Genomic DNA, 81724 nt, shown 5'->3' with positions numbered 1-81724 from the left:
TTGGCGCGCAAACTGGTAGTCGCCTTGTGGCGGTACCTGACGCAGGGCCTGCTGCCGGACGGCGCCATGACCAAGGCCTGACAAGAGTTCGACGCGAGGGACGGCCAACGTCACTTGCGGCGAAACGGGATGGGTGTGGACCGCTGCCCCCCAGGGCTTTCAATGCCGTCAAAAGATGGGTCCCATCCTCCCGGCCTCGCCAAACTTGCCCGTGCATGCGGGATATGGGTGCAGGCTCCACGCGAGCCGACCGGATATGAGGTGATGTGGACTTGTTCCGCAGTTCGCCGCGAGGCCGATCCCGACAGCGTCCGAAAGTGATTAGGCCGCCGCCGCTACCATTGACACGACACGCCTCATATGAGGGGGGTCGCAATCAGACCCGGAAGCGCGCCGATGATCACCGCAAAGCCGCTCGCTCGCTACAGCGCTATTGAGGGCGCGCTGCGCGAGCAGCTTTGCTTCCCCGAGCGCATCGCACACGGCGCCACCATCGTCGAATCAGATTTCCTGCTCTTCGAGCGCATAGCCGGCCGAGCGTATGGTTCGGATGACGTTGTGGGGCGAGAGTGCCTTTCTCAGCCGGCTGACATGGACGTCAACGGTGCGCGCACCGACATGGATGTTGGCGGGCCAGGCGGCGCCAACAAGTTCGTCGCGGCTGCAAACCTTGCCAGGATTTTCTATCAGGTGACGTAGCAGGTTGAACTCGAGTGGGCCAAGATGGAGTTGCTGGCCATTGCAATGTACCCGACGGCTGCCGAGCTGCATCTTAAGCTCGCCGCACATCAGCGACCCTCCTTCGCCCCCGCCGTTGGGGAGCAGCGGCGTGCGCAACTTCCCGTTTAAATAGGCGAGCAATTTAGCCGGAGCGAAGGGCCGTAGGAAACTTTCATCAATGCCGGCCTTAAGCAGATCGAGCTGTTGGTGCTCGGCGCCGGATGCGATCAGGGCGATGACGGGCAGGGCCTCGGTATCCAGATCACCTTTCAGCCGGGCGCAGAGCCTGGGGCCGGCAGCGCTCGCCGGTTGGCAATCCAGGACGACAGCCTGCGGCTCACGCTCTGTCGCGTGCCGGATCGCGTCCTCGACGCCACCGGCCAGCTCAGTTGCGAAGCCGTCCACCTCCAGGACATGACTGAACAACAGGTAGAATTCGGCATCCTCAGAACAGATCAGGATGAGTGGATTCATCTGCAGGCCCTTCATAAATCAGCATTCCGCGCCAGTCGCGAGCCAACTCGCTCTCGAGCGCCGGTTCGGTGCGCGAGCTGTCCTTTCTACCGCTGCCACCAGACACTCCCCTCATGGCCCGAGGCCGATTGGAATTTGGTGTTGCCCCTGGAAACGAAGATGCACCCAAACACCTCATTTGCGGGGTTCCTTGTCGGCCACCCGCGATGGAGACCGGGGATCAGCTGTTGGATTGGGCCCGCCAGGCAAACCCGGCCGGTAGATCCGAGCTGCTGCGTGAAGGAGTCCACCCTAATCGCAGCTAACAGTTCGGCGCAGAAATCCGCCGGTAAACTCGACGCCTCCTTTATACACGCACTATCTGATGCTGACCTGACAAGGTTGCTTGCTAGCCTCGTCCCCTGGATCGCAATGTCGCTCCCCGTCATCAATGCCTCCAGGCAGTTCCCTTTCTCAAGACCAGAAAAATCAAAATGCGTGCCAACGCGAAGGGAGCCGCTGAAAAGATTTTGCGACTTTTATTTCAGGGGTTTAATGAGAATGCAGCAGAAGGTGAGGCCGAACCCACAGTGTCGCGGACTGGACAAAAGGCAACATGCCGTCGCCCGCCTGGCGTGCTTTCGGTCCCTCGCGCTGGCGATAGAGCCGACAGGGGCCAAATCTTCAAGATGTGCCTACAACAACCCCGCCTGTTCGGCTTCTTTGCGCAGGTTCTGCCGTGGCCTTGGGCCGATCTGCTGGATCACCAGTCCGGCTGCCAGTGAGCCAAGATCGCCGCAGGTCTGGAGGTCGCGTCCCTGCGTATAGCCATGCAGGAAACCGGCGGCGTAGAGGTCGCCGGCACCCGTCGTGTCGACCAGCTCCTTGATGGCGGTTGCCTTTATGACCACGGTCTCGTCGCCGCGCACGATGACCGAGCCCTTTTCGGAGCGGGTCACCGCGGCGATCTTGCAATCCTTGCGGATCTGCGCCAGCGCCTCGTCGAACGACGAAGTCTGGTAAAGCGACTTGATCTCGTGGCTGTTGGCAAAGACGATATCGACCGTGCCCGAGCGCATCAGGTCGAGGAACTCATCACGGTAGCGATCGACGCAGAACGAATCCGACAAGGTCATGGACACTTCGCGGCCGGCAGCGTGCGCGAGCCTGGCCGTCTGCCGGATCGCCTCCTTGGCGCGCGGCGGGTCCCACAGATAGCCCTCGAAATAGGTGACCGCAGCACCCGATGCCTTGTCGGCCTCGACATCTTCCGGCCCGAGTTCGACGCAGGCGCCGAGATAGGTGTTCATCGAGCGCTCGCCGTCGGGGGTGACGAAGATCATCGAGCGTGCGGTCGGCGGCTCGCCCTGGAGCGGCTTGGTATCGAAGGCGACGCCCTGCGCGTGGATGTCGTGCGTGTAGATTTCGCCCAGCGCATCGTTGGAGACCTTGCCGAAGAAGGCGGCGCGTCCGCCGAAGGAGGCGACGCCGGCCGCCGTGTTGCCGGCGCTGCCGCCGGAGGCCTCGATCGCCGGGCCCATGCGGCTGTAGAGCAATTCGGCGCGCTGGGTGTCGATGAGGTTCATCGCGCCCTTGATGATGCCGTTGGTCTCGAGGAAGTCCTCTTCGCATTGGGCGATGATGTCGACAATGGCATTGCCGATACAAAGCACGTCATAATCCGGCATCAATGTCTCCGCCAAAAACCCGAGCCGGCTTCTTGCCACGCCACCCGGGTGCCCTCTTTGTGATGGTCTGCCGCCTGCAGATCGAGTCGGTGGCCTCACGCACCAGCGAGACCTACCTCGCGCCGCAAGAGGTCGGCTCTGTCCGTCCTCTCCCAGGTGAACTCAGGCTCTTCACGGCCGAAGTGCCCGTAGGTCGCGGTCTTGCGGTAGATGGGGCGCAACAAATCAAGCATCTTGATAATGCCTTTGGGTCTGAGATCGAACACCTCAAGAATGAGGCGCTCGATCCTTTCTTCCTCGATCGTGGCCGTCCCAAACGTGTTGACGAAAACCGAAATCGGATTGGCCACGCCGATTGCGTAGGCAATCTGCACCTCGCAAACTTCGGCAAGTCCGGCAGCAACGACATTCTTGGCGACGTACCGGGCCGCATAGGCAGCAGAACGGTCAACCTTGGAGGGGTCCTTGCCCGAAAAGGCGCCACCGCCGTGGCGTCCCATCCCACCGTAGGAGTCGACGATGATCTTTCGTCCGGTGAGTCCGCAGTCGCCACGCGGTCCACCGACCACGAACCGTCCCGTCGGGTTGACCAGGATTCTGATCCCTGTCGTGTCCAGGTCGGTGGGCAAGACCGGCTTGATGATCTCCTCAATGACGCCTTCCCGCAGGGCTTCCTGTGAGACCTCCTCATCATGTTGGGTCGACAGGACGATGGTATCGAGCGCCACAGGGCGCAAACCTTCATAGCGTACAGAGACTTGCGATTTTACGTCAGGGCGCAGCCAGCTCAGGTGTCCTGCCTCGCGGACCTCTGCCTGCCTTTTTGTCAAGTGGTGAGCGAGTTGGATCGGCAAGGGCATTAGTGTATCGGTCTCGCTGCAAGCGTATCCGAACATGAGGCCCTGATCCCCCGCGCCCTGATCGAGATCAATCCCTCGTCCTTGATCGACGCCCTGGCTGATGTCCGACGACTGCTCGTTGATAGCCAGAACGACAGCGCAACGGCGACCATCAAACCCGATGGCGTCGTCGTCATATCCAATGTCAAGAATGGTATCGCGTGCAACTTGGCTGTAGTCGATCTGGGCGTCACTGGTGATCTCGCCAGCCAGCACGACCATCCCAGTCTTCACCAAAGTCTCACAGTTTTTCACCAAGGCCTCACAGGCGACGCGCGCCTTGGGATCCTTATGGAGAATCGCGTCGAGAATGGCATCCGATATGTTGTCGGCCATCTTGTCCGGGTGTCCGGCGCCGACGGATTCGGAGGAGAACACGAATTGTCTAGCCATGGAGTAGCCTCGCTTCAGATATTTGAGTTGTCTGGAATTTGAGTTGGGCGACCTTAACGGTCGGTGATGCCGGGAACCGCGAATGCACCGGAACGCGCAGCGGGTCCCATTCGGCGTATTTGTGGGTCAAGATCGAGCCAGTCGCTTTCATGATGACCGAGGAGGCAAAATTCCGGGATGCGCTCATTTGCGCGTCGTCCGCTCCTGTCTTAGAATCAGTTCGTAAATGCGGCCATCTAACCTCACCAATGAAGACCCTGGCAGGCTCTGGACTGTGCGATGCCGCCGGCTGCGAAGTTGTTCATGATCGTTTCGCGCTCTACTTGGTCGATCTATTCAGATCATCTGTGGCCCTTGGGGCTCACGGCGGGCTGAGTGCGTTTTTTCGTCGCTCCAAATGCGGGAAGGTCTTGACGAAGCGTTCAAATTTATACGTGCCGCAGGTGATCGGTGGGTGACGCGCCGGCCTCGCTTCAGAGACACAGCTCTCCAGGGGCGCGAAACAGCGTCGTAGTCGGCATCAACGAAGAATGGAATCGAATAGCGTTCCCGTCCGGAGGTGTTCACCACCCCATGCAGGTTGGCTAGGTAGAGGTCGTTGGTCAGCTTCTGCACCAGATCGCCGATATTGATGACAAAGGTCCCAGGAATGGGCGTGCCCTCGACCCAAGCGTCATCTCGGTTCATAACCTGAAGCCCGCCGACACTGTCCTGCGCGAGAATCGTGAGGGTGCCGTAGTCGGTGTGAGCGCCAATACCGATGATCTTCTCGTCCACGACTCCAGTTTGCGGCGGATAATGCAGCAACCGCTGGATCGTGATTGGGTTCTTCATTCGAGATTCGAAGAACTTGAAGGGAGATCAAGGCTGAGCGCGATTCCGCTCAGAATCTTCATTGAAAGCTCTTTCATCGCCTCGTGATAGGCGACCACGCTCTGCCGGAAACCGGGCAGGGCGGCCGGCCACTGGTTGGGCCCGCAGAAGGGGCCCTCGATGATCGACCGCTCAGGACCGATGTCGAAGCACTCTTTGAGATCCTTGGTCTTTGAAGAATCCGTGTTTTCGCCCAACACTTCGATATAGCCGTGTAGCGCGACGCCGGAATTGCTGATGTGCAGTTTCATCTTTTCGTCAAGGCGCAGATCAAAGAACGCCCGAGCCTGGGCAGAGGTCTCCCCCACCAGCTCCTCAGACACACCGTGGTTCTTGACATACATGAAGCCAACATTGGTCAGCGCCCAGCGGATCTTCCCCGCCACGCTTCGCGCGTCGCTTCCGTCAACCAGCGGAGCCATGTCGACAATTGGGACTTTGTCGAAGGACTGCCGCTGGGCGCGAAGCCTATCGTCAAGTTGGTCTAGAATATCGTCAAGTTGGTCTAGATTCGGTTTCGTCATTACGTCACCCCTGTTGAGTCGCGTCAGCTAGGCTCGGCCAATGCGCTCTCGCGGCCGAGTTGAATTCTATGCCCCGACCATGAGCGCCCGCGGGTGAAGCTGGCGCCGTTCCAGAGATCGACGGAAACCACCCTGGGTTTAGCTCCCAGCCAGGAACAGCATCTCGTCGGGATCGTGTTCATCGAACGTTCTGCAGCATGGCGCGTGCAATTCACCCCGGTGCAAAGACGCGTGGCGTCGGCTGCCATGTAGCCAGCGCGATTTTTGCAAGCGTTATCATAGCCCCTGTTTCGCTGGTGCGCTGCCCTTCACGGGTACCCGGAAGACCCAGTAGTGCGCGCCCTCCTCCGCGATGTACCTGCCGTCTCTTAAGCACTGCGCCGGCACAAGGACCCCTCATCCTGCAGACGCCGCACCTCGTCTTCAAAGCATGCAGCGTCCGCATAGCTCTTGCGGGTGCTTATGATAACAAATCCGTTCGTGCGCGCGACGCGAGCCAGCTCCCGGAGCGCATCCGGTCGGACATGCCCGAGCGTGAAGACGCCGCAGCAGACCGTAATATAATAGCTCGCGCTAGGGTAACCAGAGAGCGCCCCGTTAAGATCGACACCGGCTCGGATATGGCGGTAGACTTGGGTTTGCCGGGCCTTTTCGGCCATCTCCTCGGAGAGATCCAACCCGTCGGTCGTCCGGAAGCCGAGGCGGTCCAGTTGCACGCCGACGAGGCCTGTTCCGCTCCCAGCGTCCAGGATTGGGACGGCTGGTTGCTCCTTGGCCAAATAGGCCGTCTGCACGGCACCCGCCAATTCCGCCACGATCACGGGTTCCGCAGTATTCGTCGCGGCCAACCTCCAGCTCGCAGGCACTGGCCCATCCGCGATAGAACTCCGCCAAGCGGCCGGCGTCTCCATCGAGAGCATGGAAGTCCTTGATGCGCCTTCGTGCGGCTTGCTCGAGCGCGGTGCGTTGATCCAGGGTTTGCATGGTATTCCTCCGTATAGCGGCAGGTGGAATTTGGTGGGGCATGAGCCGGCTCCTGCAACTCTCGCGATGGGAGAAGCAAAGCTCGTGCCAGTTGGCCAAAGGGGGTTGCAAAGAAGGATTTTCCCTAATTTTCTACTGTTTGGCCGAGGCGAACCGCAAGTTAGGTAGGCAAGCCTGTGTTGCAAACCGGACAACCAAGCGCTGGGTGTGGGGCGTTTTGAGACCCAATACGCAACCTCACACGAGCGTCACAAAGGCTGGCGCGCGTCTTCCACAAGGGGGCTCGGCCTGGTGCCGAAACAACGATCCAGTGGAGGGAGAGCCCGCCTATTCGGTATCAGCAAACGCGGCGATCGCTATCTGCGCACATTGATGATCCATGGCGCTCGCGCTGCGCTCGGTAAAGCAGGCGGCAAGCAGGATCCCCGAAGCCTCTGGCTCCGTAAGCTGCGGCAAAGGCGGCATCCCAATGTCGCGGCTGTCGCGCTCGCCAACAAGAATGCGAGGATCGTGTGGGCCATGCTCTCGGGCAGCACATTCTACGAGCCCGCACCGTCGGTGAAAGCAGCTTGAGGCGAAGCGGCAAACGAAGGAATAACAGAAGGAGGTCTCACCCCGGCAATTGCAGCAAAATGGTAGGAGATGGTGAAACGGTCATTCCGTCGCTTCCCGAACCTGATGTGTGGACCGGCTTGGCTTCGGCCAATGTCTAGGGGCCGATGAGGTGGAAGCGCGCGAAAATCCATCGGGGCTCGCGGCGAAGACGTTGTCCAGCCGCATCAGGAAGCCGGATATACGTCAGCAGTTGTGACCAACGATCCTGATCCAGCCGACCTGTTGCAATCGGGCGGGGTCCATATACGTCCACACATGAATCATAACCCAGCCTTAGACGGAACCCCCAGCCTGCCGATTTTCAAAACGGTCTCTTACTAGGTTACGGTATGCACCCGCCTAGGAATGGCAGCCGAAGCCGGCCAACTTCAGCTTGTTAATGCCCATTGGACGGGGTGGGTTGTGATTTTTGGTGAGGGCGAGATAGGAAGTGAGTGAAAGCTGCGCAAGATGTAAGCTCGACAATCTAAAGCAAGCAATCTTGCCAGCCTCAGCAGCTTGAAAGTAGTTGGTTCCTTCTCTCTTATCGATCGTCAGCTCGTCAAGGCATCAGGCGTCGACGCAACAGTGCCGCCGAAAGGAAGACCGGCAGCACTGTGTAAATGCACAGTGCGCCGATATGAAAGCCAACGCTGACGGCCGGGCGACCAAGCATCGCCGGGCGAATAAGCTCGATCGAATGTGCAAGCGGCAGAAAGCCGCCCACCTGCTGAAAAACTCCAGGCATTCGGCTCACCGGGAATACAGCCCCGGATAGGAAAAGCATGGGTGTGATGACGAGCGTTTGGTAAAAAATGACGTAGTCGTAACTGGGGGCGAGCGACGTCACGACCATCGCCAGACTCGCGAAGGCAAGGCCAGTGAGAGCAATGACAGGCAGCGCATAGAGCGCGGAGGGCCATGTCACATAACCCAGCATGGTGGCTACAATCATGATTCCGGTGCCGGCCATAAAGGCCTTCGTGGCTGCCCACGCCAATTCACCCAGCACGATGTCGCCGAGTGTGAGCTGTGTGTACAGGATTCCTTCCCAGGTCCGCTGCATTCGGCCGAAAGTTGCATAGATCGTTTCGAAAGTGGAGGAGGTCATCGCGCTGGCGGCGACCATGCCCGCTGTGAGAAATGCGATGTAGGACGTGCCCTCAATGCGCCCCACCATCATTCCGAGGCCAAAGCCCAGCCCAAACAGCGAGATCATGGGGTCGGCCAGGTTGCCGATCAGCGACGCCAGGGCCACTTTCTTCCATGCCAAGTAGTTGCGGCGCCATACAGCGATCCAATTCCACGCATTCGCTGGTAGAGCGGCCGCATAACGGTCGCCCATCATCATTTCTCCATCTCGCGTCCGGTCAGCCGCAAAAAAACGTCCTCCAGATTAGGCGGCCGCTGCAGAAGACGCAGATCCGCGCGCCCGTGCAGTTGACTGCGCACCTGCTCCGGATCGGGCGCATAGCAAAAGAGCGTCTCACCGCTCACCTCGATGCGCTCTACGTAGGGCTTGATCATCGCACTCAGCTCATTCGGGTCACCACCGTATATCTCAAGCACCTGGCACCCGATCTGCTCTTCGATCAGCGCGTGTGGGCGCCCCTCGGCGATAATGCGCCCTGCCTCTAGGACGCACAGTCGGTTGCACAGTCGCTCGGCCTCCTCCATGAAGTGGGTGGTCAAAATGATCGTCTTGCCCAGCGCCAGGAGCTTGCGCAGCCTCTCCCAGATCAGGTGGCGCGCATGCGGATCAAGGCCTGTGGTCGGCTCGTCCATGACAAGCAACTGTGGGTCGTTGATCAGCGCACGTGCGAGCGTCAGGCGCCGCTTCATCCCACCGGACAGTGCGCTGACACGGGCATCGGCCTTGCTCTCCAGGCGGGCGAACTCCAGCAGCGACGGTATGACCGCCTTCACCGCGCGCGTGCTCATGCCGAAGTAGCGCCCGAACACCAATAGGTTCTCACGTACAGTGAACTCGAGGTCAAGGTTATCGAATTGAGGGACCACCCCGATGCGCCCGCGTGCCAGGCGAGCGCGTGCTGGCATGGGCATGCCGAACACTGTGATCTTGCCTGAATCGGGCGGTGTCATGCCGAGGACCATCCGCGTGATCGTGCTTTTGCCCGCGCCGTTAGGGCCAAGCAGGCCGAAGCATTCTCCCGGGGCAACAGTGAACGAGAGCCCGTCCACCACCAACTTGTTGCCATATGACTTGGACACGCCGTCAAGGTCGATGGCTAGCTTGGGCATGCGCTTCTCTCCCCCCGCAGAACGCCGTCAACTAGCGCCAGATCTCTTGCAAGAAATTGGGATGACTCGCGGGGAGCGAGGGAAGGCACCCCGCTGACGACTGAGGCCAACGAATTGGCCGCGCCGTCCCAGCCGTCGGTCACGCGCTTATCGCCGGGCCTCGCATCCAGACCGCGCGACGCGACGGCGGTCCCGCTTGTGCCAACATACTCGACAGTCATAGAAGACTGACCGTCGCCTTGCTTCTCCTGTTCAAAGTCACGGAAGAGGCCCTCCACTTGGGCAATCGCCCCGTCACGCGTCTTCATGCCATGCATGGCTATTGTGGCTCCATTTTATCGTCTGCAGACTATTCAGCCTTCACAGAGAGGTCGTCACTGCTTTCACTCAGACGCCGCTTCGGCTCCTGGGTGTGCGGTCGTGAACAGCTCGTGGAGCCCTGTTCCTTGCTCCACACCAGACAAAGCATCGCTAAGAAGTACCCGACCTGAGTGAGCACGGCGCAGAGAACCGTCTGAACGAGCGAACCGGTCAAGCAATAGGTCGCCGCGGCGATAGCCGCCGATACGCCGATCACGTGTATCAAGAAATGTGATGCGTCCATTCGGCTCTCCTAGTCTCCCGTTTTCGTATTCCGAATTCTACCCACCCAAAGCCGACTTGGGATGCGAGCGACCAAGCAGTCTGTTGATGGTTCGCCTCGGCACTGGTGACGAGCGACCTGGTCTTGTGTGACGTGATCCTTGCGGTATCGGCGCTAGCGGCGTGCCTCAGAAGGACGAGAGGCGTCGCGCGATCCGAAAACCAGATGCCCGCCCGACGCAAGCTCGCTCCTCAGCTTTCCCGTAGCGGAGCATATCGGCCTCGACCGCGGCGGCCGTATAGAACTTCCGCAGTGACAATCGGATCGAACGGCTCCTGGCTCGAGAACATTTTTAACCTCTCCGACCCTCAGGCAGATGTGTTGCGGCTCGTTCATCGGTTCGCGCCTTCGAGCTTGTGCTCGCGGCACGACAGCGATGACCGCGAGCCTGTGGCAGTGGTGCGAAAGTTTTCGTCAAACGCACCGGTCGTGCATCCGATTGTGGAGCGCGTTGCTGACCGACCCTGGGAAAACGACGTGTCGAGCGCTTGCGGGTGATTCCCGCGCTCGAACGGCTTGCCGTCGAGCCGCCATGAATCGTCGGTGGCCAATTCTAAATGCGTCCAGCGGCAACCATCATCCTCTGCCAGACTTTTCTCCAAGATCAGACAGGCAATCACTCTTGGGCGCCGATGCCAGATGATGCCACCGTCGAGAACTCCCCCAAAAGAGTAGGCCAGCCCGATGGCGCCGCACTATCCGGCAAGTCCGTGGCCCTCGAACCAACATCGGGGTTTCTGATCGGGACGCCTTTGCCACCGCCGATTGGAACCGTGGCAGCAGAGTCACGCGACAACCAATCGCTGTTGCTCAAGGTGCATAGCGCATACGCTTTCAACGGAAGTAAAAGGAACAGATTGATGGGCGTGTGTAGACAAAACCCCAGAAATCGCAGTTCGCGAGCACGAAACGCGGCCACGCTGCAGCGGATCATTGTCATGGCCGCAATCATGACGCCTGTCCACCAAGGCACTGTTTCAGTCAGCGCCAGCTGCGCGATCCCCGTTACTACCGAGACGGCGAGGAGCAGCGGCCCGACATTTTGTCCGACCACGTCCAACGTGAGATAGCGATCGAGGCTGGGTAGCAGGCGCAGCGAAAGCAGCGTGTCTCGGAAGGTGCTCCGCGCCCATCGCAGTTGTTGGCGCAGATATGGCCGCAGCCGATCCGGCACGACCGTTGCTGCAATCGCGTCCGGAATGTACTCGGTCCGCAGGCCTGCTTTCAGCATGAGGATCGTGAGATGGCGATCTTCACCGAAGTCGCTTAGCTTCCCACGAAACAGCTGCGTTTCGTACTGATCAAGAACCATGAGAAGCGCCGACCGGCGGTACATGGCACATGGGCCACAGCAGCACATGACCGCACCGAAACGAGCCTGCGCCGCGCGCTCCTCGTTGCAAGCAAGCCAGTACTCCATGTCAATCAACCAGGTCAGCCAATTCTCGTTCCTGTTGCTGGCTATCAACTGACCCATGGCCGCGCCGATCTGTGTATTTCTCATTTTCAGCGCAAGCTTCGTCACGACGTCGGAAGCCAGTGCCGTGTCGGAGTCGACGTTGAGCACCAAGTCTCCGGATGAGCGGCGTATGGCGGCGATCTGTGCCTTGCGCTTTCCAACATTCTGCGGCAGCAGAATGAAGTTGAACCTCCCGTCGAGCGCGTAGAGGTCGTGAACAGGTCCCACGGCAAGGCGATTTGCAGAGCCGTCATCGACCACATAGACTCGCAGTTCTCCGCCATAGTCTTGGTCCGCAATTGACGCTAGGCAGGCCGAGAGCGTGCCCGGATTCTCATTGTAGCAGGGGATGATGACGTCCACGCTCGGCAGACGATGGGAGCCGGCCTGGCCATCCGAGGTCGACGACAGGTCGGCCGGCGAAGCATAAACCGTCTGCATGCTTTTGTAAGCGGCCGAGAGCAGCGCATAGGTCGAGACAGCACCAGTGCTGATTGCGTCCAGCAGGGTCATGGGAATTCACTTCGTTGAGTGGTGTCGGGGAGGGAGCGGATGGCAAATCCCCGCTCATGCAGCTCTGGAATGAGACGAGACAGAGCCGTCAGCGTCTGGTCCCGCAGACCGGCCTGAGTGTCCGGCCTGAACTCGTTGGGAGGGCAGCCATCGTGCAAAAGCACTATTGCGCCTGGGCGCACAGAGGCAACGACTGTGTCGATAATCGCGTCGACCCCGGGCCGAGACCAGTCGTGGGGGTCGATCGACCAGTGGACCGGGATGAGACCAGCGCGCCCACAATGCGTTAGGACTTGATCGGTCCAGTTGCCATACGGGGCACGCATATGCGCCACCGAGGCTTGGGGACAGGCGATCCGAATGACCCTGTTTGCCTCGAGTATCTCGTAGTGTATCTGGGCAGGCCGACATCCGGACAGGTTCGGATGCGTCATCGTGTGGTTGCCGACCCGGTGCCCTTCTGCAATCATCCGTTGGATGAGTTCGGGCCGGTCTGCCGCATACGCCCCGATGACGAAGAAAGTTGCCGACACCTGGTTATCGGCCAGCAGATCGAGGACGCCCGGTGTGCAAACCGGATCAGGACCGTCGTCAAACGTCAAATAAACTGCGCGCCCGCCAATGCCGTCAGCACATTCATCATGGACTTCGGATATGCAGTTGAGGGGTCTCACAGCTCTGGTCCGTTCCGATCGATTATCGTACCGGCCGGCCATTCGGACATCGGCTGTGCAATCGGGAGAACAATGAGGACTACGTCCTCCGTGCGGGTTGGCGGTTTGTCCAGACGCGCGCATGGAAGGGTCGATCGCACACGGATCCCCGGCATGATCGTCGCCAGGCCATTTCGGCTAAACCTTGCAACGTGGTTCTGCAGTGCGGGTCGAACCGAGCCAAAGGCGAATGGGACGTTAAGCTCCCGCAGTACTGGATGCATGACCCGGACTGAATGAGCAATCCAGAGCCCCTCGAGATCCGGACGCACCCCGTACAGGCCAAGTTCTGCCACCAGTAGATCGACGGCGCCAATCCTGATGAAGCGGCGCAGCAGACCGATGTGAGCCGCTACACCCTTGGAGTCGTAGCCGATTGCACGCAGCTCAGGCCTCGCGCCGCTCCAACTTTGGCTGCCTTCGAATGGCTTTGCGTTGAAACTGCCGGTCTGCCCGTAGACCTGGCGGAGGAACGCAGAAAGTCCCACATGCTCGTCAAGATCAATTTCATTCTCCCAACACAGCCTCCAGCTCAACGGAGAGCGAACGGAGCAACTCGTTCTTTCTTGATACCTTGACTCACGCGTCACAAATTTAGTAAATTCGAAAGACATGGGTTTTGGCCTGATGAGCTTAACGGGACCTTGGCAGGTTCAATCAACGCGATATGGCATGCGCCTACTGGCGAAGAACATCACCACACAGACATAGGCATTCAGTTTATGCTCGCTCACAGCCAGAGTTCCTCTGGAACTCAGGCTTTAGACAGCAATGCTTATTTGGGTTTCAATTGTAATCTTCGAGCTACTTAATGCAGCATTTGCTAAAATAGGTAAAATCGATTGTTTTGATGGAAATCATCCAAGACATGGATGGCAGCTGAGCACTGAGCAGCCTCAGGAGACACGAGCAGCCTTACGCCCGTTCCGACACACACGGCCTGTTGTACTCTGGACCGCCGATCGCGCCTATGCACGCAGCCGACCAAGGCTCCCCGCCGTCGCTGGAGACACGGAGTCGAACAAGGCCATCTCCCAGCTTTGGGTCGCAAGGTGGCGAGCGATCATTAAGGCGAACATAGAAACCATTGCTGACGACATCCTGACGAAGTCGCAATCCACGGCCGCCCATTTTTGCAGAACCTGACCCACACAGCCGCTTCTTGCGCGAGTACCAGATCAGCTAAGGCGGGGTTGAGCGGCCGCAGGCTGCCGGAAAATGACTTGGTCGTGATCTGCTGGGGGGTGCCGCATCGTGACTTCAGCTCTCGCTGCTCCAGGTGCCACAGAAGCATAACGGTCAGCACCGCGCAGGCCGCGCCTTGTGCCTCGCTATGGCTTGTATTGGGTCGAATAGGAATGCCGGGCGGTTCAGCGGGTGCCTGGCTCCTAATTGCCTGCAACTTCCATCCGAATTGGCCGAGTATTTTCCCCTACATCTGCCTGGCGAAGGCGGCATGCCCAGTCGCCCAGGTCGTGCATGACCCAGGTGATGCGCAGGTCTCTGGCTTCCACCTTTGCGTTCATGATGATGGGCTGTTCGACTTTAGTGCGTGGATGGCAAATTTGGCGTTCGTTTCGCCCACCGCCTGAACGTTGTGAGAATTGCGCTTTTCGTGACTGATCAAGGCAGTGACGGACCGCTTGATCTTGGCGAGGGGGGGCGGTAAGCTTGTCAAGTTGGACATCTCGATGGTTCTCTTGTCGGCACCACATTGGGAATGCCCAGTATCACGATCGCGCTCTTTCAAACGGACAGGACGGGCCGATATCGCCGATATCCATGACGGTGTCCAGATTTTGACCCCAGGCTCGCCTTTGCCGTCGAGCCGCTGTTTTTGCCCAAGTGCACAGTTGAGCAATTGTCGCAAAGGGCAGGTAAGCTCGGGTGCCGGAACCGCGGAACCTAACGAGGTCGCCGCTTGCCGCTACGATGACAGGTCGCCGAGTTCAAAAAATCTCGCGTAAGGTCCGCCTGCGAAGTGGCGTCGCAACTCTTCGAAATTCTCTATCGTTTGGTTCAGGGGGCGAGCTTCCTGGCGCTTAAGAATAGCCTCACCAGAGAGCCCAACAAGCGGTGGAACTTCCAGAAAATCCCAGATCGGTGCCAAGCACGTGAAGGGCTCGCCAAGAAGGCTTTCGTACTCGACCACATGCAAGTGGGTGGACGCGAAGGAGCACGTGACGCGATTGTGGAATTCGTCGGCGGTCTTGAAATAAGCCTCGCAGCAGGCGATTCCCAGTTTCACGGATGGAGCGGCGTCGTTGTCCGAACTGAACTTCAGCCACTGCCGGGTTTGCCTCGCCTGTGTCAGCGATCGCAGCGATTCCAACGTGTTTTTGCGAATCAGGAGGATGACCTTGAGGCCTGGCCAACGGGCAAGCTCAGCAAAAAAGTCCGGACGCTCGTTGAACTGAGGTTCGTTGATCTTGCAACCAACGCGCGTCACCGCCTTGTTGGTTCCGTTGGGGTAGCGCAAGTAGGCAAGCTCAAGAAGCGCGTCATCGCTGCCTGCCAAGCGATTCTTATCGGACCAATTCATATCGTAGATGTTGAGCAACTCACCGTTGCTCAGTACGTTCGGATGCTCGTTCAGCAATTCTTCCAGGTAGTGCGTGCCCGTCCTTGGCATTGCAAGGATCACAAATGGGCCAGGCGACGGCACGGGTCGTGTCATTGTGTGTCTCCGATCAATATTGCTCATGAAAGTTGTGTGGACCTAGATAGACAGGACCAGTCTTGATGAAACGGTGCAGCAGGCCAGTGTAAGCGGTCACAGTTTCGGTGCCGTTGCGTCAGAAGTCCGCAGGGGTTTCGAAAGAATCGTGGCGAGTTCGACGTGGTCGGCAAGCTCAGTCTTTTCCAAGAACATTCCCAGCGAAATAGGAAAGCGGATCCAGACACTTCCCTCCTGCTGCTGCCGAGGCCGCATCACGCGATTTGCGTGGGCAGCTTTGCCAGTCCCCCAAACCGCTCCCGGGAGCTCTTGTTGTGGGCGCGTTGTGCGCATCGGTTGATGCTCGGACACACTTCGGGAACCAGGGCAAGCGAACAGGCATGTTATATGTGTGACAGTAACTTTCGCGATTGACATTTTTCTATGCAGGTCCTCATACCACGCGTAAAATCAATTGTTTTTATGCATCCCATCCACGCTATGGATAACGGCGCATGCGCTTCAAGGGCCTAGATCTAAACCTCCTCGTCGCGCTTGACGCTTTGATGAACGAGCGCAACCTCACCGCTGCCGCACGCAGCATCAATCTGAGCCAGCCTGCCATGAGCGCGGCTGTCGCCCGGTTGCGCGACTTTTTCCGTGATGAGCTATTTACGATGAGGGGCCGCGAACTTATCCCCACTCCGCGCGCGGAAGATCTCGCCCCCGCGGTCCGCGAGGCACTGCTTCACATCCAGCTCTCAATTATTTCCTGGGACAGGTTCAACCCAGTTCAGTCGGAGCGCCGGTTCAAAGTCAGCCTGTCCGATTTCATGACCCTTATATATTTTCAAAAGGTCGTAGAGCGTGTCGCGCGGGAAGCTCCCGCCGTCAGCTTCGAGTTCGTACCTCTCATGGATCACCCTGACGAGCTTCTCCGACGGGGTGAGATCGATTTTCTAATTCTTCCGGACGTGTTCATGTCGAGCGAGCATCCCAGAGCAGCACTGTTTGACGACACGCTCGTGTGCGTCGGCTGTGCCACGAACAAGCAGTTATCGCGGCCGCTTACGTTTGAGCGATACATGTCCATGGGGCACGTCACGGTCAAATTCGGGCGTACGCGGCAGCCCTCCATCGAAGAATGGTTTTTGCTCGAGCACGGCCGCAAGAGGCGTATCGAGGTGGTGGTGCAGGGCTTTGGCATGGTACCCGCTATGCTATCAGGCACGGAGCGGATAGCGACCATACCCTTACGGTTGGTCGAATATTTCGCACCACTGATACCGCTGAAGATCGTTGATCTTCCATTGCCGCTTCCCCCACTCGCGGAGACCGTGCAATGGCCTGCCATTCACAACAGCGACTCGGCAAGCATCTGGATGCGGGACATATTACTTCAGGAGGCGTCCCGCATGGCTCCGCCGCACAAGATCGCCAAGGTCTGAACGTTCCTCAATCGGCGTTTTGCGGCAGTTGGAACCCAGGAGCGCCTCTGCGCCGGATCTACTTGTCCTGAACGCGGCCTGTCTGAAAGGTGTGGGAATTGCCGAGACTTTAGAATAGCGTGCGGCGGCCCGGTTCGACTGGTATCGTCACGCCACGACCTGATCGCGCGCAATGTACCGTCGCTTTCGCCAAGTTTGCCCGATCGCACCTTGGGCGAAATCTGGGTTTTGCGGCACCAAGTCGTCGCCAAGGCGCAGAAGCGCCGCAAATGGCAGGAGATCAGTTCTGCTGCAGGCTCTCAATCATGCCGGTGGTGACAGGCTCGAGCCGGCAAGCCGAGCCGCAGCTTCGCCTATCGGCATGTCAATGACTGTGACGGCGCACGCTGCCAGGAAACGGCGTTCGTTTCTTGTCAGCACCGACCCATCGATCAGCGCGAAATGCGGGCCGTCGGAGCGCTTCATGATCTGCCGGGCGTAGGTGCGCAGCATTTGATCGTCGAAGCGGCAGCCGACGAAAAAAAAACCCCGATTGCTGCGCCGCTGCTTCACCTGATCAGGGATCGGCGTTTGGATATCGATGTCTGTCAGCGCTTCAACATAGTCGGAATCTGAGATCAGGAAGTTTGCCGCCGGCCTGACACTGCCATGAGGAACATAGAGGACCGTCTCAACCGGTGGTACCACCTCAAGTTCGTGTCCGGACAAATCGTAGGCTCTGGTCCAAATGTCCCCGATTTCGTTCGCCCGCGTGGCGCCTTGTATCTCGACGACATCCGTTCGGCCGGTCGCGACGAGGGCCGCGCGCATGGCGCCATCATACCAACTGTCGACGATGAGCGAGAGCGGCAGCGTGGCGAGCCAGGTGTGGAGGACCGTCGGCGCTGCCGGCGCGGCGAAGATATCGGCCATCCAGCCCTGGAGCGTCCGTCGATGCCGGCTCTGCTCGATGAACTGTGCGACAGACCACATATTGGTGCGGATCTTGGATGGAGTTGGGGCGCGCTTGTTAAGGGCCGCGGCGACTGCCTCCGGAGTATGCGGTACAACGGGCTTTGCGCACCCGAGCTGGAGGAGACCCGGGCCAAGGTAAGGAATGATCGCGTCGGCGGTGAGCGCTCCCTTGAGCAGGTCGAGCCGCGTGTCTGCATGGCTGTCCCGAGTGATTAAAAGATGGCGCGGGAAGGTTTTCATGCTCAGTCCTCTTGGCTTCATGCCGTCAACCCGCCGTTCTAGTCCCGTCGGATATTTTCCTGGCCTCAACGGTGATGGGGAGGCGTGTATCTCGCGGAAGGTCGGGCAAGACGAAGCGCCAGCCGTTCCTGAGCATGACGACCCCGCCCCACAAGCCTTCATTCTCAACCTGAATGATCGGCTCTTCGAGATCCTTCTTGGGAACATAGGCCGACAGGCCGGCGCCCGTCCTACGGATCATCAACTTCATGCGGCTGCTCCCTTGCTAGGAGCAGACCTAATTTCGGCGCTACGAGAAGCCCCGGCATTTTCGAGGCTTACCATTTCGCGCGCCCGCATTCCCACGACTGTGCCACGGCCGATCCATTCAACCGCATAGATGTAGAACTGCTGGAGAAAGGTGCCGATGTCACGCACGTACCCTTCGTCACCCTTCAACACGAGGTTTTCCCCGACCTCCCTGCCAGGGTAGGTGCCATCATTCTTGATGTGGCGGGTGGCGCGGACCCGTTCACCCGGCACAAATCGTGGAGGTTTGCCGATTTCGAGCTCCTGTTCTCGCCGGAGGGGCATAGCTGTTCTTCCTTTTCGCAGTTGGAGGTTGGAACGAAGAACTCAAGGCGCCTCGCGAGCCGATCGGACGTTAGGCGGGAACGCAGGTCATCTCCACGGGACAGACCGAGGCGCATTGCTGTGCATCGAAGGTGTCCTTGCATTCGGTGCACTTCTCCGGGTCGATAACGTAGGCCTCGCCTTTGAATTTGATCGCACCGGAAGGACATTCGAACTCGCAGGCACCGCATTGGGTGCATTGGGATGCGATGATCTTGAACGTCATTTGTCTTCAACTCCTGGTCAGTTGATTGAGAGATCTCAGGCCGTCGCGGCCAATGGTTTGGCCCCAAACTCGGCGGCGTAGACCGTGCTGATCGCGGTCTCGATATGCTCATAGCCATAGTCATCCATGGCCCGGATACCGGCTCCCCTGAGCTGAGCCTTCGGGCAATCCCCGATCTTGGCGCACAGCACGATGTCTATTCCTTCGAGGGCCGCCATCACGCGCTTTAGGGTGGCATCTTCGCCCCAGCCACCCAGGCAATACTGCTCGACCGGCCGATGCCCGACCAAGCGGATCCCTTGCGGCGAGGCCTCATAGAGCTGGAATTCTCTCGCGTGACCGAAGTGTGCGTTGACGCGGCCGCCGCCCTTGCTGGCTACGGCGATAAGAAGTGACTTGCCCGAACCCGTTCCTTTGACCAGTTTGGTCGCCTCGCTTTTAGCCGCCGCTCGATCGCCGCGCTCGCGCGCGACCACCTCGCGATAGGCGTCGCGTCTGCTTGCGTCATAGGTGAGTTCGTCGCAGATCTGGTCGAGGCTGAACTCCTGGCCACGATCGTCGCCCAGCAAGCCAACGGCATCGGCCCTGCACTGCCGGCAATGGCGCATCAATTTAGCACCGCCCTCTAGACGATCTTGAAGAGCCTTCAGCTCCATCGCATTCGGGCCTCGCTGCCCGATCAGGCCGTAATGGGTACCATGCTCCCGGTTCGAAATCAGTGGCATGATGTTGTGCAGGAAGGCGCCTCGCTCCTTAACCCGTTTATTCACCTCGATCAGGTGCTCGTCGTTGACGCCAGGGATCATCACTGAATTGATCTTGGTCAGGATGCCGCGCGCCGTCAGCATCTCCAGGCCCAACATCTGCCGCTCGTTCAGGATTTGGGCGGCTTCGACCCCGGTGTAGCGGCGGTGCTTGTAAAAGATCCACGGATAGATCCTCGCGCCAACTTCCGGGTCGACCATGTTGATGGTGATTGTCACGTGGTCGACATTCATGTCGCAAAGCTCGGCGACATGGTCCGGCAACGCCAGCCCGTTGGTCGAAATACAAAGCTTGAGGTCGGGGATTTCGTTGACGATGCGTTTGAATGTGGCCTTTGTCTTTTTCCAGTCGAAGCAGGCGTCGCCCGGTCCAGCGATGCCGACCACGGAAAGCTGCGGTACTTCATTGGCGACCGCGATCACCTTGCGCACCGCCTGATCTGGCGTCAGCTTTTCCGAGACGACCCCAGGTCGGCTCTCGTTGGCACAGTCAAACTTGCGATTGCAGTAGTTGCACTGAATGTTGCAGGCCGGGGCGACCGCCACGTGCATGCGCGCGAAATAGTGGTGCGCCTCTTCTGCATAGCACGGATGGTCCTTCACCTTCTCCCAAATGGCCGGCTCCATGTCGCTAGGCCTTGCCGAGGAGCCGCACGTTGAGGAGGTGCATCCAGCCGATTTCGCGGTGGTCTCGCTTTCACGCGAAATCTTCGGTGTCGACATCGAATAGCTCTGTTCCTGGCTGACCTACACATCCAGCCGCAAGAGCTATGCCAACCACCAAAGCGACATTCACCCGAAACCTCTGCTTTTCGCGTCTGATTTGTCGGCTTGCCTACGGCCTGGATTTGTCGGGCTTCCGACATTGGAGAAGCGGATGGGATCGCCAGAGCGATTGGTCTCTGGTCCGCACAGGGGCGGGCACTCCGAAACACATCATTCAGACGTTAAGCTCGTCTAAAATTTCTTCACCTCGATACCGTGGCGGCGTAGAGCATAGCCGACTTGCCGCGGCGTGAGGCCGAGGAGACGAGCCGCTTTGGCCTGGACCGAGCCGGCCTTTTCCATCGCGTCGATCAGCCGGTCGCGTTCCGTCAGGCGTGGCCCCGTCGTGGGACAATTGGGATCACTCCGATCGGCCGACCATACCTCGGCAGCCGAGCCGAGAATGCGCCCGGCCGGCAGCGGCGATCCATCTCTGTTCATGGTGCTGCGGGCGAACCCGGAGGCGGCATTTGTACCCTGCGAAGAGCCGGCTCCTTTCCAAATGAGCGAAGAAAGACACTGGCCATTCCTGCAGGCGAAATCCGACGGAACTATCGTCTTCGACCGGGCAAGTGTCGCCGTCCTTCGCACGCAGTTTTCCAGCTCTCGGATGTTGCCAGGGAAGTGGCATTGCGAGATCAAATCAATCGCCGATGATGCGAAGGTGAGATCGCGATTGTTCTCCCTGTTGAAGCGATCGAGAAAGACTTCGGCAAGGAGTCGAATGTCTCCGGGGCGCTCCCTGAGCGGAGGCAACGTAATTGGTATCACATTGATGCGGTAATAAAGGTCGGCCCTGAACTCCCCATTCAGCACAGCCGTTTCAAGGTCCTTGTTGGTGGCGCATATAAGCCGGACATCAAATTTTAGCGTTCTGGTGCCGCCGACCCGCTCCAGTTCGCCTTCCTGCAATACGCGCAGCAGCTTGGCTTGAAAAGAAGGCGAAATCTCGCCGATTTCATCAAGCAACAGGGTTCCGCCATGCGCCAGTTCGAAACGGCCGGCGCGCTGCGAGATAGCCCCAGTGAAGGCGCCCTTCTCGTGCCCAAACAGTTCCGATTCCAAGACTGTTTCAGAGAGCGCGGCGCAGTTCAACTTGACAAAGGCCTTCGTCCTCCGGGTCGAAAGCTTATGGATCGCTTGCGCGAAGAATTCCTTGCCGGTTCCGGTTTCACCCCGCAGAAGAACAGTCGAATTGGTCTTTGCGACGATTGGAATCGTTTCTAGAACCTGCTTGACTGCCAGGCTTTCCCCGACAATTCCGTCGATTTTGACCGACGCATACCGACCGGTTTCGGCCTTTTCGTCGTCGCGCCGTTTGCCCGGTCCAGCTTGCTGTTCGATCACCTGCTGACCATCAGTGTTTCGTACACGGTGAAGATGGACAACTTGGCCCACAAGGTCGGCCACCATGTTCAGGAAGCAAAGGTCCTCGTTATGGTGAGCGTAGCTCGGCTCTTCTTTGAGGCGCTCGATCGACAATGTTCCAAGGATTTCATGCTGCGCCCTTATAGGGATACCGACAAAGCCTAGGTCAACAGCCTCGTCGTTCGACACCCTTTCAACATCAAACTGAAACAGTTCCGACTTGCTGACGTCCTCTATGACGACCGGTCTCGCCGTGGCGACGATTTGGTCGATTACAGCCTGTGGTATGGCGCGGCGAGTCGCGGAGTGCGCTGGAGAGACCTTGCCGGGCGTTGCCGCGATCTCCGGCTCTCCATCAGCGCCGAGCACAATGATTGCTCCATGACGCATTCGTACAAATGAAGATAGGATCGTGACGACATTGCCCAGTGTCGTCTCAAGCCGGGCAGGGGCGGTTAGGATCTTCGATATCTCGTACAGTCCCCTGAGCGAAATATCTGCTTTATCCATCTTTCCTATGTCTGGTTCAGGCAGGGTGATTGGAAGTCCCACTTCGTCGACCCTGCCGCGCATCGTGTCGTCCATAGAAGCAGCTCCGTGTGTTCCCCCACCGGCAGATTCTGGATTTTCGGATGCCGAAGAAGAGTATCGACTCTGCCGCCTTAAACTGACGAGTTCCTGACAACTGCCGGATGCGACGTGTTGCCGCAACCGCGAGCTGCGCCCGGGCGCACCATTGAGGGGTCAGTGCCGGAGTCATCCGAACTTGAAGAGGACACCGAAGCCGCCGCGCGGATAATTCCAGGTGATCTCGCCACTCTCCTCGCACAGCACTCGGCATGTGCCACACTCCATGCACCCGTCGGCCGCGATCTCAACTTGGCCCGTGGCGTTCAGCTCATAGCATTTGGCAGGGCAGATGCGTGTCAACGCGAGCAGGTTCGCGCTTGGGCTTTCGTGAGGTCGCACCTTGATGTGGGGGCGCCCTGCATCGATGAGATAACGGTTCTGATATAACTTTTCCTCGACGCGGACGGCCGGCACTGTGATCGTCATTTTGCCCTCCCTCAGCGCCAGGCCAACGCCAGGCGAATCGCGTCCCTGACCAGCCCCAAGCGCGAACGCGCCTTTATGAACGCAGCAGTGGTCGCTTTTTCTTTATCGATCTTCGGAGTGCCGTCGACCCGCACGAGGTTCTGCGCGGCCAGAGAAATCAGCTGCGGGTATGTCACGAAAAAATTATGCGAGTTGGTGTGCATCAGGGCCGGCATGTCCTTGTGCTTTCGCAAGTCCCTGAGGACAAACGACTTGTCCAACATGGTTTTGTAAAGAACGAGATTCCGCTTGGTCATCGGGACGTTGCGGCTCTTGACCTGGACGATTGCCTCGCCTGCGATGCGGCCGGACGTCATAGCGAGGTTCGAACCCTCACGGTGAACCGCGTTGTTCAATTGCGCTGCATCACCGACTGCCACCCAACCGTCGCCGAAGAGCTGTGGGATCGCCTTATAACCACCTTCGGGAATGAGATGGGCGGCATATTCCCTCACCTCCGAGCCCGCGATCAGCGCCCGGACCGAGGGGTGGTTCTTGAATGCGTCGAGCAGGACGTAGGGGCTCTCCATCGTGGCGGCAAAATCGGAAACGAGACAACCAATGCCAAGTGAGATCGATTCCCTGTTGGTGTAGAGAAACGCTAATCCGGTCATGCTGCGGGAGATGGTGCCCGCCGCCTCAATCACGCAGCCTTCATTGCCCTTGAGCCCGAAGCGCTGCTCGATCACCTCCTCGGGCAGGAAATGCATTTCCTTGACGGCGAGAGCCACGCTTTCTGGCCTCGGCGTTTTGCGCAGGCCCGACCGCGTGCCAAGCAGTCCGTTAACGCCTTCTGCGAGGACGACCACGTCCGCCAAAATCCTTTCGCCGGCTCTGTCGGTGCGAACACCTATGACCTTGCCCGTGATATCGTATGCGAGCTCCGTCGCCGTCGTCTCGCACAAGAGGGTCGCGCCGGCCTCGCGCACCTTGCGCGAAAACCACTTGTCGAACTGGGCGCGGATGATTGTGTAACGGTTTGGCTTTGCCTCATTGAAGTCGTCGGACCGATAGTGGAACCCAGCATGGGATGTATTGTCCATCATCCAGAAGCGCTGCTCGATCAAATGCCGCTCAAGAGGCGCGTCATCGCGAAAGTCCGGGATGATATTCTCCAGCATGTTCGCATACATGATGGCGCCCTGGACATTCTTGGAGCCCGCATACTCGCCGCGCTCCAGTTGCAGCACCTTCAGGCCGCAGCTTGCCATCGTGAAAGCAGCTGCGTTCCCGGCCATGCCGGCGCCAATGACGATAGCATCGAACTTTTCCTCGACCATGGCCGTCTCCCTTAGCTCGCAAGCTTGTCGCGACTGTGCGGCGATAACCGCCGGGTGAAGGCTTCCGTCAACGCCGGCAGGAAGCGGATCGCATCGGCGGCGATACCGATATGGGCGAAATCGAAAATCGGCGCGTTCGGATCGGTATTGATGGCCACGATCAGATCGGCGCTTTCAATGCCCACCCGGTGCTGGATGGCGCCGGAAATTCCGGCCGCGATGTAGAGCTTTGGCCTGATGGTCTTGCCAGTCTGGCCGATCTGCCGTTCAGCCGACATCCAGCCCTTCTGGACCAGCGGGCGCGAACAGCCATATTCGGCGCCGAGCGCCCTCGCGAGCTTCGTCACAACCTGCAGGTTCTCCGCCCCGCCCAGGCCGAGGCCTCCCGCAACCACGACATCGGCATAGGCCAGATTCACCTTTACCGACTGCGCATCGGGCAGGAAGCCAAGGACCTTGGTGACGATCTCTTCTTCGAGCATCGACATCTTGTGTTCGACGACCTGCCCGACTGGCTTTTTCATACGCTGCGGCAACGCCATGACTCTCGGTCTCACTGTTGCCATCTGTGGCCGGCAGTTGAGCGTATAAATGGTGCATAGCAACGAACCCCCGAAAGTCGGCCGGGTCGCAGCAAGCGAACCGTCAGGATCCACATCAAGTTGGGTGCAGTCGGCCGTGAGCCCCGTCAGCAGGGTGGTCGCCACGGAGCCGGCAAGATCCCGGCCACGCATGGTGGCACCCAGAAGCAGGATCTCGGGTTTGTATTGATTGACCAAGTCAGTCATTGCCTTGGTAAAGGGCTCGTTGCGGTAGTCGGCGAGCAGCGGCGCCTCCACGATATAGACAAGGTCGGCACCATAGGCGAAGGCCTGGGCGACGGCATACCGTGAGGCCTCTCCCGGCGGTCCGAGCACGACTCCCGCAAGCTGCACGCCGAGCTTGTCGGCCAGCTTACGGCCTTCCCCCAGCAGTTCGAAAGAAACCGGATGGACTTCGCCCCGCTCCAACTCGATGAAAACCCAGACGTGCCGGTAATCCTTGAAACGCTCGGGCAAATCCTTCTTCATGCCGGGACGACCACTGGCGGCAGGCGGGGTTTCTTGGTTCACAAGCGACATCCTAAGCTCCTTGCCCCGAGCCACCTTCGAAGGCCAATTCGTGTTCCAGCGCCGGCTGGCGCGCGAAAATTGCGGCAATCAGCTCGTCGGCGAGATCACGCAGCGCCTTGTCTGCAGTGTCGATTTGCACCGCCTTTTCTGCCCGGCTGGGCGGGGCGAACACACGCTTCACGACAGTTGGCGATCCGCGAAGGCCGCATTTGCCGAGGTCCCCGATACCAGCCTCGGCCGCACTCCACTTTACGATCTGGCTGCGGGCGGCGCGCAGGGCATCGTGCAGCGAGCCGCGACGGATCTCGTTGACACCTTCCAGCACCGTAATGAGGCAAGGAAGCTTGCTCTTCAGCATCTGCATGCCGCCTTCCCCGCGGCGCTCGACCGTGATCTCTCGCGCATCGAGATCAAGGGAGGCGATCCTCGCGACATAGGTGAGTTGCAGGAGATCGAGGCGCTTGGCGATGCCTGGCCCGACCTGGGCCGTGTCGCCGTCGATCGTTTGCTTGCCAGTGAAGACGATATCTGGCGGGCCGAACGTCTCCCCGATCTTGCCGATAGCCTGAGACAGAGCGAAGGAGGTCGCCAGGGTGTCGGAGCCTGCAAAAAAACGGTCGGTCAGGAGCACGGCGCGGTCGGCGCCATAGGTGAGCGCCTTGCGCAGCGCGTCCTCTGCCATGGGCGGCCCCATAGTGAGCACGGTGACCTCGCCGCCGTCTGCGTCGCGTAGTCTCAGTGCCGCTTCAAGGGCAAACAGATCGTATGGGTTGATGATGGTCGGCACACCCTGGCGCATGATCGTGTTGGTAACCGGGTGGACGCGTATCTGAGCGGAGTCCGGGACCTGTTTGATACAGACGACGATATGCATGCGGTCTCTCTGGCTTCTATGGGATACGGCTTGGTGCTTGATCTGCTTGCAAGCACCATTCGTGCCAACCGTTTGGCATGTCGCTATACGTTGGAGACGCGGCACTCTGCTTTTGAGGCGTGTCCGTGAGAGGCGGGTTCGTCGGCTTCACGACATGTCTTATGGCAAACGTGTCGCGTTCACTCCTTTCCAAACGGCTTCAGGACGGAATCGAACGGGACGAAGGCAAGGCCCGGCGTGGCGGGCCGATTTGGGTCGCGGTCTTTCAGTACCTTGAAGACTCGTTGTTTGAGTGGCGAGGAAGTCGCGAAGTCCTCATAGGCGCGTTCCAGTGTGGCGCGCGCGCGTGCGGCGATCACCTGGTCGGTGAGACCGGAGAAATCCTCTTCGGCAAGATATTGGCCCATGCGCTTCATGATGTGGAGCCGCGAGACATTGAGCACCTTCGGATCATAGAAGGCGCCAAGGGCCACGAAGAACTCCTCCGCAGCAGACAAGCCTTTCAGCCGCGTGAGAATGTCGGTGACGTCGACGATTGGCCGTTCGGTGGAACAGTGGCTCATTTGTAAACTCCTTGGTGATGATGGTCCCTCGGGCTCGGCTTCCTCCTCCACCAAGATCCGCATTCAAATCCCATCGCCGTATCCGTTGCAGGCCGGGTAGGGGTCGCGCAGCTTCGCCACCAGTGCGGGCATGACCTCGAGCACCCGGTCGATATCCTTCCCGCTGTTGTAGCGCGACAAGGAGAAGCGGATTGCCCCTTGTGCGGCGCTGCCGGCAACGTTCATTGCTTTCAGGACATGGCTGAGCTCCTGCGAGCCGCAACTGCAGGCCGAGCCAGAGGAACAGGCGATGCCCTCGCGATCGAGAAGAAGCAGCAGGCCATCGGCCTCGGTATTCTCGAAGGCGATGTTGGTCGTATTCGGGAGCCGATCCAGCGGATCGCCGGTCACGAAAGCGTGTGGAATGCGCTGGAGAAGCCCGCTCTCCAAGCCGTCGCGGAGAGATCTTATCAGCTTGCTGTCCTCATCCATGAATTTCATGGCAAGTTCGGCTGCCTTGCCAAACCCGACTATCCCAGGGGTATTCTCGGTGCCGGCGCGCCGGTTGCGCTCCTGGTGCCCTCCCTTGATCAGAGAACGGAAGCGCACGCCGCGCTTGACATAAAGCCCACCGATCCCTTTGGGGCCGTGCAGCTTGTGCCCGGAGAGCGACAGCATGTCGATGGCTGTTGATTTCAGGTCCATCGGGAGCTTACCGACCGCCTGCACCGCGTCCGTATGGAACAGGGCACCGACTTCCTTGGCCAATTCAGCAAGCTCTGCCGTCGGGAAAATCGTGCCGGTCTCGTTATTTGCCCACATGATCGAAACGATTGCCACGTGCGCGGTGAGGGCGTCCTTATAGGCGTCAAGGTCGAGCCGGCCACGGCCATCCACCGGGATCTTGTGGACCTTGATGTCGCACGTCTTCTCAAGATGCTCGCAGAGCGCCAGCACGGCCGGATGCTCGACCGCGGAGGTCACAATTTCTGTCCGGCGCGGCATCACCCCCAGCGCCGAAAGGATCGCCGCATTGTTGCTTTCGGTTCCGCCCGATGTGAATGCGATTTCATCGTCGAATTGCGCGCCGATCAGCGCTTGCACCTGCTGGCGCGCCTTTTTCATGGCCACGCTCACGGCAGCGCCGAATCCGTGCTTTGACGAAGGATTGCCGAACTGATCCATAAACAGCGGCCGCATCGCTTCAAAGACTTCAGGATCCACTCGTGTGGTTGCGTTGTTGTCGAGATAGACCGGCCTCATGAGGCTCTCCTTCGCTGACCGAAAACACGCCCTTTGGGCGAGACCCGACCATTGACGGGTCTCTTCTCTCAGGCAATCAGCCGAAGGACTTCCCACAAGCGCATTTCTCCCGCGCTTTCGGGTTATCGAAGACAAAGCCAGAGGATTCGAAGCTCGTGACGAAATCGACCGTCATACCAGCGACATGGGGTTGCGAGCCTACGTCCACGAACACCCTGACGCCGTCTGTCTCGATGACCGCATCGCCCTCACGCGCAAGGCTTTCCAAGCCCATGAGATATTTCAGTCCCGCGCAGCCGCCCCCTTCCACCTTGATGCGCAAACCTTCCGCAGGCTCGCTGGCTTGGGAAAGCGCGGTCCTCACCGCGGCGACAGCATTTTCGGTGAGCGTGATCATGGGATGCCTTTCTCTTCGAGTGCGCGATGCCTTCGCCGATGTCGACGCATGTACCGTGCCAAGGAGAAAGTTGTTTTCTAAAACACCGCAATGTTTTTAGCGCCGGCACATCGCATGACGCAAATCGGATATCGCACACCACGCAGCCGGTGGAAGGCGTGGGCAGGGCTCTTCCTCTAGAAAGCTGCGCACCAAACACCCACTGTCGGCTTTGTCGAGCCCACAACATCGCGGTGTCCAGTCAGCCCCTTCAAGTCATTGAATAACATGAGGATCTGTTCTGTCAGGTCTTTCGACGCAATTGGCATGGCTTTTGAAGCTCCCTCGTCGCGAGGCGGCAGGAAAGCGACCGCCATTCATGTCAGCCGTGACATCGCAACGAAAGAAGGACAGCATCATGTCAGGTCTGCCTCAGATTCCCATTCAATGGGCCACGTGGCATTTACATTGGCCACCTCCCAAAACAGGTTCGCCGCTCCCCTCGATCTTCAGCAAAATATCTTGATCGTCAGCTGCGAGCCACCGGCCACTCCATCGGCACACCGCAGCTTCTGCGTCGACATTTCGGAAACGCCTCGAGACCGGTAGCGAACTGGTTGACGATGAAATAGCCGGCCGAGGCGACCACGATCGAGCCACCTGGTCTTCATGCGGAGGCGGACATCCTGCTCCGCAGTTTCCCTCCATTGTTCCTTTCAGTCTTCGCCATGGAAGGTGTCGATTCCGATTTGGATGCTGACGCATGCCCGGCCGGCGACCCGTCGCTTGCAAGATCATTCCACGAAGAGGGGGCACAACAACCTGCCGAAGCACTCGCGTCCTAACCAGGCCGAGCTCAGCCGTTCGCTTGCTCACCACACCACATCCAACGGCCGGGGACACACAAAATGGAACGCCAACCTTGGGTAATCGTCCTCCAGCAGGTGCTTGTTCTGGTCAGCCGCCCAACTAGCTCACCAAAGCTGAAGCAACCAGATCTGGAAGTTGTGCCCGTGAGCAGTCATGCTGATGGCGGGGCAACCGGTCCGAGGAATTCGCTCGCGCATGTGGAGGCGGCGGTTTGGGGCCGGGGCCTGAGCACGCTCACGCGTATAACATGCATGAATTTGCGGCACCGGCGGCAGGTTGCCTTCGCGATTGGATCGAGTTTCATCGCTGCAATCCTCCAGTTGCTCATTCCTGTAGTGCTCGGTGTGCTTTTTGACCAGGTCCCGATCGGCGGTACGGTCGAACCAGCGCTTTGGGTATGGGGTCTCCTGTTGCTCGCCATCACTGTGCTGCGTGGCCTTTTCACATTGGCGCACAACTACTTTGCCGAATCGGTCGGGCACCACTTCGCCTATGAGCTGCGGCTCGCCTGCTATGAGAAGATCCAGCGCCTCAGCTTCTCCTTTCATGACCAGGGGCATTCAGCCGATCTGATCACCATCTGCATGCTCGATGTCGAAGGCGTGTGCTGGTATTTCTCCACAGCGCTGGTCCGCGCCGTGCTACTGGCCATGCTAATCGGCATTGGCGCCTACATTCTGCTCTCCACCAATCTGGTGCTCGGTAGTCTGGCGCTGAGCTTTGTTCCGTTCGTCGCATGGCGCTCATCGCGCAGCCAGCTCACGCTGCGCGCCACTTGGTTCGAACTGCAAGGGCGGCTTGCGGTTCTAAGCCGCGTCATGGAGGAAAATCTCTGCGGCATTCGCGTCGTCCGCGCTTTTTCGGCGCAGGCCTACGAGATGCTGAAGTTCGATCGAGCGTCCAAGAGTGCGCTCGCACTTTCCCAAGAACGCGTGGACATTCACGCGCGCAACACTTCGGCGATGACCTTCTCCTTCTTTTTTGCCATGGGGCTGGTCCTCTGGATTGGCGGCAACAAGGTCATCGACGGTGAGATCAGCGTCGGAGACCTCACGACGTTCCTGTCATTGATGACCGTCCTGCAAATGCCGGTCCGCCAAATCGGGTTGATGGTCAACGCCTTCGCTCGCGCTTCGACATGCGGTTCGCGTCTGTTCGGCTTCCTCGACCTGGACATCACGATCAAGGATGCACCCGTCGCTAACCCCCTCCAGATCAGCGAGGGCACTTTGCGTTTTGAGAATGTCTCGTTCGCTTACCCTGGCGCTGAAAACCGCCAAACCCTGCGGAATATCAGTTTCCAGGCCCGCCGAGGCGAGACTGTCGCTATCGTCGGTCCACCCGGCTCGGGCAAGTCGACAATTGCTCACTTGATCCCGCGTTTTTACGATGTCACCGGCGGCAGCATCACGCTTGATGGGCAAGATATCCGCAACATCACCCTTTCCTCGCTTCGCAGGGCGGTCGCGGTCGTGCAGCAAGAACCGTACTTGTTCACCACAACGGTAGAGAACAACATCGCTTACGGAGACCCCTGGGCCAGCGAACCGCGGATCGAGGGCGCAAGCGAATTCGCCCAGCTGCACAACTACATCCTGGGCCTGCCCGCTGGCTACAAGACAGTCGTGGGCGAACGTGGCGTTTCCCTCTCGGGCGGCCAACGCCAGCGTCTCACAATTGCCCGCGCGATGATGTTGTGTCCATCAGTAATTGTTTTTGACGACTCGACCGCAGCGATCGACGCCGCTACCGAACAGCGCATTCGCTCCGCCATGCGCCGTTTCGCCAAAGACCGCGTGACCATCATCATTGCCCACCGGCTGAGTTCCGTCATGCATGCAAATCAAATTCTTTTCGTTGAAAATGGCGAGATCGTCGAACGTGGCACTCATGAAGAGCTTCTGGTCAAGGGAGGGCGCTACGAGGCCCTTCACAATCTTCAGAGGCGCCCACGCGATGATGACGGCGCGAACTGATGCCGCAGATCGTCGAAGTTGAAAGCGAACGCAACGATGTCGGCGACGGTACGCGTCCGCCGCGCGCTGTCGTCGGCTCGCATCGGATGGAAGATGAGGTGTTCGGACGGGCTTTTGACAAGAACATTGTCCGGCGGATCTGGGCATTCGTTGAGCCTTACCGGATCAAGGTTGTCATCGCCGTTTTCGCAGTCCTGATCTGCGCCGGAGTGCAGCTTCTCATCCCGCTGATCATTAGCTACGCGGTCGAGCACGCTATCACTCCGGGAAGCCGCGATCGATCTGCGCTGCTTGCGGCCGCTGGCGCCTTTTTTGTCGCGATTCTGGCCAATTACGCTGCCAGCTACATGCAACAGAGCGTGATCGGCAAAATGGTCGAGGTTGTGCTCTTCGACATTCGCGGCGCCATGTTCCGCCATCTGCAGAAGGTTTCGCTTTCCTTTATGGACCAGACCGAGGTCGGACGTCTAATGTCGCGACTCCAGGGCGATGTCAGTTCAATCCAGGAATTTCTCGAGACATCAGTGCTTTCGGTGGGCGATATCGCCCTTCTTTTCGGCATCGTCTTCGTCATGTTGTGGCTGGACTTGTCGTTGGCGCTCCTTACGCTTTCGGTCTTGCCAGTCCTCTTCATCGTCCGCATCTTCTGGCTGCCGAGCGCCCGCAATGCCTTCATGGCCGCGACTGAGACCAATGCGGCCGCCAATGGCGCGCTGGCCGAGGCCATTCATGGCGTGCGGGTCGTCCAATCTATGGATCGCCAGAAGGTCAATTTTGTCCTCTATGACGACAAGGCCCGTGCCAATCTCAAGACCCAACTGACAGCGGCCAAATACGCCCAGGTCACGGTGCCGATCGTCGATACCCTCACAGGCCTTGCCTTGGCCGCCATCGTCGTGGGCGGTTCAAAGGTCGTGAACGACCGCATTGATGTGGGCGTGACGATAGCATTTTTGTTTTATATCCAGCGCTTCTTCGACCCGATCCGCTCGCTCACGCTGCAGTATTCTGTCATGCAACGCGCAATGGCCTCCGGCAAACGACTGACAGAGGTGCTCGACCTGGACATCGAGATTCATGACAAGCCGGACGCCAAGGCGCTTTCGCCGCAGATGGACGGTTCGGTCGAATTCAGGAATGTCACTTTCGGCTACGATCCCAAACATCCGGTGCTGAAAAACATTTCCTTGAAGATCAGCCCGGGCGAGACCGTCGCCCTGGTGGGCCCCACCGGTTCGGGCAAATCGAGCGCCATGGCGCTCGTTCACCGCTTCTATGATGTCCAGCGCGGCCAGGTGCTGGTCGGCGGACATGATGTGCGCGACCTGACCCAGGATTCGCTCGGACGGCAGGTCGCCATGGTCCTGCAGGAGCCGTTCCTCTTCACGGGGACGATCTTCGACAACATCCGCTACCATAGGACGGACGCGACGCGCGACGAGGTCATCGAAGCCGCCAAAGCTGTCGGCGCCCATAACTTCATTGTGAACCTGGCCGGCGGCTACGACGCCCCTCTGGCCGAGCGGGGAGGCAATCTCTCGCTCGGTCAGCGCCAGCTCATCAGTTTCGCTCGCGCTCTCCTGGCCGATGCCAAGATCCTCATCCTCGACGAGGCGACCGCCAATATCGACAGCTACACGGAAATGCTGATCCAGAAGGCTCTAACAAGGCTTCTTGAAGGCCGCACTGGCTTGGTGATTGCCCACCGTCTTGCCACGATCCGCAATGTCGACCACGTCATCGTGCTGCAGAACGGAGAAGTGATCGAAACCGGCAACCACGATCAGCTTATGGCCATGGGCGGACTGTACTTCAAACTGTACAACCTCAATTATGCGTCGTTCGACAACATTCCCGAGGAGCAACCCGATGTCGCCGCCCAAAGGGGGGACCAGACTTGATGTCGTGGCAGCTGTTCACGCAATTGCAGGACCTGGTTCAGCACCCAGCGCAGCGAACACGTCGGGCGGGGCGGCCTTGGCCGGACATAGGCCACAACCACCTCTCATCAATCAAGAACGCCATCGTCTTTGATTGTGAAGTTTTCGCCGCGGGACCAGTGGGTAGATTTGATCAAGGCCAGCCACGCTTCTCCCGGCGCCGTTGCACGGAGGAGGGGATGTTCATTGCCTCCCGGTATTTCATGACGGTGCGGCGAGCAAGGTCGATGCCGTTTTGCCTCAGCCGCACGGCAATGTCCTCATCGGAAAGGACGGCATCTTCCGCGGCGATCATCGCCTTGATCTGATGACGAACGGCTTCGGCGGAGTGGGCGCCGCCGCCTTCGCAAGAGCCGATCGCGACGGTGAAGAAATACTTCAGTTCGAACACGCCACGCGGCGTGAGCATGTACTTGTTAGACGTCACCCGGCTGACAGTCGACTCATGCATATTGATCGCTTCGGCGACGGTTCTAAGATTGAGGGGCCGTAGATGGTCCACGCCATGTCTCAAAAAGGCATCCTGCTGGTGGACAATTTCAGCGGCCACCTTGAGGATCGTCTTGGCGCGCTGATCGAGGCTGCGGACGAGCCAATTCGCGTTCTCCAAGCATTCGTTCAGGAATGCCTGATCTTTCGGATTTTGGGCGGTAAGTCGGGAGACCTCGGTGAAATAGATTTGGTCGACCAGCACCCTGGGCAACGTGTCCGGATCAAGTTCGACATTCCATCCACCTGCGGCGGATGCCTGGACCCACACATCGGGTACAATCGATTCCAGTCCCCCTGATTGGAATCGGTTACCTGGCTTGGGATCGAGCGCAAGCAGTTCGTGCCGCATGTCTAGAAGGTCCTCATCATCGACCCCGCAGAGCCGCTTCAATGCCTTGAAGTCACGGTCAGCGACCATCTGCAGATTTTCGACCAGAGTTGTCATGGCCGGATCGAACCGGTTTTTTTGGCGCAACTGTATTTCCAGGCACTCGCCGAGGTCCCGCGCGAATATCCCCGGTGGGTCAAAAAGCTGCAAGGTTGCTAGAACCCTTTCCACAACAGCCACGGAAAGGTTCAGCATTCCGGCTAGCTCCAAAAGATCCACCTGAAGATAACCGGCGTCGTCCAGATGACTGGCAAGCGCGCCGGCAATCATCCGCTCCTGTGGGTTCAACGCAGTGAGGGCGATCTGACGGGCGACATGTTCGTGCAGTGTTTCGGGATTGGCGACAAACGTTTCCGCGGTAAGGTTTTCCCCGGGCCCGACAGCGGATGTGTCGTGCGTTGACTTCTGTTGCCTTAGCCGCTCAGAAGAGTCCGCTTTGAGAGGCCTATCAACCGGGTTTTCGCGTTCGCCGCTGAGCGGATCCTCCCCCAAAATCGGCGAGCCGTCACCATCAGCCTCACTGTCGTTTGTAGCCAGCTCCAAAAAGGGGTTCTTCTCGACTTGCTGCTCTACGAATTGGCGCAGTTCCGTGTGCGCCAGTTGCAGCAAGCGAATTGATTCAATGAGCTGAGGTGTTAGAACCAGAGATTGCTTCTGGCTCAGAAGCAGGCTTGCTGAGGGCTTCATGATTACCGCAATGCCCTTGGCCTGTGCGCAACTGGCCCTGAGACGTTGACTCCACCAGGCCGTACCGCGGCCGTGGTTTTAACGCCCCTCAGGGTGCCAAGAATGTTCTGCGGTGACGAGACGCCATAGGGGTCGGTCTCGCAGTTATCGGAGAAACCTTCCTCCTCGAACCATTGCTCCACTACACCATCGTTGATGAGTGCGGCGTAACGCCAGGAGCGCATACCGAAGCCGACATTGTCCTTGGCCACCAGCATACCCATCTTGCGCGTAAACTCGCCCGAGCCGTCCGGAATGAGCTGAACCTTTCTCACCCCCAAGGCCTTGCCCCACGCATTCATGACGTAGGCGTCATTGACCGAGACGCAGTAGATCGCCTCAACTCCCTCTTTCTCGAACTCATCATAGAGCTCTTCAAAATCCGGCACTTGGTAAGTCGAGCAAGTCGGCGTGAAGGCCCCAGGCAGCGAGAACAGGATGACGCGCTTGCCTCTGAAATAGTCGTCGGATGTGTTGTCATCCCAACGGTATGGATTCGGCCCGCCAATAGAGTCATCGCGAATACGTGTGCGAAAGGTAACCAACGGAATTTTATTTTTCACGGTCATCAAGGTTGCTCCTCAAGAAGGGAAACTGGTGCGGTACTTCGCTGTTGGGACGACGCAACGCCGACCGCCAACCGGCGATGAGATGAAGGCCTTGGGCGTTCCCAATCCCCGGGGAGCCCTAGTTCCTGCTCTTCGGCATCCGACAACAGTGATTTGGGTGACCTGGATCCTCTGGCACGCCTTCGGCGGCCATGCCGCTGGAAGGGAAACCGATGAGGAACGGTTTGTCCTCGCGCAAAAGGTGCCGGTGTGTCGCGCCGAAGACGGCGATATACATCGAAAGCAACAATCTCCCGACCGGCATGGTCACCACGCTCGAAATGAATTGTCCGGCCGACCCTCAAACCGGCGCAAACGTCCGCCGATCTCTGGGCGCACCGGAAATGTGTTGCTTCACGGTCAATAACGGCGGTGGCGCGCAAAGCGTGCGCCGCGCGCGGCATTGCCAAATGCGCGGTATGCAAGCCGCATCCGCATTGCCATTCCGGTTGCAACAAGGCTCATCTCCTTAGTCCGTCAAGCGTTCGCCGATATCGACGCATTTACCGTGCCAAGGGAGAAATCGTTTCGGAACAAGGAGGCGGTTCCAGTATGCTTGTCGCATGTCGGACATCGGACAAGGGCAGTCGGAAGGCTCGGAAATCCGCGTCCGCTGCGCAGAATCCTGTCCACCATTCGGGATGCTGAAACCGACACCCCAATGTCGGGTTTGTCGGAATCGGTGACGCTTGTGTCGTCCGCGTTCTCGCCGCGCTCCCACTAAACTCACGAGAAATGCCTTCTAGGTTCTCGTTGTGTCGGTGGCGGCGCAGTTGGCACGCCGTTTGAATCCCTCGCCACTAGCGGTAGGACGCAGGCTTTCAAGTCGCGGATGACGTCGTGATCGAGGCCAACGAAGCAGGAGCGAAATGTCAGGTCAGTCTCATGGCATCGTTAGGAAACCGGGCATCACTGGCGGAGTTCGAACGCCCTATTGGCCCCGTCGGCTTCCACATGCATGCGCGCCCGGCGCCGTTCAATGGCCTTCGATCGATCCGGCGCTAAGGTTCGATGAGTATGTGCTTGCCTGTGTCCTCTCAAAAGCGCTCAAGGAGATCGATGCCAGCGAGGCGACTGCGACGGAGGCAACCGGCCTTTCGCGCGCCGAACTGCGTGGTATCCTGATCGACCATTTCCCGCATGTTCCTATCAGTGCCTTCGCCCTGGAAGAGGCGACCGACGTCGAGCCGGATATGGAGGAACAACTGCTGCGCGACCTCCTGCTGGCGCAGTCCCGGCCGGAAGACCCGGCGAGCGCCCGGTTTGCCAAAATCATCGCGCGGCGCGCCATGCGCGATGACCATCTCTGGCAGGATCTTGGCCTTTTCAACCGGGCCGAACTCAGCCGCTTGCTCGCCACGCAGTTCCCGACACTGGCAGCCGGCAACACCAAGAACATGAAATGGAAGAAGTACCTTTACCGCATGCTCTGCGAAGCTGAAGGCTTTTCAATATGCACCGCGCCCAGTTGCCGCCAATGCAGTGATTTCGAAAGCTGCTTTGGCTCCGAGGAAGACGAAAGCAGGCTTGCGCGGATCAGGAACGACATAGGCCTGAACGAAAAGTCGCTTCCTTCACAGGCACGCGGCCGCTAACGCTTCATCCGCCCGTGTTACTGGGAGGAGGGAAGTTCATTCGCTTCGCACTTGTGACAGCGCTCTCGAGCCGGAGGCCCAACCCCATACGGTCCCAAGGAGGCTTCAGATGAGGAAAAACGAAGCTGCGAGCAACCCTGTTCCAGGTCATGTCCCGCCCGAACTGGTAAGGGACTTCAGCCTGTTCACGTCGCCTGGGATGCCCCCCACGGCCAACGGGGATCCGCACGCAGCTGTGAGCTGCATCCATGCTGGGCCGCCATCTTTTACACCCCCACAACACCCGCGATGGCCGGGGTATCTGGGTCATCACGCCCGCCAGAGACCAGCGTAGCGTGCTGCAGGACACCGACACCTTTTCCAGCCACCGCAGCATCTTCGCCTCCGCGCTCGGCGAAAACTGGCCGATGATCCCACTTGAACTCGACCCACCAGCTCATGGCATTTTTCGTTCACTCCTCAACCCACTGTTTTCGCCCGAGCGGGTAAGAGCGCTGGAACCAGCTATCCGGGTGCGGGCGATCGCACTCATCGACAGGATCGCCGCCTCGGGCACAAGCTGCGATGTTATGAAGGATTTCGCCTTCCCTTTCGCGGTCAGCATCTTTCTTCGCTTTCTCGGGCTGTCCGACGACCGCCTCGACTTATTTGTCGGCTGGGGGAAGGATCTTCTGCACGGCGAGGGTGTCAAAAGGCCGGCAGCAGCCCAGCGGATTGTCTCTTTTATCGACGACCTCGCAGCCCTGCGCCGCAAGGTACCCGTCGGTGATTTCATGACCTTCGTCGTCGAGGCTAAGGTCGAGGGCCGCCCGCTGACCGACAAGGAAGTCCTGGGCATCGGCGTGCTCGTGTTCGTTGCGGGTCTCGACACGGTTGCAGCAGCAATAGGCTTTGATTTGGCCTATCTCGCGCGCAATCCAAAAGACCAGGAATGGCTGCGGCCCAAACCCGAACGCATCGTGCTGGCAGCCGAAGAATTGCTACGCGCCTTTCCGACCGTGCAGATGATCCGCGTGGCAACCAAAGATATCGACTTCGAAGGCGCACCTATCCGCAAGGGGGACTATATTTCCTGTGCCACGATGACTGCCAAACGTGATCCGACGGAATTCGCATTCCCCGACACGGTCGATCTGGCACGAGAGGACAATTGCCACACCGCCTTTGCCCATGGTCCCCCCGCTGCCTTGGCTCACACCTTGCGCGGCGCGAGATTGTCATTGGCCTTGAGGAGTGGCTGGCGCGCATCCCCGCGTTCCGGATCAAGGAAGGTACGACGCCCATCACCCACGGCGGCCATGTGTTCGGGATCAAAAATCTGATCCTGGACTGGTGCTGACCAACGCCGAACAAATGTGGAGCTAAAGCCATGCGCATCATCGTCCGCAATGCCAAATGCCAGGGTCACGCGCGATGCTGGGCACAAGCACCGGATGTCTTCACGCTTGATGACGAGGGCACATTCTGCCCGGTGACATCAAGGTGGCGGTGGGAGACGAACTGCTGGCGGCACGCGGCGCACGATCATGCCCCGAGCGTGCCCTGCAAATCGATTGCACGGCCGTTGCTTGAATTGCGACCATCTTTGTCACGGGGGCCTGGCTCGCATCGAGCCGCACCAAAAACGCGCAAACAGCCAGGCGAGGTGCATCCACCGTCCCCGTCAAGCGCCGAACAACCGTTGTTGCGCAACTCAATGCGCGAAAACGCCTCTCCCAATCTCAGAACCTGGGACACAGCAATGGACCACGCAAGAGTTATCGAACTGCTCGACCGCGAGGCAATCCGCGACTGCCTTTATCGCTACTGCCGCGGAATAGACCGCGCCGACGAGGCGGCACTGCGCAGCGCGTACTGGCCCGATGCGCATGATGATCATGGTGCCTATTGCGGCCCGGCCGAGGGCTTCATCCAGTTTGTGCTCGATATCTTCAAGACCCGACCGCGCTACGTCCATCAGGTCACTAACATCCTGATTGATTTCATCAGCCCCGCTAACGCCGCAGTCGAGAGTTATTTCACCGCGCTACAACGCGGACCCGGTAGGACCGGCGAGATGCGCCAGGAGCTCCTCTGCGGCCGCTATTGCGATCTATTTCAGAAGCGGGAAGGGGCGTGGCGGATTGCCGAACGGACGGTGGTCTACGACTGGCTGGAGGAGCAAATCCCGCCAGCGGGCTTCGAGCCCGAGCGGTTCGGGCCCCGGCAGCCGATCGGAGCACCGCATCCAGTCGACCCGGTCTACGCGCTCGCCACGCGCCGCGGCGGAGGCGAAAGACTGTGACTGTGGTGCGATGTCCCAGCCCCTTTCCGGCGAAAGCCCGTCCGCTCGCCATGCTGCGGAGAAAATTTGTGACCCAGAGCGGATCTGGCCCACTTGGGCGGAAATCCTTCCGACGCCTGGCGTCGCAGGGGCCGAGATCGGTGGCGCCGATGGCGGCGCTGGTCTCATGAACCGGCTGGCAGGACGCATCGTGATCATTACAGGCGCTGCAGGCGCGAGCGGCCATGTCCTGGCCAATACGCTTGCCGCAGGGGGAGATGTCGTCGTTGCGGTGGACCTTCCCGGCAGTGGGGTGCTTGAACTGGCTCGCGGTCTCGGCCGTCCGCATATCGGCCTCGAGTACGATGTCTCGAAAGAGGAGGACATCCTTGCCCTTTACCGCCGGGTCGAAGCACAGTTCGCGCAGATCAGCGTACTCGTCAACAACGCAGCTATTGGGCCCACCATGGATGCGACTGTCGAGACCAGTATCGAGTCCTTCCGACGCACCCTGGCAGTAAACTTGATCGGGCCCTTTGTCATGGCCCGCGAAGCAGCGAGGCGGATGCAACCCGGCGCTGTCATCGTCAACGTCGCGTCGATATCGGGCATAGCCAGCAATCCCAAGCGCAATGCCTACGGTGCGTCGAAAGCGAGGCCTTATCTCCTTCACGAAATCTTTGGCATGCGAGTGGGCTGCGCGCGGCATTCGCGTGACAGCAGTGGCACCGGGCTATGTGCGTACTTCGATGACGGCGGCACTTGAAACTGACGGCAATGCGGACCTGGCGGCGGTGCGCCGCCGCGTGCCGATGGGGCGCATAGGGCGCCCCGATGAGGTCGCCCGGGCCGTACGATTTCTGGCCAGCCCGCAAGCGAGTTACATCACCGGTTCAGTGATCACGGTTGATGGTAGTTGGATGTCCTTCAATCAGCCGGCGATGCACATCCGCCGGTCGATGGGACGCCAGGAGCCGAACTCTCCCGTCCAGCCGAGCCCACCGGCGCGCGGGTCGTGCTTGTCACGGGCGGGGCAAAGGGCATGGGCGCGGCCGTCGTTCGCCGCTTTGCCGCGAACGGGGACACCGTCGTGATTGCCGACAGAGATGGCACTGCCGCGACAGAACTCGCTCGATCGCTCGGCGGCGAGCATGTCGCGAAAACGGTGAAGACCGTCGAGAGCGACGTGGTGGCGCTGTTCGACGAATTGAGGGGGCGCTTCCGCCGCTTGGAGGTCCTGGTCAACAGTGCTGCTGTCGCCGATACGTCGGCGGTCGACCGAATGCCGGCACAGACCGACCACGTTCTTGATGTGACTCTTGCCGGCGCCTTCACCTGCGCGCGTGAGGCGATCAAGATGATGGGCCCCGGAGGCATGATCCTTCATATCTTACCGCTCGACACCTCTTTGCCCTTGGCACCGCGCCATGCCTATGGTGCATCCAAGGCGGGGTTGGAAATTCTGACCCGGTGCATGGCGGCCGAATTGGGGCCGAGCGGCATGCGGACGGCCACCGTCGCTCGTGGCTACATCGGCACCTCTGGCAGCAGCATTGACCCGAAAGCGATCAGCCGGCGCATCCCGATGGGCAGGATGGGACAGCCAGAAGAAGTCCCGGACGCAGTGCTCTTCCTGGCTTCGCCTGACGCTTCATACGTCAACGGCTCAATCCTGTATGTGGACGGCGGCTTGACCTCGTTCGGTGATGCAGGTTCACCAGCGAACTCGATCAGGAGGCAACCGAGGACTGGATGATTTTTCGACTGAACTGGCGGGCTGGTGCACGAAAGCGCGGCGCAAGGCGGGGCCGCATAAAGCGCCAACCTTCCGGGCTGCGATCGCCGAACCGGAAGCGGCTTAGCGCAGTGTGGTGGACTGATCGACCACCAAGACAGCATCGACACCGCGGCCAACGCCTGGACACACATCTCAAGCATCCCCCGTTCAGCCAACCTCCGTGAAACAAGGAACCATCATGGAATTCGCGACATTCATCCTGGCCGCTCAACGCGGCTATCATCAATCGTCCAGCAGTGTGATCCGCAACTCCATTGAACAGGCGGTGGTTTCCGAACAGGCTCAATTCAAAACCGCCTGGTTCGCCGAGCACCACTTCAACAATTACAGCCTGATTCCGTCGCCCTTGATGATGGTGGCGCACTGCGCCGGTGTGACGAACACCATTCGGCTCGGCACCGGCGTGTGCGTTCTCCCGCTCCATCAGCCACAGCGCCTCCTCTCCGAGATAGGCTTCGCCGACATCGTTTCGAATGGCCGCCTCGAGCTCGGAGTCGGCTCGGGGTACCAGCAGTTCGAGTTCGAGCGTTTCGGCGTCGATGTCGATGAGGCGCCAGCTGTATTTTCTGAATATTTGGATATTCTTCTCAAGGGCCTCAACCAAAAGATCTTCGAGCACAATGGCCAGTATGAGAAGATACCGCCGACGGCGATCTCGTTACGCACCCTTCAGAAGCCGACCCCCCCGATCTGGATTGCTGCCGGGTCCGCGCGCAGCATTGGCCGGGCGTATCGTGAGGGACACAATCTTTTTGTCACGGCATTCCATAACGGCTTGGAGACAATGCGGATGCTGCGCGAAAGCATCGAGAAGGCGGCGAGTTGCGAGGCCAAGAATGCCGCGCACGCCAGGATATCGCTGCTGCGATGTTGCTTTGCCAGCGACAACGCCGCGGAAATCAACAGCTATCTCGACAATGCCCGTTTTCAGCGCCGGCTATCTGAAGCACTGCATCAGCGCCGCCAGCAGAGCCAGGACGGCTACCTGCTGCACGAAACACCGACGCAGCAAGATCTGTCCTTCGAGATTATGCGCGAGAACTTGCCGATCGGCAGCGTGAATCGAGTGATCGATCGCCTGCTGGAAGAGATAAACATCCTGAAGCCGGACCAGATAGCGATTCAGACCCAATTGGGAGATTTCGACCAGAAGACGATGTTGCGCCAGCTCGATCTGTGGGGGAACAAGATCATCCCGGCGGTCAACAAAGCGCTTGGTCACGCCGGGGTTTCAAATTCGCAAGGGCCTGAATTGAATTAGTCTGTGCTGGCGTGGTGCTGTGCGTTTCGACGGACTCCTTTTAAGCGACGTCGCTCTTGGTTCGACCAAGCGCGCCCCTCTTTCACGGCGGGAATCGGAAACCAGCTTCAACCTTCGGCGTAATGGCCCAGTTCGTCAGGGTGTCGTCAGCAATGATCTCTATCGAGGCCACGGTGATCCGCCTGCGAGTCAAAGCAGGCAGGGTGACTTTGATCTCGAATTGACCAGGAGTTAGAAAATGAAGGGGGCCTTCCTGCTGCCGGCCACTGCAGTTGCCTTGCTCGCTCTGTTTATGACAGCGGCATCGTTTGCGTCCGAAGTCAACGACCGCTTGGCTCCAGCGCCCACGCCACCCCCGGCACCCGGGACATGCACGGCATCAAGCGACGACGCCCAAGATGCCCGCGTTGATCCGGCCGGTGTTCTTGGGTTAGGCGAAAGAATCCTCTGCTTCCTAGGGCTGGGGAAGTGCACCCCCCGATCCTCGGTTCTGAGCGATTAGCTCTCTCGATCGGAATGAGACCTTGCCGTCGGCCATGCTGATGGCCGGGATCAGTCAGCGTCTGCTCCGGTCCGCCCGGCCCCCGATGGCTGCTCCGTCAAGATGTCGTCAGCAGCGGTGCGCAAGTTCGTCAAATAGGCCCGCCCTCATCCTGGGACTCAAAGCCGGCAGAGTGGCATGGACCCGATCTGCCGTTCCCAAACTGACAACGGAGACAGAAATGAAGAGGACCGTTCTGATCATAATTGCCTTGCTGGGTCTGCTTGTGACAGCAAGATCGTTTGTGTCAGTGCTCGATCCATCGGCGCCGGTATCGGCCACGGCACCAACCGACGACCGCCAGGATGCCACCCATGGGTCAGCCGACGATCCTGATTTAATACCCGACTACGAGTTCATCTGCTGGTTCTTGCCGCGATGGGTCTGCGAGAATTGAATCAGAGGGCGAAGAGGTTCGGCGGCCGAAGTCAACGTCCACTCGGCCCCGGCGCCCACGCGCAAGTGATGCCGCCGCAATGCAACCGATGATCTGGGGCGGCGAAAAGATCCTCCTGCCTGCTTTTGCCGGGGAACTGCACTGATGCTCGCTTCTGAGGTGTCAGCGCTCTCATCGCAGGGATGAGAACGCAATCAGGCCGGAATTGGCGATAAGCGGCGAGAAGGGTATCGGCCGAGATTCGTCGGCATCTACGCCGATCCGCCTTGCCAGTTGTTTCAGGATGTCATCAGCGGCGGTCCACAGGGTCGTCAAATCGACCTGCCCGCCACCCTGCGGCTGAAGGCCTGCAGAGTGGTTTCGACTCGATCTGCCGTTCCCAAATTGCTCAACGGAGACAGAAATAAAGAGGACCATTTTTCTAGCGGCAACCGCGATTGGCTTGGCGGGCTTTCTTGTGACAGCGAGATCATTTGCGTCCAGAGTCGATCAATCGACCCCGGCAACGGCCACGACACCAAGAGACGATGAGAACCATGACGCCACAACCCAAGCAGATGATCATGCCATAAAGGACAACCACGATTGTATCTGCCTGTTGCTGGGTGCATATCGGAGAGCGAAATCGTCTGCGTCCGAAGTCACGACTCTCGGCCCCAGTAACGGCCGCGGCAACAGGCGATGATAGGTTCGATGCCAGCGCCTGAGCAGCCGATGATCCTGCTGGTGGAGGCCAGCGGCAACACCCAGGTCGGACACGGGCTCTCGCGCGCCGGCCATTGGCGTTTTTTGGTAGAGATGGTCGTCTCTTACAATGATGGTGTGAACGGGGCCATCACGCGGTCATTGTCAAGGGTTGTCGATTGCTGAGCTGTGGCTATGGGTCACCGTCGACATAACCAATCGACATTTATGTGGGCTTTGTCGGATCTGCGACATAGGTGTTTGGCCAATATCAGCCGTCTTGCATGAGGATAGACCGCTCAAAACAAATGCTAATTTTTCTTCACGTCGGCCCCACGCAGGTTGGCACGAGTTTTGATCCGTTCTTAGGAGCGGCACATGATCTGCCGACCGGTCATTCGCGTATTGGCCCCACTATATGGAACGAAGGAAGGAAAGCTACATGTCGCGTTTGCGTCAGATCGCATTCTACGGAAAGGGGGGCATCGGGAAGTCTACCACCTCCCAAAACACGCTCGCTGCCCTGGTGGACCTCGGGCAGAGGATTCTCATCGTAGGCTGCGACCCTAAGGCCGACTCTACCCGTCTTATCCTAAACGCCAAGGCGCAAGACACTGTGCTCCACCTTGCCGCACAGGAAGGGTCCGTCGAAGACCTCGAACTCCAAGACGTGCTGAAGATCGGTTACAAGGACATCAAGTGTGTCGAATCCGGCGGACCCGAGCCGGGCGTCGGTTGCGCAGGCCGAGGCGTCATCACTTCCATCAATTTCCTTGAGGAGAACGGCGCCTACGAAGACGTGGACTACGTCTCGTACGACGTGCTTGGTGACGTTGTGTGTGGCGGCTTCGCAATGCCTATCCGCGAGAATAAGGCTCAGGAAATTTACATCGTCATGTCCGGTGAGATGATGGCGCTCTATGCCGCCAACAACATCGCCAAGGGTATTTTGAAATATGCCCATTCGGGCGGCGTGCGTCTCGGCGGGCTGATCTGCAACGAGCGCCAGACCGACCGCGAACTCGATCTGGCCGAGGCTCTCTCGAAAAAGCTGAATTCCAAGCTCATCCACTTCGTGCCGCGCGACAACGTCGTCCAGCATGCCGAACTGCGCAAGATGACGGTGATCCAATATGCGCCAGACTCCAAGCAGGCCGGAGAATACCGCGCGCTTGCCGAGAAAATCCACGCCAATGGCGGTCAAGGCACCGTCCCGACTCCCATCACCATGGAAGAGCTGGAAGACATGCTGCTCGATTTCGGCATCATGAAGACGGAGGAGCAGATGCTTGCCGAGCTTGCGGCAAAGGAAGCCGCACCTGCGGCCGCTCAATAGTCCCGCCCAGGGCGCCGGGTATCCCGGCGCCTTCACCGAACGGCGTCTACCAGGCGCCAGACGACGAACCTCAAAAAGGGCAGCTTTATGAGCCTTGACCCCCAAAATGACGGCGCCTTGCACACCAAGCTCATTGAGGAAGTGCTATCGCGGTATCCAGACAAGACGGCAAAGCGGCGCAAGAAACACTTGGGCGTCGCTACCAGCAGCCAAGAGGTTGCTGGAGAGGCGGAGCCATTCTCCGAATGCGACGTCAAATCGAACATCAAGTCCATTCCCGGTGTGATGACGATCCGGGGCTGCGCCTATGCGGGTTCCAAAGGCGTGGTGTGGGGGCCGGTGAAGGACATGGTCCACATCTCGCATGGGCCTGTCGGGTGTGGCCAATATTCCTGGTCGCAGCGCCGCAACTACTATGTCGGCACCACGAGCATCGACAGTTTTGTGACGATGCAGTTCACCTCAGACTTTCAGGAAAAGGATATCGTCTTCGGCGGCGATAAGAAGCTGGAAAAGATCATCGACGAGATCGAAGAGCTTTTCCCGCTGAACAACGGCATTAGCATCCAGTCGGAATGCCCGATTGGGTTGATCGGCGACGACATCGAGGCGGTTTCACGCAAGAAGGCCAAGCAGTACGAAAAAACCATCGTGCCGGTGCGCTGCGAGGGATTCCGCGGGGTCTCGCAGTCGCTCGGCCACCACATCGCCAATGACGCAATCCGCGACTGGGTCTTTGAGAAGAAGGAAGATGAGTTCGAGGCAGGCCCTTACGATGTCAACGTCATTGGTGATTACAATATTGGCGGTGATGCCTGGGCGTCGCGTATCCTGCTCGAGGAGATGGGCCTGCGCGTGGTCGGCAACTGGTCGGGTGACGCGACGCTCGCCGAAATCGAGCGCGCGCCGAAAGCCAAGCTCAACCTCATCCATTGCTATCGATCGATGAACTATATCTGCCGACACATGGAAGAAAAATACGGCATCGCCTGGATGGAGTACAATTTCTTCGGACCCTCCCAGATCGAAGCCTCGATGCGCACCATCGCCAAGCATTTCGGGCCGGGGATCCAGGAAAAAACCGAGTCCGTGATTGCCAAATACCGCCCGCTGGTGGACGCGGTCATCGACAAGTATTGGCCGCGCCTGGAGGGCAGGACGGTGATGCTCTACGTTGGTGGCCTGCGCCCTCGGCACGTGATCTCCGCCTACGAAGACCTTGGCATGGAGATCGTCGGCACAGGCTACGAATTCGCACACAACGACGACTATCAGCGCACCGGTCATTACGTGAAAGAGGGCACGCTGATCTATGACGACGTGACCGGTTACGAACTTGAGAAGTTCATCGAGGGAATCCGTCCTGATCTCGTCGGCTCCGGCATCAAGGAAAAGTACCCGGTCCAGAAGATGGGAATACCATTCCGTCAAATGCACTCCTGGGACTATTCCGGCCCCTATCACGGATATGACGGCTTCGCCATCTTCGCTCGGGACATGGACTTGGCCATCAACAACCCGGTCTGGGACCTCTACGACGCGCCCTGGAAGAACAGACCCGCGCCGTCGGCGGCGGTCGCAGCCGAATGAGAACCTTGCTTCGCATCGCCTGCGAGGCCTCGAGCGCCTGCGGTCCTTGATCCGCGGGAGACCCGAACATCTTGACGTCCCTGTGCCGCCCGATGGCGCCGCCAGATCAAAAGAGGTAACCCATGCCGCAGTCGGCCGAAAAAGTTCTCGATCATGCACCTCTGTTCCGTGAGAAGGAATACAGGCAGATGCTGGCGGGAAAGAAGCTGAATTTCGAATGTCCGCATCCGGATTACATCGTTACGGACCAACGCGAATTCACCAAAACCTGGGAATATCGCGACAAGAACCTCGCTCGCGAGGCGCTCGTCGTTAATCCGGCCAAGGCCTGCCAGCCACTTGGCGCCGTGTTTGCCGCTGCGGGCTTCGAACGCACTATGTCGTTCGTCCACGGCAGCCAGGGATGCGTGGCTTACTACCGTTCGCACCTGTCACGCCACTTCAAGGAGCCGGCGTCGGCGGTCTCGTCCTCCATGACCGAAGACGCAGCGGTGTTTGGCGGCCTGAAGAACATGATCGACGGACTCGCCAACACCTACAAGCTCTACGAGCCGAAGATGATCGCGGTCTCCACCACCTGCATGGCAGAGGTGATCGGTGACGATCTACATTCGTTCATCGAAAATGCCAGGCAGGAAGGCTCAGTCCCGCAGGACTTCGAAGTGCCTTACGCACACACCCCAGCCTTCGTCGGCAGCCATGTCGACGGCTATGATGTCATGGTCAAGGGTGTATTGGAAAATTTCTGGAAGGGGAAGCAACGCTCCGCAGTCGCCAACAGCGTAAACATCATCCCCGGTTTCGACGGCTTCTGCGTCGGCAACAATCGCGAGCTTAAGCGTCTGCTGGATCTGATGGGTGTATCCTACACCTTTATCCAGGATGCTTCGGATCAGTATGACACCCCGTCGGATGGCGAATTTCGCATGTATGACGGCGGCACCAAGATCGAGGACGTGAAAGCGGCACTCAACGCCGAGGCAACGCTGTCGCTGCAACACTACAACACCCGCAAGACGCTGGAATATTGCCAGGAGGTCGGGCAGACAACGGCCTCCTTCCACTATCCCATCGGGGTCGAAGCCACCGACGAGCTTCTGATGAGGGTGTCGGAAATATCCGGCAAAGAAATCCCGGAGGCGATCCGCCTCGAACGTGGACGCCTGGTGGATGCGATGGCCGACAGCCAGTCGTGGCTGCACGGGAAGAAATACGCCATCTATGGTGACCCGGACTTCGTTCACGCTATGGCCCGCTTCGTCATGGAGACAGGCGGCGAGCCGACCCACTGCTTGGCTACCAATGGCACCAGTGCCTGGGAAGCTGAGATGAAGAGGCTGCTCGCGACCTCCTCCTTTGGCAAGGAGGCCCAGGTCTGGGCGGGCAAGGACCTATGGGCGATGCGCTCTCTGCTCTTTACAGAGCCGGTGGACCTGCTGATCGGCAATTCTTACGGCAAGTATCTGGAGCGCGACACGGGCACGCCATTGATCCGACTGATGTTCCCGATCTTCGACCGTCATCATCACCACCGTTTCCCGCTCATAGGCTATCAGGGTGGACTGCGCGTGCTGACGACGATCCTCGACAAGATCTTCGACAAGCTCGACCGAGAGACGATTGAGACGGGCGTGACGGACTATTCCTTCGATTTGACCCGCTAAAGCAGCGACCAGCCACCGTCCGGACGGACTTCAGGAGACCGGCGCAATGTTCTTGCCCAATGCCAAACTGCGGGACGTCTTCAGCGAGCCCGCTTGCGAAAAGAACCAGGGCAAGGATGCCAAAACGCGCAAAGTGGGTTGCTCCAAGCCGCTGACGCCCGGAGCTGCAGCCGGAGGCTGCGCCTTCGACGGTGCCAAGATTGCGTTGCAGCCCATCACTGACGTGGCGCATCTGATCCATGCGCCGCTCGCCTGCGAGGGCAACTCCTGGGACAACCGGGGCGCGACGTCATCCGGGTCGGCCTTGTGGCGCACAAGCTTCACGACCGATCTCACCGAACTCGACGTCGTGATGGGGCAGGGCGATCGCAAGCTTTTCAAGGCCATTCGCGAGATCAGCCAAGCTTATGCGCCGGCGGCGATCTTCGTCTACTCCACCTGCGTGACCGCGCTGATCGGCGATGACATCGATGCCGTCTGCAAGCATGCGGCGGCAAAGTTCGGCTTGCCCGTGGTGCCGATCAATGCGCCGGGCTTCGTCGGCTCTAAAAATCTCGGCAACAAACTCGCCGGCGAGGCGTTGCTCGACCACGTCATCGGCACCGCAGAACCCGATGATGCCGGCCCTTGCGATATCAACGTCCTCGGCGAGTTCAATCTCTCCGGGGAGTTCTGGCAGGTAAAGCCACTCCTTGATCGACTCGGCATCCGCGTGCGCGCCTGCATACCGGGCGACTCACGCTATCTCGATATCGCCTGCGCACACCGCGCCCGGGCAGCGATGATAGTGTGCTCGACCGCTCTCATCAGTCTCGCCCGCAAGATGGAGGAGCGCTGGGACATCCCGTTCTTCGAGGGTTCCTTTTACGGCATCACCGCCACCTCGCATGCACTTCGCAACATCGCTGATCTGCTCGTCAGGAAGGGGGCCGACCCGGAACTTGTCGACCGCACCGAGGCGCTGATTGCACAGGAGGAGGCGCTTGCTTGGAAGAAGCTCGCCGCCTACCGCCCAAGGCTTGAAGGCAAGCGCGTGCTGCTCAATACCGGCGGTGTCAAGTCCTGGTCGCTCGTCGATGCTCTGATGGAGCTCGGCATCGAGATCGTCGGAACGTCGGTCAAGAAATCGACCGTTGAAGACCAGGAGCGCATCAGACAGACGCTAAAGGAAGAGAACCAGATCTTCGAGTCCATGGCACCGCGCGAGCTTTACGCCCTGCTCTCACAGCGCAAGGCCGACATCATGCTGTCGGGCGGGCGCACGCAATTCGTCGCGCTGAAGGCAAGGACACCCTGGCTCGACATCAACCAGGAGCGTCACCACCCCTATGCCGCCTACGACGGCATGGTTGAGCTCATGCGCCAGATCGACCTCGCCATTCACAACCCGATCTGGTCCCAGGTGCGCGAGCCGGCGCCGTGGGATAGCCATCCTGCCGTGGAGGATCACCCGACAAGCACAACCAGCGCCAGTTCGACGGGCCGCGCTGCTCAGAAATTCGCTGACACCACGGCCAAGGCCGTCGGCCAGGGTTGAGGAAACCGATGGCCAGCATTCTTGCCCAGACCAAATCGGCCGCGGTCAATCCGCTGAAGTCGTCACAGCCGCTGGGTGCCGCGTTCGCCTTTCTCGGAGTCGATGGTGCAGTTCCGCTGTTCCACGGCAGTCAAGGCTGCACCAGCTTCGCTTTGGTGCTCTTCGTGCGGCATTTCAAGGAAGCGGTGCCCCTGCAAACAACGGCGATGGATGAATTGGCGACAATCCTCGGCGGCGCCGAGCATCTCGAAGAGGCGATCCTCAACCTCAAGACCCGCACCAATGCAAAGCTGATTGGGGTCTGCACCACGGCGCTGACTGAAACCCGTGGCGAAGATTTCGCAGGCCACATTGCCAGCATCAAGCTCGAGCGTGCGCAAGAGCTCACGGGTACGCAGATCATACTGACCAACACGCCGGATTTCGACGGCGCGATCGAAGAGGGCTGGGCCAAGGCCGCTACCGCGATGATCGAAGGCATGACACGGCCTGGCGAGCAGGTGCGGAAGTCCAAGAAGCTCGCCATCCTGCCCGGCTGGAACGTCAACGTGGCCGACATCGAGCACTTGCGCGAGATGGTGGAAAGCTTCGGCCTCGAGCCGGTGATCCTGCCGGATGTCTCCGGCTCGCTCGATGGTACGGTGCCGGACCGCTGGATTCCCACCACCTGTGGCGGCACCAGCGTCGAGGACATTCGCGAGCTTGGCACGGCGGCGCACTGCATTGCCATTGGCGAGCATATGCGCTGCTCGGCAGACGCGCTGCGGCGGCTGACGGGAGTGCCTTACATGCTGTTTCACTCCCTAACCGGATTGAAGGCCGTCGATCGGCTTGTCTCGCTTCTTTCGTCGATTTCGGGCGCGGCGGTGCCGGCCAAGATACGCCGTCGTCGGGCTCAATTGCAGGATGCCTTGCTCGACGGACATTTCCATTTCGGCGGCAAAAAAATTGCGATCGCTGCCGAACCAGACCAGCTCTACCAGTTGACGACCTTTTTCATCGGTATGGGCACCGAAATCGCGGTCGCAGTGACCACGACCGATAGGTCAAAGATTCTCGAGAAAATTCCAGCGCAATCGGTGCAGGTCGGCGATCTTGGAGATCTGGAAACCCTTGCCGCCGGCACTGACCTTCTTGTGACCCATTCCCACGGACGCCAGGCGGCAGAGCGCCTTGGCATTCCGCTCATGCGCGTCGGCTTCCCCATCTTCGATCGCCTCGGCAGCCAGCACAAGTCCACAATCCTCTACCAGGGGACGCGCGACCTCATCTTCGAGGTCGCCAACATCTTCCAGGCCAACCAGCATGCGCCGAGCCCTGAGACCCTTGATCCGTTCCGCAACCGAGAAATGCCAAATGACCTCGCTTCGTCGCCTCTCGCTCGTTACTGACGAGGTCCACGCATTGCCGCCGGAAAGGCAAGCCGGCGCATTACGCGTGGCGATCGCCACGCAAGACTTAAAGGACCTCAACGCCCATTTCGGATCGGCCAAGCGCTTTGCCGTCTACGACGTAACGTCTGCCGAATGGAATTTCGTGGAAGCAGTGACGTTCGATGACGTTTCTGACGAAAGCGGAACGCATCGAACCGAGGGCGATGACCGCATCGCCCCGAAAGTGTCGGCATTGAAAGGCTGCCATCTTCTGTTTTGTTTGGCGATCGGCGGGCCTTCCGCAGCCAGGCTCGTTGCAGCAAAAATCCTTCCGATCAAAGTGCAGCGCCCTGAACCCATCGCTGGCGTCCTGTTGCGCACCCAGGAGATGCTCAGGAAGGCTCCTCCGCCCTGGCTGCGCAAGGTGTTAGCGGACGCCGGCGTTCCCCGAAAGAAACCGTCCTTCGAGGACGACGAAGATTGAAACGAGGAGAATGCGCAATGGCTGATGCGGCGGTCCTCCCTGCTGTCAAAGAGGACGAGGCGGCGCTTGCCACGCCTTTCGTCAAGTGCCTCGTGCGGCTGGTTCGCGCGCAGGACTCTTACGGTTCATGGGAAGGCAAACCGGACCCAGAGCTTCTGGCCGACTTCATTATCACCAAGGAAAAGCGTCGTGAAATCCCAATCATCGGCGATCCTGATCCGGACGTGCTGTTGAGACTCGATATTTACTACGCCGCGGTCGGGCTTGCGATCGAGGAGCGCGCCGGCCTGATGGCATCGCCCATGATGAAAATTAGCCATGAGGGCTTTGGGCGCGTGCTTCTCACGGCCGGGCGATTGGTGGTTCTGTCGAAGACGCTTCGCGACGTCCACCGGTTCGGCTTCGAGACATTCCGAAAGCTTGCTGAGGCCGGTACGAAACTGGTCGACGATGCGATCTTTGCCATCGAAATCTATCCCGAAGCGGCCCGGGCGTGACCAACGCATTCGAGGAAACAGATCATGTCCAGAACCTTGAGGAGTGCAGAAGAACCTCGGGAGCCGCCGGCGCGCCGGACCCTGGGAGGGAATTCAAGGGCACCGCAGGTCTGGACCAGCCCAAACGGGCCACGAACTGGCCGGCTACGCTCTCGATGAGCAGGGCGGCAGACAATGAAGCGAATGCGGTGCCTTCGTCCACTCTACTGCTGGAAGTAAATGGTGCAGCTTCGAATACGTGTACAAGTACAAGAATACTCGGAAAGAAACACTCAAATGGCTTTTAGAACCGTATTGTGTGTCACGGAAGTTGAACACTCCGATCAGGACGTCAGAACCGCCGCCGACCTGTGTGCCGAGGTTGGCGCATGTCTGTCCGTACTGGTCATCAAATTTTCCAAGCGTCGGCCGAACGGCGCGGGCGTCTGGCCTGAGCACACACCAGACGTGGTCAGACTGGAAAGACGAATTCGCGAAATCGACACCCTTTCACAGAATATCGTCAGACTGGAAAAACGGTCCAGGGAAATCCATTCGCTGCTGGAAACCATGTGGGCTCGCTGTGACGTGGACACCGACTATTGCGACAAGGCCAATGTCGGTGACCTGGTGCGGCGGCGGGCCCTCCTTGCGGACCTGACAGTCATCGGACCCTCGCTTCTCGATGACGACGATCTCGGGCCTCTTGCTATTGACGGTAGCCTGTTCGAATCGGGAAAGCCGGTGCTTGTGGTGCCGCGTGGCGCCAAGGCTTCTCTTAGGCCGCGGCGCATGCTCGTCGGCTGGGATTCGCGAGTCGAGACCTCGCGTGTCGTTGGGGACGCGCTGCCTCTGCTATCCGATGCAGAGGATGTTCGTGTCATATTGCTCGATCCGCAGGCAACCGGGGACGGAAACCGCCCCGGGCGGGGAACCGACATCGCGGGCTACTTCGCCCGGCACGGTATCCGGGTGGCTATCGACCGGCTGCCCAGCCCCGTCCAGTCGCTGCCCACAGTCCTCATGCAGCACGCGATTGACACGTCCGCCGACATGGTCGTCATGGGCACTTATGGCCACCGCCGGTTGCATGAGCGGATCTTCGGCGGTGTGACCAGATGGATAGCTGAGAAGCCGCTATTGCCGCTGTTTGTGGCGCGCTGAAGATCGAGGCTGTTGTCGCACGAAGCAATCGAGCCTGGCCGAAACGGTTCGGCTGGAGGTCGCGCCGTGCAACCGATTCGGAGGAAGGAATGTCGGACCTTGAGAAACTGCAAAAGAAAGTCCGCAAGCTCCAATCGCGCGCGGGAACCGCGAAGATGGACTTGCACGACCTTGCCGAGGGCCTCCCGGTCGGCTGGCGCAAGATAAAGACCGTCGCGGAGAAAACGTTCGACGTTTTTTTTGAGTTGGACGGCAAGGAGAGAACTCGCAGCCTGGGAGAACACGATGACCAGCCCGTTCGTTACCCGCGACGGCTCCAGATGGATGCCAGACTATCTGACCTTTATCGATGGTCGGACCTGCATCGGTTGCGGCCGCTGCTTCAAGGTCTGCTCGCGCGAGGTCATGCATCTTTACGGCGTCGATGACGCGGGTGAAATCCTCGGCATCTGCGATGACGAGGACGACTTCGATGGCGAGCTCAATCGCATGATCATGGTCGTCGACCAAGCGGGCCGCTGCATCGGCTGCGGAGCCTGCGCTCGCGTCTGTCCGAAGAACTGCCAGACCCATCTTGCGGCCGACAGCGCCGCAGCTTGATCTGCCCCGCTCACCTTTGGCCAGACCCCCATCGAGAAGCTCGACCGTCTCGGCCAACATCTGGGGGAAAGGTGGATATCTACGCCAAACGCGACGACTGCACTCCGGTCTCGCATTCGGCGGAAACAAGCTCCGCAAACTCGAATTCATCGTCCCTGACGCGATCGCGTCAAATGCCGACACGCTTGTCACAATCGGCGGCGTGCAGTCCAACCACACGCGCATGGTCGCGGCGGTCGCCGCCAAGATCGGCATGAAATGCCTCCTGGTACAGGAGAGCTGGGTGCCGTACGAGGATGTCGTCTACGACCGAGTCCGCAACATTCTCTTGAGCCGCATCATGTGAGCAGAGGTGCGCCTGGTCGACCACGGCTTTGATATCGGCATCCGCCCAAGTTGGGAACAGGCGCTCGAAGAGGTCAAGGCAAGGGGCGGCAGACCCTACTCGATACCGGCCGCGGGCTCCGTGCACAAATTTGGCGGCCTTGGCTACATCCGGTTCGCGCAGGAGGTGCGCGCGCAAGAGAAGCAGCTTGGATTTACCTTCGACTATATCGTCACATGCACGGTCACCGGCTCGACGCAAGCCGGCATGATCGTCGGCTTTGCCAGAGACGGCCGACAGCGCAACGTGCTCGGCATCGATGCCTCTGCAACTCCCGAGCAGACCAGCGCGCAAGTACTAGCAATTGCCAATGATACCGCGAAGCTCGTCGGTCTTGGGACTGAATTCACCGAGGACGACGTGGTGCTGCTGAAGGAGTACGCATCCCCGTATGATGGCATCCCGTCGGAGGAAACAAAGCAGGCAATCCGTATGTGTGCCAGCCTCGAGGGTATGATTACAGATTCCGTCTATGAGGGCAAATCGATGCAAGACCTGATTGATCTTGTCCGGAAAGGGCTTCTTTCCAGAAGGTTCGAATGTCCTCGACGTCCATCTGGGCGGAGCGCCGGCAATCAACGCTTACGGCTATATGTTTCGCAACGGCTGAGGTTTGCAGACATTAGCCGCAATCCAGCTCGTGTGGCTTGGCCGACAGGTGAATTCCAATTCCCAGTTGGGCAAGAGAGCTCTTGCGATAAGCTCGCGGCGATCCGCGGCTGGAATTCACTTCCAGATGGTCGCGCGTTCAGTCAAAACCGTCCGGCTTGTCGTCCCGGTCGATCAGGATGCGCTCTGCCGCACCGTCGAGATCGTCGTATTGGCCGCTACGCAGTGCCCATAGGAAACCGGCCAGTCCAAGCGCGCCGAGGAAGAGCGCAACCGGGATGAGATAGACAAGGATCGTCACCGGGACTGGACCAGCATGTCAGGGCGTGCGGCCTTTTCAGGCAGAACATTCCCGTGCCCCGCACGCTTCGTGAAGGCGTGAAGCCGCATGGCGTTTGCGACAACGATCAGTGATGAGGTGGACATCGCGACCGCCGCGACGAGCGGCGTCACGTACCCTGATATGGCGAGAGGGACGGCAAAGATGTTGTAGACGATTGCAATGGCTACGTTCTGGCGGATCAGCCGGCCCGCCTTTCGTGAAATATCCAATGCCAAAGGCACCGCCAGAAGGCCCTCGCGCAGGAAAACGAAATCGGCGGCATTGCGACCGATATCGGCTGCGGTGGCGGGAGCCATCGAGACGTGCGCAGCCGCCAGAGCCGGTGTATCGTTAAGGCCGTCGCCTACCATCAAGACCTTGTGGCCCGCCCTGGTCAGTGCCTCGATGTGCTCGACCTTGCCGGTAGGAAGAAGCGACGGCACGAAGTTGCCGATGCTCAAGGACTTGGCCACCTCACCGCAAGCTTTGGCGGTATCCCCGGACAGCATTTGGATGGATACGCCAGCATCCTTCAATTCCTTTACCGCGGTCCCGGCGTCGGCGCGCGTGGCGTCCTCGAAGTCAAACGAGGCGACTGTCACACCGTTCCTCGTAAGCACCGTCCCGCTGTAGCCGCCAGACTTACAGTCCCCACCGGCCCTAGCTTTCCCTTCGGCCCATCCCCGTCGGCCCAGGCGCCAAGTGTTCGCCTGCCTGGTGGCCTCGATGCCGAAGCCAGGGTGCTCGGTGATCGAAGAAAGCCTCGGCTTATTGGAAGAACCTGATAAGACAGCGATCGCCGTTGAGTACGGATGGCGAGAATGCGTAGCCATGTCGGCTGCGATTGCCAGTATGGCCGGATCGATGGATAGCGCGTTGATAAGCCGCGGCCGTCCAAGAGTGAGCGTTCCGGTCTTGTCGAACACGGCTGTGTCGATGGCCGCCAGCCGTTCCATGGCCGAACCGTCCTTGACCATGACGCCGGCATCGAACAAGCGCCGCGCCGCGACCACCTGCACGATCGGCACGGCAAGGCCGAGCGCGCACGGGCATGTAATGACGAGAACCGCGACCGCGATGGTGAGCGCCCTGTGCAAGTCGCCCGTAGCCACCATCCATCCGAGGAATGTAGCGAAGGCGGTGAGGTGGACAACCGGGGCATAGAGTGCAGAGACTCGATCGGCGATGCGGCGGTATTTCGCGCGTCCGCCCTCGGCAGCCTCCATCAGCCGAACCATTTCCGCCAGGAAAGAGTCTTTTGCGGCAGCGGTGGCCTCGATCGTCAGGGGGCCGGTGAGATTGAGTACCCCGGCCTGGACGATTTGCCCGGCCGACGCTTGTCGCGGCGTGCTCTCGCCGGAGACCAGGGAGCAATCGAGGTCCGATGCCCCTGCTAGGACCTTGCCATCGACCGGGATCCTGTCGCCTGCGGCCACAAGGATCTGCATTCCGGCCTTGATTTCCTCTGTCGGCAGGTAATCGCGAGAGCCGTCGGCCCGTACGACCACTGCCCCGCGCGCGGCAAGTCGCGACAGACCTTTGACGGCGGTTCGCGCGCGCTCGCGCATGACATGGTCGAGCGTTCTGCCGATCAACAGGAAGAACAGCAGCGAAACGGAAGCGTCAAAATAAGCGTCATCGCGGTGATTGATCGTCCCGTAGAGGCTCATCGTGTAGGCGAGCGAAACGCCGACTGCGATAGGCACGTCCATATTCATGCTACCGTGGCGCAATGCGTTCCAGGCGGAGCGAAAGAAAATGCCGCCGGCGAAGGCGAGAGCAGGGATGGCAATCAGAGCCGAAACCCAATGGAAGAGGTCGCGGGTAATTCCTTCCGCACCGGACCAGACCGAGACCGACAGCAGCATAATGTTGCCCGCGGCAAAGCCGGAAACGGCAACCGCCCGGATCAGCTCCGACAAGGTCTTGTCCTCCTTGGCGGTCTCGGGGTCGAACAGATGCGCCTGAAAGCCAAGCCGTCCGAGCGTGGCGAAAATCGGTGGCACCTGGTCGCCACGCCAGCGCACTGACACGCGTTTGGTGGATAGATTCACGCGAGCGCTTTCGATGCCTTCCAGCTTTCCCAAAGCCGTCTCGACGGCGTGTATGCAGGCCGCGCAGTGAACTGTCGGTAACGACAGGTCGGTCTGATGCGTGTCGCCACCCAGACTGCGGCTGGCCAGTTTGATCTCGTCGCTTGACGGCAGCGCGGACGCTGCGTCGACGACGACCAGCGCCGCGCCGGCGCCCGGCGCGCAGCAGCTCATCGCAGCGCTCCCTTCGAGATCATGATGCGGCGAACATCACGAAATGGCAGAGCAAGGCCCGCATCGGCGTCGATTTCGACGATCCAGACCCCATCTTTCGGCGTATAACGCGCGGCAAATTCCCCGTGCCTATCGGCATGGCCACCTGAGGCCGCGGCAAGTGTCACAGCTCTGTCCTGCGCGTCGTAGGCGGGGTGCCGAAACAGGACCCGCACGCCGTGCAGCGGAACCATCATGCCCTTAGCATCGGCAACGCTGTAGCCAACTTCGCCTGAGACAATGGTCAAACTGCCTTCCCAGCCAAGTGCCGCTTGTGCCCGTCCTTCCCTGGCCTTCTCGTTGAACTGTTGGCTGGCCACGTACGTGTTCTCGACCACAAGGCCGGTCCAAGTCGTGCTGGCTAGCGTTGCCATGGTCAGGTTCACGGCGATCACGATGCCAAAGAAACCGAGAACTGTCAGGAGCATATGCTTGCCAGTGAATTCGCGTCTACTTTGCGTGTTGGCTTTCATCTCGCGATCTCCGGCGCATTGAAGCTGGCGGTGTACTCGGCCGATTCAGAGCTTGCCTCGTCCCCAATCCGAAACTTGAAGCCTTGCACCGGTTTGTTGACTTTGTTCGCCGGTTGGCGGACGAAAACCTTGAGCATTGTGAGCCGGTCCGGCTCCATTGGAACGGCGAATGAGCGGCCGGCTGGCAGGTCGACGCCGACGAGACTCATTTCCGCACCGGCGAGCCCTTCCAGGGTGAGCACGATCGTCCTCGGCTGCGGGATCATGTTGAGCAATTTGACGATGTAGCCGTTTCGGATCGAGCCGTCCGAAAGCGTTACAAATTGCGGATTGCGGTCGTGAAGGACATTCAAATCCAGCCGCTCACGCGTCAGCAGGCATGAGATGAGCACCAATCCGATCGCCAACCACGCCCCGAGATAAATGAAGCTGCGCAACCGAAAGATCTTGCGCAGATGGACGTGCGTGACACCCTCGAGGAAGGTGGTGCTCGAGTTCCTGATCAGCGCCGGGTTGATGGCACCGGTGCCGCCGGCGGTCGCCAGTGCCAAGTTGGCGTTGTAGTCCGCCAGCGTTGCATAGGAGATCAACCCGCGCGCGCGGCCGAGTTTGTCCATGACGCCATCGCAGGCGTCGATGCAGAGGGCGCAGGTGATACACTCCATCTGCTGGCCATTGCGGATATCGATACCCATCGGGCAGACCGCCCTGCAGGAATTGCAATCGACGCAATCGCCGACAGGCCGTTCGGGGGCCAAGGCTTTCTTGGCATGGCGGCAACGGGGTTCGCCGCGCCAGTCGTTGTATGTCACGGTCAGCGAATTTTCGTCGAGCATGGCGGCCTGGATGCGTGGCCAGGGGCACATATAGGTGCAGACCTGCTCGCGCATCAGCCCGCCAAACAAGTATGTGGTCCCCATCAGGATGGCCAGGGTGACATACGCGACGGGTGCCGCCGTGCCGGTGGCGATTTCGCCGAGCAGCTTCGGCGCATCGGCAAAGTAGAAGATCCAGGCCCCGCCTGTGGCAACTGCGATGACCAGCCACACGGCATGTTTGATTGTACGCAGAAGCAATTTGCGCGGGCTCCAGGGACCGGCTTCAAGTCTTATGCGGGCATTGCGATCACCTTCGATCGCGCGCTCAACGAAGAGGAACAGGTCGACCCAGACCGTCTGCGGACAGGTGTAGCCGCACCACGCCCGCCCGACCATGGACGTGACCATGAACAGGCCGATGCCGGCCATCATCAAAAGGCCCGCGACGTAGTAAAATTCCTGCGGCCAGATTTCGATGAAGAAGAAATAGAAGCGCCGGTTCCCGAGATCGAGCAGGACGGCTTGGTGCGGCGCGAAGGGGCCTCTATCCCATCGCAGCCATGGCGTCAGATAATAGATGGCGAGTGTTATCACCATGACCAGCCATTTGAACTGGCGGAAACGGCCCGAAGCACTCTTCGGGAAAATCTTCTTGCGCGCTGCATAGAGCTGTTGCCGAACGTTGGCGGAGTTCACAGCCTCGGCTGCGCGCCGTTCGATCTGCTTTTGGTCCAGCACCGCGCCTCCAGTCGAGCAGTCTGCAGCTTCGCGTCGAGCAAGCTTGCCGCAGGGGCGGCCGCGCCGCCTTGATGCAAGTCAATCCCGCGAGCCGAAAGGTAGGTCGAGGTGGCGAATGCACATAAACGGCAAGCTCCTTCACTTTGTCTCTCCCAGACGCGCCTCCCATGCTGGTCTGATTGGGTGCGCGGACCTGCGCGGCGATTGCGCTTTCCCCCGAGCCATCCCGGCTGCGCGCCGTTCGATCTACCTTTGGTCCAGCACCGCGCCTCCAGTCGAGCAGTCTGCAGCTTCCCGTCGAGCAAGTTTGCCGCAGGCGCGGCCGTGCCGCCTTGATGCAACTCAATCCCCCGAGCCGAAAGGTAGGTCGAGGCCCGGCTGTACAGCCGGGCCTCGTCGCTTGACGGTGGTGGGTGGTGAATAGGCCGCTTCTCCTATTCCCCACCGCCAAGCGAATGCACATAAACCGCAAGCTCCTTCACTTTTGTCTCCCCCAGACGGGCCTCCCATGCTGGCATCACACCCTGCTTGGGTGCGCGGACCTGCGCGGCGATTGCGCTTTCGCCCGAGCCATAAAGCCAGATCGCGTCAGTCAGGTCGGGAGCCCCAAGCTCACGGTTTCCCTTTGCGTTTTCGCCATGACAGCCAGCGCAATTGTCCGCGAACACGTTGGCGCCGAACTGAACCAGGATCTTATCGCGCACCGGCCCCGAAAGGCTAGCCACATACGCGCTGACCTGGCTGATCTGCTCGGGTTGAAGCACGTCTGCGAAGGCCGGCATTTCCGACTGGCGAGTATCCAGGTCGGGAGCAAAGCGGATGCCGTGGGTAATGGTCTTCTGGATTTCCTCGGCCTTACCGCCCCACAGCCAGTCGTCGTCGTTGAGATTTGGAAAGCCCTTGGAGCCTTGAGCGCCAGAGCCATGACACTGCACGCAATTGACCTTGAACGCCGCGCCGCCGGCTGAGACAGCAAATTCGCGCAACGTGTCATCCGCAAGGATTTCGGACACGGATTTCGATTGGACCCCGGCGACATATTTGTCCTTGGCCGCGTCCGCGGCCGCAAGCTCGTTCTTGACCTCGTTGCGGCTCGAATAACCGAGAACACCTTTCGTGGCGGACGTCAGCATCGGCCATGCCGGATAGGCAATCGTATAGCCGACGGCCCAGACGATGGTGATATAGAAGCAAATCACCCACCATCGGGGGAGCGGATTGTTAAGCTCCCTGATGCCATCCCATTCGTGACCGGTCGTAGAGATGCCAGAGACTTCGTCGATATCCTCGCGGCTCATGATCAGTCATCCTTGAAAGGGATCCGGGCAGCTTGGTCGGCCCGCGTTCTACCACCTGGGCGCAGGGCAAAAGCAATGCAGCCGACAAAGAACAGCGCCATGCCAGCCAGGCCCCAGCTGTCGGCGAACTCCCGCATCAAATTATAGCCCATGCATCCCCCTTAGCGGTAGCCAGCTGCATCATCATAGGTCTTGAAATCGACCAGAGTGCCGAGCATCTGCAAATATGCGACCAGCGCGTCCATCTCCGTGACCTGGCCTGGATTGCCGTCGAAATCACCGATCTTGGCCTTGGGATAGCGCTTTTCGAGGGCCGCCGTGTCGGCGGCAGGATCTGCTTGTGCTTTCAGATCGGCGTTGGCATTGGCGATCATGTCTGGCGTGTAGGGAACGCCGACGCGAGCGTTCGCCACGAGATGCGTTGAGAAGTCTTTCACGGCGATTTGGGCGTCCTTGAGGAACCCATAGCTCGGCATGATCGATTCAGGCACGACCGAGCGCGGGTTCGTCAGGTGCTGCGTGTGCCACTCGTTGGAATATCGATCGCCGACGCGCGCCAGGTCCGGACCGGTGCGTTTCGAACCCCACTGGAAGGGATGGTCGTACATCGACTCGGCCGCCAGGCTGTAATGCCCATACCGTTCGACCTCGTCGCGAAACGGCCTGATCATCTGGCTGTGGCAGAGGTAGCAGCCTTCGCGCACGTAGATGTTGCGCCCGACAAGTTCGAGCGGCGAATAGGGGCGCATGCCTTCCACCTTCTCGATCGTGTTGTCGAGGTAGAAGAGCGGCGCGATCTCGACGATGCCGCCGACGGTCACCACAAGAAGCGAGCCAACGAGGAGGAGCGTGGCGTTTCTCTCGATGAGGGCGTGTTTGGCCATCAAGCCCATGTTTGGCTTCCTTATTCGGCAGGCTGGAAAGCGGACACGGAACCCGGCAATGGCTGCTCTTCGCGCCGGCGGCCAAGAATGGTCATGGCGATGTTCCAGGCCATGATCAGGGCACCCGAGAGATACATCGCGCCCCCCAGGGCCCGCATGACATAGTAGGGGTGCATGGCAGCGACGGTTTCGGCGAAGGAGTAGACTAGGAATCCCTGCTCGTCGTATTCGCGCCACATCAACCCCTGCATGACGCCGGAGACCCACATCGCGGCCGCGTAGACCACGATGCCAAGTGTCGCCAGCCAGAAGTGCCAGGTGACGAGGCGCAGCGAATAAAGACGTTCGCGGTTCCACAGTTTTGGCACCATGTAGTAGAGCGCGCCGAACGAGATCATGCCGACCCAGCCGAGCGCGCCCGAGTGAACATGGCCGATGGTCCAGTCTGTATAGTGCGACAGTGAGTTCACCGTCCTGATCGACATGACCGGACCTTCGAAGGTCGACATGCCGTAGAAGGCGATCGCGGCAACCATCATGCGAATGATCGGGTCGATGCGGATCTTGTCCCAAGCCCCTGACAAGGTCATCAGGCCGTTGATCATGCCGCCCCATGATGGCATCCACAGCATGATCGAGAACGCCATGCCGAGCGTCTGCGCCCAATCGGGCAGGGCGGTGTAATGCAGGTGATGCGGTCCGGCCCAGATGTAGAGGAAGATCAACGCCCAGAAGTGGATGATCGACAGCCGATAGGAATAGACCGGCCTGTTGGCCTGCTTCGGCACGAAATAGTACATCATGCCGAGGAAGCCGGCCGTCAGGAAGAAACCGACCGCGTTATGCCCGTACCACCATTGCGTCAGGGCGTCCTGGACACCGGAGAAGGCGGAGTAGCTTTTGGAACCGAGGAAGGAAGCAGGAATCGACAGATTGTTGACCACATGCAGCATCGCGATGGTCACGATGAAGGACAAGTAGAACCAGTTGGCGACGTAAATATGCGGTTCCTTGCGCTTCAGGATGGTGCCGAGGAAAAGGATCAGGTACGCGACCCAGACAATGGTCAGCCATATGTCGACATACCATTCCGGCTCGGCGTATTCGCGGCTCTCGGTGATGCCGAGCAGGTAGCCGGTCGCTGCCATGACAATGAAGAGCTGGTAGCCCCAGAACACGAACCAGGCGAGATTGCCGCCGAACAGCCGGGCACGGCAGGTTCGTTGCACCACATAGAGCGAGGTGCAAATAAGCGCGTTGCCGCCGAAGGCGAAGACGACGCCGGATGTATGAAGGGGCCGCAAGCGGCCGAAATTGAACCAGGGCTGGATGTTGAGGTCCGGATAGGCCAGCTGCAGCGCAATGGCCAAGCCAACCAGCATCCCGACGACGCCCCAGAACATGGTGGCGATGGCACCGTGGCGGATCGGCCCATCCATATAGGCCGATCGATCAATCGGAGCTGCCGGTTCGATGTTGCGCAGCAGAACGGCCGTGAAACCGGCAAGAACAAAAAACAACACCCACATATGTTGCCGGAAAGGTTCGTCTATGCCGAAACCGGCCGCCACCAGAGCGGCGAAGGCGAACAAGCTCAGGGCGAAGATTTCTCTGCCGAATTTCATGACATGTCCCTGACGGCGGATTTGATGCGGACGCGGGTCCGCTCCCCACTAATCCCGTAAACGGCGTGTTGGCGCCTTGATCTATGTCAAGGGCGATGATCGTCAGTCGGACAATTCTGCGTTCTGAACTCACGCGGAGGCGCCCACATGGCCAGCTGCAAATCTTCAGTGGTCGTTAGATGCAAAGCCTGGCCGTTTGTCGAAGGCTGCTTTCATGGCAGCCGACCGTGCGGGGATGTCTGTCTCTTGCACGATCGCAAGTTGCGGATCTACGACGAGCTGGAAGCGATAGCCGACGGATTGCCCTCGGTGAATCGGTCGAGGTGCCTGCTGATGGCAAAAGAATTGGTGCCGCTGCTGCGCATAAGCTATGCCCGTGAGGAAGAGCATCTCTTTCCTGCGTTTGCGAGAGACGCAACTGATGGCAAGCCGATGGCTTCGCTACGTCGCTTGCGGGCCGAGCACATCGAGGATGAGTGCGCGGCACAGGATCTAACCGATACCCTGCTGACAATCGGGCATGGGGGTCGCATCACCAACCCTGAGGCCCTCGGCTTCATGTTACGGGCCTTTGTTTGTGCGTCACGGCGACACATCGCATTCGAACGCGAGCACGTCCTGCCAGTTGTCGCAAAGCAAAATCGTGCGAACCGACCGGAGACCTAAGCGTCAGAACACGCCCAAGTGCCCGAACAGCGTTGCAGCCGGCTCACGCTACCGACCACGACATGACGATTGTTCTTAATCTGGATCACGCCGTCGGCACGAAGCTTTGTCAGCTGACGGCTGATGGTCTCGACCGTCAGGCCGAGAAAGTCGGCGATATCGGCGCGGGTGAGCGGCAGATCGAAAGTTGCCGATCCCTTGCTGGTGTCCGTCGCCGGGTCGATATTCCTCGCGATCAGGAAGAGAAAACTCGCTACCTTCTCAGCCGCCGTCTTACGGCCCAGAGTCACCATCCACTCGCGAGCCTCATCCAATTCCATCAGTGTCTGCTTGAGCAGGCGGTGTTCTAGAGCTGGTGCCTCCCTCATCATCCGCTCGATAGCCGCTTTCGGGAACGAGCACAGCGAGACTTCGGTCGCGGTCTCCGCGTTGATCTCGCTTTCCGACTTGAACGGCCGGCCCACAAAATCGGGCGCGAATTGAAGCCCGACGATCTGCTGGCGTCCGTCCGCAAGACCCTTGGTCAGCTTTATGACGCCCGAAAGCAGGTTCGAATAGGTTTCGATCGCTTCGGCGTCTCCGACCAGCTCGGTTCCGGGCGGAACGCTGTGTCTCGACGAGGCCTTGGCCAAGTCGACCAACTGATTGGGCTCGAGCGCGCCGCACAGCCCGTAGTTCCGCGCATCGCAGGATCGGCAAAGCAGAGGAAGGACATCGCTTTGAACGTCTTGTCGGATGGTCATCACACGGCCCGTACGGAAAAAATGGTGGCGGCAAGATAGCACCGCTGCCGCGTCAGGTGTTGCGTCAGTTTGTCCTGCCTCGGCACCGTTGATCGAAATCAAGGCGGCCGCGGTTTGCAGAGGGCAAGTTGCCCTCATGCATGAAACAGCAACCCACGGCACGCGTCCCGAACTGACCGTCATGCTGCGCGAGACCGTGCCGCGTTACACGAGCTATCCGACCGCGCCACATTTTCATTCTGGTGTCGATGCCGGTCTGCTTCGAGGCTGGATCAATGCCATCAAAGGCGACGACGAGTTGTCGCTGTATTTCCACATTCCCTATCGTAACACGCTGTGCTGGTTTTGCGCCTGCCACACCTACGCGGCATTATGCGCCGGTGGCAACCCTCCTGCGCGTTCTACATTGCCAGATCGAAACGGTCGGGCGTCTCATAAGGGGCAGGGGCCGACGTGCGTGCTGTCCATTTTGGCGGCGGCTCCCCGACCATCCTGAAACCCTACGACATACTTGCGCTCGGAAAAGCCTTACGCGACCGGTTCGATCTTTGCCCCGATGCCAGCTTCAGCGTCGAAATCGAATCCCGCGACATCGACGAAGCCCGTCTCAATGCGCTCGGCGCGATCGGCATGACGAGAGCAAGTCTGAGCGTACAGGATTTCCATCCCAAGGTGCAGAAGGCCATCAATCGCGAGCAGAGTTTCCGCCTGACCAAGAGTGTGGTGGACGGCGTACGCGCCCGCGGCGTGAATCGGTTAATCTTGACCTGCTCTACGGACTGCCGCACCAGACGCTTGAAGCGTCGCCGCGACAGTCGCGCACGCCTTGACGCTGGAGCCCGACAGGGTTGCGGTGTACGGCCATGCTCATGTGCCGTGGGTCAAGAAGCAGCAAACGATGATTGACGAGGCCTGGCTGCCCGATTCCGCCGAACGGCTGGCGCAGTCGCAGCTTGCCGCGGGATCATCGTGCGAGCCGGCCATGAGGCGATCGGGCTTGATCATTTTGCCAGGCCGCACGATTTGCTCGCCATCGCGGCGCGCACGGGCAGCCTACGCCGCAACTTCCAAGGCTACAGGCGAAGACAACTGCGAAACCCTGATCGGTCTTGGCCCATCCTCCATCAGCCGCTTCCGGCAAGGCTACGCCCCGAATATGGTTGTGACTGGCGAGTAAGAGAAGGCTGCGGTTGCCGGCCAATTGGCAAGGGGCAGGGTCATCGAGCGCCTGATGTGCGACTTCGCTTTCTCGGCGCTCGACTTGGTAGAGCGTTTCGGTCGGGTCGGCCAAAGGGTCCTCCGTCAGGCAAGCCGCGTCGCGATCGGCGGCTCAGGCAGGCTGCTACAAGCCGACGGCAATAATTTTGTCGTGCCGCAGGAGAGCCGTCCCCTTGTCAGGACTGTGGCGGCGAAATTCGACAATACCTTGAGACGGGAACAGGCAGGTATTCTGTGGCCGTCTGAGTGGCTGCGGTGGACACGTCTGGGCCACAGGTGCTCGCCATCTTGAACACCAATCATGGACTGTGTTGCCCGAGCAAACCGTGCGCAGAACGGGGTCCCGTCTCTAAAACCGAAGCTAGCGCCTCAGCACGGCAGAAATTCCGCGTCGGACAAATGGCAGATTTTGACCGAGCCGAAGGCCAACATGCCTTGCGACCTGCGCCAGCGGGCGATCGTCTGTATAAAGCTTAACCAGCATGTTGGTCGCGTGGTAAAGCGGCGCGGCGCTCAGCCTTAGCCGGGCTTCGTATCGGCGAAGCAGGGTTGGATCGGCGATATCGGTTCCTTTGCGCCAAGCCGTCAGAATTCCCTTAGCAAGCTGATGCTGACCACCAAGGCCGATGTTGAAGCCATGCGCTGTGACCGGATGCATGCCGACAGCCGCATCCCCGATGAGCGCGGCGCGCGGCATCCAGAACCTGTCTGCCCAAGTCGTGACGAGTGAGTAGGCGTGGCGGCTGCTGGCCAGCGACATCTTACCCAACCGTCCGCCACAGCGCTGGGTCATCTCCGCAAGAAAAGCAGCATCGTTCATCAGGACAAGCCGGGAAACCTCGTTTGCGGGAAGTGTCACAAGCAGTGACGACACGCCAGTCGCAAGCGGCAGCATCGCGATCGTCTGCTTATCATCAAACCATTCCGTCGCGATGCGGTGATGGTGCAGCTCATGACGCACACGGCAGATCAGCATCGAGCAGCCGAGCCGATTGACGTCGGCGGCAATGCCCAGCAGATCGCGCAGGACAGACAGGCGTGAATCCGCCGCCACGAGAAGCTGGGCGTGGAGCTGTCGACCATCTGAGAAGGTCACCGTCGCGTCACCGCGTTTGATGTGAGCGGCGACGACGTTGCAGTCAGCGAACACACGTGCATGCTCCCGTGTCCGGACAACGCTGAAAAGGGCACTGCGAATCCGATGGTTGGAGACGAGAACCCCCAGCGGCTTCGCGCTTCCCGCAGGCGCGTCGAAGCTCAGGGCGAAAGGATTCGATCCGTTGAGCACACGCGCACCGAGCAGGGGCGATTTCTCCGAATGGGGGATGCCATCCCATGCGCCGAGCTCTCGTAGAATCTTAACTGAAGCGTGAGTGAGTGCAATCTCGCGTCCGTCGAAGGCGGGCTGCGCCAGATCTGCCATCGACCGGCGTTCGATCAACGCGACCTTGAGGTCACTTGCGGCAAGCGACGCGGCAAACGCCAGTCCAACCGGGCCGGCCCCGACCACAATTATGTCAAAGCTGGTCATCTTGCGCTAACGCCGCCGCTGTGCGGGCCAAGGGAAACATGTGAACAGCAGACTTGCCCGACCGTTTTCCGATGGCTCGGTTCGGCATTTTGCCTCTCGAGACAAGAAATTTTTGCGACGTTGATCCAGGTCAATGCCCGCCGCGCGCGTCCACATGATTCTTCCAAAAAAACGACATTCAGTAGGTGATACATGGCCGACATCGTCTCGAAGCTTGTCCGGGAGTGCAACACAGCGCGGTTCAAGGGCGTGGATTTTCTAACGATCTGGCAGACAACGCTGAAACAACATCCCTACGTCGCGGGCGAGCCGCTGCAAGATCAGAACGAAGCTGGACCTGCGCTCATGATCCCGTTGATCACCGGCCGTCATCTCATATTTGACGCTTCAGGTTTTCGGCTGGGCTAAATAGCAGTGTGGTAGCGGCTGACCACCCGGTTTCGACCAGGAACAGCCACAGCTTGCGTGCTTAATGACGAGATTGCGAAGAAGCCCAAGCCCATCACTGTCAATGTAAAGTCCAACCACCGAAAAAGTTTCCGCCGCCATATCATTCTCCTTGAAGCGCGGATGACGAGAGCATGCCGTAAACGGACAAGCCTTGATCTGGGTCAAGCACCACCGAAAGATTGATCGAAAAACGTTTCTTAACCGGCCGATTTGCCAGCCGCCAACTCGACAGATCGTCCCAGCGCCGCCTGCGGGCGCCGCGCCGGTTGACGTGTAGCCTCATCTCCGTGACTTGTACCAAGCTCCGAAGCAAGCTGCCTGCAGCCTCGCCTTTCTTGCGCGATTTGATAAGATGCTTTGCCGCGCGGTCGGAACGACAACGGCACCAGCGGCCTAGGCCGGCATCGGCACCTCAGCCGGAAAGCCTTCGCCGTACGGAGCCGCGCGGCATTCGGTCCGATGTCCGATGTCGGATATGCGACGTCGCTGGATCGACCCAATCGTCTGTTTCGGCACCACCTCTCGTTTGGAACGATGCTTGCGTGGCCGTCCGCGAATGTCCCTGAGCGTCTGGACGCCCATGCCTTTGCCGATCCTTGCGCTTGCCATTGCGTCCTTCTGCATCGGCACCACCGAATTCGTCATCATGGGCCTGCTGCCGGAGGTCGCCGCCGATCTCGGCGTCACGATCCCCTCGGCCGGCCTGCTGGTCACCGGCTACGCGCTGGGCGTCGTCTTCGGCGCGCCTGTCGTGGCCATGGCCACCGCGCATCTGCCGCGCAAGCCGGTGCTGGTCGGGCTTGCGGCCCTGTTCGTCGTCGGCAATCTCTTTTGCGCCATCGCGCCCAATTACTGGCTGCTGATGGCCGCGCGTGTCTTCACCGCTTTCGGCCATGGCGCCTTCTTCGGCATCGGCTCTGTCGTCGCCGCCAGCCTGGTGCCGCGCAACAAGCGCGCCAGCGCGATGGCGATGATGTTCGTGGGATTGACGCTCTCCAACATCCTCGGCGTTCCCGCTGGAACGGCACTCGGCCAAGCCTTCTGTTGGCGGGTTACTTTCCTGGCCGTGGTCGGCATCGGCCTGATCTCGGTCGCGGCCATCGCATGGCTGGTGCCGTCCGATGTCGCCGAGCCAAGCGGGGGCGGCCTGCGCGCGGAAGTCCGCGTGCTCGGCAGGCTGCAGGTGTGGCTGGCGATGCTGATCGCGGCGCTGACCTCGGCCAGCCTTTTCGCCGTTTTCACCTATATCAAACCCTATCTCACCGACGTGTCGGGCCTGCCGACCGCGGCGGTCACCTGGGTGCTTTTGCTTTTCGGTGCCGGCATGACCATCGGCAACGTCATTGGCGGCAGGCTGGCCGACTGGAAACTGATGCCGACAGTGATCGCCACCTTGCTGCTGATGGCCCTGCTGTTCGTCGGCTTCATGCAGTTCGGCGCGATCGCCGGCGTTGCCGTCGGCATCGTCTTCCTGTGGGGCCTGCTCATCTTCGTCGTCGTGCCGCCGCTGCAGATCCGCGTCGTCGAGGCAGCGTCCGATGGACCGAACCTTGCCGCCACGCTCAACCAGGGCGCCTTCAATGTCGGCAATGCCGGCGGCGCCTGGATCGGCGGCGTGGCGCTGTCCGCGGGCGTTTCCTACGCCAATTTGCCGCTGGTGGGCGCGGTGCTCGCCCTGCTGGCGTTCACTGTCGCGGTGCTGCTGCAGTCGCTCGATCGCCGGACTGGCCTGCAGACGCGGATGGCTTAAGCAGCATCTCGGCATCACACATATTCCGCGGGATCAGCCCGTGTGCCGCCCTTGAGCAGCAGGAGCCCGAGGCTCGGATCGGAAAGATAAGAGAGTTTGCCGCCGGCTGAGGCGGCCAAGTGCGGACACAAGGGTGGGCGTGCCTTGTGTCGGCCCTGACATTCCACCGCTTGACCGAACTTCCAATCCGATGCGGCGGCGAAGTAGGGCTGGCCCCCAAATCCGACGGTAAGGCGATCCGTGTTGTGCGTTTCACCCGAAATCTGCTCAACGACAGAGTGAAAACGGGTCTGCCAGCGCAATTATGCCTCCAGCCGGGCTCCCCAGAGTTGCCATCCCCTGTCGGCTCCTGCTCAGCCGTGGAGCGGTATTCCCGCCTTGCTGCCATTGGGGAAGCTCGCAACAGTCTTGGGTTCGTCGCCGAGGCTCCGGACGGCATAGCCAGCAAATAGAATGTTACAGATACCTGGTCACGACAGCGGCAGACGGTTTAATGAGCGGGTTGAGGCAAAGGAATGAGAGAATGACCAAGTTCAAGAAGTCTTCGGAGCTTGGGGCTGGTGCAATGTCGTGGCAGGTTTGGCTCGCATAGCTGGCACAGTACAGCAGGGGCATGGAGCACACACTGTGCAGGATTGTGCGAAGTGCAACGAAGTGTCGGACATCGGACGTAGCAGTTCCGGCGGAGCCCGTTGTAATTAGAGGGGTTCTCATTTGGCACGACTGATGCAGTGTGATCCGCAACAAGACGGCATTGAGATCGCACCAGGAAAGTCGAATGGGCGCAATGGTTCCCTCCTAGCGTGATCAAGAGTTTGAAGCCATCCTAAGCATCGCAGCCAAGATCTCGGCATCGTCCACATTCGACGCGATCAGACCACCGGGTGATGGCACAGCAGCTTACGCAGGCCGGTGCCGGAGCCTCGGAATAGAACTGGAGACGCCATGACGGGAGAGAGCGAACCATTCGAGGACGAAACACCGACTATCGGGCGCCAGCGTTTGAAGCCCGAGTGGCCTGGTCAGGAGAGGGAACAACATTCACGCGCGTCCGGCCCTGAGATGATGCGAAGCCAGTGTTTTTCTCCTTGGAATTCTTGTGCGTGGCGCCGGGGTGCGATTTGGGGATCGTCGCGAAACCAAGCAGTCACGCGACCTTGAACGTGCCATCCGACCTCGGGAGGGTGATTTTTTTCGCGGACCGATCGCCTCCGTCGGGCAGAGGTCGGGAAGCTCCCTCGGCGGACTTCGGGCGGATGTTCCTCCCACTCCATTGCGGCGGTGACCAAAGCCATGCCGCGCAAAGCCTGCAGAGCATGAACGACCGGGGCCAACGACCAGTCGCTCAACATCATCTCGATGTGCTTTGTCAGCCGATCCCGGCGGTCTGTTGCCGCCTCGATCATGGCGATGTGATCCTCGAGCACAATGTGATGGGCCGGTTGCGCGAAGAAGGCCGGCCAGCCAACGACGGTGCATCTGCGTCCAGGCCGGACGGCCATAATGGCAGCCGTGGCGCAACAGAAATCCGCTGAGTTGCTGGCGCGCCTGCCGCAGACTGCACACCGCAGCCAGGCGTGCCCGCACCAGGTCGCGCATCGCCTCATGGGCAGGATCGGGGATCCAGACGGCGCTGAGCTCACCAGCGCGATGAAGCCTTGCCAGATTGTTCGCATCTCGGCGGTCTGTCTTGAAGCGATCGCCCGGCTTTCGCGGGATCAGGGAGGGCGAAACGACCACACCGTCATGGCCAGCCTCGGAAAGCTGCCGCTGAATGCCGTAGCCGCAAGGTCCTGCTTCGTAGCAAAACTTCAGCGTTCGCCCGGCTGCGAAAGCTTCGTCAGCATGCGGGCCAAGGCCGTGGGCGTGTTTTCGATCTGGCCAAAACGCGCGCACGTCACCGCGCTTACCGCCATCGGCAAACGCCACCGCATCGTTTCTCTGTGAACATCCAATCCGACATATGTGATAGTCTCGTCCATGGCCCGTCTCCTATGCATGAGGCTCTACGAGAGGGATCGCTCTCGCAACCCTCGATACCTGCATACTGTGAGACGGGTCACCTAGCCCCAAGCGAACATTTAGGCTCGTCGGCGTGAAGTCCGGCCGCAAAAGAAACGCTGGTCACACTCATCCATCCGCACCCCGCAGGAATGCCACAAAACCCTGTTACGAGTGATTGCCAATCATCACGCGTGGCGGCATTCCGCCCAAAAGGAGATCATGTCCAATATCGATGGCGGTATTTACGATTCACTCGGGATACTGGCCGTATTTGCCCTCGTCGCCGCCAATGGTTTCTTTGTAGCGGCCGAATTTTCACTTGTGGCGGTTCGCCGCAGCCGCGTGATCGAACTGGTCAATGCCGGCAGGCTCAATGCAAACGCCTTGAAGCGCGCCGTCGACAATCTCGACGCCAACCTCGCGGCCACCCAACTCGGCATCACAATATCCTCGCTCGCGCTCGGGTGGGTCGGCGAACCCGCGCTCGGCCATCTAATCGAGCCGCTGCTGAACGCATTGCCGGGATCGCTGGCGACATTCGGTTCGCACGCCATCGCGGTCGTCATTTCCTTCATTATCATCACCGCGCTGCATATCGTGCTGGGTGAACTGGCGCCCAAGAGCCTGGCGCTCCAGCGCAGCGAGGGGACCGCGCTCCGGGCGGTGCGCCCGCTCGGACTGTTCCTGTTCCTGTTGCGCCCAGCAATCATCGGCCTCAACCGTCTCGGTAACCTCGTGCTGCACCTCTGTGGGCTGCGGCCGGGAACGGGCGAGGAACCGCTGCATTCGCCCGAGGAACTTAAACTGCTCGTCGCCGCCAGCCAGGAGGCCGGGATGCTGCAGCAGGCGCAGCAGGATCTGGTCGAGCGCGTCTTCAACATAGGCGACCGCCGCATCGCCAACATCATGACGCCGCGACGCGACGTCGACTGGATCGACGCCGATGACAGCCTCGAGGAGATGCTCCGCGCTGTCCGCGACTGCCGCCACGACCAGCTCCTGGTCGGGCGCGGCGGCATCGACGAGCCGCTGGGCATGGTCCTGAAGAAGGATCTTCTCGACCAGGTGCTCCACGGTAACGCTTTAAATCCGATGGCCGTCATCGGCGAACCGGTAATCGTGCATGAGGGAACGCCGATCTTCCGCGTGCTCGACCAGTTCAAGAGAGCGCCGGTGCGACTCGCCATCGTCCTCGACGAATATGGCAGCCTGGAAGGGATCGTCACCCAGACCGATCTGCTCGAAGCCATCGCCGGCGACCTGCCGGACATGGAAGGCGAGGCCCCCGACATCGTCGAGCGTGACGACGGCTCGCTGCTGATCGACGGCATGATGCTGGCGCACGACGCCTTCGCACGGCTCGGGTTTCGGCCGGGATCTGCGGAGGGCGATTTCCACACCATCGCAGGCTTCGCCTTGTTCCAACTCGGACATCTTCCCGAAGCCCGCGAACATTTTACCTACGAGGGCTGGCGCTTCGAAATCCTCGAGATGGACGGGAGGCGCATCGACAAGCTGCTCGTGCGCCGCGAAGCCGCTACATCCACTGCTGCAGCCATTTGAGGCCGAAGACGCCGGGCGCCAGTATGCCCAGCCCAGATGATCGCTGACGTTGGCCATCTGGAAGGTCAGCGCGGGCATCTCGCAGATGCCTGCGACCAGCGGCATCGAAGCGCGCAACGGGCCCGAGAAGCGGCCGACCAACGCCCGCCCCAGCTTGCGGTTACCCCAGCCACCACAATGCCGCGATCACCACCGCGATGGCCGCTACCGTCAGTCCCAGCATGATGTAGGAGCCCTTGATGATGTCGCCGATGATCTTCTTGATCATTTCGCGGTCGTTCAGGTTTGGGAAGGGTTCGCTCGGCTGCGCCACGTCGAGGAAATGGCAGAGCGGGCCCCAGCCTTCGCTGACCTTGAACACCAGCAGTTTTTCCGGCGGCACGGCCGCCTTCACCTCGTCGACATAGGCGTTGTAGCGGGCTACCGCCTTGTCGCGGTCGCCCATGACGCCGGCCAGTGTGCGCCCCCAGATGAGCTTTCGCGACATGTCGCCGAACTTGCGGCCGAACGGGGTGAGCCATTCCAGGATCTTGAACTGCCACAGGTTCTCGGTGAAGTAGATCGTGTCGATCGTGCTTTCGTACCATGCCTCGGCGCCGCGTGGGTGCAATGTCAGCAGCACCTTGGCGTCGGGGTAGGCCACCATCAGTTCGCGCCACACGCAGCAGCCGGGATTGTCGACCGTGGCCGTGTAATTGGCGAACACCTTTCCCCAGTCCTGCTGTGAACCGGGCGGGCTGTTGGCCACCTTGCGCCAGAAATCGAGATGGCCTGTGTTGGCCTTGTTCATGATCACTTCCTGCATGTGGTAGCAGGGCAGGCCAAGTTTGTTCAGCGCGGCAAAGGTCGACCATGTGCCGGTGCGGCCGAAACCGGCCCCGATCAATTTGAGCGTCATTCCCCATCCCCCACCCCGGTCCGTGAGCACATTCTCATCCTCGAAAATGGCTCTTGCAGCTCTTCTGAACCGGATGGGAAAGCAACGTGAATATGACATCACGGTCGATTCCATTTGTTCGAAGGCAGATAGCGATTTTGGGCCTACACTCGCTAAGCATGAACTGTCCTCACTCAGACAATAGAATCCTCGGGATTGCGGTTATGCAGGCGAATATTGCCACTCATTACCCACGAGCCTTGCTCCGAAAACGAATACCGGGGCAGCTCTTGCTAGCGGAGCAAGCTTCAAAATTTGTGCCAACTGCACAGCGGAACGCGAACGCAATTTCTTAGACAAATTCAGAGGGCTAAGGCACCACGGTAGTGTCGGCGAACGCCCACATCTCGCGGTGTCGCGGACTAGCTAACAAAGCCGACAAGAGTATTGGTGGCCGCCTTTGTCGGAGTGCCGAGTACGAGCCCTTCGCGACTACGGCGGATTCCTGCCCGCTGCTTTGCTTTTGCTTTCCATCAACCGTGCCGATCTCCGGCTCTCTGAATTGAAGGCGCGATGCGGCCTTGACGCGGCCCGAATCGCGTTCCTGGACTCTGACCTCCAGCCGGGTCCGGTAACGTCTATGTTCGAGACCCGACACACCGACGCGCCGGTATTCCACCCCGCGCGTCTTGAAAGATCTGGTCCTCTCCTTTTGCTCCGACCACCTCTGCGATGGCACGACGATTGCACGGCGCACAGCGAGGCTCGCCGCGTGTGGGCGGGGTGTTCGCGTGGATTAAACAAAGGATGCAGGCGAAGGAACATGACAGTGGGCAAACATCGGGGACGGGAATAGCTGAGGCGGGGTTGCTTCGCATGCAAACCAACCGGTTCGAACAGGATCGTCCGGAGTTCGACAAACCGCGAGCAGGTCGAAAGCGGAATGGACATTGCAAGAGAGCGGCCATGGGACGCTGCAGTGCGCGACGGCGATAAGGGACTGATCTTTGCGCTAGGACGGTTCATGCCACCTGATCCGCAAGGTCAGTGACTTGTGACTCTGGGGCTGAGGACTGCTTCGCTGGAGGCCAAAGCTGGCTCATTTTGAACAGGACAACTACGACGCCAACCATCAACATCCGGATGAAGGAACCGCCATGTACATCGCCATGAACCGCTTCAAGGTCCAGAACGGCTCGGAAGCAGCTTTCCAAGCCGTCTGGAAAAACCGCGATTCCAGCCTTGCCGAGATGAAGGGATTCCGAGAATTCCATTTGCTGCGCGGCCCGGTCAACGAGACCGAAGGTTACACGCTGTTTGCCTCGCACACAGTGTGGGCAACCCACGACGATTTCGTCGCCTGGACCAGATCGGAGAATTTCCTCGCCGCCCACAGGAACCTCGACACGACGAAAGTCCACTATCTCGGCCACCCGCAGTTCGAGGGCTTCTCCGTCCTCGAGGCCGCGTAAGTACCGACTTGGTCTCTGCAGCGGCGACCAGGCTGGCATTGCCGCCCGGCCGTCGATCGCGCCGCGCGCTTGCGTACCTGCCTCGGCATTTGCCGCCTTGGCCGCGTATATATCAGCCGATGCTAAAGCGCGCCGATCCATGTGGGTGACCAGGAAAGCCGCGGACACGCGCGCATTGGCATTGTTCCATGTGGCTGCATCAAATCGCTCGACCGGTCCCTGAACCGCAAGCCAAGGACAGTGCTGGCCGACGTCGTGCGGGTGACCGTGGCGGAGCGAATGGCCTTTTGTCGATCGACCTCTATCGGCCGGAGACCGAACGCCTGCTACCGAAAATGACGCGCGGGCCAAAGGCCAGACTGAGCTACGACCCGCCCAGGCATCACAGTGCACGCTGCTAAGCAGATTCCATCAATTTGACCAACAAACAGCATCTTTTATTCGGTGCTCACCGTGATTCTCGGGGTGGTGCATGGCGGGCAAATCTCCGGTGACGGCAGGTAAGGAAGAGCGCGAGGCGCTGCGGAGGTTGGCCCGATCACGCGACCGCGGCGAGGCGGACGCGCTCGGATCGAAGCCGTCACCAACCGAAAGATGGCTGACTTTTTTCACGAATTTGATCACAAACGCATCATGAATGCTCGCCTGCACATAAAGCCGGTTCGCGGAAACACAGGTCTGACCTGCATTGCGGAACTTCGCGTGGATCGCACCATCCACTACCGCATCGACGTCCGCATCGTCGAAGACGATGAAAGGCGCGTTGCCACCGAGCTCGAGGCTGACTTTCTTGATCTGGTCCGAACACTGGCGCATGAGCAGCCGGCCGACCTCGGTCGAGCCTGTAAAACTGATCTTACGGACCTTAGCATTGGAGCAGAGTTCACGGCCAATCATATCGCCTTCGGAAGCGAAGATCCGGTTGACGACGCCTTCGGGAAAGCCAGCCTCGTGGGCGAGAGCAAACATTGCACCCGCAACAAGCGGGGTCTGCTCAGCGGGCTTGAGCACGATTGTGCAGCCCGCGGCCAAGGTCGGCGAGATCTTGCGTGCCACCATGGAGGCCGGAAAATTCCATGGCGTGATCGTGCCAACAACGCCGATTGGCTGCTTGATCACAAGCATGCGGCGGTCTGTCGATGGCGCCGCGATCGTCTCGCCGTAGATACGATTGGCCTCCTCGGCATACCATTGCAGGTACGCGGCCGCATGCGAAACCTCGGATTTTGCCTCGGCAAGTGGCTTGCCCATCTCGGCGGTAAGAATTGTAGCGAGGTCGTCTGAGTGGTCAACGATCAGCTGGTGCCAGCGCCACAGTATGTCGCTGCGCTCCCGCGCGGTCAACACAGCCCATGCAGGCTGCGCCTCATAGGCCTTGTCGATCGCGGCTCGCGTTTGCTCGACGCCCATGTCGGGAAGCTCGGCCAGCAATTCGCCGGTCGATGGATTGAAAACCCTAAATGAACGCTCGCTAGCCGGCCTACAATCGACGGCATATGGTCGATCGCGCCGAACAGGTCCGGGGCTTTCAGGTGGCGGTCATCGGTAGGCATAGAGGCAATATCGGCTTCCTCAACGCGACGAAGGTGTCGATCAGCAGGCTGCCGAGTCTATCCCGCACGGCGCGCCTTTCACATAGAGCCTCGGATGGACGGCGGGTAGACCCACCGTCACTCTAAGCCGGAAGAAAAGCTGTCACTCCGGCAAAGGAGGCGCGTCACAACAGCGAGTCCTAAAGAAAAAGACGCCTGTGAACTCCGCGTGGCAGCAGGCCATGAGCGGTCTGCCGTTGTCGGTAATTGGGGTTGACAAGTTGTCATGATAGGCGACGGTTTTGACGATGCGGCGATCCATCGGCAACAGCACGGCTCATCTGCCGCATCATGTCACCGAACACCTGGCCTGTGACAACCCACGGACGTTATCCGCAGCCAATTACGACCAGGTGGACTGTGGTCGACAGAGGGAGCTTTACGCCATCAAGGACATTTGACACAAACGCGTCGCCCGATAGAGGTAATCGGGCGTAAGCCTTCGCCATGCCAGCCGAGACCATAATGAGCAGATACAGAGACCATCGCAAACCACGCCGGGATCGAGATGAGGACACGTCCGATTCTTTTTCCGAACGGGCTTCCGAGCCTATCTATTTTCAACGGTCGCCACCTGTAATCGTGGACCCTGTGAACGCCGAGGTGAAGTGGTTCGACGCGACCAAGGGATTTGGCTTCGTCAAACTCTCAGACGGCAGGGATGCTTATTTGCACAGCAGAGTACTAGAGGTAGCCGGAAATCGCAGTGTTTCTGAGGGAGCGCGTCTCAAGGTCACCCTCGAAGTGCGGCCAAAGGGTCCTCAGGTGTCCCAGGTGCTGGAGATTGGCGAGGCCGCGAAAATTTCGCCAGATGTCCGTGGTTCTGAACGATCCGCCTCTCCAGCGGGTAGATTGATCGAGAGCGCGGGCACAGTCAAGTGGTACAATCCCGAAAGGGGCTTCGGCTTCATAGCTCCTGAAGATGGCGGGAAGGATGTCTTCGTTCATGCCACGGCGTTGGTCCGCTCTGGCCTCAGCGGGCTGGTAGAGGGGCAAAAGGTGCTTGTCGAATGCCGGCCGGGCAAGAAGGGGCTGGAAGTCCAGAGCATCCGCATCGCCTAGAGCCAGCACGCGGGCCATCGGGGGAAACCCATACGCGAAAGGCCCGCTGCCGGGAGGGCCGATATCGAAAACAGCGCGGGAGGAGGTGCGCTGCGTTCAGAGCCGGCATCGCATCTGGGAGGAGTAGATGGCCGACAGCGGAACCGTACACCCGTCGAGGGATATATTGCAATGCACAAAAAATTGTCTGCATCAGCGAAGGTCTAAGGGGCCCCTCGATGGAGCGGCTATAACTATGACGGTTGGTTTCATCGACAAAACGCAAAAGGAGAGGGGCGGCATCGCTGCCGCCCTTCCGAGATTGACGAGGTGTGCGTCCCTAGAAGACATGATCGCCATGAGCATCGTCGACCCGGTCAAGGTAACTCCGACCAAGCTGCTGGCATCAACATCATGCGTCGCGCGCTGCAGGCTCCGGCCCGCCAGATCGCGGCCAACGCCGGTGCGGAAGCCTCGATCGTTGCCGGCAAGATTCGTTCGCACGGCTCTCCAGGACGCGGCCTCGGTCGCCGGCCTGCTGGTCACCACCGAAGCCATGATCGCGGAGGCTCCGAAGAAGAGGTCGGCTGGCGGCCGCATGCCGACCGGCATGCCCGGCGGCGGCATGGGCGGCATGGGTTTTAGCACTCACCGAGAACGAGTGCTAAAAGCCGTTCACAATGCGATCGACAAAGGCGGCGTCGATCCTGGCGTGTTGCGGTTCTCGTATCCGATGACCGCCTCGGCGAAGGCGCGGTGGATATCCAGTCCGATGATGCGCATGCCCGTTCCTCCTTCTTGGCTGGGTCAAAGACGGGAGCTGGCGGGCAACACGACATCGACTGATCCACGCTCGCAGCGCATCCGGGAAAGTCGCGAGGGGCGGCCATGTAACGAGCTCGGGCTCTCAGCCCACGGTCTATTGACGGCCTGCCTGCACCTTCGTGCTCCCGGTGCCCCACGTCCCGGATGGGCTCACCATAAGGCCGTTCCAAAACAAGAACAGCAGGACGAAAAGGCACCACAGATCACATACCGGATAACGGCCAGGTCGAAAGAATGAACCGGACCATCAAGGACGCCACGGTCAAGCGCTTCCATTGCGAAAGCCATGAGCAACTGCGTCGGCATCTTGCCGACTTCGTCGCGGCCTACAACTTTGGCCGCAGACTTAAGACCCTCAAAGGCCTCACTCACGAAATAGTGGCTGCCGCGATCGGTGTAGAGGCTCGACGGCAGAGCATGGCCGCAAAACGTCTCCATCAGGCCTTGGCAGCTCGAGGCCGTGCCCTCCTCCTCGACCAGGAAGGCCGAATAGATCGTGCTCGTCGCATCGTCCATCGTTACGATCAGGTCCAGCTCCGGCTCATCCGCCAGCCAAGCGTGCCGGCTGCCGTCCTGATGCAGCATCATGCCCTTGTAGGGCTTGCGCGGTCGCTTGCGGCGGTGCGCGCCACGCCGTCTGGCCCGCTCCACCAGACCGGCTGCGTGCAACTGCGCCTTGGTGAAGGTATACCCCAGCCGAAATTGTGATCGGGAACCAGGTGTTCGTGAAAATGCTTCGCGTTCCAGCTACGGTACCGCTCCCGGTAAAGCCTGACTCCACCATCTCCCCCGACACGCGCCGCCCCGAAACCTTGCCCAGACGACGATCGACAAGCCCGGCTCCACCAGCCTCCTCGTAGCGGTCGCGGTAACGCCGGAACTGCCGTTCAGACATCCCAAGCAACTCACCAGCTCAAGCATCGACAAATCGCCGCAATCCCGGCGGCTCAACACATCCCGAAACTTCTGCATTCTCCGGTCCTGTAGCCATGCTGCCCGTTTCATCCCCAGCCTCCATTCGCTGGAAATCAAACTGGATAACTCACGTGCTACCTAACCCGGACAACTCACGTGCTTACGACACGCCCACCATTGAACCTTGCCTTCCCGTTCAACGCAATCTATGTTCTGTTCAACGCAGGAGATTCCTATGGGTGTCCAAACACATACTGGTGCGGAAAGCGAAGCAAAGATCGCCTTGACTCGCAATAAGCTCGTACTCGAGCAAGCGAAAGCCGTCGGTCTTCTTGGCAATGCAAAGAATACCCGCCTGTCGGGGCGAGTGCCCTCGGAGTTGATCGAGGCGGCCAAGAAGCGCGCCCATGTCACCTCCGACACTGAGCTGCTGGAATTGGCGCTTTCTCGGCTGGCCCTCGAAGATGACTTTGGTGTCCGTCTGGTCGGCCGCAAGGGCAGCATCCCGATGGATATCGATCTTGGGATTTGATCTCTCTGAAACCCTCCGATCACTAAAGCCCCAGAAGCACGTCGGGACGCTCGAGCGCAGGCCCGATGAAGGTCTCCTATGGGCTGCTGACGAACCCCCAATTGGGGGGCCGCTGTTTCTTGATACCAGCGTCTATCTGGATGTGTTGCAGGGGCGCTCACCGGTGGAGGTCGATACGCTGCTTAAGTATCGCCTATGCCACCATTCTGCAGTCTGTCTGTCTGAGCTGACCCATGCCTTCGGCCGCCTGGACCCCAAGCATGCCTCCACAAGAGCGGTCCTCGAAACGATCGAGGCCACGGTAGAGGACATTTCGGACCACCGACTTCATGCGCCGGAGGCAGCGATCTGGGGACAGGCAGGTGTGTTGGCCGGCCTGCTCTTCCGGCTGAGCAATGTGCCAAAGGGGGAGGGTCACGAGCGCCGCTTCGTCAATGACGCCCTCGTTTTCCTGCAGGCGCGGCAGCTCGGCGCGAGCGTGCTGACCGGCAACGTTCGGGACTTTGATTTCCTATCCCAGATCATTCCGACTGGGCGGATCGTTCTCTATCGAGCTCCGCCTGGTCGGCGATCATGAACGCCGAGTGGCCCGTCTGTCGCCATTCTGCCGGACTGGAACAGTTGGTGCGGGCGCCGGCCACAGATATAAACCACCTGCAGCACATCCAGTTGTTCCTGCGCTTTGTGAAGACGTGTCAAGCTCAATACCCCTACATTGGATCTGGCTCTTCGCTAGGATTTTCGCTTGCCTCGGCACTACAGCAGCTTGGCCTGGCTGTCTTGCCCTGTTCGATCGCTTCGATGCGATGCTGCGCGAGGCCGGCTACATCGCCATGTCGGGCCAGATCGTGGATTCCAGCCTTATCGCCGCGCCGAAGCAGAGGAACACGAAGGAAGAGAAGGACGACATCAAGGCCGGCCGGATCCCGCAAGATTGGCAGGACAAGCCGGCGGAACTACGCCAGAAAGATCGCGACGCGCGCTCACATGGGCGTCGAAGTGTCAAGGTTATCAGTCACAGCGCATAGGGC

At 59.8% G+C, this 81724-nt stretch carries 70 protein-coding genes and 11 pseudogenes; 36 read left to right on the top strand and 45 right to left on the bottom strand.

What is annotated here, in order from left to right:
- Positions 1-501 precede the first annotated feature (501 nt).
- The 6 genes from ACWGTI_RS28065 to ACWGTI_RS28040 all read right to left on the bottom strand — a co-directional run bounded on the left by ACWGTI_RS28065 (position 502) and on the right by ACWGTI_RS28040 (position 6398).
- Positions 502-1209 (bottom strand): response regulator transcription factor, encoded by a 708-nt coding sequence (locus ACWGTI_RS28065; RefSeq protein WP_454578003.1) that lies wholly within the window; start codon positions 1207-1209, stop codon positions 502-504.
- Positions 1210-1868: 659 nt separating this feature from the next.
- The gene (locus tag ACWGTI_RS28060) at positions 1869-2861 is read right to left on the bottom strand and encodes an adenosine kinase (RefSeq protein ID WP_454590072.1); all 993 of its coding nucleotides are present in this window, start codon (positions 2859-2861) and stop codon (positions 1869-1871) included.
- Between the two features lie 95 nt (positions 2862-2956).
- Positions 2957-4153: a methionine adenosyltransferase gene (gene metK / locus ACWGTI_RS28055; protein ID WP_454578005.1), complete on the bottom strand. Its 1197-nt coding sequence runs from the start codon at positions 4151-4153 to the stop codon at positions 2957-2959.
- Between the two features lie 336 nt (positions 4154-4489).
- Positions 4490-4987, bottom strand: a complete 498-nt coding sequence (locus ACWGTI_RS28050) for a 2OG-Fe(II) oxygenase family protein (protein ID WP_454590071.1) — start codon at positions 4985-4987, stop codon at positions 4490-4492.
- Complete coding sequence (locus tag ACWGTI_RS28045) at positions 4984-5550, bottom strand: 2-oxoglutarate and iron-dependent oxygenase domain-containing protein (protein ID WP_454590070.1); 567 nt, start codon at positions 5548-5550, stop codon at positions 4984-4986. The genes ACWGTI_RS28050 and ACWGTI_RS28045 overlap by 4 nt, the downstream gene beginning before the upstream one ends.
- 368 nt (positions 5551-5918) lie before the next feature.
- A complete protein-coding gene (locus ACWGTI_RS28040; protein WP_454590069.1) occupies positions 5919-6398 on the bottom strand; it encodes a class I SAM-dependent DNA methyltransferase in 480 nt (159 codons plus the stop codon).
- Positions 6399-6816: 418 nt separating this feature from the next.
- On the opposite strand from ACWGTI_RS28040, the pseudogene ACWGTI_RS28035 reads away from it, so the two are divergent.
- Positions 6817-7107 (top strand): annotated as a pseudogene (locus ACWGTI_RS28035) (transposase); the annotation flags it as partial.
- A gap of 583 nt (positions 7108-7690) precedes the next feature.
- Here the strand turns inward: ACWGTI_RS28035 and ACWGTI_RS28030 are convergent.
- From ACWGTI_RS28030 to ACWGTI_RS27995, 8 genes are all read right to left on the bottom strand, one after another.
- Positions 7691-8473, bottom strand: a complete 783-nt coding sequence (locus tag ACWGTI_RS28030) for an ABC transporter permease (RefSeq protein ID WP_454578010.1) — start codon at positions 8471-8473, stop codon at positions 7691-7693.
- A gap of 2 nt (positions 8474-8475) precedes the next feature.
- Positions 8476-9390: a nodulation factor ABC transporter ATP-binding protein NodI gene (gene nodI, locus ACWGTI_RS28025; RefSeq protein ID WP_454578011.1), complete on the bottom strand. Its 915-nt coding sequence runs from the start codon at positions 9388-9390 to the stop codon at positions 8476-8478.
- Positions 9391-9739: 349 nt separating this feature from the next.
- Positions 9740-9994 carry an exopolysaccharide production repressor protein gene (locus ACWGTI_RS28020; protein ID WP_454578012.1) on the bottom strand — a complete coding sequence of 85 codons (255 nt, stop codon included), beginning with the start codon at positions 9992-9994 and terminating at the stop codon, positions 9740-9742.
- A gap of 371 nt (positions 9995-10365) precedes the next feature.
- A complete protein-coding gene (locus ACWGTI_RS28015; protein ID WP_454578013.1) occupies positions 10366-10584 on the bottom strand; it encodes a hypothetical protein in 219 nt (72 codons plus the stop codon).
- A 65-nt stretch (positions 10585-10649) separates the two neighbouring features.
- Positions 10650-12005 (bottom strand): chitooligosaccharide synthase NodC, encoded by a 1356-nt coding sequence (gene nodC / locus ACWGTI_RS28010; RefSeq protein WP_454578014.1) that lies wholly within the window; start codon positions 12003-12005, stop codon positions 10650-10652.
- Positions 12002-12721 carry a chitooligosaccharide deacetylase NodB gene (gene nodB / locus ACWGTI_RS28005; protein ID WP_454590068.1) on the bottom strand — a complete coding sequence of 240 codons (720 nt, stop codon included), beginning with the start codon at positions 12719-12721 and terminating at the stop codon, positions 12002-12004. Before nodB ends, nodC begins: the two co-directional genes overlap by 4 nt.
- Positions 12676-13332 (bottom strand): NodA family N-acyltransferase, encoded by a 657-nt coding sequence (locus ACWGTI_RS28000; RefSeq protein WP_454590067.1) that lies wholly within the window; start codon positions 13330-13332, stop codon positions 12676-12678. The genes nodB and ACWGTI_RS28000 overlap by 46 nt, the downstream gene beginning before the upstream one ends.
- 1313 nt (positions 13333-14645) lie before the next feature.
- On the bottom strand, positions 14646-15395 hold the full coding sequence (locus tag ACWGTI_RS27995; protein WP_454578016.1) for a sulfotransferase: 750 nt from the start codon (positions 15393-15395) through the stop codon (positions 14646-14648).
- A 494-nt stretch (positions 15396-15889) separates the two neighbouring features.
- Here ACWGTI_RS27995 and ACWGTI_RS27990 point away from each other — a divergent pair, with 494 nt between their 5' ends.
- A complete protein-coding gene (locus ACWGTI_RS27990) occupies positions 15890-16822 on the top strand; it encodes a LysR family transcriptional regulator (RefSeq protein ID WP_454578017.1) in 933 nt (310 codons plus the stop codon).
- Positions 16823-17125: 303 nt separating this feature from the next.
- Here the strand turns inward: ACWGTI_RS27990 and ACWGTI_RS27985 are convergent, their stop codons facing one another.
- The 13 genes from ACWGTI_RS27985 to ACWGTI_RS27925 form a co-directional block, all read right to left on the bottom strand.
- Entirely contained in the window at positions 17126-18016 is an 891-nt protein-coding gene (locus ACWGTI_RS27985; protein ID WP_454578018.1) for an SIR2 family NAD-dependent protein deacylase, read from the bottom strand.
- Between the two features lie 25 nt (positions 18017-18041).
- Positions 18042-18266 (bottom strand): putative nitrogen fixation protein NifT, encoded by a 225-nt coding sequence (nifT, locus tag ACWGTI_RS27980; RefSeq protein WP_454578019.1) that lies wholly within the window; start codon positions 18264-18266, stop codon positions 18042-18044.
- Positions 18263-18589, bottom strand: coding sequence for a nitrogen fixation protein NifZ (locus ACWGTI_RS27975; RefSeq protein ID WP_454590066.1), 327 nt, complete (start codon positions 18587-18589; stop codon positions 18263-18265). Before ACWGTI_RS27975 ends, nifT begins: the two co-directional genes overlap by 4 nt.
- 70 nt (positions 18590-18659) lie before the next feature.
- Positions 18660-18854: a 4Fe-4S binding protein gene (locus tag ACWGTI_RS27970; protein ID WP_454578021.1), complete on the bottom strand. Its 195-nt coding sequence runs from the start codon at positions 18852-18854 to the stop codon at positions 18660-18662.
- A 35-nt stretch (positions 18855-18889) separates the two neighbouring features.
- The gene (gene nifB / locus ACWGTI_RS27965) at positions 18890-20341 is read right to left on the bottom strand and encodes a nitrogenase cofactor biosynthesis protein NifB (RefSeq protein ID WP_454578022.1); all 1452 of its coding nucleotides are present in this window, start codon (positions 20339-20341) and stop codon (positions 18890-18892) included.
- A 234-nt stretch (positions 20342-20575) separates the two neighbouring features.
- Positions 20576-22261 carry a nif-specific transcriptional activator NifA gene (gene nifA / locus ACWGTI_RS27960; protein WP_454578052.1) on the bottom strand — a complete coding sequence of 562 codons (1686 nt, stop codon included), beginning with the start codon at positions 22259-22261 and terminating at the stop codon, positions 20576-20578.
- 246 nt (positions 22262-22507) lie between these two features.
- On the bottom strand, positions 22508-22807 hold the full coding sequence (locus ACWGTI_RS27955; RefSeq protein ID WP_454578023.1) for a ferredoxin family protein: 300 nt from the start codon (positions 22805-22807) through the stop codon (positions 22508-22510).
- Positions 22808-22818: 11 nt separating this feature from the next.
- On the bottom strand, positions 22819-24126 hold the full coding sequence (locus ACWGTI_RS27950) for an FAD-dependent oxidoreductase (protein ID WP_454590065.1): 1308 nt from the start codon (positions 24124-24126) through the stop codon (positions 22819-22821).
- 11 nt (positions 24127-24137) lie between these two features.
- Positions 24138-25247: an electron transfer flavoprotein subunit alpha/FixB family protein gene (locus tag ACWGTI_RS27945; RefSeq protein ID WP_454578025.1), complete on the bottom strand. Its 1110-nt coding sequence runs from the start codon at positions 25245-25247 to the stop codon at positions 24138-24140.
- Position 25248: 1 nt separating this feature from the next.
- The gene (locus tag ACWGTI_RS27940) at positions 25249-26112 is read right to left on the bottom strand and encodes an electron transfer flavoprotein subunit beta/FixA family protein (RefSeq protein WP_454578026.1); all 864 of its coding nucleotides are present in this window, start codon (positions 26110-26112) and stop codon (positions 25249-25251) included.
- A 179-nt stretch (positions 26113-26291) separates the two neighbouring features.
- Positions 26292-26675 (bottom strand): nitrogenase stabilizing/protective protein NifW, encoded by a 384-nt coding sequence (gene nifW / locus ACWGTI_RS27935; RefSeq protein ID WP_454578027.1) that lies wholly within the window; start codon positions 26673-26675, stop codon positions 26292-26294.
- Between the two features lie 63 nt (positions 26676-26738).
- On the bottom strand, positions 26739-27917 hold the full coding sequence (gene nifS / locus ACWGTI_RS27930) for a cysteine desulfurase NifS (RefSeq protein ID WP_454578028.1): 1179 nt from the start codon (positions 27915-27917) through the stop codon (positions 26739-26741).
- Between the two features lie 76 nt (positions 27918-27993).
- On the bottom strand, positions 27994-28314 hold the full coding sequence (locus tag ACWGTI_RS27925) for an iron-sulfur cluster assembly accessory protein (RefSeq protein WP_454578029.1): 321 nt from the start codon (positions 28312-28314) through the stop codon (positions 27994-27996).
- Between the two features lie 887 nt (positions 28315-29201).
- On the opposite strand from ACWGTI_RS27925, the gene ACWGTI_RS27920 reads away from it, so the two are divergent.
- Positions 29202-31139, top strand: a complete 1938-nt coding sequence (locus tag ACWGTI_RS27920) for an ABC transporter ATP-binding protein (RefSeq protein WP_454578030.1) — start codon at positions 29202-29204, stop codon at positions 31137-31139.
- A complete protein-coding gene (locus tag ACWGTI_RS27915) occupies positions 31139-33040 on the top strand; it encodes an ABC transporter ATP-binding protein (protein ID WP_454578031.1) in 1902 nt (633 codons plus the stop codon). The genes ACWGTI_RS27920 and ACWGTI_RS27915 overlap by 1 nt, the downstream gene beginning before the upstream one ends.
- Positions 33041-33212: 172 nt before the next feature.
- Here ACWGTI_RS27915 and rpoN read toward each other — a convergent pair whose 3' ends face one another.
- Both rpoN and ACWGTI_RS27905 read right to left on the bottom strand, forming a co-directional pair.
- Entirely contained in the window at positions 33213-34646 is a 1434-nt protein-coding gene (rpoN, locus tag ACWGTI_RS27910; protein ID WP_454578032.1) for an RNA polymerase factor sigma-54, read from the bottom strand.
- 2 nt (positions 34647-34648) lie between these two features.
- Positions 34649-35254, bottom strand: coding sequence for a redoxin family protein (locus ACWGTI_RS27905; protein WP_454578033.1), 606 nt, complete (start codon positions 35252-35254; stop codon positions 34649-34651).
- 908 nt (positions 35255-36162) lie between these two features.
- Between ACWGTI_RS27905 and ACWGTI_RS27900 the strand changes: the two genes are divergently transcribed.
- From ACWGTI_RS27900 to ACWGTI_RS27805, 20 genes and pseudogenes are all read left to right on the top strand, one after another.
- Positions 36163-36888: a nitrogen fixation protein NifQ gene (locus ACWGTI_RS27900; RefSeq protein WP_454578034.1), complete on the top strand. Its 726-nt coding sequence runs from the start codon at positions 36163-36165 to the stop codon at positions 36886-36888.
- Positions 36889-36997: 109 nt separating this feature from the next.
- Positions 36998-38227: pseudogene (locus ACWGTI_RS27895) on the top strand (cytochrome P450).
- Between the two features lie 30 nt (positions 38228-38257).
- Positions 38258-38460: pseudogene (locus tag ACWGTI_RS27890) on the top strand (ferredoxin).
- 169 nt (positions 38461-38629) lie between these two features.
- Positions 38630-39172, top strand: a complete 543-nt coding sequence (locus ACWGTI_RS27885; RefSeq protein ID WP_454578035.1) for a nuclear transport factor 2 family protein — start codon at positions 38630-38632, stop codon at positions 39170-39172.
- Between the two features lie 166 nt (positions 39173-39338).
- Positions 39339-39917, top strand: coding sequence for an SDR family NAD(P)-dependent oxidoreductase (locus ACWGTI_RS27880; RefSeq protein ID WP_454590074.1), 579 nt, complete (start codon positions 39339-39341; stop codon positions 39915-39917).
- The gene (locus ACWGTI_RS27875) at positions 39832-40245 is read left to right on the top strand and encodes an SDR family oxidoreductase (protein WP_454578037.1); all 414 of its coding nucleotides are present in this window, start codon (positions 39832-39834) and stop codon (positions 40243-40245) included. The genes ACWGTI_RS27880 and ACWGTI_RS27875 overlap by 86 nt, the downstream gene beginning before the upstream one ends.
- Positions 40194-40907, top strand: coding sequence for an SDR family oxidoreductase (locus ACWGTI_RS27870; protein WP_454578038.1), 714 nt, complete (start codon positions 40194-40196; stop codon positions 40905-40907). Before ACWGTI_RS27875 ends, ACWGTI_RS27870 begins: the two co-directional genes overlap by 52 nt.
- A 220-nt stretch (positions 40908-41127) precedes the next feature.
- Positions 41128-42210, top strand: coding sequence for an LLM class flavin-dependent oxidoreductase (locus ACWGTI_RS27865; protein WP_454578039.1), 1083 nt, complete (start codon positions 41128-41130; stop codon positions 42208-42210).
- 1652 nt (positions 42211-43862) lie between these two features.
- Entirely contained in the window at positions 43863-44018 is a 156-nt protein-coding gene (locus ACWGTI_RS27860; protein WP_454578041.1) for a hypothetical protein, read from the top strand.
- Positions 44019-44274: 256 nt separating this feature from the next.
- Positions 44275-45168 (top strand): nitrogenase iron protein, encoded by an 894-nt coding sequence (nifH, locus tag ACWGTI_RS27855; RefSeq protein WP_454578042.1) that lies wholly within the window; start codon positions 44275-44277, stop codon positions 45166-45168.
- An 87-nt stretch (positions 45169-45255) separates the two neighbouring features.
- Entirely contained in the window at positions 45256-46758 is a 1503-nt protein-coding gene (gene nifD / locus ACWGTI_RS27850) for a nitrogenase molybdenum-iron protein alpha chain (RefSeq protein WP_454578043.1), read from the top strand.
- Between the two features lie 122 nt (positions 46759-46880).
- On the top strand, positions 46881-48422 hold the full coding sequence (gene nifK, locus ACWGTI_RS27845; RefSeq protein WP_454578044.1) for a nitrogenase molybdenum-iron protein subunit beta: 1542 nt from the start codon (positions 46881-46883) through the stop codon (positions 48420-48422).
- A gap of 46 nt (positions 48423-48468) precedes the next feature.
- Positions 48469-49959 (top strand): nitrogenase iron-molybdenum cofactor biosynthesis protein NifE, encoded by a 1491-nt coding sequence (gene nifE / locus ACWGTI_RS27840; RefSeq protein WP_454578045.1) that lies wholly within the window; start codon positions 48469-48471, stop codon positions 49957-49959.
- Positions 49960-49967: 8 nt separating this feature from the next.
- Positions 49968-51350: a nitrogenase iron-molybdenum cofactor biosynthesis protein NifN gene (nifN, locus tag ACWGTI_RS27835; RefSeq protein ID WP_454578046.1), complete on the top strand. Its 1383-nt coding sequence runs from the start codon at positions 49968-49970 to the stop codon at positions 51348-51350.
- Positions 51316-51816: a nitrogen fixation protein NifX gene (nifX, locus tag ACWGTI_RS27830; RefSeq protein WP_454590064.1), complete on the top strand. Its 501-nt coding sequence runs from the start codon at positions 51316-51318 to the stop codon at positions 51814-51816. The genes nifN and nifX overlap by 35 nt, the downstream gene beginning before the upstream one ends.
- Positions 51817-51833: 17 nt before the next feature.
- On the top strand, positions 51834-52313 hold the full coding sequence (locus ACWGTI_RS27825; protein ID WP_454578048.1) for a NifX-associated nitrogen fixation protein: 480 nt from the start codon (positions 51834-51836) through the stop codon (positions 52311-52313).
- A 276-nt stretch (positions 52314-52589) separates the two neighbouring features.
- Positions 52590-53456, top strand: a complete 867-nt coding sequence (locus ACWGTI_RS27820) for a universal stress protein (protein ID WP_454578049.1) — start codon at positions 52590-52592, stop codon at positions 53454-53456.
- An 89-nt stretch (positions 53457-53545) separates the two neighbouring features.
- Positions 53546-53741 (top strand): annotated as a pseudogene (locus tag ACWGTI_RS27815) (CCE_0567 family metalloprotein); the annotation flags it as partial.
- Positions 53742-54056, top strand: a complete 315-nt coding sequence (gene fdxB / locus ACWGTI_RS27810) for a ferredoxin III, nif-specific (protein ID WP_454590073.1) — start codon at positions 53742-53744, stop codon at positions 54054-54056.
- Between the two features lie 30 nt (positions 54057-54086).
- A pseudogene (locus ACWGTI_RS27805) lies at positions 54087-55051 on the top strand (1-aminocyclopropane-1-carboxylate deaminase).
- A gap of 138 nt (positions 55052-55189) precedes the next feature.
- Here ACWGTI_RS27805 and ccoS read toward each other — a convergent pair.
- From ccoS to ccoN, 9 genes and pseudogenes are all read right to left on the bottom strand, one after another.
- Positions 55190-55351, bottom strand: coding sequence for a cbb3-type cytochrome oxidase assembly protein CcoS (gene ccoS, locus ACWGTI_RS27800; protein WP_454578451.1), 162 nt, complete (start codon positions 55349-55351; stop codon positions 55190-55192).
- The gene (locus ACWGTI_RS27795) at positions 55348-57639 is read right to left on the bottom strand and encodes a heavy metal translocating P-type ATPase (protein WP_454590063.1); all 2292 of its coding nucleotides are present in this window, start codon (positions 57637-57639) and stop codon (positions 55348-55350) included. The genes ccoS and ACWGTI_RS27795 overlap by 4 nt, the downstream gene beginning before the upstream one ends.
- Complete coding sequence (locus ACWGTI_RS27790; RefSeq protein ID WP_454590062.1) at positions 57636-58151, bottom strand: FixH family protein; 516 nt, start codon at positions 58149-58151, stop codon at positions 57636-57638. The genes ACWGTI_RS27795 and ACWGTI_RS27790 overlap by 4 nt, the downstream gene beginning before the upstream one ends.
- A complete protein-coding gene (gene ccoG / locus ACWGTI_RS27785) occupies positions 58148-59707 on the bottom strand; it encodes a cytochrome c oxidase accessory protein CcoG (RefSeq protein ID WP_454578448.1) in 1560 nt (519 codons plus the stop codon). The genes ACWGTI_RS27790 and ccoG overlap by 4 nt, the downstream gene beginning before the upstream one ends.
- Positions 59708-59819: 112 nt before the next feature.
- Positions 59820-59930 (bottom strand): annotated as a pseudogene (locus ACWGTI_RS27780) (cytochrome-c oxidase, cbb3-type subunit III); the annotation flags it as partial.
- Between the two features lie 211 nt (positions 59931-60141).
- Positions 60142-61005, bottom strand: coding sequence for a cytochrome-c oxidase, cbb3-type subunit III (gene ccoP / locus ACWGTI_RS27775; protein WP_454590061.1), 864 nt, complete (start codon positions 61003-61005; stop codon positions 60142-60144).
- Between the two features lie 2 nt (positions 61006-61007).
- Positions 61008-61157 (bottom strand): cbb3-type cytochrome c oxidase subunit 3, encoded by a 150-nt coding sequence (locus tag ACWGTI_RS27770; RefSeq protein ID WP_454578446.1) that lies wholly within the window; start codon positions 61155-61157, stop codon positions 61008-61010.
- 9 nt (positions 61158-61166) lie between these two features.
- A complete protein-coding gene (ccoO, locus tag ACWGTI_RS27765) occupies positions 61167-61898 on the bottom strand; it encodes a cytochrome-c oxidase, cbb3-type subunit II (protein ID WP_454590060.1) in 732 nt (243 codons plus the stop codon).
- 11 nt (positions 61899-61909) lie between these two features.
- Positions 61910-63514, bottom strand: coding sequence for a cytochrome-c oxidase, cbb3-type subunit I (gene ccoN / locus ACWGTI_RS27760; protein ID WP_454590059.1), 1605 nt, complete (start codon positions 63512-63514; stop codon positions 61910-61912).
- A gap of 246 nt (positions 63515-63760) precedes the next feature.
- On the opposite strand from ccoN, the gene ACWGTI_RS27755 reads away from it, so the two are divergent.
- A complete protein-coding gene (locus ACWGTI_RS27755) occupies positions 63761-64180 on the top strand; it encodes a hemerythrin domain-containing protein (protein WP_454590058.1) in 420 nt (139 codons plus the stop codon).
- Here ACWGTI_RS27755 and ACWGTI_RS27750 read toward each other — a convergent pair.
- Entirely contained in the window at positions 64177-64923 is a 747-nt protein-coding gene (locus tag ACWGTI_RS27750) for a Crp/Fnr family transcriptional regulator (RefSeq protein WP_454578452.1), read from the bottom strand. The two genes, ACWGTI_RS27755 and ACWGTI_RS27750, sit on opposite strands and share 4 nt — an antisense overlap.
- A gap of 136 nt (positions 64924-65059) precedes the next feature.
- On the opposite strand from ACWGTI_RS27750, the pseudogene ACWGTI_RS27745 reads away from it, so the two are divergent.
- A pseudogene (locus ACWGTI_RS27745) lies at positions 65060-66387 on the top strand (radical SAM protein).
- A gap of 115 nt (positions 66388-66502) precedes the next feature.
- Here the strand turns inward: ACWGTI_RS27745 and ubiM are convergent.
- Positions 66503-67672 (bottom strand): 5-demethoxyubiquinol-8 5-hydroxylase UbiM, encoded by a 1170-nt coding sequence (gene ubiM, locus ACWGTI_RS27740; protein WP_454578442.1) that lies wholly within the window; start codon positions 67670-67672, stop codon positions 66503-66505.
- A gap of 192 nt (positions 67673-67864) precedes the next feature.
- On the opposite strand from ubiM, the gene ACWGTI_RS27735 reads away from it, so the two are divergent.
- Together ACWGTI_RS27735 and ACWGTI_RS27730 are read left to right on the top strand one after the other, a co-directional pair.
- Positions 67865-68080: a hypothetical protein gene (locus ACWGTI_RS27735; RefSeq protein WP_454578441.1), complete on the top strand. Its 216-nt coding sequence runs from the start codon at positions 67865-67867 to the stop codon at positions 68078-68080.
- A gap of 622 nt (positions 68081-68702) precedes the next feature.
- On the top strand, positions 68703-69872 hold the full coding sequence (locus ACWGTI_RS27730) for an MFS transporter (RefSeq protein ID WP_454578440.1): 1170 nt from the start codon (positions 68703-68705) through the stop codon (positions 69870-69872).
- Between the two features lie 14 nt (positions 69873-69886).
- Here ACWGTI_RS27730 and ACWGTI_RS27725 read toward each other — a convergent pair whose 3' ends face one another.
- Together ACWGTI_RS27725 and ACWGTI_RS27720 are read right to left on the bottom strand one after the other, a co-directional pair.
- Positions 69887-70174, bottom strand: a complete 288-nt coding sequence (locus ACWGTI_RS27725) for a hypothetical protein (protein WP_454590057.1) — start codon at positions 70172-70174, stop codon at positions 69887-69889.
- A 972-nt stretch (positions 70175-71146) separates the two neighbouring features.
- Positions 71147-71854, bottom strand: a pseudogene (locus ACWGTI_RS27720) (IS110 family transposase); the annotation flags it as partial.
- Between the two features lie 241 nt (positions 71855-72095).
- Between ACWGTI_RS27720 and ACWGTI_RS27715 the strand changes: the two are divergent.
- Positions 72096-73439, top strand: coding sequence for a hemolysin family protein (locus tag ACWGTI_RS27715; RefSeq protein WP_454578438.1), 1344 nt, complete (start codon positions 72096-72098; stop codon positions 73437-73439).
- Between the two features lie 160 nt (positions 73440-73599).
- Here ACWGTI_RS27715 and ACWGTI_RS27710 read toward each other — a convergent pair whose 3' ends face one another.
- A complete protein-coding gene (locus tag ACWGTI_RS27710; RefSeq protein ID WP_454578437.1) occupies positions 73600-74337 on the bottom strand; it encodes a sulfotransferase family protein in 738 nt (245 codons plus the stop codon).
- Positions 74338-75473: 1136 nt separating this feature from the next.
- Here ACWGTI_RS27710 and ACWGTI_RS27705 point away from each other — a divergent pair.
- Positions 75474-75788 carry an antibiotic biosynthesis monooxygenase family protein gene (locus ACWGTI_RS27705; RefSeq protein WP_454578882.1) on the top strand — a complete coding sequence of 105 codons (315 nt, stop codon included), beginning with the start codon at positions 75474-75476 and terminating at the stop codon, positions 75786-75788.
- Between the two features lie 549 nt (positions 75789-76337).
- Here ACWGTI_RS27705 and ACWGTI_RS27700 read toward each other — a convergent pair.
- Positions 76338-77349 (bottom strand): annotated as a pseudogene (locus tag ACWGTI_RS27700) (aldehyde dehydrogenase family protein); the annotation flags it as partial.
- Positions 77350-77845: 496 nt separating this feature from the next.
- On the opposite strand from ACWGTI_RS27700, the gene ACWGTI_RS27695 reads away from it, so the two are divergent.
- From ACWGTI_RS27695 to ACWGTI_RS27685, 3 genes and pseudogenes are all read left to right on the top strand, one after another.
- Positions 77846-78442: a cold-shock protein gene (locus tag ACWGTI_RS27695; protein WP_454590056.1), complete on the top strand. Its 597-nt coding sequence runs from the start codon at positions 77846-77848 to the stop codon at positions 78440-78442.
- A gap of 363 nt (positions 78443-78805) precedes the next feature.
- A pseudogene (gene groEL, locus ACWGTI_RS27690) lies at positions 78806-79061 on the top strand (chaperonin GroEL); the annotation flags it as partial.
- A 401-nt stretch (positions 79062-79462) separates the two neighbouring features.
- Positions 79463-79615 (top strand): annotated as a pseudogene (locus tag ACWGTI_RS27685) (integrase core domain-containing protein); the annotation flags it as partial.
- Between the two features lie 172 nt (positions 79616-79787).
- Here the strand turns inward: ACWGTI_RS27685 and ACWGTI_RS27680 are convergent.
- Positions 79788-80141 carry a hypothetical protein gene (locus ACWGTI_RS27680; protein ID WP_454590055.1) on the bottom strand — a complete coding sequence of 118 codons (354 nt, stop codon included), beginning with the start codon at positions 80139-80141 and terminating at the stop codon, positions 79788-79790.
- Positions 80142-80396: 255 nt separating this feature from the next.
- Between ACWGTI_RS27680 and ACWGTI_RS27675 the strand changes: the two genes are divergently transcribed.
- The 3 genes from ACWGTI_RS27675 (at position 80397) to ACWGTI_RS27665 (ending at position 81721) form a co-directional block, all read left to right on the top strand.
- Complete coding sequence (locus tag ACWGTI_RS27675) at positions 80397-80693, top strand: hypothetical protein (RefSeq protein WP_454578858.1); 297 nt, start codon at positions 80397-80399, stop codon at positions 80691-80693.
- A complete protein-coding gene (locus ACWGTI_RS27670) occupies positions 80683-81270 on the top strand; it encodes a type II toxin-antitoxin system VapC family toxin (RefSeq protein WP_454578859.1) in 588 nt (195 codons plus the stop codon). The genes ACWGTI_RS27675 and ACWGTI_RS27670 overlap by 11 nt, the downstream gene beginning before the upstream one ends.
- 229 nt (positions 81271-81499) lie before the next feature.
- Complete coding sequence (locus tag ACWGTI_RS27665; RefSeq protein ID WP_454590054.1) at positions 81500-81721, top strand: hypothetical protein; 222 nt, start codon at positions 81500-81502, stop codon at positions 81719-81721.
- Positions 81722-81724: the final 3 nt, after the last annotated feature.

Source organism: Mesorhizobium sp. ArgA1, assembly GCF_053714375.1.
Note: the sequence above shows the minus strand (reverse complement) of the source record. Positions and strands in the feature narration are given on the sequence as shown.

What these genes read in the sequence shown, in the direction of transcription:
- ACWGTI_RS28065 (WP_454578003.1), bottom strand. Translation starts at nt 1,209, where the DNA reads ATGAAGGGCCTGCAGATGAATCCACTCATCCTGATCTGTTCTGAGGAT.
- ACWGTI_RS28060 (WP_454590072.1), bottom strand. Translation starts at nt 2,861, where the DNA reads ATGCCGGATTATGACGTGCTTTGTATCGGCAATGCCATTGTCGACATC.
- metK (WP_454578005.1), bottom strand. Translation starts at nt 4,153, where the DNA reads ATGGCTAGACAATTCGTGTTCTCCTCCGAATCCGTCGGCGCCGGACAC.
- ACWGTI_RS28050 (WP_454590071.1), bottom strand. Translation starts at nt 4,987, where the DNA reads ATGAAGAACCCAATCACGATCCAGCGGTTGCTGCATTATCCGCCGCAA.
- ACWGTI_RS28045 (WP_454590070.1), bottom strand. Translation starts at nt 5,550, where the DNA reads ATGACGAAACCGAATCTAGACCAACTTGACGATATTCTAGACCAACTT.
- ACWGTI_RS28030 (WP_454578010.1), bottom strand. Translation starts at nt 8,473, where the DNA reads ATGGGCGACCGTTATGCGGCCGCTCTACCAGCGAATGCGTGGAATTGG.
- nodI (WP_454578011.1), bottom strand. Translation starts at nt 9,390, where the DNA reads ATGCCCAAGCTAGCCATCGACCTTGACGGCGTGTCCAAGTCATATGGC.
- ACWGTI_RS28020 (WP_454578012.1), bottom strand. Translation starts at nt 9,994, where the DNA reads ATGGACGCATCACATTTCTTGATACACGTGATCGGCGTATCGGCGGCT.
- nodC (WP_454578014.1), bottom strand. Translation starts at nt 12,005, where the DNA reads ATGACCCTGCTGGACGCAATCAGCACTGGTGCTGTCTCGACCTATGCG.
- nodB (WP_454590068.1), bottom strand. Translation starts at nt 12,721, where the DNA reads ATGGCCGGCCGGTACGATAATCGATCGGAACGGACCAGAGCTGTGAGA.
- ACWGTI_RS28000 (WP_454590067.1), bottom strand. Translation starts at nt 13,332, where the DNA reads ATGTCTTTCGAATTTACTAAATTTGTGACGCGTGAGTCAAGGTATCAA.
- ACWGTI_RS27995 (WP_454578016.1), bottom strand. Translation starts at nt 15,395, where the DNA reads ATGACACGACCCGTGCCGTCGCCTGGCCCATTTGTGATCCTTGCAATG.
- ACWGTI_RS27990 (WP_454578017.1), top strand. Translation starts at nt 15,890, where the DNA reads ATGCGCTTCAAGGGCCTAGATCTAAACCTCCTCGTCGCGCTTGACGCT.
- ACWGTI_RS27985 (WP_454578018.1), bottom strand. Translation starts at nt 18,016, where the DNA reads ATGAAAACCTTCCCGCGCCATCTTTTAATCACTCGGGACAGCCATGCA.
- nifT (WP_454578019.1), bottom strand. Translation starts at nt 18,266, where the DNA reads ATGAAGTTGATGATCCGTAGGACGGGCGCCGGCCTGTCGGCCTATGTT.
- ACWGTI_RS27975 (WP_454590066.1), bottom strand. Translation starts at nt 18,589, where the DNA reads ATGCCCCTCCGGCGAGAACAGGAGCTCGAAATCGGCAAACCTCCACGA.
- ACWGTI_RS27970 (WP_454578021.1), bottom strand. Translation starts at nt 18,854, where the DNA reads ATGACGTTCAAGATCATCGCATCCCAATGCACCCAATGCGGTGCCTGC.
- nifB (WP_454578022.1), bottom strand. Translation starts at nt 20,341, where the DNA reads ATGTCGACACCGAAGATTTCGCGTGAAAGCGAGACCACCGCGAAATCG.
- nifA (WP_454578052.1), bottom strand. Translation starts at nt 22,261, where the DNA reads ATGGATAAAGCAGATATTTCGCTCAGGGGACTGTACGAGATATCGAAG.
- ACWGTI_RS27955 (WP_454578023.1), bottom strand. Translation starts at nt 22,807, where the DNA reads ATGACGATCACAGTGCCGGCCGTCCGCGTCGAGGAAAAGTTATATCAG.
- ACWGTI_RS27950 (WP_454590065.1), bottom strand. Translation starts at nt 24,126, where the DNA reads ATGGTCGAGGAAAAGTTCGATGCTATCGTCATTGGCGCCGGCATGGCC.
- ACWGTI_RS27945 (WP_454578025.1), bottom strand. Translation starts at nt 25,247, where the DNA reads ATGTCGCTTGTGAACCAAGAAACCCCGCCTGCCGCCAGTGGTCGTCCC.
- ACWGTI_RS27940 (WP_454578026.1), bottom strand. Translation starts at nt 26,112, where the DNA reads ATGCATATCGTCGTCTGTATCAAACAGGTCCCGGACTCCGCTCAGATA.
- nifW (WP_454578027.1), bottom strand. Translation starts at nt 26,675, where the DNA reads ATGAGCCACTGTTCCACCGAACGGCCAATCGTCGACGTCACCGACATT.
- nifS (WP_454578028.1), bottom strand. Translation starts at nt 27,917, where the DNA reads ATGAGGCCGGTCTATCTCGACAACAACGCAACCACACGAGTGGATCCT.
- ACWGTI_RS27925 (WP_454578029.1), bottom strand. Translation starts at nt 28,314, where the DNA reads ATGATCACGCTCACCGAAAATGCTGTCGCCGCGGTGAGGACCGCGCTT.
- ACWGTI_RS27920 (WP_454578030.1), top strand. Translation starts at nt 29,202, where the DNA reads ATGGAACGCCAACCTTGGGTAATCGTCCTCCAGCAGGTGCTTGTTCTG.
- ACWGTI_RS27915 (WP_454578031.1), top strand. Translation starts at nt 31,139, where the DNA reads ATGCCGCAGATCGTCGAAGTTGAAAGCGAACGCAACGATGTCGGCGAC.
- rpoN (WP_454578032.1), bottom strand. Translation starts at nt 34,646, where the DNA reads ATGAAGCCCTCAGCAAGCCTGCTTCTGAGCCAGAAGCAATCTCTGGTT.
- ACWGTI_RS27905 (WP_454578033.1), bottom strand. Translation starts at nt 35,254, where the DNA reads ATGACCGTGAAAAATAAAATTCCGTTGGTTACCTTTCGCACACGTATT.
- ACWGTI_RS27900 (WP_454578034.1), top strand. Translation starts at nt 36,163, where the DNA reads ATGTCAGGTCAGTCTCATGGCATCGTTAGGAAACCGGGCATCACTGGC.
- ACWGTI_RS27885 (WP_454578035.1), top strand. Translation starts at nt 38,630, where the DNA reads ATGGACCACGCAAGAGTTATCGAACTGCTCGACCGCGAGGCAATCCGC.
- ACWGTI_RS27880 (WP_454590074.1), top strand. Translation starts at nt 39,339, where the DNA reads ATGAACCGGCTGGCAGGACGCATCGTGATCATTACAGGCGCTGCAGGC.
- ACWGTI_RS27870 (WP_454578038.1), top strand. Translation starts at nt 40,194, where the DNA reads ATGGGCGCGGCCGTCGTTCGCCGCTTTGCCGCGAACGGGGACACCGTC.
- ACWGTI_RS27865 (WP_454578039.1), top strand. Translation starts at nt 41,128, where the DNA reads ATGGAATTCGCGACATTCATCCTGGCCGCTCAACGCGGCTATCATCAA.
- ACWGTI_RS27860 (WP_454578041.1), top strand. Translation starts at nt 43,863, where the DNA reads ATGATCCTGCTGGTGGAGGCCAGCGGCAACACCCAGGTCGGACACGGG.
- nifH (WP_454578042.1), top strand. Translation starts at nt 44,275, where the DNA reads ATGTCGCGTTTGCGTCAGATCGCATTCTACGGAAAGGGGGGCATCGGG.
- nifD (WP_454578043.1), top strand. Translation starts at nt 45,256, where the DNA reads ATGAGCCTTGACCCCCAAAATGACGGCGCCTTGCACACCAAGCTCATT.
- nifK (WP_454578044.1), top strand. Translation starts at nt 46,881, where the DNA reads ATGCCGCAGTCGGCCGAAAAAGTTCTCGATCATGCACCTCTGTTCCGT.
- nifE (WP_454578045.1), top strand. Translation starts at nt 48,469, where the DNA reads ATGTTCTTGCCCAATGCCAAACTGCGGGACGTCTTCAGCGAGCCCGCT.
- nifN (WP_454578046.1), top strand. Translation starts at nt 49,968, where the DNA reads ATGGCCAGCATTCTTGCCCAGACCAAATCGGCCGCGGTCAATCCGCTG.
- nifX (WP_454590064.1), top strand. Translation starts at nt 51,316, where the DNA reads ATGACCTCGCTTCGTCGCCTCTCGCTCGTTACTGACGAGGTCCACGCA.
- ACWGTI_RS27825 (WP_454578048.1), top strand. Translation starts at nt 51,834, where the DNA reads ATGGCTGATGCGGCGGTCCTCCCTGCTGTCAAAGAGGACGAGGCGGCG.
- ACWGTI_RS27820 (WP_454578049.1), top strand. Translation starts at nt 52,590, where the DNA reads ATGGCTTTTAGAACCGTATTGTGTGTCACGGAAGTTGAACACTCCGAT.
- fdxB (WP_454590073.1), top strand. Translation starts at nt 53,742, where the DNA reads ATGACCAGCCCGTTCGTTACCCGCGACGGCTCCAGATGGATGCCAGAC.
- ACWGTI_RS27795 (WP_454590063.1), bottom strand. Translation starts at nt 57,639, where the DNA reads ATGAGCTGCTGCGCGCCGGGCGCCGGCGCGGCGCTGGTCGTCGTCGAC.
- ACWGTI_RS27790 (WP_454590062.1), bottom strand. Translation starts at nt 58,151, where the DNA reads ATGAAAGCCAACACGCAAAGTAGACGCGAATTCACTGGCAAGCATATG.
- ccoP (WP_454590061.1), bottom strand. Translation starts at nt 61,005, where the DNA reads ATGAGCCGCGAGGATATCGACGAAGTCTCTGGCATCTCTACGACCGGT.
- ACWGTI_RS27770 (WP_454578446.1), bottom strand. Translation starts at nt 61,157, where the DNA reads ATGGGCTATAATTTGATGCGGGAGTTCGCCGACAGCTGGGGCCTGGCT.
- ccoO (WP_454590060.1), bottom strand. Translation starts at nt 61,898, where the DNA reads ATGGGCTTGATGGCCAAACACGCCCTCATCGAGAGAAACGCCACGCTC.
- ccoN (WP_454590059.1), bottom strand. Translation starts at nt 63,514, where the DNA reads ATGAAATTCGGCAGAGAAATCTTCGCCCTGAGCTTGTTCGCCTTCGCC.
- ACWGTI_RS27750 (WP_454578452.1), bottom strand. Translation starts at nt 64,923, where the DNA reads ATGACCATCCGACAAGACGTTCAAAGCGATGTCCTTCCTCTGCTTTGC.
- ubiM (WP_454578442.1), bottom strand. Translation starts at nt 67,672, where the DNA reads ATGACCAGCTTTGACATAATTGTGGTCGGGGCCGGCCCGGTTGGACTG.
- ACWGTI_RS27735 (WP_454578441.1), top strand. Translation starts at nt 67,865, where the DNA reads ATGGCCGACATCGTCTCGAAGCTTGTCCGGGAGTGCAACACAGCGCGG.
- ACWGTI_RS27730 (WP_454578440.1), top strand. Translation starts at nt 68,703, where the DNA reads ATGCCTTTGCCGATCCTTGCGCTTGCCATTGCGTCCTTCTGCATCGGC.
- ACWGTI_RS27715 (WP_454578438.1), top strand. Translation starts at nt 72,096, where the DNA reads ATGTCCAATATCGATGGCGGTATTTACGATTCACTCGGGATACTGGCC.
- ACWGTI_RS27710 (WP_454578437.1), bottom strand. Translation starts at nt 74,337, where the DNA reads ATGACGCTCAAATTGATCGGGGCCGGTTTCGGCCGCACCGGCACATGG.
- ACWGTI_RS27705 (WP_454578882.1), top strand. Translation starts at nt 75,474, where the DNA reads ATGTACATCGCCATGAACCGCTTCAAGGTCCAGAACGGCTCGGAAGCA.
- ACWGTI_RS27695 (WP_454590056.1), top strand. Translation starts at nt 77,846, where the DNA reads ATGAGCAGATACAGAGACCATCGCAAACCACGCCGGGATCGAGATGAG.
- ACWGTI_RS27680 (WP_454590055.1), bottom strand. Translation starts at nt 80,141, where the DNA reads ATGTCTGAACGGCAGTTCCGGCGTTACCGCGACCGCTACGAGGAGGCT.
- ACWGTI_RS27675 (WP_454578858.1), top strand. Translation starts at nt 80,397, where the DNA reads ATGGGTGTCCAAACACATACTGGTGCGGAAAGCGAAGCAAAGATCGCC.
- ACWGTI_RS27665 (WP_454590054.1), top strand. Translation starts at nt 81,500, where the DNA reads ATGCTGCGCGAGGCCGGCTACATCGCCATGTCGGGCCAGATCGTGGAT.